At 39.6% G+C, this 115,343-nt stretch carries 119 protein-coding genes, 3 tRNA genes, 1 other RNA gene and 1 riboswitch (1 of these 124 running past the window's edge); of the genes, 73 read left to right on the forward strand and 50 right to left on the reverse strand.

The genetic code is table 11. The features are described 5' to 3' along the window. Positions 1-628: 628 nt before the first annotated feature. Positions 629-1,645: a UDP-glucose 4-epimerase GalE gene (gene galE, locus I6F66_RS03650; RefSeq protein WP_165724766.1), complete on the reverse strand. Its 1,017-nt coding sequence runs from the start codon at positions 1,643-1,645 to the stop codon at positions 629-631. A gap of 279 nt (positions 1,646-1,924) precedes the next feature. Between galE and I6F66_RS03655 the strand changes: the two genes are divergently transcribed. After that, positions 1,925-2,416, forward strand: coding sequence for a DUF3016 domain-containing protein (locus I6F66_RS03655; RefSeq protein WP_197118535.1), 492 nt, complete (start codon positions 1,925-1,927; stop codon positions 2,414-2,416). Positions 2,417-2,460: 44 nt separating this feature from the next. Here I6F66_RS03655 and I6F66_RS03660 read toward each other — a convergent pair whose 3' ends face one another. Further along, positions 2,461-2,751 (reverse strand): hypothetical protein, encoded by a 291-nt coding sequence (locus tag I6F66_RS03660; RefSeq protein ID WP_002960798.1) that lies wholly within the window; start codon positions 2,749-2,751, stop codon positions 2,461-2,463. 82 nt (positions 2,752-2,833) lie between these two features. Between I6F66_RS03660 and I6F66_RS03665 the strand changes: the two genes are divergently transcribed. Next, complete coding sequence (locus I6F66_RS03665) at positions 2,834-3,043, forward strand: hypothetical protein (RefSeq protein WP_197118536.1); 210 nt, start codon at positions 2,834-2,836, stop codon at positions 3,041-3,043. On the opposite strand, the gene epmB is transcribed toward I6F66_RS03665, so the two are convergent. Then, positions 3,040-4,053: an EF-P beta-lysylation protein EpmB gene (gene epmB / locus I6F66_RS03670; protein ID WP_197159694.1), complete on the reverse strand. Its 1,014-nt coding sequence runs from the start codon at positions 4,051-4,053 to the stop codon at positions 3,040-3,042. The two genes, I6F66_RS03665 and epmB, sit on opposite strands and share 4 nt — an antisense overlap. A 41-nt stretch (positions 4,054-4,094) precedes the next feature. On the opposite strand from epmB, the gene efp reads away from it, so the two are divergent. Further along, positions 4,095-4,661: an elongation factor P gene (efp, locus tag I6F66_RS03675; protein WP_010555265.1), complete on the forward strand. Its 567-nt coding sequence runs from the start codon at positions 4,095-4,097 to the stop codon at positions 4,659-4,661. 57 nt (positions 4,662-4,718) lie between these two features. Continuing rightward, positions 4,719-5,693 (forward strand): elongation factor P--(R)-beta-lysine ligase, encoded by a 975-nt coding sequence (epmA, locus tag I6F66_RS03680; protein ID WP_197140353.1) that lies wholly within the window; start codon positions 4,719-4,721, stop codon positions 5,691-5,693. 500 nt (positions 5,694-6,193) lie between these two features. Here the strand turns inward: epmA and I6F66_RS03685 are convergent, their stop codons facing one another. Further along, positions 6,194-8,311 carry a TonB-dependent receptor gene (locus I6F66_RS03685; RefSeq protein ID WP_197208785.1) on the reverse strand — a complete coding sequence of 706 codons (2,118 nt, stop codon included), beginning with the start codon at positions 8,309-8,311 and terminating at the stop codon, positions 6,194-6,196. Between the two features lie 84 nt (positions 8,312-8,395). Between I6F66_RS03685 and I6F66_RS03690 the strand changes: the two genes are divergently transcribed. The 8 genes from I6F66_RS03690 to I6F66_RS03725 all read left to right on the forward strand — a co-directional run bounded on the left by I6F66_RS03690 (position 8,396) and on the right by I6F66_RS03725 (position 16,083). Then, the gene (locus tag I6F66_RS03690; RefSeq protein WP_197208786.1) at positions 8,396-8,794 is read left to right on the forward strand and encodes a thioesterase family protein; all 399 of its coding nucleotides are present in this window, start codon (positions 8,396-8,398) and stop codon (positions 8,792-8,794) included. Positions 8,795-8,920: 126 nt separating this feature from the next. Further along, positions 8,921-9,319, forward strand: coding sequence for an META domain-containing protein (locus I6F66_RS03695; protein ID WP_306344991.1), 399 nt, complete (start codon positions 8,921-8,923; stop codon positions 9,317-9,319). A gap of 107 nt (positions 9,320-9,426) precedes the next feature. Further along, positions 9,427-9,541: riboswitch (TPP riboswitch) on the forward strand. A 143-nt stretch (positions 9,542-9,684) separates the two neighbouring features. Continuing rightward, positions 9,685-11,637: a phosphomethylpyrimidine synthase ThiC gene (gene thiC, locus I6F66_RS03700; protein WP_231611823.1), complete on the forward strand. Its 1,953-nt coding sequence runs from the start codon at positions 9,685-9,687 to the stop codon at positions 11,635-11,637. A gap of 118 nt (positions 11,638-11,755) precedes the next feature. Continuing rightward, entirely contained in the window at positions 11,756-12,766 is a 1,011-nt protein-coding gene (locus I6F66_RS03705) for an FAD-dependent oxidoreductase (protein WP_197118539.1), read from the forward strand. A gap of 7 nt (positions 12,767-12,773) precedes the next feature. Then, the gene (thiS, locus tag I6F66_RS03710) at positions 12,774-12,968 is read left to right on the forward strand and encodes a sulfur carrier protein ThiS (RefSeq protein WP_002960781.1); all 195 of its coding nucleotides are present in this window, start codon (positions 12,774-12,776) and stop codon (positions 12,966-12,968) included. Between the two features lie 5 nt (positions 12,969-12,973). Beyond that, positions 12,974-13,765, forward strand: a complete 792-nt coding sequence (locus I6F66_RS03715; RefSeq protein ID WP_024592345.1) for a thiazole synthase — start codon at positions 12,974-12,976, stop codon at positions 13,763-13,765. 9 nt (positions 13,766-13,774) lie between these two features. Beyond that, a complete protein-coding gene (gene thiE, locus I6F66_RS03720) occupies positions 13,775-15,310 on the forward strand; it encodes a thiamine phosphate synthase (protein WP_197208787.1) in 1,536 nt (511 codons plus the stop codon). Between the two features lie 20 nt (positions 15,311-15,330). Beyond that, a complete protein-coding gene (locus I6F66_RS03725) occupies positions 15,331-16,083 on the forward strand; it encodes a HesA/MoeB/ThiF family protein (protein WP_197208788.1) in 753 nt (250 codons plus the stop codon). A gap of 345 nt (positions 16,084-16,428) precedes the next feature. On the opposite strand, the gene asd is transcribed toward I6F66_RS03725, so the two are convergent. Both asd and rsgA read right to left on the reverse strand, forming a co-directional pair. Further along, complete coding sequence (gene asd / locus I6F66_RS03730; RefSeq protein ID WP_197118542.1) at positions 16,429-17,295, reverse strand: archaetidylserine decarboxylase; 867 nt, start codon at positions 17,293-17,295, stop codon at positions 16,429-16,431. Positions 17,296-17,309: 14 nt separating this feature from the next. Continuing rightward, the gene (gene rsgA, locus I6F66_RS03735) at positions 17,310-18,368 is read right to left on the reverse strand and encodes a small ribosomal subunit biogenesis GTPase RsgA (RefSeq protein WP_197208789.1); all 1,059 of its coding nucleotides are present in this window, start codon (positions 18,366-18,368) and stop codon (positions 17,310-17,312) included. A gap of 121 nt (positions 18,369-18,489) precedes the next feature. Between rsgA and orn the strand changes: the two genes are divergently transcribed. From orn to I6F66_RS03755, 4 genes are all read left to right on the forward strand, one after another. Continuing rightward, the gene (gene orn / locus I6F66_RS03740; protein WP_007585019.1) at positions 18,490-19,035 is read left to right on the forward strand and encodes an oligoribonuclease; all 546 of its coding nucleotides are present in this window, start codon (positions 18,490-18,492) and stop codon (positions 19,033-19,035) included. Positions 19,036-19,218: 183 nt separating this feature from the next. Then, positions 19,219-19,294, forward strand: a tRNA-Gly gene (locus I6F66_RS03745). A gap of 354 nt (positions 19,295-19,648) precedes the next feature. After that, a tRNA-Gly gene (locus I6F66_RS03750) sits at positions 19,649-19,724 on the forward strand. Positions 19,725-19,919: 195 nt separating this feature from the next. Beyond that, positions 19,920-19,995: transfer RNA gene (locus I6F66_RS03755), tRNA-Gly, on the forward strand. A 231-nt stretch (positions 19,996-20,226) separates the two neighbouring features. On the opposite strand, the gene I6F66_RS03760 is transcribed toward I6F66_RS03755, so the two are convergent. The 3 genes from I6F66_RS03760 to I6F66_RS03770 form a co-directional block, all read right to left on the reverse strand. Beyond that, entirely contained in the window at positions 20,227-20,655 is a 429-nt protein-coding gene (locus I6F66_RS03760) for a secondary thiamine-phosphate synthase enzyme YjbQ (protein WP_165721147.1), read from the reverse strand. After that, positions 20,652-21,119, reverse strand: a complete 468-nt coding sequence (locus I6F66_RS03765) for a chemotaxis protein CheX (protein ID WP_197208790.1) — start codon at positions 21,117-21,119, stop codon at positions 20,652-20,654. The genes I6F66_RS03760 and I6F66_RS03765 overlap by 4 nt, the downstream gene beginning before the upstream one ends. Positions 21,120-21,194: 75 nt before the next feature. Continuing rightward, the gene (locus tag I6F66_RS03770; protein WP_007580267.1) at positions 21,195-21,632 is read right to left on the reverse strand and encodes a transcriptional repressor; all 438 of its coding nucleotides are present in this window, start codon (positions 21,630-21,632) and stop codon (positions 21,195-21,197) included. A 95-nt stretch (positions 21,633-21,727) separates the two neighbouring features. Between I6F66_RS03770 and I6F66_RS03775 the strand changes: the two genes are divergently transcribed. From I6F66_RS03775 to I6F66_RS03820, 10 genes are all read left to right on the forward strand, one after another. Continuing rightward, positions 21,728-22,348, forward strand: coding sequence for a MarC family protein (locus I6F66_RS03775; RefSeq protein ID WP_165729212.1), 621 nt, complete (start codon positions 21,728-21,730; stop codon positions 22,346-22,348). A 462-nt stretch (positions 22,349-22,810) separates the two neighbouring features. Beyond that, positions 22,811-23,275 (forward strand): hypothetical protein, encoded by a 465-nt coding sequence (locus I6F66_RS03780; RefSeq protein WP_165729211.1) that lies wholly within the window; start codon positions 22,811-22,813, stop codon positions 23,273-23,275. A 56-nt stretch (positions 23,276-23,331) separates the two neighbouring features. Continuing rightward, entirely contained in the window at positions 23,332-25,008 is a 1,677-nt protein-coding gene (locus I6F66_RS03785) for a methyl-accepting chemotaxis protein (protein ID WP_231609594.1), read from the forward strand. 674 nt (positions 25,009-25,682) lie between these two features. Continuing rightward, positions 25,683-26,615 (forward strand): tRNA dihydrouridine(20/20a) synthase DusA, encoded by a 933-nt coding sequence (gene dusA, locus I6F66_RS03790; RefSeq protein WP_024607445.1) that lies wholly within the window; start codon positions 25,683-25,685, stop codon positions 26,613-26,615. A 242-nt stretch (positions 26,616-26,857) separates the two neighbouring features. Next, positions 26,858-27,538 carry a PspA/IM30 family protein gene (locus I6F66_RS03795; protein WP_197208791.1) on the forward strand — a complete coding sequence of 227 codons (681 nt, stop codon included), beginning with the start codon at positions 26,858-26,860 and terminating at the stop codon, positions 27,536-27,538. Between the two features lie 10 nt (positions 27,539-27,548). Further along, positions 27,549-27,755, forward strand: coding sequence for a PspC domain-containing protein (locus I6F66_RS03800; protein ID WP_008172691.1), 207 nt, complete (start codon positions 27,549-27,551; stop codon positions 27,753-27,755). 173 nt (positions 27,756-27,928) lie between these two features. Further along, positions 27,929-28,255, forward strand: a complete 327-nt coding sequence (locus I6F66_RS03805) for a hypothetical protein (protein WP_197208792.1) — start codon at positions 27,929-27,931, stop codon at positions 28,253-28,255. Between the two features lie 76 nt (positions 28,256-28,331). After that, entirely contained in the window at positions 28,332-28,844 is a 513-nt protein-coding gene (locus I6F66_RS03810) for a copper chaperone PCu(A)C (RefSeq protein ID WP_197208793.1), read from the forward strand. An 8-nt stretch (positions 28,845-28,852) separates the two neighbouring features. Beyond that, a complete protein-coding gene (locus tag I6F66_RS03815) occupies positions 28,853-29,839 on the forward strand; it encodes a DUF2333 family protein (RefSeq protein ID WP_166419381.1) in 987 nt (328 codons plus the stop codon). 3 nt (positions 29,840-29,842) lie between these two features. Beyond that, the gene (locus I6F66_RS03820) at positions 29,843-30,613 is read left to right on the forward strand and encodes a TIGR04219 family outer membrane beta-barrel protein (protein ID WP_197208794.1); all 771 of its coding nucleotides are present in this window, start codon (positions 29,843-29,845) and stop codon (positions 30,611-30,613) included. 33 nt (positions 30,614-30,646) lie between these two features. Here I6F66_RS03820 and I6F66_RS03825 read toward each other — a convergent pair whose 3' ends face one another. Further along, positions 30,647-31,534: a TIGR03899 family protein gene (locus I6F66_RS03825; protein WP_197208795.1), complete on the reverse strand. Its 888-nt coding sequence runs from the start codon at positions 31,532-31,534 to the stop codon at positions 30,647-30,649. Continuing rightward, the gene (locus I6F66_RS03830; protein ID WP_197208796.1) at positions 31,503-32,084 is read right to left on the reverse strand and encodes an SRPBCC family protein; all 582 of its coding nucleotides are present in this window, start codon (positions 32,082-32,084) and stop codon (positions 31,503-31,505) included. Before I6F66_RS03830 ends, I6F66_RS03825 begins: the two co-directional genes overlap by 32 nt. Before the next feature lie 439 nt (positions 32,085-32,523). On the opposite strand from I6F66_RS03830, the gene I6F66_RS03835 reads away from it, so the two are divergent. Next, a complete protein-coding gene (locus tag I6F66_RS03835; RefSeq protein ID WP_197208797.1) occupies positions 32,524-34,701 on the forward strand; it encodes a YgiQ family radical SAM protein in 2,178 nt (725 codons plus the stop codon). A 125-nt stretch (positions 34,702-34,826) separates the two neighbouring features. Here the strand turns inward: I6F66_RS03835 and I6F66_RS03840 are convergent, their stop codons facing one another. The 13 genes from I6F66_RS03840 to I6F66_RS03900 form a co-directional block, all read right to left on the reverse strand. Further along, positions 34,827-35,378: a protein disulfide oxidoreductase gene (locus tag I6F66_RS03840; RefSeq protein ID WP_197208798.1), complete on the reverse strand. Its 552-nt coding sequence runs from the start codon at positions 35,376-35,378 to the stop codon at positions 34,827-34,829. 55 nt (positions 35,379-35,433) lie between these two features. Next, entirely contained in the window at positions 35,434-36,792 is a 1,359-nt protein-coding gene (gene mgtE, locus I6F66_RS03845; protein ID WP_010554268.1) for a magnesium transporter, read from the reverse strand. Positions 36,793-36,922: 130 nt separating this feature from the next. Continuing rightward, entirely contained in the window at positions 36,923-37,195 is a 273-nt protein-coding gene (locus I6F66_RS03850; RefSeq protein ID WP_002957937.1) for an HPr family phosphocarrier protein, read from the reverse strand. A gap of 42 nt (positions 37,196-37,237) precedes the next feature. Continuing rightward, positions 37,238-38,083, reverse strand: coding sequence for an RNase adapter RapZ (rapZ, locus tag I6F66_RS03855; RefSeq protein ID WP_010554269.1), 846 nt, complete (start codon positions 38,081-38,083; stop codon positions 37,238-37,240). Positions 38,084-38,101: 18 nt separating this feature from the next. Further along, positions 38,102-38,554 carry a PTS IIA-like nitrogen regulatory protein PtsN gene (ptsN, locus tag I6F66_RS03860; RefSeq protein WP_024590190.1) on the reverse strand — a complete coding sequence of 151 codons (453 nt, stop codon included), beginning with the start codon at positions 38,552-38,554 and terminating at the stop codon, positions 38,102-38,104. A gap of 4 nt (positions 38,555-38,558) precedes the next feature. Next, on the reverse strand, positions 38,559-38,846 hold the full coding sequence (gene hpf, locus I6F66_RS03865) for a ribosome hibernation promoting factor (protein WP_007580301.1): 288 nt from the start codon (positions 38,844-38,846) through the stop codon (positions 38,559-38,561). 26 nt (positions 38,847-38,872) lie between these two features. After that, positions 38,873-40,372, reverse strand: coding sequence for an RNA polymerase factor sigma-54 (locus tag I6F66_RS03870; protein ID WP_165739998.1), 1,500 nt, complete (start codon positions 40,370-40,372; stop codon positions 38,873-38,875). Between the two features lie 69 nt (positions 40,373-40,441). Beyond that, the gene (lptB, locus tag I6F66_RS03875; RefSeq protein WP_007580304.1) at positions 40,442-41,167 is read right to left on the reverse strand and encodes an LPS export ABC transporter ATP-binding protein; all 726 of its coding nucleotides are present in this window, start codon (positions 41,165-41,167) and stop codon (positions 40,442-40,444) included. Next, positions 41,164-41,709, reverse strand: a complete 546-nt coding sequence (gene lptA, locus I6F66_RS03880) for a lipopolysaccharide transport periplasmic protein LptA (RefSeq protein WP_024590191.1) — start codon at positions 41,707-41,709, stop codon at positions 41,164-41,166. The genes lptB and lptA overlap by 4 nt, the downstream gene beginning before the upstream one ends. After that, positions 41,699-42,253 (reverse strand): LPS export ABC transporter periplasmic protein LptC, encoded by a 555-nt coding sequence (gene lptC / locus I6F66_RS03885; protein WP_007580308.1) that lies wholly within the window; start codon positions 42,251-42,253, stop codon positions 41,699-41,701. Before lptC ends, lptA begins: the two co-directional genes overlap by 11 nt. Then, positions 42,250-42,801 (reverse strand): 3-deoxy-manno-octulosonate-8-phosphatase KdsC, encoded by a 552-nt coding sequence (gene kdsC, locus I6F66_RS03890; protein ID WP_007580311.1) that lies wholly within the window; start codon positions 42,799-42,801, stop codon positions 42,250-42,252. Before kdsC ends, lptC begins: the two co-directional genes overlap by 4 nt. Beyond that, a complete protein-coding gene (locus tag I6F66_RS03895; RefSeq protein ID WP_165727702.1) occupies positions 42,802-43,773 on the reverse strand; it encodes a KpsF/GutQ family sugar-phosphate isomerase in 972 nt (323 codons plus the stop codon). Between the two features lie 3 nt (positions 43,774-43,776). Next, entirely contained in the window at positions 43,777-44,745 is a 969-nt protein-coding gene (locus I6F66_RS03900) for a calcium/sodium antiporter (RefSeq protein ID WP_024607453.1), read from the reverse strand. A 255-nt stretch (positions 44,746-45,000) separates the two neighbouring features. On the opposite strand from I6F66_RS03900, the gene I6F66_RS03905 reads away from it, so the two are divergent. From I6F66_RS03905 to murA, 7 genes are read left to right on the forward strand one after another with little or no spacing between them, the layout of a single operon-like run. Then, the gene (locus I6F66_RS03905) at positions 45,001-45,816 is read left to right on the forward strand and encodes an ATP-binding cassette domain-containing protein (RefSeq protein ID WP_165727701.1); all 816 of its coding nucleotides are present in this window, start codon (positions 45,001-45,003) and stop codon (positions 45,814-45,816) included. After that, entirely contained in the window at positions 45,816-46,595 is a 780-nt protein-coding gene (gene mlaE / locus I6F66_RS03910) for a lipid asymmetry maintenance ABC transporter permease subunit MlaE (protein WP_002957949.1), read from the forward strand. The genes I6F66_RS03905 and mlaE overlap by 1 nt, the downstream gene beginning before the upstream one ends. A gap of 13 nt (positions 46,596-46,608) precedes the next feature. Next, positions 46,609-47,157, forward strand: coding sequence for an outer membrane lipid asymmetry maintenance protein MlaD (mlaD, locus tag I6F66_RS03915; RefSeq protein WP_002957950.1), 549 nt, complete (start codon positions 46,609-46,611; stop codon positions 47,155-47,157). Between the two features lie 5 nt (positions 47,158-47,162). Further along, on the forward strand, positions 47,163-47,843 hold the full coding sequence (locus I6F66_RS03920; RefSeq protein WP_165739997.1) for a phospholipid-binding protein MlaC: 681 nt from the start codon (positions 47,163-47,165) through the stop codon (positions 47,841-47,843). Further along, on the forward strand, positions 47,836-48,129 hold the full coding sequence (locus I6F66_RS03925; RefSeq protein ID WP_010554274.1) for a lipid asymmetry maintenance protein MlaB: 294 nt from the start codon (positions 47,836-47,838) through the stop codon (positions 48,127-48,129). Before I6F66_RS03920 ends, I6F66_RS03925 begins: the two co-directional genes overlap by 8 nt. Before the next feature lie 5 nt (positions 48,130-48,134). Beyond that, positions 48,135-48,392: a BolA family protein gene (locus tag I6F66_RS03930; protein ID WP_002957953.1), complete on the forward strand. Its 258-nt coding sequence runs from the start codon at positions 48,135-48,137 to the stop codon at positions 48,390-48,392. Positions 48,393-48,405: 13 nt separating this feature from the next. Further along, positions 48,406-49,665 carry a UDP-N-acetylglucosamine 1-carboxyvinyltransferase gene (gene murA / locus I6F66_RS03935; protein ID WP_165727693.1) on the forward strand — a complete coding sequence of 420 codons (1,260 nt, stop codon included), beginning with the start codon at positions 48,406-48,408 and terminating at the stop codon, positions 49,663-49,665. A gap of 100 nt (positions 49,666-49,765) precedes the next feature. Here the strand turns inward: murA and I6F66_RS03940 are convergent, their stop codons facing one another. The 3 genes from I6F66_RS03940 to I6F66_RS03950 all read right to left on the reverse strand — a co-directional run bounded on the left by I6F66_RS03940 (position 49,766) and on the right by I6F66_RS03950 (position 52,879). Then, positions 49,766-50,848, reverse strand: coding sequence for a trypsin-like peptidase domain-containing protein (locus I6F66_RS03940; protein ID WP_165739993.1), 1,083 nt, complete (start codon positions 50,846-50,848; stop codon positions 49,766-49,768). Between the two features lie 103 nt (positions 50,849-50,951). After that, positions 50,952-52,304, reverse strand: a complete 1,353-nt coding sequence (locus I6F66_RS03945; protein ID WP_165739991.1) for a Do family serine endopeptidase — start codon at positions 52,302-52,304, stop codon at positions 50,952-50,954. Between the two features lie 131 nt (positions 52,305-52,435). Then, positions 52,436-52,879: a YhcB family protein gene (locus I6F66_RS03950; protein WP_165739989.1), complete on the reverse strand. Its 444-nt coding sequence runs from the start codon at positions 52,877-52,879 to the stop codon at positions 52,436-52,438. Between the two features lie 135 nt (positions 52,880-53,014). Here I6F66_RS03950 and zapE point away from each other — a divergent pair, with 135 nt between their 5' ends. The 8 genes from zapE to I6F66_RS03990 all read left to right on the forward strand — a co-directional run bounded on the left by zapE (position 53,015) and on the right by I6F66_RS03990 (position 59,540). Next, positions 53,015-54,103 (forward strand): cell division protein ZapE, encoded by a 1,089-nt coding sequence (gene zapE, locus I6F66_RS03955; protein ID WP_165739987.1) that lies wholly within the window; start codon positions 53,015-53,017, stop codon positions 54,101-54,103. 283 nt (positions 54,104-54,386) lie between these two features. After that, on the forward strand, positions 54,387-54,815 hold the full coding sequence (rplM, locus tag I6F66_RS03960; protein WP_007378318.1) for a 50S ribosomal protein L13: 429 nt from the start codon (positions 54,387-54,389) through the stop codon (positions 54,813-54,815). Between the two features lie 8 nt (positions 54,816-54,823). Beyond that, on the forward strand, positions 54,824-55,216 hold the full coding sequence (gene rpsI, locus I6F66_RS03965) for a 30S ribosomal protein S9 (protein ID WP_024595789.1): 393 nt from the start codon (positions 54,824-54,826) through the stop codon (positions 55,214-55,216). A gap of 578 nt (positions 55,217-55,794) precedes the next feature. Beyond that, positions 55,795-56,385 (forward strand): ubiquinol-cytochrome c reductase iron-sulfur subunit, encoded by a 591-nt coding sequence (gene petA, locus I6F66_RS03970; protein WP_007580333.1) that lies wholly within the window; start codon positions 55,795-55,797, stop codon positions 56,383-56,385. Further along, on the forward strand, positions 56,385-57,650 hold the full coding sequence (locus I6F66_RS03975; protein ID WP_121953722.1) for a cytochrome b N-terminal domain-containing protein: 1,266 nt from the start codon (positions 56,385-56,387) through the stop codon (positions 57,648-57,650). Before petA ends, I6F66_RS03975 begins: the two co-directional genes overlap by 1 nt. Beyond that, positions 57,647-58,396 (forward strand): cytochrome c1, encoded by a 750-nt coding sequence (locus I6F66_RS03980; RefSeq protein WP_166419367.1) that lies wholly within the window; start codon positions 57,647-57,649, stop codon positions 58,394-58,396. The genes I6F66_RS03975 and I6F66_RS03980 overlap by 4 nt, the downstream gene beginning before the upstream one ends. Before the next feature lie 80 nt (positions 58,397-58,476). Next, a complete protein-coding gene (sspA, locus tag I6F66_RS03985) occupies positions 58,477-59,103 on the forward strand; it encodes a stringent starvation protein SspA (RefSeq protein ID WP_165741632.1) in 627 nt (208 codons plus the stop codon). Further along, positions 59,103-59,540 carry a ClpXP protease specificity-enhancing factor gene (locus I6F66_RS03990; RefSeq protein WP_024593995.1) on the forward strand — a complete coding sequence of 146 codons (438 nt, stop codon included), beginning with the start codon at positions 59,103-59,105 and terminating at the stop codon, positions 59,538-59,540. Before sspA ends, I6F66_RS03990 begins: the two co-directional genes overlap by 1 nt. A gap of 59 nt (positions 59,541-59,599) precedes the next feature. On the opposite strand, the gene dolP is transcribed toward I6F66_RS03990, so the two are convergent. From dolP to I6F66_RS04010, 4 genes are read right to left on the reverse strand one after another with little or no spacing between them, the layout of a single operon-like run. After that, positions 59,600-60,166 carry a division/outer membrane stress-associated lipid-binding lipoprotein gene (gene dolP, locus I6F66_RS03995; protein WP_007582867.1) on the reverse strand — a complete coding sequence of 189 codons (567 nt, stop codon included), beginning with the start codon at positions 60,164-60,166 and terminating at the stop codon, positions 59,600-59,602. Next, on the reverse strand, positions 60,159-60,752 hold the full coding sequence (locus I6F66_RS04000; protein ID WP_002957968.1) for an SIS domain-containing protein: 594 nt from the start codon (positions 60,750-60,752) through the stop codon (positions 60,159-60,161). The genes dolP and I6F66_RS04000 overlap by 8 nt, the downstream gene beginning before the upstream one ends. A gap of 32 nt (positions 60,753-60,784) precedes the next feature. Beyond that, on the reverse strand, positions 60,785-61,156 hold the full coding sequence (locus I6F66_RS04005; RefSeq protein ID WP_010554278.1) for a YraN family protein: 372 nt from the start codon (positions 61,154-61,156) through the stop codon (positions 60,785-60,787). Between the two features lie 19 nt (positions 61,157-61,175). Beyond that, positions 61,176-63,053, reverse strand: a complete 1,878-nt coding sequence (locus I6F66_RS04010) for a penicillin-binding protein activator (protein ID WP_197208799.1) — start codon at positions 63,051-63,053, stop codon at positions 61,176-61,178. 61 nt (positions 63,054-63,114) lie between these two features. On the opposite strand from I6F66_RS04010, the gene rsmI reads away from it, so the two are divergent. After that, complete coding sequence (gene rsmI, locus I6F66_RS04015; protein ID WP_197208800.1) at positions 63,115-63,972, forward strand: 16S rRNA (cytidine(1402)-2'-O)-methyltransferase; 858 nt, start codon at positions 63,115-63,117, stop codon at positions 63,970-63,972. A gap of 42 nt (positions 63,973-64,014) precedes the next feature. Beyond that, positions 64,015-64,377, forward strand: an RNA gene (gene rnpB / locus I6F66_RS04020) — RNase P RNA component class A. Positions 64,378-64,452: 75 nt separating this feature from the next. Here rnpB and I6F66_RS04025 read toward each other — a convergent pair. Continuing rightward, complete coding sequence (locus I6F66_RS04025) at positions 64,453-65,532, reverse strand: mechanosensitive ion channel family protein (RefSeq protein ID WP_165740978.1); 1,080 nt, start codon at positions 65,530-65,532, stop codon at positions 64,453-64,455. 117 nt (positions 65,533-65,649) lie between these two features. On the opposite strand from I6F66_RS04025, the gene I6F66_RS04030 reads away from it, so the two are divergent. Further along, entirely contained in the window at positions 65,650-66,603 is a 954-nt protein-coding gene (locus tag I6F66_RS04030) for a YihY/virulence factor BrkB family protein (RefSeq protein ID WP_007582878.1), read from the forward strand. Positions 66,604-66,606: 3 nt separating this feature from the next. On the opposite strand, the gene I6F66_RS04035 is transcribed toward I6F66_RS04030, so the two are convergent. Together I6F66_RS04035 and I6F66_RS04040 are read right to left on the reverse strand one after the other, a co-directional pair. Beyond that, a complete protein-coding gene (locus tag I6F66_RS04035; RefSeq protein WP_165724746.1) occupies positions 66,607-67,494 on the reverse strand; it encodes a LysR family transcriptional regulator in 888 nt (295 codons plus the stop codon). A gap of 89 nt (positions 67,495-67,583) precedes the next feature. After that, positions 67,584-70,688, reverse strand: a complete 3,105-nt coding sequence (locus I6F66_RS04040) for an EAL domain-containing protein (RefSeq protein ID WP_197208801.1) — start codon at positions 70,686-70,688, stop codon at positions 67,584-67,586. A 201-nt stretch (positions 70,689-70,889) separates the two neighbouring features. Here I6F66_RS04040 and I6F66_RS04045 point away from each other — a divergent pair, with 201 nt between their 5' ends. Both I6F66_RS04045 and I6F66_RS04050 read left to right on the forward strand, forming a co-directional pair. After that, entirely contained in the window at positions 70,890-71,732 is an 843-nt protein-coding gene (locus I6F66_RS04045; RefSeq protein WP_197208802.1) for a pirin family protein, read from the forward strand. A gap of 21 nt (positions 71,733-71,753) precedes the next feature. Beyond that, positions 71,754-72,728, forward strand: a complete 975-nt coding sequence (locus I6F66_RS04050; RefSeq protein WP_197208803.1) for a glutathione S-transferase family protein — start codon at positions 71,754-71,756, stop codon at positions 72,726-72,728. Between the two features lie 3 nt (positions 72,729-72,731). On the opposite strand, the gene I6F66_RS04055 is transcribed toward I6F66_RS04050, so the two are convergent. The 3 genes from I6F66_RS04055 to I6F66_RS04065 are packed head-to-tail and all read right to left on the reverse strand — an operon-like array spanning position 72,732 to position 73,776. Further along, entirely contained in the window at positions 72,732-72,974 is a 243-nt protein-coding gene (locus tag I6F66_RS04055; RefSeq protein WP_007582895.1) for a hypothetical protein, read from the reverse strand. Between the two features lie 10 nt (positions 72,975-72,984). After that, the gene (locus tag I6F66_RS04060) at positions 72,985-73,431 is read right to left on the reverse strand and encodes a hypothetical protein (protein ID WP_024590208.1); all 447 of its coding nucleotides are present in this window, start codon (positions 73,429-73,431) and stop codon (positions 72,985-72,987) included. Between the two features lie 6 nt (positions 73,432-73,437). Then, on the reverse strand, positions 73,438-73,776 hold the full coding sequence (locus tag I6F66_RS04065; RefSeq protein ID WP_010554292.1) for a hypothetical protein: 339 nt from the start codon (positions 73,774-73,776) through the stop codon (positions 73,438-73,440). A gap of 496 nt (positions 73,777-74,272) precedes the next feature. Between I6F66_RS04065 and mraZ the strand changes: the two genes are divergently transcribed. The 16 genes from mraZ (at position 74,273) to lpxC (ending at position 92,013) form a co-directional block, all read left to right on the forward strand. Then, positions 74,273-74,731 carry a division/cell wall cluster transcriptional repressor MraZ gene (gene mraZ, locus I6F66_RS04070; RefSeq protein ID WP_007582904.1) on the forward strand — a complete coding sequence of 153 codons (459 nt, stop codon included), beginning with the start codon at positions 74,273-74,275 and terminating at the stop codon, positions 74,729-74,731. Between the two features lie 28 nt (positions 74,732-74,759). Continuing rightward, the gene (gene rsmH, locus I6F66_RS04075; RefSeq protein WP_008167099.1) at positions 74,760-75,698 is read left to right on the forward strand and encodes a 16S rRNA (cytosine(1402)-N(4))-methyltransferase RsmH; all 939 of its coding nucleotides are present in this window, start codon (positions 74,760-74,762) and stop codon (positions 75,696-75,698) included. Then, entirely contained in the window at positions 75,695-76,021 is a 327-nt protein-coding gene (gene ftsL / locus I6F66_RS04080; protein WP_007582915.1) for a cell division protein FtsL, read from the forward strand. Before rsmH ends, ftsL begins: the two co-directional genes overlap by 4 nt. After that, positions 76,018-77,835: a penicillin-binding transpeptidase domain-containing protein gene (locus I6F66_RS04085; RefSeq protein WP_197208804.1), complete on the forward strand. Its 1,818-nt coding sequence runs from the start codon at positions 76,018-76,020 to the stop codon at positions 77,833-77,835. The genes ftsL and I6F66_RS04085 overlap by 4 nt, the downstream gene beginning before the upstream one ends. After that, entirely contained in the window at positions 77,828-79,306 is a 1,479-nt protein-coding gene (gene murE, locus I6F66_RS04090; protein ID WP_197208805.1) for a UDP-N-acetylmuramoyl-L-alanyl-D-glutamate--2,6-diaminopimelate ligase, read from the forward strand. The genes I6F66_RS04085 and murE overlap by 8 nt, the downstream gene beginning before the upstream one ends. After that, entirely contained in the window at positions 79,303-80,691 is a 1,389-nt protein-coding gene (gene murF, locus I6F66_RS04095) for a UDP-N-acetylmuramoyl-tripeptide--D-alanyl-D-alanine ligase (RefSeq protein ID WP_197208806.1), read from the forward strand. The genes murE and murF overlap by 4 nt, the downstream gene beginning before the upstream one ends. Next, complete coding sequence (mraY, locus tag I6F66_RS04100; protein WP_007582922.1) at positions 80,685-81,767, forward strand: phospho-N-acetylmuramoyl-pentapeptide-transferase; 1,083 nt, start codon at positions 80,685-80,687, stop codon at positions 81,765-81,767. Before murF ends, mraY begins: the two co-directional genes overlap by 7 nt. Continuing rightward, on the forward strand, positions 81,768-83,102 hold the full coding sequence (gene murD, locus I6F66_RS04105) for a UDP-N-acetylmuramoyl-L-alanine--D-glutamate ligase (RefSeq protein ID WP_197159600.1): 1,335 nt from the start codon (positions 81,768-81,770) through the stop codon (positions 83,100-83,102). After that, positions 83,099-84,274, forward strand: a complete 1,176-nt coding sequence (gene ftsW, locus I6F66_RS04110) for a cell division protein FtsW (RefSeq protein WP_007582927.1) — start codon at positions 83,099-83,101, stop codon at positions 84,272-84,274. The genes murD and ftsW overlap by 4 nt, the downstream gene beginning before the upstream one ends. After that, positions 84,271-85,347: an undecaprenyldiphospho-muramoylpentapeptide beta-N-acetylglucosaminyltransferase gene (gene murG, locus I6F66_RS04115; RefSeq protein ID WP_197118614.1), complete on the forward strand. Its 1,077-nt coding sequence runs from the start codon at positions 84,271-84,273 to the stop codon at positions 85,345-85,347. Before ftsW ends, murG begins: the two co-directional genes overlap by 4 nt. Next, entirely contained in the window at positions 85,348-86,799 is a 1,452-nt protein-coding gene (gene murC, locus I6F66_RS04120; RefSeq protein ID WP_002957994.1) for a UDP-N-acetylmuramate--L-alanine ligase, read from the forward strand. Then, the gene (locus I6F66_RS04125; RefSeq protein ID WP_024592944.1) at positions 86,796-87,716 is read left to right on the forward strand and encodes a D-alanine--D-alanine ligase; all 921 of its coding nucleotides are present in this window, start codon (positions 86,796-86,798) and stop codon (positions 87,714-87,716) included. Before murC ends, I6F66_RS04125 begins: the two co-directional genes overlap by 4 nt. A gap of 1 nt (position 87,717) precedes the next feature. Continuing rightward, a complete protein-coding gene (locus I6F66_RS04130) occupies positions 87,718-88,497 on the forward strand; it encodes a cell division protein FtsQ/DivIB (protein WP_007582934.1) in 780 nt (259 codons plus the stop codon). Next, a complete protein-coding gene (gene ftsA / locus I6F66_RS04135; protein ID WP_197118615.1) occupies positions 88,494-89,726 on the forward strand; it encodes a cell division protein FtsA in 1,233 nt (410 codons plus the stop codon). The genes I6F66_RS04130 and ftsA overlap by 4 nt, the downstream gene beginning before the upstream one ends. Before the next feature lie 21 nt (positions 89,727-89,747). Further along, positions 89,748-90,995, forward strand: coding sequence for a cell division protein FtsZ (ftsZ, locus tag I6F66_RS04140; RefSeq protein WP_007582938.1), 1,248 nt, complete (start codon positions 89,748-89,750; stop codon positions 90,993-90,995). A 106-nt stretch (positions 90,996-91,101) separates the two neighbouring features. Continuing rightward, a complete protein-coding gene (lpxC, locus tag I6F66_RS04145; RefSeq protein ID WP_007582940.1) occupies positions 91,102-92,013 on the forward strand; it encodes a UDP-3-O-acyl-N-acetylglucosamine deacetylase in 912 nt (303 codons plus the stop codon). Positions 92,014-92,105: 92 nt separating this feature from the next. Here lpxC and yjjG read toward each other — a convergent pair whose 3' ends face one another. The 3 genes from yjjG to I6F66_RS04160 all read right to left on the reverse strand — a co-directional run bounded on the left by yjjG (position 92,106) and on the right by I6F66_RS04160 (position 94,317). After that, positions 92,106-92,780, reverse strand: coding sequence for a pyrimidine 5'-nucleotidase (gene yjjG / locus I6F66_RS04150; protein ID WP_010554302.1), 675 nt, complete (start codon positions 92,778-92,780; stop codon positions 92,106-92,108). A 13-nt stretch (positions 92,781-92,793) separates the two neighbouring features. Next, positions 92,794-93,339: an inosine/xanthosine triphosphatase gene (yjjX, locus tag I6F66_RS04155; RefSeq protein ID WP_165739827.1), complete on the reverse strand. Its 546-nt coding sequence runs from the start codon at positions 93,337-93,339 to the stop codon at positions 92,794-92,796. 78 nt (positions 93,340-93,417) lie between these two features. Beyond that, on the reverse strand, positions 93,418-94,317 hold the full coding sequence (locus I6F66_RS04160) for a phosphoribulokinase (protein WP_165739829.1): 900 nt from the start codon (positions 94,315-94,317) through the stop codon (positions 93,418-93,420). A 157-nt stretch (positions 94,318-94,474) separates the two neighbouring features. On the opposite strand from I6F66_RS04160, the gene I6F66_RS04165 reads away from it, so the two are divergent. Both I6F66_RS04165 and I6F66_RS04170 read left to right on the forward strand, forming a co-directional pair. Continuing rightward, on the forward strand, positions 94,475-95,350 hold the full coding sequence (locus tag I6F66_RS04165; RefSeq protein ID WP_197118616.1) for a hypothetical protein: 876 nt from the start codon (positions 94,475-94,477) through the stop codon (positions 95,348-95,350). 75 nt (positions 95,351-95,425) lie between these two features. After that, positions 95,426-95,791: a hypothetical protein gene (locus tag I6F66_RS04170; protein ID WP_007579906.1), complete on the forward strand. Its 366-nt coding sequence runs from the start codon at positions 95,426-95,428 to the stop codon at positions 95,789-95,791. Between the two features lie 82 nt (positions 95,792-95,873). Here the strand turns inward: I6F66_RS04170 and I6F66_RS04175 are convergent, their stop codons facing one another. From I6F66_RS04175 to I6F66_RS04200, 6 genes are all read right to left on the reverse strand, one after another. Then, positions 95,874-98,447, reverse strand: a complete 2,574-nt coding sequence (locus I6F66_RS04175) for a M1 family metallopeptidase (RefSeq protein ID WP_197208807.1) — start codon at positions 98,445-98,447, stop codon at positions 95,874-95,876. Positions 98,448-98,595: 148 nt separating this feature from the next. Next, positions 98,596-99,276: a hypothetical protein gene (locus tag I6F66_RS04180; RefSeq protein WP_024590219.1), complete on the reverse strand. Its 681-nt coding sequence runs from the start codon at positions 99,274-99,276 to the stop codon at positions 98,596-98,598. 99 nt (positions 99,277-99,375) lie between these two features. Next, on the reverse strand, positions 99,376-99,726 hold the full coding sequence (locus I6F66_RS04185) for a DUF2750 domain-containing protein (protein WP_007579911.1): 351 nt from the start codon (positions 99,724-99,726) through the stop codon (positions 99,376-99,378). A gap of 17 nt (positions 99,727-99,743) precedes the next feature. Further along, the gene (locus I6F66_RS04190; RefSeq protein WP_007579913.1) at positions 99,744-100,322 is read right to left on the reverse strand and encodes a glutathione S-transferase family protein; all 579 of its coding nucleotides are present in this window, start codon (positions 100,320-100,322) and stop codon (positions 99,744-99,746) included. Between the two features lie 64 nt (positions 100,323-100,386). Next, positions 100,387-100,668, reverse strand: coding sequence for a peptidylprolyl isomerase (locus tag I6F66_RS04195; protein WP_002958009.1), 282 nt, complete (start codon positions 100,666-100,668; stop codon positions 100,387-100,389). Positions 100,669-100,754: 86 nt separating this feature from the next. Next, complete coding sequence (locus I6F66_RS04200) at positions 100,755-101,330, reverse strand: glutathione peroxidase (RefSeq protein WP_197208808.1); 576 nt, start codon at positions 101,328-101,330, stop codon at positions 100,755-100,757. 81 nt (positions 101,331-101,411) lie between these two features. On the opposite strand from I6F66_RS04200, the gene I6F66_RS04205 reads away from it, so the two are divergent. From I6F66_RS04205 to I6F66_RS04215, 3 genes are all read left to right on the forward strand, one after another. Then, positions 101,412-101,900 (forward strand): GNAT family N-acetyltransferase, encoded by a 489-nt coding sequence (locus tag I6F66_RS04205; protein WP_007579917.1) that lies wholly within the window; start codon positions 101,412-101,414, stop codon positions 101,898-101,900. 119 nt (positions 101,901-102,019) lie between these two features. Continuing rightward, positions 102,020-104,014 (forward strand): ATP-binding protein, encoded by a 1,995-nt coding sequence (locus tag I6F66_RS04210; protein ID WP_197208809.1) that lies wholly within the window; start codon positions 102,020-102,022, stop codon positions 104,012-104,014. Between the two features lie 55 nt (positions 104,015-104,069). Continuing rightward, positions 104,070-105,197 carry a PleD family two-component system response regulator gene (locus tag I6F66_RS04215; protein ID WP_165727670.1) on the forward strand — a complete coding sequence of 376 codons (1,128 nt, stop codon included), beginning with the start codon at positions 104,070-104,072 and terminating at the stop codon, positions 105,195-105,197. Positions 105,198-105,243: 46 nt separating this feature from the next. On the opposite strand, the gene queG is transcribed toward I6F66_RS04215, so the two are convergent. The 4 genes from queG to I6F66_RS04235 form a co-directional block, all read right to left on the reverse strand. After that, positions 105,244-106,377, reverse strand: coding sequence for a tRNA epoxyqueuosine(34) reductase QueG (queG, locus tag I6F66_RS04220; RefSeq protein WP_197139821.1), 1,134 nt, complete (start codon positions 106,375-106,377; stop codon positions 105,244-105,246). Between the two features lie 66 nt (positions 106,378-106,443). Continuing rightward, a complete protein-coding gene (locus I6F66_RS04225) occupies positions 106,444-107,664 on the reverse strand; it encodes a methyl-accepting chemotaxis protein (protein ID WP_197208810.1) in 1,221 nt (406 codons plus the stop codon). Between the two features lie 45 nt (positions 107,665-107,709). After that, a complete protein-coding gene (locus I6F66_RS04230) occupies positions 107,710-108,414 on the reverse strand; it encodes a glycerophosphodiester phosphodiesterase family protein (protein ID WP_165740593.1) in 705 nt (234 codons plus the stop codon). Continuing rightward, positions 108,411-109,277 carry a DMT family transporter gene (locus I6F66_RS04235; protein WP_197208811.1) on the reverse strand — a complete coding sequence of 289 codons (867 nt, stop codon included), beginning with the start codon at positions 109,275-109,277 and terminating at the stop codon, positions 108,411-108,413. Before I6F66_RS04235 ends, I6F66_RS04230 begins: the two co-directional genes overlap by 4 nt. A 327-nt stretch (positions 109,278-109,604) precedes the next feature. Between I6F66_RS04235 and I6F66_RS04240 the strand changes: the two genes are divergently transcribed. The 5 genes from I6F66_RS04240 to rlmB form a co-directional block, all read left to right on the forward strand. After that, complete coding sequence (locus tag I6F66_RS04240; protein ID WP_197208812.1) at positions 109,605-110,708, forward strand: sensor histidine kinase; 1,104 nt, start codon at positions 109,605-109,607, stop codon at positions 110,706-110,708. Next, complete coding sequence (locus I6F66_RS04245; RefSeq protein WP_058154167.1) at positions 110,705-111,319, forward strand: DNA-binding response regulator; 615 nt, start codon at positions 110,705-110,707, stop codon at positions 111,317-111,319. Before I6F66_RS04240 ends, I6F66_RS04245 begins: the two co-directional genes overlap by 4 nt. A gap of 284 nt (positions 111,320-111,603) precedes the next feature. Then, a complete protein-coding gene (locus I6F66_RS04250) occupies positions 111,604-112,341 on the forward strand; it encodes an enoyl-CoA hydratase/isomerase family protein (protein WP_197208813.1) in 738 nt (245 codons plus the stop codon). A gap of 405 nt (positions 112,342-112,746) precedes the next feature. After that, positions 112,747-115,242: a ribonuclease R gene (gene rnr / locus I6F66_RS04255; protein ID WP_007579938.1), complete on the forward strand. Its 2,496-nt coding sequence runs from the start codon at positions 112,747-112,749 to the stop codon at positions 115,240-115,242. Beyond that, on the forward strand, positions 115,239-115,343 hold the 5' portion of the coding sequence (rlmB, locus tag I6F66_RS04260; RefSeq protein ID WP_007378377.1) for a 23S rRNA (guanosine(2251)-2'-O)-methyltransferase RlmB. It continues 639 nt past the right edge of the window; the window shows 105 of its 744 coding nt (coding positions 1-105); its start codon is at positions 115,239-115,241; its stop codon lies beyond the right edge, outside the window. Before rnr ends, rlmB begins: the two co-directional genes overlap by 4 nt.

A 115,343-nucleotide genomic window follows, 5' to 3' on the forward strand; every position in this document is an offset into this window, starting at 1 on the left:
CTAGACGCACAGGCAAGCTCACTGACTTCGATGTGATAAACGATAGCTAATCATTTATCAATGAGAGATACAAGACGCGCTGCTTGCTGGCGTGACGAGTGAAGCTCGTAATTTCTGGGTTTTGGTCTCTTCTCATTTGTTCCTCTTTTACTTCTCTTTGTGCAATAAGATTTTAAGTGGTTTATTCACAAAGAGGTTAAGAGGGCGCTGCGCTTTAGAGAAGCCAAGAGTAAGTAACAATCAGTTATAAATATTAAAAGCTGCGCTTTTCGCGTGAGCAAGCTAAACGCCTACAGCCAAAATTTACGCTGTGGTTAAATTACTTGTAGACGCGCTGCTTGCTTGCTGGCGTGACGAGCGAAGCTCGTAATTTATATGCTTTGGTGTCTTATCATTTACTCCTCTTTTACTTCTCTTTGTGCAAAAAGATTTTAAGTAATTTATTCACAAAGAGGCTAAGAGGGCGCTGCGCTTTAGAGAAGCCAAAAGTAAGTAACAATCAGTTTTAAATATTAAAAGCTGCGCTCTACGCCTACAACACAGCTATAAAATTGAACTCGGTATTTAAAGTACTCTGTAGGCGCGGTTTTATACCGCGCACTTACTTTAAGTTTGAAGCTTGCTTTACTTAACCCTTATAACCGTTAGGGTTATTTGACTGCCAACGCCATGTATCTTGCATCATTTCATCAATACCGCGCACTGCTTCCCAGCCAAGTTCATTAAGTGCTTTTTCTGGCGCTGCATAACATGCAGCAATATCACCAGGGCGGCGAGGTGAAACCTGGTAGGGTACAGCCTGATCGCTTGCTTTAATAAATGCATTAACCATTTGCAGTACAGAATACCCGTTACCAGTACCTAGGTTATAAACTAATGCACCCGTGCTGCTGGCAATTTTATCAAGCGCTTTTAAGTGGCCAATAGCTAAATCTACAACGTGTATATAGTCGCGTACGCCTGTGCCATCAATGGTATCGTAATCATCACCAAACACAGCAAGTTGCTTTAATTTACCGACCGCTACTTGTGCAATAAACGGCAGTAAGTTATTTGGAATACCGTTAGGATCTTCACCAATTAAGCCTGACTCATGTGCACCTACTGGGTTAAAGTAACGCAAAATAGCAAACGCAAAGCGCTCATCTGATTTAGCGATATCTTGCAGCATCATCTCAACCATCAGCTTAGATGTGCCGTAAGGGTTGGTAGTACCGCCTACAGGGAAATCTTCTTTAATTGGTAAGCTAGCAGGGTCGCCGTATACCGTAGCTGACGAGCTAAATACTAATTTAAATACACCTGCGTCGCGCATTGCATCAACAAGCGTAAGCGTACCTTGTACATTGTTTTGATAGTACTCAATGGGCTTTGCAACCGACTCGCCCACTGATTTTAAGCCCGCAAAATGTATAACACTATCAACCGTGTGTTTTGCAAATACTGAATCTAAAAAGAATTTATCGAGAATATCGCCTTGGTAAAAAGTGGCCTCTTTGCCTGTAATATTCTTTACGCGCGCAAGTGATTCTTGTGATGAGTTACTTAAATTATCAATAACAACAACATCGTTACCTTGCTGTAAAAGTTCTAAAACAGTGTGCGAGCCAATATAGCCAGCGCCACCGGTTACTAAAATAGTCATGAAAGCTCCGTGGGTACCTTTTATCAATTGAGTTAATTTCACCATAAATAGAGGTGATTTACATGCTTTATCTGTAATTTCTATAGTTTAAATAACATCTTTTTTTAATAACGGTAAATTAAGTACTTTTGATTACATTTTACTCAGTACAAGTAACACTTTATACGTAAGATTAAGTTATAGTTAATAAACAAGTGCTAAAATGAGCCTAGTAATAGCTAATGCTAGGTTTACTCCAATCTACACTTTTGTGATTGGTCTACCTCTTTGGAGAAAGATATGAATTTAGTTAAAAAAATAGCAACAACAATGTGTATCGCATTACCTGCGCTTGCCCATGCTGGTGAGTCTGTTGTTAAATGGCATGACTTTAATGATTATCGTGATGTGCGAGCGTCAAACCAAACAAAGAGCTCATATCATAAAAGTGTGGCAGCAAGTTTCGAAAAGCATATGGCTAAACTAGCCGAGCAATTGCCAAAAAATTATAAATTAAACGTAGAGTTTACTGATTTAGATTTAGCAGGTGATGTGCGTTATGGTGGTATTGACCAAATACGTGTTGTTAAGCCAATCTACTTTCCACGTATTAAAATGGATTATTCGCTAAGCGATAGCGACGGTACAGTATTAAGTAAAGGTAGTGATGTAGAGCTTAAAGACATGGGCTTTATGGATAAAATAAAAATGGGCCGCGATGAATCATTTTATTACGAAAAACGCTTACTAACAGAATGGTTTGGTGAGCAAATATTACCAAGTTTAGATTAACTTATAATAATGCCGCTAAATAGCGGCATTTTCGTTTTTAAGCTTTACTTAAAAGTAGCTAACAACGTGAGTATTTGCTGTAACTTAATAACGGTCGTTTTAAGTTTTTCTTCATCAAAACCATCGTTAGATAAGCTTTCAACATCAGCGGCTACATCAAGAACATAAGGCTTAAAACGTTTAGCTTCAAAGCTAAAACCAGCATCTTGTGCAAATAAGGCTTTAAATTTGCCATGGCCTTGTTGTTGTAATTCGTCTAATTTTTTATCGGCATCAAGTGCCTGACGATAAACAATTTTTAAGTTAGTGTTGAGTTGTTCAATTATAGAATCCATGGTTTTCCTAAAGCTTTGTGCTGCATGGCCGACATAATACGTGGATTACATTTAAAAGTCAGGTTGATTAAGGCTTATAATTATGAATATATCAGGTGGAAATTTACCAGCTATGTCTGGTTCAGGCCAAGGCAGCGAGCTTTACACTGCTGCTTTGTCTAAAAAACAGCAATTAGCTGATGGCGCTGCAGCGCTTGCACTTATTGAAGGTGCTGCACAATCGTCAAGTGCGCAAACACCGGCTAAATCGGTAACTGCATCATTGGGTAACAACGTAAATATATACGTTTAAATTAGCTTAAGATCGATAGGTGTTTTGCTTTTTTGACCACCGATTTCTCTTACTAATTTAGGCACTAAAAATCCAGGCAGAGCTTTTAATAGCTCTGCCATTATTTCAATTGCTTGCGCTTCATTAATATCAAAGTGGCTCGCCCCTTCAACTTTATCTAGCAAATACAAATAATACGGCAATACGTCTGCGTCAAATAACGTTTCGCTTAAATTTATTTGCGCATCAACCGTATCGTTCACATCTTTTAAAATTACAGCTTGGTTTAGAAGCGTTACGTTTGCTTGTTTAAGCTTTTGCATGGCAGCTTTAAAATCAGCGTCTATTTCGTTTGCGTGGTTTATGTGATTAATAAAAATAATTTTTAATGGCGATTTTGCTAATCGTTCACATAACTCATCGGTAACTCGCGCCGGTATAACTACTGGCAAACGGCTATGAATTCGCATTCGTTTTATTTGTGGTAATTGCTCAAGCTCATCCAAAAACCAGCTTATTGCATCGTCTTTGGCCATCAGTGGATCGCCACCACTTAAAATCACTTCGTTTATATTGCTATCTGATTTTATATAGCTCAGTGTTTCTAGCAGACTTTTTTTATTGAGTTGGTTTTCTTGATACGGAAAATGCCTTCTAAAGCAGTAACGACAATTTACAGCACAGCCGGTTTTAAACATCACTAAAACACGCGATTTGTATTTATGTAAAACGCCTGGTTGGTCGTTATCTTGCTCAAGTAGGGGATCTTTATTAAAACCCAATTTAGTCAAAAATTCTTGATGGCGTGGCATAACTTGTAGCAAAAGAGGATCGTTTGGATCGCCTTTGCGTATTTTTTTTATAAAAGGGATAGGCACGCGTACCGGAAATAAACTACGGGCTTTTAGGTCGTTTTCATGGACTTGGCTCGATAAACCGACCATTTCAAGCAAGGTTTTTGGGCAGGTAACTACATTTGCTAATTCTTTTTGCCAGTTTTTATGCAAATTTGCTTCATTTCTTTGTATCATTGGCATGTAGATTACTCGAAAAAATATAAATAGAGGAAACGATGGCGAATTATAGCACCAACGAGTTCAAGGGCGGCCTAAAAATTATGATGGACGGCGAGCCTTGCAGTATCTTAGAAAATGAAATGGTAAAACCTGGTAAAGGCCAGGCGTTTAACCGTGTTCGTATCCGTAAACTTATCTCTGGTAAGGTGCTTGAAAAAACCTTTAAATCGGGTGAATCAGTTGAAGGTGCTGATGTAATGGATACTGATTTAGCGTATCTATACACAGACGGCGAATTTTGGCATTTCATGAACAATGAAACATTTGAGCAAATTGCTGCTGACGAAAAAGCACTAGGCGATTCAGTAAAATGGTTAGTTGAAAATGATTTATGCACAATTACATTATGGAACGGCAGCCCTATTGCTGTTACACCACCTAACTTTGTTGAGCTTGAGATCACTGAAACAGATCCAGGCCTTAAAGGCGATACAGCGGGTACTGGTGGTAAACCAGCAACGCTTAGCACAGGCGCTGTGGTACGAGTTCCATTATTCGTACAAATTGGCGAAGTAATTAAAGTAGACACTCGTAACGGTGAATACGTAAGCCGTGTTAAGTAAGCTTTAACATTGTTTATAAAATCCCAGCTTACGCTGGGATTTTTTTTTGGAGAAAATATGTCAGCAGATCTTTGGGCCCCAAGCGCAAGCATTGAAACACTAAAACAACGCGCATCGATATTACGTCGCATCCGTGAATTTTTTTATGTACGTGATGTTTTAGAAGTAGAAACGCCAAGCTTAAGTGCTGCCAGTGTAACCGATGTGCACTTAGCTAGTTTTAATACCAAATTTGTAGGTCCAGGGCATGCTGGTGGGCTTCCTCTGTTTTTACAAACATCTCCAGAGTTTGCCATGAAACGCTTGTTAGCAGCAGGCTCAGGCGCTATTTTTCAGCTTTGTAAAGCATTTAGAAATGAAGAAGCGGGTAGCCATCATAATCCTGAATTTACTATGCTGGAATGGTATCGCCCAGGCTTTGATGAATTTACACTTATGGATGAAATGGATGAGTTAATGCAACTTGTTTTAGGTGTCGAGCCTGCAACTAGACTTACTTATCAGCAAGCGTTTGAACAAGTACTCGGCCTCGATCCTTTAACAGCAAGCATAGAGCAATTAAAGCAACTAGCGTGTAAGCAGGGGTTTGCTGATATAGCCAAAAATGAAACGCATAAAGATACTTTACTGCAATTATTATTTTGTATGAAAGTGGAGCCAACAATAGGACAAGAAAAACCGTGTTTTGTTTATCATTTTCCAGCTTCTCAAGCGGCCCTTGCACAAATTTGTGAACATGATGCACGCGTAGCAGGGCGCTTTGAGCTTTATTACAAAAATATGGAATTGGCTAACGGCTTTAACGAATTAACAAATGCTAGTGAGCAAGCTAAACGATTTAATGATGATAACACATACCGCGCTAACAACGGTTTAAAGCAAGTACCAATGGATACGCGTTTAATTAAAGCGCTGGAGCATGGATTACCACAATGCGCAGGGGTTGCTTTGGGGATTGATAGGTTGGTAATGCTCGCAACAAATAAAGAGAAAATTAAAGACGTAATAGCGTTTGATGTTCAAAGAGCGTAATGCTTAGCCTGTAGGCGTAGGTGGAATATTTGTAGGTGCGAATTTATTTCGCGCTCATGTAATTTAACTTTATAAAAAAGCGAGGTATAAAACCTCACCTACAAATAAACATCAACCCCAACAACATACGGCAAACCTGTAGGTGCGAATTTATTTCGCGCTCATGTAATTTAACTTTATAAAAAAGCGAGGTATAAAACCTCACCTACAATAAACATCAAACCCAACAACATACGCTAAACCTGTAGGTGCGAATTTATTTCGCGCTCATGTAATTTAACTTTATAAAAAGCGAGGTATAAAACCTCACCTACAATAAACATCAACCCCAACAACATACGCTAAACCTGTAGGTGCGAATTTATTTCGTGCTTGTGTAATTTAACTTTATAAAAAGCGAGGTATAAAACCTCACCTACAAATAAAAACACCGCGTTTAATTTAAACGCGGTGTTTTTATTGCTTGCTGTAGCTTTCATTTGAAAGCCAACGGCTGTATTTTACAGATTAAGCGTAAACGTGACACCCGCTACGCGAGGCTCGCCTAGTTGTGTATATGTCTGTGTTGTATAACCATCTTGTGGGTCGTTACCAAACTCAAAGCCACGTGTAGGGACTGTTTCGTCAAACACGTTACGAGCCCATGCGCGTACAGCCCACATGTCTGCTTCATAGCCAAAGCTCAAATTAACTAAGTTGCTGCTTGGTGCTTGTGAATTATGGCTATCAGAGAAATAGTAATCGTCTTTCCCTTCAACACCCACCATACCGTAAAGCTCACTTGTAAAGTTATAGCGAGCAGTAAATGCATATTGATATTTAGGCGATTGTGCTTGTTCGCGGCCGTCTTGGTTTAAGCCAGACTGCGTTACAAAGTTATCTATTTCTGTTTCTAAGTAACCAGCGCTACCCGTTAAAAATAGGTTGTCAGTTAACTGGTAACTACCTTCAATTTCAAGTCCGTAATTACTGCCAGAGCTGGCATTATCAACATAACCAGTAAATTGCTGACCTTCTACTTGCCATGCTTTTAACTGAATATCGTCGCGGTGCATGTAAAATGCAGCTAAGCGAAGCGTAAATTTGTCATCAAGCGATGAGCCTTTAACACCAAATTCGCCACTCCATAAATATTCAGGGTCGAAACTGGTGTGTTGCTGGAAAAAATCAGCGCTTAGGTTTAAGCCTTCATCTTTGGCTTTAGCAAGCGCTTCTGAGTTAATACCGCCAGCTTTGTAGCCACGCGTAATGCTGGTGTAGATCATAGTGCGATCAATCACTTGATATTCAAGTGCTATTTTACCGCCAACCATTACGTCGTCAGTGTCTTGTATAAAGCCATTACTATCGGTGTAGTCGCCTTGGTATTGCTCTACACGTAAACCTGTAATTAATGTTGTTTTAGGGCCAATTGGAGTCGCTACTTGACCATATACTGCAACGTTACTCGTTTCGTAAGTTGAAGAAAACGGGCTTGCTAACCATGTGTATTGGCGCTCTAAATCAACATCACGGTTTTGGTAATAAATACCCGCAACCCAGTTACCCGTTTTAGAATTAAACTGTAAATCTACAGACTGATTGTCGCGATCGCGGCTGTATAAATCAGTTGAGCTGTATCCATCTGGATGTAAGCCAGCAGCACATAACTTTGGCTCACTTGTATCGTTACATACCCAGTCTTCGTCAAAGCTGTAAAGTAATTCGGTATCAATAGCCGACAGGTTTAGATTTACATCAAAAGCGTCAAAACCCGTATAAGTATTATTAACACCTATAGCGTAGCTTTCTTGATTATCTTGCCCTGGCTCGTCGGCAACACTATTGCGGCTGTTATCAAGCGTAAACGCATCGTATCCGTTATTAATATCGATATAATGCAGGTTTAGCTCAGTATTTAAATGCTTTGTAAGCTGGCTGTTTATTTTAAAGCGGGCTACTTGTTCGTCTTGATTTTGTGTTTCGTCATTTAAGTACAAGTTATCTACGTAACCGTCTGACTTTCTGCGAAAGTAGCTAACGCGTGCGCTAGTGTCATCTGTTAAACCAGTGCTTGCTGCAATACCTGCTTCGCGGGTGTTGTACGTGCCAGCACCTACTTGTAATTTTAAACTTGGATCGCTCGTGGCTTTAGCTGAACCCATTTGGATCATACCGGCCATACCATCTGCGCCAAAGCGTGTACCTTGTGGGCCACGATAAATTTCTACTTGGTCTATATCAAATAATAATGAGCTGCCACCAAGACCAGAATAGTTAATACCATCAATAACTAAGCCTACAGATGGATTAATAGGGTCTACAAATTGTGAGCGAAGTCCCACGCCACGAATTTGGATGTAACGACCACGCGACGCACCAGATGCAAAATTTACATTGGCGGTACTGCCTAACATTTCGTCTAAGTAACTTGCACCACGTTGATTAATTTCATCTTCGCTGAATAAGCTCGCACTCGCGCTTAAAGTTTGAATGCTTTCGCGCTGAAAATCGCCTGTTACAACAATTCTTTCTAGGTCGCTATCATCAGCGTTAGCTGCAATTGGTGCACCAAGCAGCGGTAAAAGTGCGGCAGTAATTAAAGACAAACGTAAGTTCATTGGGTTACTTAACTCCATTTTAGGGACTCGTATGGTAGCAATTATTTAAACACATGTGCTATAAACGCGGCAATTATACGTTAAATAATCAGGATTACTAATATGACCTTTAAAGTTGACTTCAAAGTACGTGATTACGAATGTGACTTACAAGGTATCGTAAATAACAGTGTTTATTTTAATTATTTAGAGCATGCTCGCCATGAATTTTTGTACGCACACGGTATTGATTTTGCTCAATTAGCGAAAGATAAAATTAACTTAGTCGTGATGCGCAGCGAAATGGACTATAAACATTCACTATTACCAGGTGATGAATTTTATGTGGCTGTGGAGCCGCAGCGTATTAGTCGTTTAAAATTTGCGTTTAAGCAAACGGTCATACGTAAAAGGGATGAAAAAGTAATGCTCAATGCACTGGTTATAGGAACGTCTGTTAATGAAAAAGGTAGACCGTTTTTACCAGAGCAAATAGGTAACGTATTTAAAACTACAACTTAGTGCTTAATCGCATAACTTTTGAACTATCATAGAACAAAAATTTACATTTAAAACATGCATTTTTAACGGATAAAGGGCATAAATATTGTTACAATTACATTAATTAGACAATTAGTTAGTAGTAGCATGAAATTAGCAGCAATACCGATGCTTATAGTCGGTTTATGTGTTGGTTGCGCATCAACAGGGACGGTTACCAGTGAGCAGCTTAAATACACCCAATGGCAATTATCACGTGTTGATGGTTTAGCAATTCCACCTTCGTTTAATGCATCAATGAGCTTTATTGAAGCACTGCAAGTAAACGGTTTTGCTGGCTGTAACAAATTTTTTGGTGAAGGTTCGCTTGAAGAAAGTAACCTTACCGTAAGTAAATTAGGAATGACGCGCAAGTCGTGCGGCGAAGACCTTGATGAGTTTGAGCAGCAGTTATTACAAGCCTTAAAGCAAGGTGCCGAGCTTAAAATGCAAGGCCAGCAATTAGTCATGCAAGGCGAGCAAACATTTGTGTTTATCCCTAAATAATTTTAAGTTTTTGAAAAACAGCCCCTTGCGGGCAGTTTTTAACTGACGTACACTCAGCGCAGATTTGATGGATAACACCTTCAAATTAACGAACAGAATTTATATATCAATACTTGTCGGAGTGCCAAAGCTAAGTAATTAGTTTTTGGCTGAGATCGCGAAAGCGGGATCCGTGAACCTGATCAGGTTAATACCTGCGTAGGGAACAAGCTGCCTAAAATGGGACGCTTGTGCGTCTTTTTTTATGCGCACAATAAAGTGATTTTGTTTATTTTAGGCTGCAAAGTAGCATGTACGCTACTTTACGATCTTTCTCTATTCCTCGGAATATCTGACAAGACAACCCTTAAGCAATGAGGCAAGTCATGTCAAATACTACAAATAAAGCGTCACGCCGAGAAACTCGTGCTGCCGCGTCTGAATATATTTATAACTTAACGGGTCAACCGTTTCCAAATTCTCATAAAGTATACGTTGAAAGCACTCAACCTGGTGTGCGTGTTGGTATGCGTGAAATTACGTTAAGTGATACGTTTATTGGCGGTACAGATGAAAACCCTGTTTATGAGTCAAACGATCCGCTACGTGTTTACGATACGTCGGGTCCGTATACCGATCCTAATTTTGAACTAGATGTACGCAAAGGCTTACCAAAATTTCGTGAACAATGGATTGAAAGCCGTGGCGACACCGAAGTTTTAGAGTCAGTGACGTCGCAGTTTTCGCAGCAACGTATGGCAGATGAAGGGCTGGATCATATTCGCTTTGATCACCTTCCAAAAATTCGCCGTGGTGTCGCTGGTAAAAACGTAACGCAAATGCACTACGCACGCCAAGGGATTATTACCCCTGAAATGGAATACGTAGCTGTTCGTGAAAATATGGGACGTGCAGAAATTCGTAAAGAATTACTTGCCGCGCAGCATAAAGGCGAGTCGTTTGGTGCGAGTATTCCTGAATTTATTACCCCAGAATTTGTACGCGACGAAATAGCCCGTGGTCGCGCTATTTTACCAAATAATATAAACCATCCAGAAACAGAGCCTATGATTGTAGGTCGTAACTTTTTAGTAAAAGTTAATGCCAACATTGGTAATTCATCGGTTAGCTCATCTATTGAAGAAGAAGTAGAAAAAATGGTGTGGTCTACCCGCTGGGGCGCAGACACCGTGATGGACTTATCAACGGGACGTTACATTCACGAAACGCGTGAATGGGTTGTACGTAACTCGCCTGTACCTATTGGCACAGTACCGATTTATCAAGCGCTTGAAAAAGTAAATGGTGTGGCTGAGGATTTAACGTGGGAAATTTTCCGCGATACGCTTATTGAACAAGCCGAGCAGGGTGTTGATTACTTTACTATTCATGCCGGTGTACTGCTTCGTTACGTACCAATGACGGCTAAACGTGTAACCGGTATTGTGTCGCGCGGTGGCTCAATTATGGCTAAGTGGTGTTTAGCGCATCATAAAGAAAACTTTTTATACACGCACTTTGAAGACATTTGCGAAATTTTAAAACAATACGATGTGTGTTTTTCACTCGGTGATGGACTTCGCCCTGGTTCGATTGCTGACGCCAACGATGAAGCACAGTTTAGTGAGCTGCGCACATTAGGTGAACTGACTAAAATTGCGTGGAAGCACGACGTACAAGTATTTATTGAAGGCCCAGGGCATGTGCCAATGCACATGATTAAAGCCAATATGGATGAGCAATTAAAGCATTGCGATGAAGCGCCATTTTACACTTTAGGCCCGTTAACGACCGATATTGCACCAGGGTATGACCATATTACTTCTGGTATTGGGGCGGCTCAAATAGCATGGTACGGCTGTGCAATGCTTTGCTATGTAACACCTAAAGAGCATTTAGGTCTGCCAAATAAAGAAGATGTTAAAGAAGGCTTAATTACCTACAAAATTGCAGCGCATGCCGCCGATTTAGCAAAAGGTCACCCGGGCGCGCAAGAGCGCGATAACGCCTTATCAAAAGCACGCTTTGAGTTTAGATGGCATGACCAATTTAATATTGGTTTAGATCCAGACCGTGCTCGCGAATATCACGACGAAACCCTGCCGCAAGAATCAGGCAAAGTGGCTCACTTTTGTTCTATGTGTGGTCCTAAATTTTGTTCGATGAAAATTAGCCAAGAAGTACGCGATTACGCTAAAGATTTAGAAACACGTGGTATTGATCCTAATAACGCTGGCGACGCTATTGAAATAAAAATGGTTGATGTAGAAGCCGAAATGAAAGCTAAATCTGACCAGTTTAAGCAAACAGGCTCAGAGATTTACCATAAAGCGGTATAAAGTAATTATCGCTAGAAGTTAGATGCAGACGTAGGTGAGGTTTTATACCTCGCTTCTTTAAAAATTGAAGAAGTGCGAAGTAAATTCGCACCTACTAATAACTGCTTTGGAGGTTTGTATGGTTTATAGCATTGCGGTGGTTGGGTTTGGTTTAGCGGGCAGATTAGCTGCGCTTACGCTGAGCAAACAGCACCATGTCACTGTTTTTGAAGCAGACGATGAGCGTACACAAAATAGCGCAGGTAAAGTGGCAGCAGCAATGCTTGCTCCACTTGCAGAGTCGGTATTGTGCGAGACTGATTTAGCTTTAATGGGTCTTGATTCAATGAAGCGCTGGCCGGGTATTATTGCTGAACTTGAAAGTGACGTTTTTTTTCAGCAGCAAGGCACTTTGGTCATTGCGCACCAGCAGGACAAAGGCGATTTACAAAGCTTTGCACAGCGTATAAAACCGCTAGCTGATCACACTGCCGAGCATGTAAATACTCAACAAATTACAATGCTTGAACCTGAACTTGCAGGGCGTTTTAACCAAGGTCTATTTTTACCCTGCGAGGGGCAAATAGATAACCAAGCATTTTATAAAGCCAGCTTTGCACAGCTCAACAAACGCAAAGTAAAGTTTGTATTTAATCAGCGCGTAACCATTGGCGACAACAAAATAAACAATCGACCCTTCGATTACATTATTGATTGCCGTGGGCTTGGTGCTAAAAATACTCAAGATGATAAACCGCTTAGAGGTGTGCGCGGCGAAGTAGCAAGGTTATACGCACCAGAGGTAAGTTTAATCAGGCCTGTGCGTTTAATGCACCCGCGTTATCCAATTTATATAGCGCCTAAACCTAACAGTGAATATGTAATTGGTGCGACTGAAATAGAGTCACAAGACAATGGTGCCGCAACCGTACGCTCAACTCTTGAATTACTTTCAGCGGCTTATACCGTACACAGCGGGTTTGCCGAAGCACGACTACTTAGTATTCAAACCGGATTACGCCCTGCATTTAGCGATAACCGCCCAGAAGTATCACAAGTTGGTAATGTAATTAGCATTAACGGTTTGTATCGACATGGTTATATGTTGGCGCCGGCATTAGTGGCGCAAGCAGTTTCACGAATAGAGTGAGAGTAGAATGAATATTACAATTAATGGCGAGCTACTTAATGTTAATAGTAAAGCACTCGTTGAGGTACTTCAAAGTTTTGGTGCAGTCGCGCCTTTTGCTGTGGCTGTTAATGGCGAATTTATTCCACAAAGTCGGCACAGTAACTATGTACTTAATGAAGGCGACAGTGTTGAGTTGCTGTCACCCATTCAAGGCGGATAAAGCTCATGCAAACTAAAGACTGTTTAACTATTTATGGAGAGCAAATAAAGAGTCGTTTATTAATAGGCTCTGCACTTTATCCGTCGCCCGACATTATGACCCAATCGATAGTCGCCTCTGGCGCTGAAATTGTAACCGTGTCGCTTAGGCGCCAACAAAGTGCAGCGGCAGGTGATGATTTTTGGCAGTTAATAAAAAATACCGGTTTAAAAATACTCCCTAATACTGCAGGGTGCCACAGTGTTAAAGAAGCGATAACGCTTGCAAAAATGTGCCGAGAGGTATTTGCCACCGACTGGATTAAGCTAGAGCTGATTGGCGATGATTACAATTTACAGCCTGACCCTTTTGCGCTACTTGAAGCCACAAAAATATTAATTAATGATGGCTTTAAAGTATTGCCTTATTGCACCGATGACTTAGTACTTTGCCAGCGCTTAAATGAGCTAGGGTGTGAGGTGCTTATGCCGTGGGGGGCGCCAATAGGCACCGGTAAAGGCTTGTTAAATAGCTATAATTTAAAAACTATTCGAGAGCGCTTACCCGATACCACATTAATAGTAGATGCCGGTTTAGGTTTGCCATCGCATGCCTGCCAAGCACTCGAAATGGGGTATGATGCGGTATTATTAAATTCAGCCATTGCAGGGGCGGGTTGCCCAATTACTATGAGCCGCGCATTTAAAGCCGCAGTTGAAGCAGGGCGCTTTGCATATCAAGCAAAAGCAATGCCTGAAAAAGACGTTGCAGCCCCATCAACCCCAACAATGGGTATGCCATTTTGGCATCAGCAGTAAGGAAAGAATATGAATAACGTAGTATGGACAATTGCCGGTTCTGATTCTGGCGGCGGTGCAGGTATTCAAGCAGATATAAAAGCAATGCAAAGTTTTGGTGTACATGGCTGCACGGCAATTACGGCGCTTACTGCACAAAATAGTTTAGGCGTAGAGGCTATTAATGCAGTGTCTACCGATATTATTGAATCGCAGTTACTAGCGCTTGAAAAAGATATGAAAGCCAAAGTGATAAAAATTGGCATGTTAGCCAATGTGCAGCAAATTCAGTTGATCAGCGAACATATAAGTCATTATAAAACTAAGTGGCCTGTGCCTCCCGTTATTGTATATGACCCTGTCGCTATTGCCTCAAGCGGTGACTTACTAACAGAAGAAGATACCGTCAGCGCAATAAAAGAGTGCTTACTGCCGCTGGTGGATGTAATAACTCCAAATACACACGAAACACAGTTATTAACCGGTGTGTATTTAATTGGTCCAGCTGCAATAAAAGAAGCGGCTAATAAGCTATTAAGTTGGGGCGCTAAAGCCGTTGTTATTAAAGGCGGACATTGGGATTACCCAAGTGGCTACTGCATTGATTATTGTATTGATAGTAATACGCAAAGTGGTGAAGAATATTGGTTAGGCAATCAAAAAATACAAACACCGCATAACCACGGCACCGGGTGTAGCATGGCTTCGGTAATTGCTGCGTGTTTAGCTAAAGACTACCCATTAAAAGATGCCTTTATTTTAGCTAAGGCATATATAAACCAAGGGCTAAAACAGTCTGTTCGATACGGCGAGGGGATTGGACCGGTTGCTCATACATCGTTCCCTACTAATTTAGCTGACTACCCACAAGTTATTGAGCCAGGTAGCTGGCTGGGTGATGAACTAGATTTTGATGTGCCGCTTGATTTTAATATGGCGGCAGATTTTGCGCCTTGTGAAAGTAAATCGCTGGGCTTATATGCGGTTGTTGATAGCACCGATTGGCTAGAAAAATGCTTACAACAAGGCATTAAAACAGCGCAGTTACGCGTTAAAAATAAAACGCAAGACGAGCTTGATGCGCTCATTAAGCAAGCTGTTGAGCTGGGCAAGCAATACAACGCACAGGTATTTATAAACGATTACTGGCAGCTAGCTATTAAGCATGGTGCGTATGGTGTGCATTTAGGGCAAGAGGATTTAGAGATTGCTAATTTAGCGGCAATTAAAGACGCTGGGTTAAGGCTTGGGCTTTCTACTCATGGCTTTTATGAAATGCTGCGTGCGCATAATTATCGCCCTAGTTACATGGCATTTGGTGCTATTTACCCAACCACAACAAAAGACATGACAGGGCAAATACAAGGTCTTGAAAAGCTGATTAAATTTGTACCGCTTATGCAAAGCTATCCAACAGTGGCAATAGGCGGTATTGACTTAAGCCGTGCTGAGCAGGTAGCGAAAACCGGCGTAGGCAGTGTTGCCGTAGTGCGTGCGATTACCGAGGCTGATAATTACGTAGAGGCTATAAGTGCTCTGCAAGTAGCCATAAGCAGTGCAAATTAATACTAACAAGGCTGGTAAACGTGAATGAGCTAAGCGAAAAAGAAACCCTTCGTTATAGCCGCCATTTGTTGCTTGAAGAAGTTGGGCTTGAAGGGCAGTTAGCACTTAAATCCTCAACGGTTGCAGTAGTGGGGGCTGGTGGTTTAGGTAGCCCAGCACTTTTGTATTTAGCTGCGGCGGGCATTGGAACGCTTATTTTAATTGACGATGACGAAGTTGAACTTTCAAATTTACAGCGCCAAGTGCTTTATAAAATAAACCACTTAGGGCAAAACAAGGTCGCTGCGGCGGGTAAAGTATTAGCGAGTCTTAATAATCAAATAAACATAGTAACGTATTGCCAAAAGTTAGATGAGAATAATGCAGCTAACATGCTAAAAGGTGCCGACATCGTACTTGATTGCTCTGATAACTTTAGTACTCGCTATAGCGTTAATCGTTATTGTATTGCTAATAAAACACCGTTAATTTCTGGTGCAGCTTTAGTAACTAAAGGGCAGTTAATAGGCTTTGATTTTAGGCAAAGTGATAGCCCGTGTTATGGCTGTGTTTTTCCACAGGGCGACAATACACCCGTTATAAATTGCAGTAACGCAGGAGTGATTAGCCCGCTACTTGGTGTAATAGGCTCTATGCAGGCGCAGCTTACGCTTAACTTAGTATTAGGTCACTTAAGTGGCAGTGTATTTATAACGTTTGATGCGCTTACTTTGAAACAACAGCACTTTAAAGTGATTAAAGATTTAGAGTGTAAAGAGTGTGGTGTGAAGTAAAAACTTTTACTTGTTAGCTTTTAATCTTTTTAAGTTAAGTAATTAGAAGCTTCGCTTCTCGCGGGAGCAAGCTCTCCGCCTACCGGTAAAATTTGACGCCGTGGTTAATTTACTTGAAGACACACAGCTTGCTGGCGTGACGAGCAAAGCTCGTAATTATTATGTTTTGGTGTTTTCTCATTTACTCCTCTTTTACTTCTTTTTGTGCAATAAGGTTTTAAGTGATTTATTCATAAAGAGGTTAGAGAAAGCTGCGCTTTACGCGTGTGAAGGCTTTACCCCTTCAAAAATAAAAAACCGCGTTAATTAAACGCGGTTTTTTTAATTTCGAATTAACGATTGATTCTAGTCGTTAATTTTTGCAAACGCAGTACCTAAGCGAGTTACCACTTCTGGTAGTTGGTCATCTAGTATTTCAGCTTTATCAGCACCCCATGCAAGTACCACAGTAGAGCCTAATTTAAAGCGACCCATTTCTTCACCCTTTTTTAGTGTGATGGCGTTATCGCCTGTGGTTGGGTATTTCCAACTAAATACATCGCTACCTGCTGGTGGTGTTACTGTTCCGGCCCAAATAGTTTCGATACTTGCCACTATTGTTGCGCCAACAAGTACCATAGCAAGCGGACCAATTTCAGTTTCAAAAATTGCGACTACGCGTTCGTTACGTGCAAATAAGTTAGGCACATTTTGCGCTGTAAGCGGATTTACTGAAAATAAATCACCTGGTACGTATATCATTTTACTTAAGGTGCCATCAATTGGCATATGGATACGGTGATAGTCTTTTGGCGCTAAATAAATAGTCGCAAACTTACCGCCTAAAAATGGTGTAGTATCATCTTGTGAGCCGCCTAGTAGCGCTTGTAAGCTGTAATCGTGACCTTTAGCTTGTATTAGCTGTCCGTCAACAATATCCCCTAGCTGGCTGATTGCGCCATCCACTGGATGAATAATAATGTCACTATCTTCTACCATTGGACGCACGCCGTCTTTTAAAGGACGGGTAAAAAATTCATTAAAGCTTTTGTAATGAGCAGGGTCTGAATATTGTGCTTCGCTCATGTCTATTTTGTATTGTTTAATAAATAGTTTAATTAACGTGGTTGTTAAAGCGCCCGCTTTAGCAGCAGCTAATTTACCGACTACGCGCGAAATAAAATGTTTTGGCATTGCATACTGCATTGCGATTTTAAATTTGTCTAAACTCACAGTTTTTTCCTAAATTATACGCGAGGTGCGCGAGAACCGGCACGACCATCAGCCATTGTTTCTAAAATTCGGTGGTAGCTGTCAAAGCGCAATTGCGAAATTTTGCCATCAGCTACAGCTTCTTTAACGATACAACCCGGATCGTTCAAGTGTTTACAGTCTCTAAAGCGACATCCGCCTATAAATTCTCTAAACTCTTTAAAACACCACGTTACACGATCAACATCTAAATGCCATAAACCAAATTCACGAATTCCTGGTGAGTCGATTAAGTTACCGCCGCTTGGTAAATGGTGAAGGCGTGAAACAGTTGTTGTGTGTTGGCCAAGGCCACTGTTTTCAGATACTTCTTTAGTTAATATTTCAGCATTTGGCAAAACAGTATTAACGAGGGTTGATTTACCCACACCACTTTGGCCAACAAAAATATTATTTTTATCAACAAGTACTTCTTTTAATTTATCAATACCATCGCCTGATATATTACTAACAAGGAGTACTTGGTAATCAAGTTTACGATAGATATCGAGAACTTTTTGTATTTCGTTAAGGCCTGCTTCGTCAATTAAATCGGTTTTATTGAGCACTAAAATTGGCTCAATGCCCATATCTTCACAGGCTATTAAATAACGGTCGATAATACTGGGTGTAAACTCGGGTAATACAGCCGATACCATGAGTATTTGGTCAATGTTGGCTGCAATAACTTTAACACCGTCGTAAAAGTCAGGGCGGGTAAGTTGCGAGCGACGCTCTTGCGTGGCTTCAATTACACCGGCTAAATCACCCTCACTTACTTTGGCACGGCGAAATAATACTTCATCACCACATACTAAATTAGACACAGTACGGCGTATATTACAGCGAAGTACATCGCCATTTTGTGTTTCGACATCGGCGTGTTGGCCAAAACGACTGATCACAATTGCGCTCTCGACCTGACCTAAGTTATCGGTTTGCCATTCTTGCGCCCCTTTTTTAGCCGGTCTTGAGTCTGCGCTATTAATGCGCTTTTGGTGATTGGCCTTGATCTGACGCGATTGGCCTTTACTTAATTTTTTTTGTTTTGCCACTGGAGGCCTATAACCTTAGTTAAATGTCGCTTTTCCTAAAAAAAGCTTTAGCTCGACGGTTGATGCTAATATGATATATCGAAATGCGTTGGATCTAAAGGAAAGCACCGCTTAGGTAATTATGACTATTAATAAATCAAATTTAATTTGGCTCGATCTTGAAATGACAGGGCTCGAACCAGAGACCGATAAAATACTCGAAATTGCGACGGTTGTCACTGACGCAGACCTGAATATATTAGCCGAAGGGCCAACTATAGCTATTCATCAAAGTGATGAATTACTAAATGGCATGGACGAGTGGTGTACTACTCAACATGGTAAGTCGGGTTTAACAGCTCGCTGCAAAGCAAGTACCTTTGATGAAGCCTATGCTGTAGAGCAAACTTTAGCGTTTTTAAAGCAGTGGGTACCAGCAGGCACTTCGCCAATGTGTGGTAATTCAATTGGTCAAGACCGCCGCTTTATGAATAAATATATGCGCGAGCTTGAAGACTTCTTTCATTACAGAAATCTTGATGTGAGTACTATTAAAGAATTAGCACGTCGCTGGAAACCAGAAGTGCTTGCAAAAGTGAACAAAAAAGGCTCACACCTTGCTTTGGATGACATTAAAGATTCGATTATGGAATTAAAAGTCTATAGAGAAAATTTCTTTAATTTGTAAAAAACACTTGCAAACAGACTGTATTATTGTAGAATCCTGCCCCGCTCAAGACGATAACCCACGCGGGGTTAGTGTATTTGAGTGATTGAATTACCATCAATAAATGCGGTACTAGCTCAGTTGCTAGAATGTTGAACGCGACCTGTCGCGCTTAAGCGTAAAATAACTGAAGAAATAAAAAATGCGGTACTAGCTCAGTTGGTAGAGCGCGACCTTGCCAAGGTCGAGGTCACGAGTTCGAGCCTCGTGTACCGCTCCAATTTCTAACCAAAAGAAATTGTAGTGTTGGATGAAAATATAGTGCGGTACTAGCTCAGTTGCTAGAATGTTGAACGCGACCTGTCGCGCACCAACGTAAAATGACTGAAGAAGTAAAAATGCGGTACTAGCTCAGTTGCTAGAATGTTGAACGCGACCCGTCGCGCACCAACGTAAAATAACTGAAGAAATAAAAAATGCGGTACTAGCTCAGTTGCTAGAATGTTGAACGCGACCCGTCGCGCACCAACGTAAAATAACTGAAGAAATAAAAAATGCGGTACTAGCTCAGTTGCTAGAATGTTGAACGCGACCCGTCGCGCACCAACGTAAAATAACTGAAGAAATAAAAAATGCGGTACTAGCTCAGTTGGTAGAGCGCGACCTTGCCAAGGTCGAGGTCACGAGTTCGAGCCTCGTGTACCGCTCCAATTTCTAACCAAAAGAAATTGTAGTGTTGAATGAAAATATAATGCGGTACTAGCTCAGTTGCTAGAATGTTGAACGCGACCTGTCGCGCACCAACGTAAATAACTAAAGAAGTAAAAATGCGGTACTAGCTCAGTTGCTAGAATGTTGAACGCGACCTGTCGCGCACCAACGTAAATAACTAAAGAAGTAAAAATGCGGTACTAGCTCAGTTGGTAGAGCGCGACCTTGCCAAGGTCGAGGTCACGAGTTCGAGCCTCGTGTACCGCTCCAATCTTTTTATATCCTTTCAAAATTTTCTATATTAAAAATCATAAATAAAATTATAATTTAAAATCTCTCTTATCTACTTTATTCTATGTGCAATATTCAGCATTGAAGTTTTGGTTGTTAGAAGCTATCGCTTCGCGCGAGCTCAGCGCCACAAGAAAGGTGTCGTACTTTGAAGTTATGAGGTATGAGTGAGGTACAGAAGAGCTAATACTTTGAAACCTGAAGCTTTTGTTAAAATAGCTCCCCCTGAATAGTTGCTATAATACGTCTAGCTCCGCCTGAGTTACGATGTTCACCTAAATAAATGCCTTGCCATGTACCTAACGCTAAATAACCATTTGAAATAGGAATACTTAGCTCGCAGCCTAACGTACTGGTTTTAATATGCGCGGGCATGTCGTCATCACCTTCATAATCGTGGCGGTAGTAAGGTTGACGCTCAGGAACGAATTTATTGAAATGGCTTTCCATGTCCATACGAACAGTGGGATCTGCATTTTCGTTTATTGTAAGGCTCGCTGAGGTATGCTGAATAAATAAATGTAACAAGCCTATTTTGTAACTCGCCAGTTCAGGAAGTTGAGATAATATTTCGCCATCAATTATATGAAAACCTCGCAGGCGAGGTTTTAATGTAATTTGCTTTTGCTGCCAACTCATAGTTTATCGAAGCTAACTTCAATGTTTGCATTACCTGCGTCACAGCTAAATGGCATGATGATCTTTTTACCTTGGCTTTTATGAGTAATTGTATGACCTTTACCCGATACCACAATAGGCGTTGCCATATCAAAGTCGAAGCCTTTCTCGCCAAGTAAATTTTTAGCACCACCAGTTACCATGTTGGTTATTTCGCCAACCATATCGGTAACTTCTTCATCTATGATATCAGGGCGTTCGCCAAGCATACGCTCCATGATGGTTAATGCTAATCCTTCATCAAATGTAATTGAAAATGATCCTCGCGTTTGCGGGCCAACCATACCAATCAAACCTGATACATCACCACAGGCTATCTCATCAGTTTTAATGCGAGGTTTACCCGGCTTCAATTGAGTTTGAGCCATAGTGCTTAAAACATTAATTAAAGAAGATAAAAAAGGATTGATGAATTCTACATTCATAGTGGCTACTCTTAAATTTGTTCTGTGAAATGACTATATAGTTTGAGTATAGTCACTAAGGATAACTTTGAAGGATTATGATGCTCTGCAAGATTCACATTTACCATGTGCTTCTATTGTTTGCCCTGATACGACAAAGCCACCTTCGGCAGCTAGATTATTAAGCTCATGCGAAATTACACTCGAGTGTAATTCTTTAACAAAGCCACATGTATCGCAAATTAATAATTGTACCGGGTGAATATGATCAAAATGATGGCACAGCATAAATGCATTTGTGCTTTCAATTTTATGAATAAAACCTAGTTCAGCTAAAAAGTCTAATGCACGATAAATAGTTGCAGGTTTAGCACCTGTTTCAGTTACTTTTAATTGCTCAAGCAAATCGTATGCACCAACACCACCTTGTGCACTGGCTAATAGACGAAATACTTTCTCGCGGATAGGCGTAAAACGCGCACCACGGTTGTCACAAACTTGTTTTGCTTTACTTACGAGTGATTCTATATTCATCATTACTCTTATCCTTATGCTACCGTGATATACTAACATACTGTGTTGTAGTTGCAGCGTTTTTATTAAGCGCTTTTTACCTAGGAAACCCAGTAATGCACGAACTATTGGCTATATTTATTTTCTTTTTTGCGGTTATTGACCCCATTGGCACTGTACCTGTATTTATTGCAGTCACACGTGGTGATGATGAGAAATTTAAACGTAAAGTTATATTTAAAGCGGTAGGCGTATCTGCATTAGTGCTCTTATTTTTTGTACTCGCAGGTGAGCAATTACTTAACGCAATTGAAATTCCACTTTCGGCTTTTCAAATAGCCGGCGGTATCATATTACTTATTTTTGCGCTTTCAATGATATTTGGTGAAAGTAAACCTGAAGCCGAAATTAAAAGTGTACGCGACAGCACTGAAACCGCTATTTTTCCGCTTGCGATTCCGTCTATCGCGAGCCCTGGCGCTATGTTAGGCGCCGTATTAATGACTCGTAATGAAGAATATACCTGGGTTGAGCAATTACTAACGTCTTCAATGATGCTTGCTGTATTAGCGGTTGTACTGGTTTTGTTACTGCTTGCAACGCATGTACATAAATTAATTGGTGATAGTGGTGCAAGTATAATAAGTAGAATTATGGGGCTTATTTTAAGCTCGGTTGCGATTACCAATATTTTAAATGGCATAGCCCATTATTTTGGCTTGCAGGTATTTAATTAAAAGTAGTCCCTACTTAGAGGTGCAAGGCGTTACGCTATATTGCTGTTCTGGGTTTTTGGCGATCATTATGATCTAATGACGACTTAATATCTTCGTAGCTTCCTCTCAACGTTTTTTAAGTGTTCCCTTACTTCTTTCTATAGAGTGCTGTACAGAGAATAGGTATTAATATAGCCCTCAATCTATGTTGCTATCGTGATTAGTGATAAGAGTTACCCCACCCAGCAAAAATAAGCATGTTTCATATAAATAAAACTGCGTCATTTATAGTCTTGAATGATTTCATAAAAAATTTTACTAAGTAAGCAACCCTTCCTATATTTACTAGTGATATTGCCCCACATATGAAATAAATTTTTTTTAACAGTTTATTTAGTTATTACATTTTAGCTTTGTTATAAGGAATACTGACGGTGATGTAGTGTGGGAGTTTTTTTGTTTCCTTATTTAAAAGAGAAAATTATGAAAAATAAAACTGTAAAGCTCACGGTATGTTTATTAACTTTTTTAGCTCCAATTGCTCAAGCCAGTGATGAGGTAAAGCATATTCCTGGTTTTTTTATTGGTACTACACATTTTGATAGTGAGACTGAGTTTACGTTTGGTGTTGAATATGAATATAAGTTTACTCAAGGTTGGGGCGCTGGGGTGATATTTGAGCGTACAAACGATGCTCATCATGGCGATGGTACTGCTGTAGCTTTGGCTTCGCTTTATTATCATCCAACCAAAAGTATACGTTTAGGTGTGGGCTATGGTGAGGAGAGAATTGGCGGAGCTCACCCTCATAATGAAAATTTATACCGCATAAGTTCTGCTTATGATTTTCATATAGGAGATTTTGGAATTGCACCCACTATAGCTGTTGATTTTATTGATAATGAAGAAGCAATTGTTGTGGGTTTAGCTATTACCAGACCTTTTTAATGTGTTGACTTGTAACTGTAGAGTTAGGTTAAACCTAAATTATTAAGAGGTCTGAAATGTTAAATAAATTGTCTATTACAAGTAAAATATACCTTCTAGGGGTATCACAAATACTACTAATGTTTGTGATCGGAGTTATATCTTTAATACAAATGAATAAAATTGGTATAGAGCTAGTTGATATAGCTGAGCGAGATATACCGCTTAGCAATATGCTTTCTAAAATGTCTGAGCATAAATTAGAACAGACAATATTATTTCAGCGAGCTTTATTACAGGTAAGTTTAAATCCAGAGGGTGACAATGCAGAAATTGAGCAAAAACTCACTTCATTAACACAGAAAATTAAGAGTGAATTTGATAAGTCAGAAAAATTTGTCACTGACTCAATTGATAAATTGCATAGTGAAAAAGCGAAATTGAGTTTTAAGTCTCTCGCGAGCGATTTAAAGCTTTTAAATAAAGAGTATCAAAGTATTGCTGTGAGTATTAGTGATGTTATTGAGATGACTAAAACGCAGACCGTTTCTAGTGTGAGTAATAAAGTAAAATCAATAGAGGTTGCGGAAGATAAATTCGATAAAAAGCTTATAGCTTTACTGTCCCAGATCCAAAAATTTACCTTAAATTCAGCGCTCCAAGCTGAAAATGATGAAAAACAAGGTATTCATTTTATTCTTTATATATTTATATTCTCCGTCATTGTTGGCGTTGCTTTATCATATTTGATCAGTCGAGCAATTGCTTTACCAGTGAATAAGCTAAAAAATAGATTGATTGAAATAGCTGATGGCGATGGTGATTTAACTTTAAAACTTGACGAGAGCGCTGGTGATGAAACTGGAGATACAGCGAGAGCATTTAATAAATTTTTACTAATGCTAAGAGAAACAATAAACGAGGCTAATATACACCTCTCCCAATTAGATGAATCATCAAAGTTTGCTGTAACTGTAATGCAAGAAACAGTCGTTAATGTTGAAATGCAAAGAGCTGAGACAGAAATGGTTTCAACCGCTGTAGAGGAAATGAATTGTACTACCCAAGAGGTTGCTAGTAATACCCAAAATGCATCGGACGTAACTGAAGCAGTTAAAGAGCGTGTATCAAAGGGGAAATTAGAAGCTTCACAAGCAAAAGTTGTTATTCAGCGTTTAGCTCAAGAAATAGATGAAGCAAGCACTGTAATAGAGTGCCTTGTTACTGAAACGAACAGCATTGGTAGTGTTTTAGACACAATACAAAGCATTGCCGAACAGACTAACTTACTTGCTTTAAATGCGGCTATAGAAGCTGCACGCGCTGGTGATACTGGTAGAGGCTTTGCAGTAGTTGCGGATGAAGTGAGAGCGCTTGCTCAACGAACGCAGGTTTCAACCATTGATATACAAGGACTGGTTACTCGCTTACAAAGCGAAGCTAAAAATGCGGTTATTAGTATGAATAAAGGCATTAATAGTGCTGACGAGTGCCTGCAAAAAAGTACTCAAACGTCAGAAATATTTGCCAACTCAGCCATCGCTGTTAATGAAATTACAGACTTAAACTTACAGATTGCTACCGCAGCAGAAGAGCAATCTGCTGTTGTAAGTGAAATAAATCAAAACCTGATTAATATTACTAACATTGCAATAGAAACGTCTACAGGTGCAAAAAATACATCAGAAGCGAATGAAAGTATTGCCCGATACATCGCAAATTTAAGAGTGAATTTAAATAAATTTAAAGTTTAAATTATATTTTTGGCTTAGCGGCGTTAATGGAATCGAATTATTGCTCGTCAAAAAATATATCCCTAAGGTAGATAATCGCTTTATGAAATATGGTTATGTGCTTGTCTTGCTGCAGTTGTATTAGTTTCATTATTGCCGCACAGACAAATTAATCAATAATAGTCGCGTTAATATATTGAGCCTGTTAAATATTCAGTTTTAAGATTTGTTTTATCTAGGGGAATTAATCGCGGCGTGAGGTTTGTAACCTTGTGGGCTCGCTAAAAAACGGGGCAAAGTTTTTGTGTTCTGTTAATGTCCCTAATCTAAACCTATGTAGGCTACAAAGGTAAATCGCCCCAAGGGCGAATCCAAAGGGCAACATCTGTTTGGTATTTATACTGCGTTATCGCCTATTTATAGGGGTAGCCACATCACGTAGACTTTGCCTTACCTAAAAATAAACATAGCTGTTGAAAGTTTAACCTCACAGGTAAATGGGCTTTAGCAGAGTCATATGGTTTATTTTAATTGGTGTAGATTATTATTTTGGTTTTTAGGTGTTTTCTTTACATTGATGCTCGCTAGGCTTTTGTGTAAAATGCAGCGCCTTTTAAGCTGTGCTTAATAACTTTAATACCCTGAGGTTTGCTTTGAATAAATGTACTTTGGATAGACGCTTTTCTGTGGCACCAATGCTTGATTGGACTGATCGCCATTGTCGTACTTTTCATCGCAAAATGACTAAACATACTGTGCTTTATACAGAAATGATAACCACAGGGGCTATTTTATTTGGTCGAGGCGACTACTTACATTTTAATAAACACGAAGGCCCAGTTGCACTGCAACTTGGTGGCTCTGATCCTAAAGCGCTTGCGCAATGTGCAAAACTGGCAGGTGAGCGTGGCTATGACGAAATAAATTTAAATGTAGGTTGCCCGTCAGACAGAGTTCAAAATGGTCGATTTGGCGCATGCTTAATGGCTGAGCCTCAATTAGTTGCTGAGTGTGTTGCAGCAATGAAAAACGAAGTAAGTATTCCTGTAACTGTTAAAACGCGTATTGGTATTGATGAGCAAGATTCGTATGAGTTTTTATGTGCGCTTATTGAAGCGTCTCATAAAGTAGGATGTGATGATTTTATTATTCATGCTCGTAAAGCATGGCTTAATGGTTTAAGCCCAAAAGAAAATCGTGAAGTCCCACCGCTTGATTACCCACGTGTTTATCAACTTAAAAAAGATTATCCGCAGCTAGACTTAAGCCTAAATGGCGGCGTTAAAACAATTGAGCAGAGCCTAGAACATCTACAACATATTGATGGTGTAATGATTGGGCGTGAAGCTTACAGTAACCCATTTATGCTCAATGACGTTGATGAGAAAATTTATGGTGATGCTGCAAACACACAATCACGCCACGACGTAGTGCGCTCAATGTACAGCTACATTGAAGAAGAAATGCGTTTGGGTGCTAATTTTTGGCATATTGCACGTCACATGCTCGGTATTTTTCAGGGGCAGCCTGGTGCACGAGGTTTTAGACGCCATCTTTCTGAAAGTGGTCATGGTAAGCAAGCTGATTTATCGGTAATGGATAAAGCATTAAGCTTTGTACCAGAATAAAGCTAAGCTTTAAAAGTTCTAAATTTAAGCCACTTTCGAGTGGCTTTTTTGATCCTAAATATTAGTCAAAAGCATGATTTATTGGCCAATTACACTCTATGCTGTTCAGCTGGAAGTCACTAAAAACTAGAGTGCTTGTTATTTATCACTATGATTTTAAATGCTTTATTTTTTTTGATGAACTTGGCACAACTCTTGGACTCTCCTTGTTGAAATTAATTAAAAATCAACAGGAGAATACCATGGGAATATTTAACCGCGTAAATGATGTAATTCAATCAAACATTGTCGCCATGCTGGATAAAGCAGAAGACCCTGAAAAGCTTTTAAACCTAATGCTTACCGACATGCAAGATGCATTAAATGAGTGTCGTACTACAGCTGCCGCTTTATTGTGTGAAGAAAAAATAATTAATCGTCAAATTGATACTAAAAAAACAGAATTAGCAGCTTGGCAAACTAAAGCAGAGCATGCGATTAAAAAAGGCAATGATGACCTTGCTAAGTCAGCTTTACTTGAGAAGCAGCGTGTTAGCGAAAGCATTGTAAATAAGCAAACGCAATTAGAAACTTTGCAAGAGTCTATCGCAAAAATTAAAGCTGATTGCGAGCGCTTACAGCAAAAAATGACTATGGCTAAAACTAAGCAAGCTCAATTGATGCAGCGTCATAATGTTGTTATTGCTAGAGGGCGAATCAGTACACAATTACAAAGCGATAAAGTAGCTCATGCACTATCTCGATTTGATCAAGTAGAGCAGCGTGTAGAAAGTATTGAAGCGCAAATAGAAGCATATGAGTTAACTGACCCTGCAAATACGACTGCTTCACAAATTGAAGCTTTAGTTAAAAATGAAAAAATAGATGCTGAGTTAGCCCAGTTAAAAACAAGTTTAAAAACCGATTTAAAACAAACTGCTTAAGGGGAATATTATGAATAGCTTTAATCGTCAACGAGGTTGGTATAAAGATACTCTGAATAAAAAAATATCGGGTGTTTGTAGTGGTTTAGCTCATCGATTGGACTTTCCGGTATGGGCAACACGTGTAGTTACTATTTTATTATTTTTGAGTTTTCCGTTTGCAATAGCACTTGGTTATTTTATAGCGCATTGCTGCCTTGAAAATAAAGAGTATTAATACCAACAGGCATAAATATTTGAACAATTTAACGAATTAAATCACTCTATAACGTTGTTAAAAATTTTTTATTTAGAACCACTAGATATAAAAATTTCTGCCTAGTTATAGCGCAATTTTCTTATCGTTAAATAGGCCTCATATATAAGCTGGTTGGTATAAGGAGAATTACTATGAAAGCTTTGGCAGTATGTGTAATTATCTATTTATTACTGTTTACTGATTTAATAGCGTTTGTGCAGATTGATTCTTGGCAGTTGCCGTTATGGATTGCTGATATTAGCTGGGCAGGGCTCGAGCTTGTAGGTGCTTTGGCCGCAATTGTTGCTGTAGTGGCGGTAGTGGCTTTAATTACTATGGGATTAGTGGGTGCGGGTGTGGTGGCATTAGTAGGGACTGTTTTAGCGCTTTTATTCGGATCTATAATGATTGCATGGCCGTTACTATTTGTTGCAGTGTTGTGTTGGCTTGTTGCCGATAACAAAAAAGTAGCCTCTTAATCCTTAATTTGACTGACTATTATAGGTTAACTATGTTAAATTTAGCCTGTAATTTACAGTTCTCATAAGGATAAGAATGATGACGAAACTATGTTTTTCGATGGCTTCTGCATTACTATTTAGTTTTTTTTCGTCATCGTTGGCGGCGCACTCAGGGCACGATCATGGTTCTGATGTGGCTGTACTCGAAGTAACTAACGCGCAAATTAGAGAGTTTTTACCTGGCAGTACTTCAACTGTAGGTTATTTAACGCTAATAAATCACAGTGGAGCCGCAGCAACTTTAACTAAGGCAACTATTGATGGCTTAGGCCGTGTTGAAATACACGAGCATTCACATGTAGACGGCATGATGAAAATGCAACAAGTTGAATCAGTTGAAATTAAAGCGCACGAAAGTGTCAGTTTTCAACCTGGCGGTTATCATTTAATGGTATTTGAACCACAAGAGCCATTAAAAGTAGGGCAAGAACGTAAACTCACGCTATATTTTAGTGACGGTAATCGCTTGTTTACTAACGCTCAAGTGGTGTCTCTTGAAGCGCAAGCTACGCAGTCAAAACCATCTACTCAACACGCTCATCACTAGGAGTACACATGTCGCAACACAAAGGAAAAATAGCAGGAATAGTTGTTTTACTGCTTATTATATTTTACGCAATTGCTGTTTATTGGAGCACAGAGCCTGCACGTTTCGATGTTGTTGCAAACGCGAAAGAGCAAGCGCAGCTTCATAATGAAAAAATAGTAACGGGTTATGTAACTACATCAACGCTTATTACAGTTGCTAGCACTTTGCTTGATAAACCAGGTGGCTACTTATCAAATGATGTGATACCGCCAAGTATTATTATGGATGATATGCCAGCGTGGGAATATGGCGCACTTGAAATGGTGCGTGATTTATCGCTTTCTATGCGTAAAGATTTTAGTCGTTCGCAATCACAATCAACTGAGCATGAAGCACTTAAAAAGGCACAGCCACAGTTTAATATAAGCTCTGAAGCATGGGCGTGGCCAAGCGCTGAAGGTGAGTACCAAAAAGGTATTGATTATTTAATGGTATATCGTGGACAAATTGCTAATGAACATGAACGCGATAGCCAGTTTTACGCACGAGCAGATAACTTACGTAGTTGGCTTAAAGAAGCTGAAAAACGTTTGGGTAGCTTAAGCCAGCGTTTAAGTGCGAGTGTTGGCCAAGAGAAAGTGAATACTGACTTAGCGGGTAATTCATCTAATAAACAAGCAACTCTTGCTCCACTGCAGCAGCAAGTTAGAACACCGTGGTTAGAAATTGACGATGTGTTTTACGAATCGCGCGGTGCTACTTGGGCGTTACTGCATTTTTTACAAGCGATAGAGTATGACTTTAATGATGTGCTTGAAAAGAAAAATGCACGTGTAAGTGTTCAGCAAATTATACGTGAGCTTGAGGCAACCCAAGAAACAGTGTGGAGCCCACTTATTTTAAACGGGAATGGTTTTGGCTATGTGGCTAACCATTCTTTAGTTATGGCAAATTATATTTCTAGAGCCAATGCGGCTTTAATCGAACTTAGCGAGCTATTAGCTCAAGGATAAAAAATGAAAAAGTATTGTTTAGCAGCAGCCCTTTCAATGGCATGTTTAGCACCCGCAGCGCAAGCTGACACTCTACTAGGTTTATACGTAGGTGTTGATGGGTGGAAGTCAGATAACGATGGTCAATTTTCTTATAAAGATAAATCATCTCAAGATTTTGATTTTGAGGATGAGACTTTTGTAAGTTACTACGCGGCACTTGAGCACCCAGTGCCACTAGTTCCAAACATTAAACTAAAGTATACAGAGCTTGAGCTAAATGGTTCTGCACAGCTTGCAGATACATTTAGCTTTAATGGCTCTGATTATGTTGTGGGTTCTACTGTAAACACAGTAAGCGATTTAACGCATATTGATTACATCTTTTACTACGAGATTTTCGATAACGATTTAATCTCGATTGACTTAGGTTTAAACGTTAAACAATTTGATGGTGATATTGTTGTAAGTGGCACTACCCAAAATGGTGGCACTGACTTTACCGAAACCAAAGACTTCTCTGGTTTTGTTCCACTTGCATATGGCCGTGCTGAAGCAGGCTTACCGTTTACTGGTTTAAGTGTATTTTTTGAAGGTAGCTTTTTGGCTATTGACGATAGCAAAGTACAAGATTATCAAGTAGGTGTAGCGTATGAACTTATTGATAATTTAGCGGTAGATGTTGCTATTAAAGCAGGTTACCGCTCTATGATATTAGAACTTGATGATGTAGATGATATTACTACTGATATTGATGCATCTGGCCCATTTGCGGGTATTCAGGTTCATTTTTAATTAGTTTCCTCTAATTGAACAAAGCGTGGCATATTATTTTATAGCGTGCCACGCTAAATCAAACTCTCCTTCCAACGCATTATTAATCAGTTGCTTATAGACCTTATTTACTGGGAAGTTAATAAGTTTAGATAGCTCATCACCTGTTTGAGTAAATTTATAATAGCTCAATACTAAATCACTGCTTTTTGCTTTTAACGTTACTTTTTGCGATAAAAATGAAAGCGTAAGTTCTTGCCCTGCTTTAAGCACTGCAGATTCAATCTCTTTTCTATACAGTAAATTAAGATCCATGAGCGTTAAAATATCAGGAAAGCTAATGCCTGTTTTTCCTAAATTTAGAGATACTTTATTGCCTTTTCGTAGTAAATCGAACAAAGATGGTTTTTTATAAAAACCGAGTAAAATAAAGTGACTGTCGTCTTTTTCGTTGTAACCTGAAAGCGAAACACATTTTTGTAAAGAGTCAGCTTCTCGCTGTGTCATATGCTTTAATGTTTGTAGGCTTTTAATTGAAAACGTCCCCGGGTTAAGCGTTTCTCCCGTTAAAATTTTAGCCCATAAAGTTTGCATTGACTCATTTGAAGTATCTTCACACAGCGCTATAAAATGCTCTACCCAATCTACATCAGGTTGTTTACTACTTGCTACATCAGGGCAAAACCCCATAGCCATTGCTAAAATTGACTCTATATTTTGTTGTTGTTTTATTAGTAGCAAATCTTGGCGCTTTTGGGCGCGAGCTAAAACAGAGTTTTCACTGTTGATATGATAAAGCGGTTTAATTTGGCCTTTAATATCGTAATTTTGCTCGTTAGTAGGTAGCACGCCGTTACTTCCTACTTTAGTTATAGGATAGCCAAGTAAGGATTCAATGATGTTGGCAAGGTTAATTCTCGCTTGTGCTGTTTTGACTGTCATGACTTTGCATTATCCTTTGTGGATCACTAAGTTGTGCAACGGTTTGAAGGTTATTTAATCCCAGCGAAACTGTATTACGCAGCACATACTCGCTCAATATTGCGGTGTAGCCAGATATCAAAGGAGCGGTTGTTTGCCCTTCAATATTACATATTAAAGTAACAATACCGTTTTGCTCACTAAAATTAAATGTTCCTCTGATAATATGTTCAGCATTTAAAAGTATGTTAAAGCTGACCTTATTTTGACTTATCGATGTTATGGTCATTTCACCATAACCCCATTTCCCTTTCCAAGACTGATGAGCCCCTAAGCCAGAACTAGGTTCGCCTAAAGTAAAGCGTATGCTGGAGTCTACCTTTTCCCACGGAGACCATTTTTGCCATTGACTAAAGTCGGTGACAAGCGGCTTTACTACGTCAATATTTGCATTGATTTCAATTGTTTTATTTACACTATAACTTTGAGGAAGTATCAGTCCTATCAGTACGAGTACTAATAGTAATAACAGTACGCCTTTAATTAATATTTTTAATAGCTTAATAAGCACACCTTTATTCGTTTTTTGAGCTGAAATACAACAACTTTTATTAATGGACTATAGTATGAATTAGATTATAAACCAAAAATAATTTATTAATTGTTACTTAGTTGCATGAATACCGTTAGAGCTATATTTTTAATGAAGCTATGAAATAAATACACTTGTTGAAAGTTTTGATTCTACATTTCTTGGTTTTGTAAAATGAACCAATAAGATGTTGAAGCATAGAATCAGTAAAATTGCTTAAAGACTTGGGGAAGTGGAGAGTGTTTTATGTATGCATACTTATTTTAAAAATCGAACTTATAAATAAACGCTAAAAAAGATTAACTTATTATTATTTAAGATAATGAACGATTTAGAATTTAAGGCGCAATATGCTTTGTATATATAAACAATTTAGTAGGGTATAATTCGCGCCTTTTGTTATTCTACGGCCACAATTATGAGCACTCTCAAAGCTAAGCGCGCCTTATTTTCATACCCTAAGTACTGGGCTGAATGTTATGGCACCGCGCCATTTTTACCAACTACACGTGAAGAAATGGATGCACTTGGCTGGGATAGCTGCGACATAATAATAATTAGTGGCGATGCGTACGTCGATCATCCTAGTTTTGGTATGGCGGTAATTGGCCGTGTGCTTGAAGCGCAGGGTTTTAGAGTGGGTATTATTGCCCAGCCTGCATGGGATTCTAAAGACGCATTTATGGAACTCGGCAGACCAAATTTATTTTTTGGTGTAACAGCCGGTAACATGGATTCGATGATTAACCGCTATACAGCTGAAAAGCGTATGCGCCACGATGATGCGTACACCCCAGATAACGTAGGCGGTAAACGCCCAGATCGCGCCGTAATGATCTACTCACAAAAATGCCGTGAAGCCTACAAAGGAATACCGATTGTTATTGGTGGTATTGAAGCTAGCCTTCGTCGTATTGCTCATTATGATTACTGGCAAGAAAAAGTACGTCGTAGTATTTTGTTTGATGCAAAAGCTGACATTTTAATTTACGGTAACGCAGAGCGCCCGTTAGTTGAAGTTGCACACCGCATTGCTGCGGGTGAAACCATGGACACTATTCAAGATATTCGCGGCACAGCTGTTATTCGAAAAGAACCTTTACCGGGTTGGCGTGGTAGCGACTCTACCGCTATCGATAAAATTGGTAAAATTGATCCTATTCCAAATCCATACGGCGCTGATGATGTTGGTTGTAGTAAATCTGAATTTAAACAAGCGGGTATTGATTTAAAAGCGGAAGCTGCAAAACCAATTATGGTTCAGCCTGCGCGTCCTAAGCCGTGGGAAAAAACCTATGTTAAGTTACCTGCTTATGAACAAGTAAGTGTTAACAAACCTTTATACGCCCATGCTTCACGTATTCTACATCAAGAAACAAACCCTGGTTGTGCAAGAGCGCTGTTTCAGCGACACGGCGATCGCTCTATTTGGGTAAACCCGCCAGCATACCCACTAGAAACACATGAGATGGATGCTGTGTTTGGTTTACCGTATCAGCGTATTCCTCACCCAAGTTACGGCGACTCTAAAATACCTGCTTATGACATGATAAAAACGTCAGTTAATATTATGCGCGGTTGTTTTGGTGGTTGTTCGTTTTGCTCAATTACGGAGCATGAAGGGCGTATTATTCAAAGCCGTTCGCAAGAATCAATTATTGAAGAAATTGAACAGATTAGAGATAAAGTGCCGGGTTTTACTGGTGTTATTTCTGATCTAGGTGGTCCAACGGCTAACATGTATAAGCTGCGTTGTACGAGCAAAAAGGCAGAGAGTACCTGTAGGCGTTTATCATGTGTGTATCCTGAAATTTGTAAGCACATGGATACAGACCATACTCCAACAATAGACTTGTATAAAAAAGCACGTGAAGTTAAAGGTATTAAAAAGGTATTGATTGCTTCTGGTGTTCGTTACGACTTAGCTGTACGCGACCCTCGTTACGTTAAAGAATTAGTAACCCATCATGTAGGTGGCTACTTAAAAATAGCGCCAGAGCATACAGAGGATGGTCCATTATCAAAAATGATGAAACCAGGTATGGGCGCGTATGATCAATTTAAAGAATTATTTGATAAGTACTCTAAAGAAGCCGGCAAAAAGCAGTATTTAATTCCTTACTTTATATCTGCTCACCCAGGGACAAAAGATGAAGACATGGTAAACATGGCTTTATGGCTTAAATCAAACGACTTTAAGCTTGATCAGGTACAAAATTTTTACCCGTCACCTATGGCTAATGCGACGACTATTTATCACACAGAGATGAACTCTTTGCGTAATATTAAAAATAATACCGAAGTTGTTCCAGTACCTAAAGGTGCACGCCAACGTAGATTGCATAAAGCAATTTTACGCTACCATGATGCAGCAGGTTGGCCGATGATACGTGAAGCACTGCGTAAAATGGGTAAAGCTAATTTAATTGGTAAAGGGCCTAACTGTTTAGTGCCTGAAGAAGGGCGCGATGAAAAAGCAGGTAAAGGTGGCAGCAAACGCGGACGTCCTGCACTAACGCGACATACCGGTTTTAGCCAATTTAAAAAGGCAAATACTAAACCAAAAGTAGGCGGTAATCGTCAAAGCACACGTTAGTAGTTTGCTCTACAGTTGTAAGACCGAAAACCAAGTGAACTTCTGTATTTATTGGCTATAGTTAATATAGCCAATAAATGTCTACTTTAATAAGTCGTTTTTTAATATCTAATACTTAGTTTTTCTTAAAACGTTGATGATAACCACAAACGCAACTTAAGTGACCATAGAGGCTGAATGCCTGTTAGCCCTTGCGTCATTTTATTATTTTTTAAGATTATATAGGATGGCGTGACTTGTCCTTGCCAATCGGCAAATATCTCACCGTGTTGATCGTTTACAGTTGTAAAGCTGTAGCCATGCTCATTTAAATAATTATGTAATTCTTGATCAGAACCTGATTTTATTGCGATGGTGACTACGGGATAATTGTTTTCTGCGGAGAGTTCATCTATTGCAGGAGATGTCACGCTACATATAGGACACCAAGTTCCCCAAAAATATACAAGCGTTGGTTTATCTTGGCTCATTGCGGCTAAGTCAATGTTTTGCCCTTTATAATCTGTTAATTGCAATTGCGGATTAGCTGGCATCACAGGTTGTCGCCACCAATTAACTGCAGTGTAAATAACGAAAAATATAGAGCCATATACCAATATACTTTTTAATATTGATAACCCTTTTTGTTTTAGCGTTTTTTTAGGTGTCTCATTTTTATTCTTGATATCCGCTTCCATAATTGCAGCTTTACCCTAAGTGTTTTTACTTTAGTTATTTGCAAAAGTTTCTAATTTACACCAGCAACCAGGTAGCAGTACCTAAAAAGGCGAATATACCTACAATGTCTGTCACTGTAGTCAGTACTACACTACCTGCAAGCGCAGGATCTATATTCATTCTTTTAAGAATTATTGGAATACTTGCACCAGCAACTCCCGCTACAACTAAATTCATAAACATAGCGAAGGCGAGTACACCACCAAGCATAAAGTCCCATTGCCATAGGGCAATAACACCTGCAATTAACAGCGACCATAAAACGCCGTTTAGTGCGCCAATGGCAAGCTCTTTCATCATCAAGAAGCGTTGGTTTGTTTGATTTATATGACCTACTGCAATACCACGTATAACAAGCGTTAGCGATTGGCTACCTGCAACACCACCCATAGAAGGGACAATACCGTTAAGTACAGCCAAAATAGGGAGCACATCTAAAGTACCTTCAAAAAAGCTAGCTACAAAAGCAGCTGCAAGTGCAGTCAGCAAGTTAACACCTAACCAAACTGAGCGTTTTTTAGAGCTTTTTAGTACGGGGGCAAAGGTATCTTCTTCATCATCAAGACCGGCTAAGCCTAACAAGCTATGCTCGGCATCTTCTCGGATTACGTCAACGATGTCATCGATAGTGACACGACCAAGGAGCTGATCGTTATCATCAACGACGGGGGCCGATATCCAATTATGACGCTCAAATAATTGAGCTACTTCACTTTCATCCATTGAGATTGGGATAGATTCACAATCTTCATCCATTAAATCGCGAACAATTTTTTCTGGCGGATTAGTTAATAATGTACTGAGTGATAAAGCGCCTATAAAGCAGTTATGCTTATCAACAACATATAAGTCATCGGTACCTTCTGGTAACTCGCCACGTAGCCTAATATATCTAAGTACTACATCAAGCGTAACATCGGGGCGAATGGTCACCGTATCGGTGTTCATTAGCGCACCGGCTGAACGCTCTTGATATGAGAGTGCTTGTGTTGCACGTTCACGGTCTTGAATGTCCATCGCGCTAACAACGTCTTTGTAAACGGTGTCAGGTAGGCTACGTAATACTTCACCTAAGTCATCGTGGCCCATATCTTCGGTTGCGGCTGCAATGTGCTTAGGTTCCATTTGGGCAATAATGCCTAAACGTACATCTTCTGATAGTTCTTCAAGAACATCACCTTGTACATCGGGATCAACCAACTGCCAAAGTAGTCGGCGAATTTTATGCGGTGATGATTCTAACAGTAATGCGGTATCACAAGGAGCTGTTTTTGCGAGCATGCGCCTAACTTGAACAAATTGACCACTATTAAGTGACTTAGTCACCTGCTTTAGTTGTTGTAGTGGGTAATCTTGTTCAAAAGCTTCAGGCATTGGCGTCCTTTATAAATTTTTATATTACTTTATGAGGGGAGGTGAGTTAACTGGCGTCACTAACCGTATTTATTTTATATATCTGTTTTAGTTGGGGCATTAGTAATGCGAGCATTATTTTTATAACTGTTTATTCTTGTTCATTAAAACGTTGTGCTATTAATTCTCCAACAGCATGTAAAGCTTGCTCAGAATCGGGGCCTTTGCATACAACTTTTACTTCTTTGCCTTGGCTACTTTCAAGTAACATTAGTGCAAGTACGCTATCGCCTGCGGCTTCTTTGTCATCTTGAAATAATGTAATAGTCGCATCAAACTGCACTGCCAATTGGGCAAGCACGGTGGCTGCTCTGGCGTGCAATCCTAATTTGTTTTTTATTAAAAAAGTGTCTTCACAATGCATAACTTACTCTACCTAAGCTGAACAGGTGATTATTCAGCTATATTATTTTTCTTGTTCGCGATGGCGAATTTTTACATTGGGATGTGTCATTGCAAAACTTTCACCGATAGTTTGCGCTAAATATACAGAGCGATGTTGTCCGCCTGTACACCCAATGGCAATGGTTAAATAACTACGGTTATTTCGCTCTAAGTGCGGTAACCACGTTTGTACAAATGTTTGAATTTGCCATGTGAATTTTTGTACTATGCTGTGATTGGCCAAATAATCTTTAACAGGTTGATCTAACCCATTTAAAGGTTTTAATTCAGGTTCCCAATGTGGATTTGGTAAAAAGCGTGCATCAAATACGTAATCTGCTTCTTTTGGTATACCGTATTTAAAACCAAACGATTCAAACGTGACAATCAGTTGCTTATCTTTTTTACCTAAAATCTTTTCACGAATAGATTCAGCAAGTTGATGAACGCTTAAATCAGTTGTATCTATCATAAAGTCGGCGCGGGTGATTAATACATCAAGTAATTCTTTTTCTTTTTTGATGGCTAAATCAAGAGGCAACGAGTCAATTGATAGTGGGTGTAATCTACGAGTTTCAGAAAAACGTTTGATCAATGTTTGATCGTCGCTATCTAAATAAAATAACGTAGGTTTTGCAAAGCCAGGCAAGTATTCAAGAATATCGTTAAATTCATCTTGTTGTTTAGGGATGTTACGCACATCAATGCTAACAGCAATTTTATCATAGCTATCAGACACACTGCGAACTAATGAAGGAAGCAAGTTAACTGGAATATTATCTACGCAATAATAACCTAAATCTTCTACAACGCGTAAAGCAACCGACTTTCCAGAACCAGAACGGCCGCTTATGATAATTAACTCCATTTAACACCCTTTATAAAACTATGATTGATTGACAATAACTTGGTAAAGCTCAGTATCTGATTTTGCACTGCGTAACTGTTTACAAAAATCTTTGTTGTTTAGTTTATCAGCAATGGTTGCTAGAGTCTTTAAGTGCTGCTGGTTATCGCCATCTGGTACGATGAGTGCGACAAAAATATCAACAGGGCGATTATCTATAGCATCAAAATTTATTGGTGTTTCACTAACGAGCACTAAAGCTAATGGCTCTTCTGCGCCGCTCATTCTTCCGTGAGGAATCGCAATGCCACGCCCTATACCTGTACTACCCAATTTTTCTCTGCTCATTAAAGCATTAAGAATATCTTGTTGCGGTAAATACGGAAGTTTGTCGTGAGCAAGTTCGCTAATGAACTCTAAAATTCTTTTTTTGCTATTAAAAAGGACCGCAGCTTTGCTGCAGTCCTGGCATATAAGTGAGCTTAATTTCATCATATTAGTGTCGAGCAAGCTTCTCTTTGTGTTTAATTACTTGTCGATCGAGCTTGTCGATCAACGAGTCAATGGCGGCATACATATCTTGATGTTCTGTAGAGGCAAATAGCTCAGCACCGCTTACGTGTATGGTGGCTTCTGCTTTTTGATTTAATTTTTCTACATCGAGAATGACATGAACATTATTAATATGATCAGAGTGTCTTTCTAGCTTCGCAAATTTGGTATTAATATAGTCTCTTAGTGAATCGGTTAATTCTACGTGACGACCAGTTAAGTTTAGTTGCATAAGCATTACCCTCTTTTTTTTGCGTCTTAAATCAAACTTTTACGCTGATTTGACGGTGGAATAGCCAGAGATTCGCGGTATTTTGCGATTGTACGTCTCGCTACTTTAATTCCTTGCTCAGCCAATATATCCGCTATTTTGCTATCACTCAATGGTTTTGCTGAGTTTTCTGCTGCGATTAATTTTCGGATAAGCGCACGGATTGCTGTAGATGAACATTCACCACCGTTTTCGGTGCTTACATGGCTTGAGAAAAAATATTTAAGCTCAAATATACCACGGGGTGTGTGCATATACTTTTGGGTTGTTACGCGCGAAATTGTTGATTCGTGCATTTCTACCATTTCAGCAACATCATTTAAAACCATTGGTTTCATGGCTTCAGGACCGTGTTCAAAAAAGCCTTGTTGTTGCTTAACAATACAATTTGTTACTTTTAATAGCGTGTCGTTTCTACTTTCTAAGCTTTTAATAAACCATTTAGCTTCTTGTAAATGCGAGCGAATAAACTGGCTGTCACCACTGGATTTTACAGTGCGAGACATTGCAGCGTATTGGCTATTAACACGAATTTTAGGCATGCTATCTGGGTTTAACTCAACAACCCAGCGGCCTTTAATTTTTTTAACTGACACATCAGGAATAACATACTCAGACTCTTCTCTTACAATAGTATCTGCAGGCTTAGGGCTAAGAGTATGTATTAATGTCATTACTTCTTTAAGCTCTTCTTCTTTGAGCTTAGTCTTCTTCATTAATGTACGATAGTCACGAGCTGCTAATAAATCAATATGCTCGGTTAAAATCATTTTCGTTTCATTAATGTAAGGTGTTTCTTTATCAAACTGGTTAAGTTGAATACATAAACACTCTTGTAAACTACGTGCAGCAATACCGACAGGATCAAACAGTTGGATGCGCTTTAATACTGCTTCAATTTCATCAAGTTCAACTTCGTTATCTTCTTCGTTTTCTTGATTAAAGCTTTCTAAAATTTCTTCGCAGCTTAGTGTTAAAATGCCTGAATCATCGACGGCTTCTACAATAGCAATAGCAATGGCTTCATCGGTAGGGCTAAATGGCGTTAGTTGTAATTGCCACATTAAATACTCATGAAGCGTTTCAGTAGAGGCGCCTTGGTATATTGATTCGTCTTCAGGCATCGGACCCGATGATGCTGCTGGGGCGGCACTCATGTACTCATCCCAACTAACATCCATAGCCATGTCGTCACTTAGCGTGTCTTTTGCAAGTGCTTCACCACTATCTTGTTCGTATTCGCTTGGAGCATCATCGGCAGATGCGCTAACAGTTATGTCATCTGTATCTGCTTTTTGCTCGTTTTTACCTGCAGCGTCTTCGGAATAGTCTGGTTCTTCAACCTCTAATAGCGGGTTGCTGTCGAGAGCTTCTTGTATTTCTTGCTGGAGATCCAATGTACTGAGTTGCAACAAACGAATAGCCTGTTGCAGCTGTGGAGTCATTGTAAGTTGCTGGCCCATGCGCAGCTGTAGTGATTGCCTCATGTATCTCTAACAATCCTTTTATGTTGTTATAATTAATACTAGCAGATGCTTAAAGACATGGCGTAAATGTTACAGCCTAAATTGCTCGCCTAAGTAAACATCGCGTACTGTTTTATCATTTAATACGTGTTCTGGAGTACCTGATGCAATCAGCTCCCCATGAGAAACAATGTAGGCTTTTTCACAAACATCAAGGGTTTCTCTTACGTTATGATCGGTAATTAATACACCAATCCCACGATTTTTAAGATGTTCTATTATTTTCTTTATGTCTAATACCGAAATCGGGTCAACACCTGCAAATGGTTCATCCAGTAATATAAATTTAGGATCTGCTGCCAGCGCACGTGCTATTTCAACACGACGACGTTCGCCACCCGACAATGCCATACCTTGGCTATCACGAATGTGTTGTATGCTAAATTCATCTAATAATTTATCGAGAGTGTCTTCTCTAGCTTGTTTATTTAACTCTTTGCGCGTTTCTAAAATGGCCATTAAGTTTTGATAAACAGTCAGCTTTCTGAATATTGAAGACTCTTGCGGTAAGTAGCCAATGCCTAATCTAGCACGACTATGCATAGGTAAAAGAGTAATATCGTTATCGTCTATCGATATTTTACCTTTGTCGCTAGGTACAAGTCCTACTATCATATAAAACGTGGTAGTTTTACCTGCGCCGTTAGGGCCAAGTAAGCCAACAATACTGCCAGCTTTGACTTCAAGGCCGACGTTTTTTACAACTTCACGGCCTTTATAGCTCTTTGCTAATAGCTCTGCTTTTAATGTGCTCATGGTTGACCTTTGTCGCTTTTTTTACTTTTTTTAGTCTCGATTGGTACTAAAATTGTGTGAACGCGGTCAGTTGAGTTTTCATCTTTTTCGGCACTGATTAGCTGCTGCTCTATATCGTAGGTAATGCTTTTAGCATTTATTTTTTGTCCCGCTTGCGATACTTGTGCATTACCAACAAGCGTTAAAAAACGCTTAGATACATCATAACGTACTTCGTCAGCACTGGCGCTCATAGTCGTGCCATCTGATTGCTTTTCTTCAAAGTGCGCAGGGCTACCTGTAGCAATTAATAATTGTTTATTATCGCCAAGTTCATCGCGTTTATGTACTTCTAAGCGGTCGGCTGTGATACGGCGGTTACCGTGAATAATTTCAACGTTTTTCTCAAAAATCCCGACATTAGCTTTTAATTGACCTTCTTGCTTATCGGCGCTTATTGAAATTTGATTTGCAGCCGGTTGCGTGTTTTGCTCTGCAGCACTACTATTAAACGCTAGTATAAGTGTAGGAATAATAAGTGATTTTAATATTTTATTGGTCATAATATATGGTTCGCGTATGGTTAATTAGTTTTATCACTTCGGTTTTTAAGTCGGCTTCTAGGCCTTTACCAGTGATTTTTAAATTGGGTCCAGTGATGATAACGGGTTGCTCCGAACGCATTGTTAATAGCTTTATATCTACCTGAATATTATCAGCATTGATTTTGTCTATCATGGCGTTATCGGTTAAGTTTTTGGCAACCACATTGCCTTCTAAAATTAATTGTTTGTCTTCGTATAATGTTGCTTCGTCTGCATTTATTTGCCACGTTTGCTTTTCGTTATATAAAGTAAAAATAGGTTTTTCAAAAAACGTAAAACCTAATTGTTGATATAGCTCCATTTTAGCCGCAGTGACTTTGTGGCTAATTTTACCTTGTTCGTCATAGGCTGTTTGTTTGAGTTCTATGGCTATGTAATCAGGCTTGGCAATAACTTCAGGCTCAGTCTGAGGCACAATATTTGTTTGTGTAAAATAAGGGTACCAAAGCCAAACCATACAGCTAATGAATAAAACGCTTAATATTATGCGCGCTGCATTCATGAACTAGTGCCTTGTGTAGTCAATGCTTTACCATTTTCAAGCATAAGTAAGTCGGTGAGCTCTCTTACTGCACCAAAGCCGCCAGGCATTTGCGTTACATAGTGTGATAAACGTTTAATAAGTGGATGGGCATCATTTACTGCAACAGCAAAGCCGACTAATTCCATAACGGGCATGTCAGGACCATCATCACCTATATAAGCAATTTGTTCATCGCTAAGGTTGAGTTTGTCTTTTAGCTCTTGATAGGCAATGAGCTTATTTTCTTGGCCTTGATAAATATGCTGTACGGTTAAGCTGCTCATACGTTGTTGCACTATTTGTGAATGACGACCAGTAATTACAGCCACTTCAAAGCCACTGTTTATAAGCGCTTTAATGCCAAAACCATCTTTTGTATTAAATGCTTTTAGCTCTTCACCTTGATTACCAAGATAAATACGGCCATCAGAAAATACACCATCAATATCGCATATAAGTAGCTTTACTTTTTTAGCGCGTGCTTTTGCATCATCGCTCAGCGGTTGATAGAGTTCTTCAAATTGCATTTATAACACTCCTGCTTTTAATAGGTCTTGCATGTTTAATGCGCCAATAGGTTGGTTTTTATCATTGACGACGATTAAGCCATTTATACGTTTGTGTTCCATAATATTAAGCGCTTCAGCAGCCAAAATATCTTGTGTAGCCGTAGTACATGACTTAGTCATAACAACATCTATTTGTGTTGTATGAATATCAATTCTTTGCTCTAAAATACGACGCAAATCGCCATCGGTAAATAATCCCACGAGCTGCTGATCTTCATCAACAATGGCTGTCATACCTAGCCCTTTAGCAGACATTTCAATAAGGGCGTCTTTAACTGTTTGTGAAACGCTAATAATAGGTGTATTTGCGCCGCTGTGCATAACATCTTTTAAAGTAAGTAATAAGCGCTTGCCTAAACTACCACCTGGGTGAGATAACGCGAAGTCATCAGCTGTAAACCCGCGAGCTTCTAATAATGCAACTGCCATGGCATCGCCCATCGCAAGCGTTGCAGTGGTACTTGATGTAGGAGCTAGACCCAATGAACAGGCTTCTTTTTCTACTTTAATACACACATGTACATTAGCAAGGGTCGCCATGGTTGATTGCGTATTGCCAGTCATCGATATCATTTTGGCACCAAGTCGTTTTAAAACCGGAATGATATTTAAAACTTCGCTGGTCTCCCCTGAATTAGAAATAAGCATAACCACGTCATTTTTAGTGATCATACCTAAATCACCATGACTTGCTTCACCAGGGTGAACAAAAAATGCTGGACTGCCAGTGCTTGCAAGGGTTGCCGCTATTTTATTGCCAATATGACCTGATTTACCCATACCAATAACAATAATACGGCCTTCGCAGTCGTACATTAATTGGCACGCGTTATGAAAATTTTCATCTACATATTGTGCAATATCACTAAGTGCTTGGCGTTCAACATCTAAAACGCGAAGGCCTTGTTCAATAAAATTTAGCGTTGCCATCATTTACCCTACTTGACTAAAAATATACCCTTGGTAACCCAAAAACGCTATTAGCAATAAGCCGCCTTCTACTCTATTGATACGTTGGGTGCCTCTAAAGTTCAATGACATAATAATTAGGGCAAGTGTTGCGCCAATCATAATTAATACGTCTCGGCTTACTAATGATGGGTCAATGGCAGAAGGGTTAATAATACCGGCAAGTGGTAATACCGCTAGAATATTAAATATGTTTGAGCCAACAATATTACCTAGTGCTAAATCATCTTCATTTTTAAGTACACCTGCAACCGAAGCGGCAAGTTCTGGCAAGCTAGTACCAATGGCAATAATCGTTAAACCAATTACTAGGTCGCTTAAGCCGAAGTATTTAGCAATATCGACAGCCGAACCTATTAAAAAATGAGAGCTAACAGGTAGGAGTATCATGCCGACAACTAACCAAAATACCGCTTTTTTCGTAGGTACATCGTTTGGTACATCGTCGCAGGCTTCTGAGACAAATGGGTCATCTTGGTTTTTTGCACGCATAGATACAATAATTAACCCACCGATGAATACGATAAAGCCAACCAAAAGTGCAACACCTTCATTAAATGAAAAGTAGTTATCTGAGAACACATACCAAGTAGCTAAAGATACGAGCATCACTAATGGCATTTCACGTTTTAATGTACTTGATGAAACTGAAAGAGGGCGAAATAAAGCTGTGATACCTAACACAAGTAAAATGTTTGTAATATTAGAACCAACAGCATTACCAACTGCTGTGTCGGTTTTATTAGCCAAAGCGGCAGAGGCTGAAACCATCATTTCGGGTGCTGAAGAGCCCATAGCTACCACGGTTAAACCAACAATAAGTGTAGGTACACCAAAGTTTTTAGCAAGAGCCGCAGCGCCATAAACAAACCTGTCTGCACTCCAAACAAGAGCTGCAAAACCAAGAATTAAAATAACAAACGAGGTAACCATTGTGTTAAGCCAGTTATACAAAATACGGATGGCGCGAATAGTAACAAAAGCCAAGATGAAAGTATAAATAAAAGAGTAAGGTCAACTACGTAACAATGCTGCTTTTAAACAGCTAATTTAAAAATTTAAGCCGGGGTTAAGCTGTTTTGAGCGAGTCTTATAATCCTTTTCATGGGTGTATTACAAAATCTTACGAATTGTTTTTTCCATCTTTGACAAAAAAGCTTTAAAATAGGTGCACTAGTGAACATTTTTATGGAGAGCGACTTGTCGCAATCAATAGTAGAAGTCAAGGATGTTAGCTTTTCGAGAGGCAATAGAATCATATATAAAAATATGAGTTTTAGCGTTCCTAAAGGTAAAATTACTGCGATCATGGGGCCAAGCGGAATTGGCAAAACCACTATGTTGCGTTTAATTGGTGGTCAGCTTAAACCAGATTCAGGTGATATTTTATTTGAAGGTGGCAGCATTCCTAAAATGTCTCGTAAAGAGTTATACGAAGCACGTACTAAAATGAGCATGCTTTTTCAAAGTGGTGCGCTGTTTACTGATATGTCGGTATTTGACAATATTGCGTTTCCTATAAGAGAGCACACAAAGCTAAGTGAAGACCTTATTCGATTAGTTGTATTAATGAAATTGCAAGCGGTTGGGCTACGTGGCGCTAAAGATTTAATGCCCTCTGAGTTATCGGGCGGTATGGCAAGACGTGCTGCACTTGCGCGCGCTATAGCACTTGATCCAGAGCTAATCATGTACGATGAACCATTTGCAGGACAAGACCCTATTTCGATGGGCGTATTGGTTAAGCTAATTAAGTCGCTTAACGAAGTATTGGGTTTATCGTCTTTAATTGTGACACACGATGTGACAGAGGTAATGAGTATTGCCGATCACGTTATAATTATCGCCGATCAAGGTGTAATTGGTTGTGGTACTCCTGATGAAATGCGCAATCATGAATCTCCTTTAGTTCAACAGTTTTTAAAAGGCTTGTCGGATGGTCCGGTACCATTTCATTTTCCGGCTCAAGCTTATGCAGATGAACTGCTTGGAGAAAAAGCATAATGTTGGATTTATTTCAAAAGCTAGGGCATAAAACGCTAGGACGTTTTGCGGCTCTTGGCCGTTCGGCTTATATGCTGTTTAGTGCGCTTGCGCATGTTCCTAATTTTAAAAAAGGCACACCGTTACTTGTTCGCCAACTTTATATGGTCGGTTCGCAATCGTTGCTGATTATTATGGTGTCGGGTTTGTTTATCGGCATGGTGTTGGCTCTACAAGGTTACACCGTATTAGTTGGTTATGGCGCTGAGGATAGTTTAGGGCCGTTAGTGGCACTGAGTTTATTGCGAGAACTGGGCCCGGTTGTTACTGCATTACTATTTGCAGGACGCGCAGGTAGCGCATTGACTGCTGAAATTGGCTTAATGAAAGCAACAGAGCAACTTTCATCACTTGAGATGATGGCAATCGATCCGCTAAAACGTATTATTGCACCGCGCTTTTGGGCGGGTTTTATAAGCATGCCATTGCTTGCATTGATATTTTCAGCCGTAGCAATCATAGGCGCTCATTTAGTGGGTGTAGATTGGCTGGGGGTTGATACAGGTAGTTTTTGGTCAATCATGCAATCACAAGTGTCGTTTCAGCAAGACATACTAAACGGTATTATTAAGAGTTTTGTATTCGCCATAGTGGTGACCTGGATTGCGCTTTATAAAGGATATGACTGTGTGCCGACCTCAGAAGGGATCAGCAAAGCAACCACCGAAACGGTTGTTCATTCGTCATTAGCAGTTTTAGGTTTTGACTTTATTTTGACAGCGGTAATGTTTACCAGCTAATAGGGTATAGATAATGAATTCACGGAAATTAGAAATTTTAGTTGGTTTTTTTGTAGCACTTGGCATTTTAGCTTTTGCGATGCTCGCACTTAAAGTTGCCAATTCAGGTATTAGTGGCTCTGGCGAAACATATACGCTTAATGCCAAGTTTGAAAACATTGGCTCATTAAAAGCGCGTGCGCCGGTAAAAGTAGGTGGTGTTGTAATTGGTCGTGTTGAATCAATTTATGTACACCCACAAGAGTTTTTACCAGTGGTAAACATGACCATTGATGCACAGTATTTATGTCGTTTTTCAGACACAAGCTCAATCTCTATTTTAACGTCGGGTATTTTAGGTGAGCAGTACTTAGGTATTCACCCTGTCATTTCTCCAGATTCGGCTAAACAACGTTGTTTAGGCGAAACAGTGACTGAAAACAAGCAAGATGAAGCAATTGACGATTTGTTTGGTGTGGAAAGTAAAGCACTAGGTGATGGCGATTCAATTACTGATACTAAGTCTGCCATTGTACTTGAAGAATTAATCGGGCAGTTTTTATTCAACCAAGGTAGTGAGTAATTATTATGTTGAAAAAGTTTTTAGCTATTGTAGCAATTGGCACAATGACGCTAACTCAAAGCGTAAGTGCAGCAGATGTTAAATTGGTTGATCCAAATAAAATGGTACGCCAAGTTGCCGATAATACATTTGCACGTATTAAAAAAGATCAGCCATTAATTGTTAAAAATCAAGAGCATCTTCGCGTAATCGTTGAAGATGAATTAATGCCTTATATCGACTACAAATATGCAGCACTTCGCGTACTAGGTAGTGAAGTATCTAAAGTACGTGCAATTACCGACGAAGCTGAAAAAGCCAAAGCAATTAAAGAAATTCAACGCTTTATTGGTGTTTTTAGAGAGTACTTAGTTGCTACTTATGCAGGTGTATTCACTCAATATACAAACCAAAAAGTTGAGTTTGGTGCAGAACAAGCATTTAAAGGCAAAGATGTCGTTGTCGTTAAAACTAAAATTATTGAAGATGGTAAACCTGATATCAGAATCGATTTTAAAGTACGCGAAGACCGTGACGGTGAATGGCGCGCGTACGATATGATTGCTGAAGGTATTAGTTTACTAGATGCAAAACAAAGTGAGCTACAAGGTATTTTGCGTCAGCAAGGTATTGATAATGTAAGTAACCTTTTAGAGCAAAAGAGTCAGCTACCAGTTCAGTTTAGAGGCAGTAACTCGAATGACTAAATTGGCAATAAGCCAAGTTGATGGACAACATTTTCGAGTAAACGGTGAGCTTACTCGAAATTCAATTGGCGATGAACAGCTTCTGAACAACAAGCTATTAACCAAGCATAAAATCATCTATTTCGACCTAAGTGGTGTATCTAGGGTTGACACAGCGGGCTTAGCTTGGTTAATTCACTCTTTTGCAGAATTAAAGCAGCAAGGCATTCGCCTTGAATTGCAAAACCTACCTGAGCAATTGCAAAATTTAATGCAACTGGGTCAGGTTACAACCCTATTTGAGTGAGAGTTATGGAAACTAGCCAAGTCGAAACATTATTACGCGAAGAACTTCAATTAGCTGAAGTACATGTAAAAGCCAATGGTAGTCATTATGAAGTTGTTGCAGTAGGTGAATGCTTTGACGGTTTAAGCCGAGTTAAAAAGCAGCAGCTAGTTTATGGCCCATTAATGAATACAATTTCAGATGGCACAATTCACGCAGTATCTATTCGTGCATTTACTCCTGTAGAGTGGAAGCGTGAACAAAAATTTATTTTACCGCAATAAATAGGGCCTCTTAATGGATCAATTTGTAATTCAAGGTGGTACTTCACTTGCTGGTGAAGTGACTATTTCTGGCGCTAAAAATGCCGCACTTCCTATTTTGTTTGCTTCATTATTAGCTGATGGAAAAAGTACATTTACTAATGTACCGCGCCTTCGCGATATAGTGACCACTGAAGCCTTATTAAAAACTCTAGGCGCTGATGTTAATTGGCACGGCGATACGCTAGTGATTGACGGCGCAACGGTTAATAAGACATTAGCCCCATACGACTTAGTTAAGCAAATGCGTGCCTCTGTACTTGCATTAGGCCCTTTAGTTGCTCGTTTTGGTGAAGCTCAAGTGTCTTTACCTGGTGGGTGTGCTATTGGTGCTCGCCCTGTTGATATTCATATTCAGGGTTTGGAGCGCATGGGCGCGGTAATTAACGTTGAAAATGGTTATATTAATGCCAAGGTAAACGGTCGCTTAAAAGGCGCTGAAATCTTTATGGAAATGGTAAGCGTAGGCGCTACCGAAAATCTATTGATGGCAGCTGCCCTCGCTGATGGTAAAACCATACTTGATAACGCTGCACGCGAGCCCGAAATAATTGATTTAGCTAACTGCTTAATTGCTATGGGCGCTAAAATTACGGGTGCAGGCACTAGCCGCATTGAAGTTGAAGGCGTTGAGCGTTTAGCAGGATGCGAGCACAGCATTTTACCAGATAGAATAGAAACAGGTACGTTTTTAGTCGCTGCAGCAATGGCAGGCGGTGAAGTACTTTGCAAAAACACTGACTTTCATTCTCTTGAGCCTGTGATTGAAAAGCTACGTGCAACAAATGCACACTTAGAAGTACATAACGACAGTATTTATCTTGATATGCGCGGCCGAGAACTGAGAGCCGTGAATATTAAAACAGCTCCACACCCAGGTTTTCCTACGGATATGCAAGCTCAGTTTACAGCATTAAATGTAGTAGCAAATGGTAGTGCAACGATTACGGAAACGATTTTTGAAAACCGTTTTATGCATGTACCTGAGTTGCAGCGTATGGGCGCTAATATTCGTTTAGAAGGGCATACCGCAATTTGTGGTGAGACTGAGAGCCTAACGGGCGCGCAAGTGATGGCAACCGACCTACGCGCTTCAGCTAGCTTAATCTTAACGGGTATAGTGGCACAGGGTGAAACTGTTGTTGACCGTATTTATCACGTTGATAGAGGTTATCAGCGCATTGAAGATAAGCTAAGTGCGTTGGGTGCAAATATTAAACGTCGAAGTAGTTAAGTAGATATTTAACTAGCTAAGCTATTTTAAAAAGGTCGGATACGCAAATTGCTATCCGACCTTTTTATTGACGATTTATGAAAGTTGGTATTATTTTTTATTAAAGCTTTGTTTCAAGCTCTGCGACAGTCACCATAATCTTTTCTATTTTACCATTCCGGTAAAGCTCAAATTCTATTTCTTTACCTGGTTCTGTATTACCTATTTCTTCCAGCACTTTTTGTGGATTTGCTACCGAAAGCCCTGCAATTTTAATAACAATATCTTGCTCTTCAATACCCGCTTGCCATGCTGGTCCCAAAGGGTCTAAATTAGTAATACGCATGCCAGTAACTGGGGTCAGACTGTCGTTTACTTCCTTGCCGGTACTATCTACTGCTGTGCCTTCAAAGCCTAAATAGCCGCGCACAACGCGACCATGACGAATGAGCTTACTCATTACTTTTTTAGCAAGTGAGTAAGGAACCGCAAAGAATATTCCTTGAATATTCAAGTTCTCACGCGTTTTAAACTGCGCAGAAGTAATACCGACTAAATCACCATTGGAGTTAACTAATGCGCCGCCAGAGTTGCCCACGTTAATAGCCGCATCCATTTGTAATAAGTTATTGTACGGACTGTCTGTAATTTTTTGCTTACCCGTTGCGCTAATGATGCCTTGGGTGATTGTTTGACCTAAGTTAAGCGGGTTACCTATAGCAAGTACCACATCGCCTACGCTCGATACATAGCTATCGTTTACAGGAATTACCGGAAGGTGATCTGCATTTATTTTAAGTAAGGCTAAATCAGTAATAGTATCAAAACCAATTAGCTGCACATCAAAAAAGCGTCGACCATCGGTTAGAATAACCATAATTTGATCTGCATTATTAACAACATGGTAGTTGGTAAGAATGTAACCGTCTTGCGACATGATGACGCCAGAGCCTAGCTCTTGTACCGTGTTTTTTCTTTTATAACGAGGTTCTTTGGAAATACTTTCTGAAAAAATAGTAACCACAGAAGGAGCCGCTCGTTTAACTGCATCAGAAAAACTCAGGTGACTCGCACTCATAGCGCTTGGCAGGGGAACATTTGGTAGTAAAGCCGCTCGCATATTAGGGCTGAAAAAAACCACTAAAAAAGCAATACTTAGGCCTGCAAATAAAGGGGGAAGAATAAATTTTATTAGTTTAAGCACGATTTTCTTATTATGTAAGTGAGCAATCTCTTTATGATGACATAAAAAAAATAACAGCGGCAAGTGCCACTGTTATTTTTATTACACTAAATAGTGCTATTTATTACTGAATTAAAATAAATATAGACTCACGACCACGTTGCACGCCAAGTACGATATTACCTTTTGTACTGTCGATGATTTTATTCATGTCGCGAATCGTTTCTACTCGCTGGCGATTCACTTGCATAATAATATCACCTTCTTCAAGGCCAACACGAGCAGAAGGTGAGCGAGGATCTACTGAAGTAATCTCAACACCTTTGTTACTGTTTTTTTGCACGTTTTCGAGCTCTGCACCTTGGAATGCGGGGTGTAGTTCTTCGCCTGTCGCTGTAACACCAGATGCGCCATCAAGCGTTACTTTTACTGTTTTAATTTTACCATCGCGGTAAATGCCTAGTTTTATCTCACGGCCTTCACCTAGCGTAGCAATTTTGCTGCGTAGTTCGTGGAAACCACTAATATCGCCACCGTTTATGCTAACAATAACGTCACCAGCTTCAATTCCAGCCTTACTTGCGGCAGTGTCGTCCATTACTTGCATTACATAAGCACCTTGTTTCACGTCAAGCTGCTGTGCTTTTGCAAGTCCAGCATCAAGTGGACGACCTGAAATACCTAGCGAGCCACGACGTACTTCACCATGCTCAATAATTTGATCAACTAGATTTTTCATCATATTAGATGGAATGGCAAAACCAATGCCCACGTTACCACCAGAAGCACCTAAAATAGCGGTATTAATACCAATCAACTCACCATTTAAGTTAACGAGTGCACCGCCAGAGTTACCTTGGTTAATAGCAGCATCGGTTTGAATGAAATCTTCGTAACCTTCAATGTTTAAACCACTACGACCAAGCGCACTAACAATACCAGAGGTTACTGTGTGACTAAGTCCAAATGGGTTACCAATCGCAACCGCGAAGTCGCCTACGCGTAAGCTATCGGAGTTTGCGAGTTTTATTTCAGTTAAGTCATCAGCGTCTATTTGTAAAAGAGCGATATCAGACTCTGTATCGGTACCAATTTTAGTTGCTTCAAATTCACGTCCATCTTCAAGGGTAACCACCATTTTTTCGGCGTCTTGAATAACGTGATTATTAGTCACTACATAACCTTCATCGGCATCAATAATAACTCCTGAACCCAGGCCACTAAATTGGCGTTTTTGGCTACGAGGCTGCTGTTGTCCAAAAAAGTATTCGAGTGGATCTGCACGGCGGCGTACTTCTTTAGAGCCTGAAACTTGGATACTTACAACACCAGGAGATATTTTCTCTAGCATAGGGGCTAGAGTGGGTAGTTGTTGACCATTTACTGCAATTGGCATTTTTGCATAAGATGCTACAGGGCTCATTAATAAGCTTGTAGATAAAATAGCTGCGCTGATAAGTGATAATTTCATTTTCATAGTCAGGGATAACTCCACTTAAGATAAAGCAAAAACCAAAAAGGGCTACTTTGCAGCAGCCCTTTTTGGTTTGTTAAGATAAAACAACAAAGCTGTTATATCTAAAGACTATGGGGTCTAAAAAAAGTTCATCAAGATGCTTTAGAATGTTCTGAAACTTTATTTTGACCAGCAAATAAACCAGATTCACCCGATACGTAATCAGCTGGTTGTGCTTCTGCAGAAGAACGGTCTGAACGACGCTCTTTTAAAGATGCTTGTAATTGTTCTGTTGTTTCTTTAGAGAAATAAGGTTCTGCTGGTGCTTTATTTCTATCTTCTAAAAGAAGCTGGTTTGTGTCCTCAACATGACTAAGCAGTTGGTCATAGTTCTCTTTCATCTTATTTACGAGCTTACCTGTATTCGCTAAATGATCAGCGACATCTTGGCGATACTGCTCAAGCGCGCTTTGTGCTTGTTCAGCTTGCTCTTTTAGTTCATCTTGCTTGAATTGTTTTTTAGTAACAAATGCACCAATAAAAAATGCTACAACAGCAACAATAACAATTAAACCTACCCACATAACTGTGCCCATAAAAACTACCCCTTTGGGAAAATAACTAACGAATGCTTGATTCAATTATAAATCATATTAAGTGTAATATACCCCGAGTTAAGATGCGTGTTAATATGCTTTACAAATTAAACTGCGTTTTTACTGTAAATAGATATGACTCCTTGGCAAACATACCAACAAGATTTGAAGCGAGATGACTTTGTACATGACGCAGCGCAAGAAAATGCTGTGCGCCATTTACAACGCCTATACGATGACTTAACTCAGGCAAAGCCAGCACCAAAAGGTTTTTTTGCTAAGTTATTTAACAATGATGAGCCAACGCCTATTAAAGGTTTGTACTTTTGGGGCGGAGTAGGGCGTGGTAAAACCTATTTAGTTGATACTTTTTACGAATCACTGCCGGGCACACGTAAAATGCGAGTGCATTTTCATCGATTTATGCATCGAGTCCATAACGAGCTTAAAAAATTAAACAACACGGCTAATCCATTAGAAAAAATAGCCGACACTTTTAAAGCTGAAACAGACATAATTTGTTTTGATGAATTTTTTGTTCAAGACATTACCGATGCCATGTTACTTGGTGGTTTAATGGAAGCGCTATTTGCTCGCGGTATTGTACTTGTTGCTACCTCTAATATAGTGCCTGATGATCTTTACAGAAATGGCTTGCAGCGCGCACGATTTGTACCTGCTATAGAGCTGGTTAAGCTCAATACAGAGATAGTTAATGTAGATTCAGGTATTGATTACCGGTTACGTACTTTAGAGCAAGCCGAAATTTTTCATAGTCCGCTGGATGAAGATGCAGATAAGAACCTATTTGAATACTTCGATAAGCTATCGCCAGAGCCTGGGCAATTAGATGAGCCTATAGAAGTAGAAGGACGCCTAATCAAAACACGCAAAGTAGCTAAATGCGTTGTAATGTTTGAATTTAGTGAGTTATGTGAAACGGCACGTAGCCAAGTAGATTACATGGAGATTAGCCGTTTATATAATACGGTTATTATTTCTAACGTAAAACAGCTTGGGCAAACTAATGATGACGCAGCTAGGCGTTTTATTGCTTTAGTAGATGAATTTTACGAGCGTCATGTAACTTTAATTATATCGGCCGAAAAGCCTATTACCGAACTTTATACTCAAGGTAATTTAAATTTTGAATTTAAGCGCTGTATAAGCCGCTTGCAAGAAATGCAGTCTTTAGAGTATTTAGCTAGAGAGCACTTAGTTTAAATAAGTAGGCAAAAGTGTAATAGGTCAGCCATTAAAAATAAGAAGTTTGTATATAGTACTTCTTATTTTAAAATTTCTTGTGGAAAAAACAACCGGGAGTAGCAATGTGTTTTAAGTGCTGGTATACTCCCGCGTCTGCCACGTTGCGTTCTATGCCCTCATATAGTCTAGCCACTTGTGAGCGGCGCAAAAGTCTAAAACTCGAAGGGGTTATAGCAAACTTAGAGCAGTAGTTAATATTAACTACTTGTGGTTTTAATTGAAAAACATTGGATTTTTATAAATGAAAACGTTTGTTGCTAAACCAGAAACAGTAAAACGTGACTGGTACGTAGTTGACGCTGAAGGTAAAACTTTAGGTCGCATCGCTACTGAAATCGCTCATCGCCTACGCGGTAAGCATAAAGTTGAATATACACCGCACGTAGATACTGGTGATTATATCATCGTTATCAACGCTGAAAAAGTTACTGTAACTGGTAACAAATTCAAAAACAAAGTGTACTATTCACACTCTGGTTTTCCAGGTGGTCTTAAGTCTACTACTTTTGATAAACTTCAAGCTGCAAAGCCTGAAATGATCATCGAGAAGGCTGTTAAGGGCATGTTGCCACGTGGTCCTTTAGGCCGCGCTATGTACCGTAAACTTAAAGTTTACACAGGTACTGAGCACAACCATGCTGCACAACAGCCTCAGGTTCTAGACATTTAAGGAGCACCATCATGGCAAATCAATACTACGGTACAGGTCGTCGTAAAAGTTCAAGTGCTCGCGTATTCTTACGCCCAGGCACTGGTAACATCGTAATCAACAAACGCTCTCTAGAAGAGTATTTTGGTCGCGAAACAGCACGCATGGTTGTTCATCAAGCTCTAGAGCTAGTTGATATGACTGAAAAATTTGACCTTTACATCACCGTTTCTGGTGGTGGTACAACTGGTCAAGCTGGTGCTATCCGTCATGGTATCACTCGTGCACTTATGGAGTTTGACGAGTCATTACGTCCACAACTTCGTAAAGCAGGTTTTGTTACACGTGATGCACGTAAAGTTGAACGTAAGAAAGTGGGTCTTAAGAAAGCGCGTAAGCGTCCACAGTTCTCAAAACGTTAATCTATACGTTATCAAGAATTCAAAAACCCAGCTTATGCTGGGTTTTTTGTTTTTAAATCAAAATGTTTACATTTGCAACTTAATGCGATTTTTCAATATCGCTGCCATACTTGGTGATTGCAGCAATTAATGATGATCAAATCAATTAATAACTGCGTATTAATTAAACGAAAGTTAAAAAACACTCAGATAGCTGCAAAAAAGTTAAATAATTATCGTAATTAGTTTAAATCCATCAGTTAATTGGTGGAATTTTTTGCTACAATTGTCCGGTAAGTAAAATGAGCGGTTTAACAACACTATGTACAGTTTTTTACTGTTTCTTCTTAGTGGTGTTGATCTTGGTCAGTATATTGTTTTTACAGAAGCGTTATTATAGTCGTTCGGCTTTATTCTCGAGCTAGCTTAATCAAATTTTTGATCAAGTCAGATTTATGAGCATGGGGCTTTGAATAACCTTGTTTTAATCAAGGGTTTTAATTATGATCGCTTCTATTTTAAAAATTTCGAATAATTAACCTGCTGTAACTGATGTTCTCAATATAGCAAGTGTTGAGAATCATAGTGGAGATAAGTGGATGAGCAATGCGCCTGTAGACAATGGCCGACGTCGCTTTTTAACCATAGCTACCTCTGTTGTAGGTGGTGTTGGTGCGGCTGGGGCTGCTGTTCCTTTTATTGCGTCTTGGAATCCAAGTGAGCGAGCTAAATCTGCGGGTGCGCCTGTAGAAGTAGATATCAGCAAACTTGAACCGGGACAATTAATACGTGTCGAGTGGCGTGGTAAACCTGTATGGGTTGTATCACGGACCCCAAAAATGCTTGAGCAAATGAAAGAACATGAAGGTCAACTTCGTGATCCGCATTCGCAAGAGCCACAACAATTAGAATCATCAACAAATGATTACCGTTCATTACGTCCAGAAATCTTTCTGGCTGTAGGTATTTGTACGCATTTAGGGTGTTCACCTGGCTTTTTCCAAGGTAACTTTAGTGAGAAAGTTGAAGGAACCGATGATGGCTTCTATTGCCCATGTCATGGTTCTAAATTTGATATGGCTGGCCGTGTATTTCAATCGGTACCTGCTCCATTAAACTTAGAGATACCACCTTATACTTTTCTTGATGAGACCACTATTTTAGTGGGCGAAGAAAAAGGGGCAGCCTAATGTTTGGTAAGATTATTGGTTGGATAGACGACCGTATCCCAATGACACGTGTTTGGAACATGCATATTGCACAGTATCCAGCACCTAAAAACTTCAACTTCTGGTACTTTTTTGGCTCATTAGCCATGTTGGTACTAGTAAACCAAATCCTAACAGGTATTTGGTTAACGATGAACTTTGTTCCGTCTTCTGAAGGTGCATTCGCTTCAGTAGAATACATCATGCGTGATGTAGAATATGGCTGGTTACTACGTTATTTGCACTCAACAGGTGCATCAGCGTTTTTCATCGTTGTATATATGCATATGTTCCGTGGCATGATCTACGGTTCTTATCAAAAACCACGTGAGTTATTGTGGTTATTTGGTATGTTTATTTTCTTAGCGCTAATGGCTGAAGCATTCATGGGGTATTTATTACCATGGGGGCAAATGTCGTTCTGGGGTGCGCAGGTAATCATTTCATTATTCGGGGCGATTCCGGTAATTGGTGATGACTTAACACTTTGGATCCGTGGTGACTACGTAATATCAGGTGCAACGCTTAACCGCTTCTTTGCATTACATGTAATTGCACTGCCACTGGTTATTGTAATCTTAGTTTTCTTACATATTGTTGCTCTACACGAAGTGGGTTCGAACAACCCTGAAGGTATTGAGATTAAACGTAAGAAAGGCTCAGTAGCTGAAGAAGATAAGCCTAAATTTAAATTTCACGAGTATTACACTGACAAGAAAGATATTGTTGATGCGATACCGTTCCACCCTTACTACACAGTAAAAGATATTGTGGGTGTGGTTGGTTTCTTAATATTGTTTTGTTGGGTTGTGTTCTTTATGCCTGCGATGAATGGCTTCTTTTTAGAAGGTCCAAACTTCGAGGCAGCTAACCCACTTAAAACACCTGAGCATATTTTCCCGGTTTGGTACTTTACACCATTCTATGCAATCTTACGTGCAATCCCAGATAAGTTAATTGGTGTTGCAGCGATGGGTGCATCGATTGTGGTACTTGCGTTACTACCTTGGGTAGACCGTGGTAGAGTTAAATCGGTTCGTTACCGTTGTGGTTTCCATAAATGGAACATTGCAGGTTTTGTTGTAACTTTCGTTCTTTTAGGTTGGGTGGGTGCAACTCCACAGACTGATCTGAAAACGATTATTTCTCAAATCTGTACTGTGACTTACTTTATGTTCTTCGTACTGTTATTTGTATACAGTAAGAACGAAAAAACTAAGCCATTGCCAGAGAGGTTAACGAAATGATGAAAAAGCTTATTATTGGTTTATTTGCTTTATCAGTAAACTTGTTACCTAACATGGTTATGGCAGCAGGTCCGTCGGTTCCTTTAATGGAAGCGAATAACGACCTTACTGATCAGGCATCTTTACAACGCGGTGCAAAGTTGTTCATGAACTACTGCCTTGGTTGTCACCAAATGCAGTATCAACGTTATGAACGTACTTTTCGTGATATTGGTATCCCAACAGAAGTTGGTTTAGAGCAGTTGATTTTTGACGGTTCTAAAGTAGGTAGCCATATTACAAATGCGATTAAAAAAGACGATGCAGCAAAATGGTTTGGTGCGGCTCCGCCGGACTTAACACTAATTGCTCGTGTAAAATCACCAGATTATATTTACACGTACTTAAAATCGTTTTATAAAGATGAATCTCGCCCGTTTGGTGTTAACAATATTGTTTTCCCATCGGTAGGTATGCCTCACGTTCTTCAAGAACTACAAGGTTTACCAACGCCTATCACTAAAGAAGTAGAAGAACATGGTCACACTGTGACCAAAGTTATTGCTACTGAAACAGATGGTTCGGGTGAATTAAGCGTAGATGAATATGACCATGCGGCTCGTGATTTAACGAACTTCCTTGAATACGTGGGTGAACCTTCACGTCTTGAATCGGAAGCGCTAGGTATTAAGGTAATTGGATTTTTAATCATCCTATTTATCTTGGCATTTATGCTTAAGAAAGAATACTGGAGAGATGTTCATTAAGTTGAACATTTTTAAAGGTAATTTTGCAATAGGGGCTTAAGCCCCTTTTGCTGTTTTAGTTATTTAATGGAGGTATAGGCATGGCCGTAGCTGCCAATAAGCGCCCTGTAATGACCCTTTTTTCTGGTGCTAACTGTATGTATAGCCACCAAGTACGTATTGTACTTGCGGAAAAAGGTGTAAGTGTAGATATTCATTTGGCTGAAAAAGATAATTTGCCAGAAGCACTTCACGAAATTAACCCTTACGGTACAGTGCCAACACTGATTGACCGTGAGCTTGGTTTATACCAGGCAAACATCATCATGGAATACCTTGATGAGCGTTTTCCTCATCCTCCACTAATGCCTGTTTACCCGGTAATGCGTGGTCGTAGCCGCTTAATGATGCATCGTATTGATAAAGATTGGTACAGCCTAGCTGACAAAATCAGTAACAACACATCAGATGCAGCTCAAGCTCGTAAAGAGCTAACAGAAGCATTGCTTGCTGTAGCACCTATTTTTAGCGAAGCACCTTACTTTATGAGTGAAGAGTTTAGCTTAGTAGACTGTTATTTAGCTCCACTATTATGGCGTTTACCAGAGTTTGGTATTGAGCTTAATGGTGCAGGTTCTAAAGAGCTTAAAGAGTACATGATCCGTTTATTTGAACGTGAGTCATTCCAAGCCTCTTTAACTGAAGCTGAGCGTGAGATCCGTTTATAATGACGCCTAATCGTCCTTATTTATTACGTGCTTTTTTTGATTGGATAGTCGATAACGAGTGTACACCGCATTTAGTGGTAGACGCTGGATTTGCAAATGTACAAGTGCCAACACAATTTGTTCAAGACGGACAAATTGTTTTAAACATAAGTCCATCAGCGGTCACACAGTTTTCGTTAGACTTAACCCAACTTAGCTTCAGTGCGCGCTTTGGTGGTCAGCCAATGCAAGTGTATGTACCTCTAGGTGCTGTGCTTGCAATATACGCGCGTGAAAATGGCGAAGGGACAGTCTTTACCGCAGATGAGTTTTTAGAGGACGAAGACGATTTTGTGCCAGAGCTTGAAAGTGTTGATTCATCAGCTGAGTATATTGATGAAACACCACCAGAAAAGCCTGAGAAGAAAAAAGGCTCTCATTTACGTGTTATTAAATAATAAGTAAATGCCAAAAAAAACCGCTGAATAAGCGGTTTTTTTATGTCTGTATTTTGTGTTTACAAGTATTCAAATACTTTAATTACACGCTCTACGCCAGAAACATTGCGGGCAATATTTACAGCTTGAGTTGACTCAGAGTCAGATACTAAGCCCATTAAAAAAACTTCAGCATTTTCTGTCACTACTTTAATGTTATTACTGCTAATGTCTTTTGCTGTTAGTAGCTGGGCTTTTACTTTAGAAGTTAGCCAAGAGTCGTGAGTTTGTGTAGTAATGCCAGTATTTGAGCCAATACGAATTTGGTTATGTATTTTACGAATACCTGAAACGCCCTCAATGGTGCGCTGCGCTTCGTTTCTCATTTCTTCGTTAGATACTTGGCCAACAAGTAAAACAATACCGTTAACGCTTACAGCGCTTATATTGGCAAACTTTTCAAGACGTTCTACTTCGCTAAGTGCAATACTGGCTTTTATTTCAATATTGTTATCGTCAATTTGAGAGCCAATAGTACGGCGGTCGTTCGCTGCAGTTACTGCACTGGCTGTACCTGCAACAACAGCGGCTGCGCAGCCTTGCAGTAATACAACAGTACCTAAAACAATAAGAGAGCGTTTAAACATAATTTTCATCCTGAGGGAAAAGCGTTAAATCAACAAGTTCGCTTAAACAATGTAAGTTAACTAAATGAGATTCGATAATGCGGCTAGGGCGTTTAGATGGCGATCTAATTTCAACATCGTTAGGTCCAAGTAGGCCTACCAACTCGCCACCATCATCACCAACCATAACTATGACCTTCATATCTTTAGTTAGTGCAGCTTCAACGGCAGAAATAACATGTTTTTCGTTGCCGTTTATAGCCAATACAAGCAATAAATCACCTTGTTGGGCAAAAGCGCGGACTTGGCGAGCAAATGTATCGTGATCGTCTACTTGAGTACTTTGCCCAAGATTAACGTTTTCTTGCGATAGAGCAATTGCAGGTAAGCAGGGACGTTCGGTTTCATAATGATTAACCAACACACCCGCCATATGCTGAGCGAGCATGTGGCAATTTGCAGTACCGCAGCAAATGAGTTTATTTCCGTTGATCAGACTTTGTGCAATAGTAAATGCAGCTGACTCAAGCGCACTAGGTAGCACTTCACCAGCAGCGATTTGAACTTGAATGCTTTCTGTAAAAATTTCTTTAATTGTGTCTTGCATAGCCTACCAATAATTTATCTTTGTATTTGCGTTTAAAATACATTTTTAAGCCAATTAATATTAGGAGATGCTTCTCCTGTAATGGCTACATAATCAATTCTTAGAGCTTGGTTAGTTAAATTTTTAGCTGCTAAGTAATGATAAATACTACGTTTTAATCGAGCTTGTTTTTGTGGACTAAGCGCATAGTTGGCACCGCCACGAGCATTATTTTTGCGAAACTTAACCTCAACGAATACAAGGGTATCGCCTTCTTTCATAATGACATCAAGCTCACCAAAGGGGCAGTAATAATTACGTTCTATGGGTGTTAGCCCTTGAGTAACTAAGTATTTTTGCGCTTCAAGCTCATAATACTGGCCTTTTTCGCGACTATTGTGCCACAGCTCTTTAAACCACGACATGCCGCCCCCTTAATTAAATTTAATTGATAGTTTGTATGTCACCCGCTGATTGCATAAACAATGGTACCGGGCGTTGTGTTTCTAATTGCACAGGCTTAATGCGACGGTTTGTATATTGAGCCCAGTCGAGCGTGCGTTCTATATGGCCGCTGGTATTAACAGATAACTTACCGCTTAAACCACTATATTGATTGCCTGGCATTACGCTTAACTGCCTGATGTCATGTAATATTGATACAGCATCGAACGCCATTGCAAATAAGCGTTGGCTAATATCTACTTGCTCTGGCCATAACGAATCATACTGCTGGCGTAAGTTATGTTGTTTAATTTGCGAATCGAGCATCCACGGCAATTCAGTGAAGTATAGGCCGTCTAAGTCGCCTTTGTCAGTACTGTCAATTTGTTTACTATGACTTTTAGAGCTGGCATAAAGTGGAATACGATCTGCAAATGTACTTACGTTTACATCAAGGTAAGGTTTAATTAAGCGTGTTTCTATTGCATCACCCAAAATATAAATAACGTCTATATCACTACGTGAACGGGTTTCGTTTTCTACTTCCTGTTTAAATAGTGCTTTAATCGTTTTTATGCGCTCTTTTGATTTATCAACTTCTAACAAGCTGGTAATTGTATTAGGCATATCTTTTTTATCGTTATAAAAACCTATTTGCGGCTTGGTTTCGCTATAGCGTTGCCACTGTAAGTTAAAGTAATCAACCAAGCGTTGGCCATTTGCGTTATTTGGTGCAAGCAACATAGGTTTTTGATAGCCCTTAGTTAAAAAGTGTTCTAAGGCTTGTTGTACTTCGTGCTCAGGGTTTAGTGCAAAATAATAATGCTGAAGCGAAATTCGCTCACCATCAAAGGTGTTTAAATGTAGTACCGGAGTATCAATAAGAGTTTGTGCATTGGCAAGTTTATCAATATTTGCTTTAAGTAGAGGACCAATTACAAAGTCAGGCTTTATTTCTTCAAGTTGTGCTGCAATTTCTTCTGTACTTAAGTTTTCATCAATAAAAATAGTGTCGTTGATATTTTGCGTATCAAGTGCAGCTAATACGCCAGCTTTAAGGGCATCACCTAAACGTTCGTTAGGGCCCGATTGTGGAAATAACACAACTAAGCGCTCTATATTGATAGGAGCAAGTTCAGTAAGCATTTCATCTTGTTCAGGTAATACAGTAAAAGCCGGATGCCCAATATAGCGTCTGCGCCAATTGTTGATCGCTTGATCTAACTCTACGCCACTACTTGCATATACTTGATGATATAACGCTAGGTTAGCCCACCCTTGCTGAATAACCGAACCACGGTTAAAGCGTTCAAGCGCGTAAGAAGAAAGTTGCTTTAAGTTATCCCACAAATTTTGATTAAGTTGAGGGATTTCTATATTATTTTTTGTTGCTGTTTCAGAGGCCCTAAAAAAGTAGGGTGCAGCTTTTTTCGGAAAATTTTGCGATGCGTAAATGCTGGCCGTTAAAAACTGATGCCAAGCAAAATGCTCAGGTTGAGTCAGTTGTCCGTCTAGCGACTGTAAAATAACCAAAGCTTGATCATTTTTATTCTGTTGTTTTTGTGCAAATGCAATATAAAGGCGGTTCTGGATTTGATCAACACTTGCGGTTAATTCAAGCTCATTCCCAATTATCTCTAATAAAGGCCAGTTTTGCTCACTAATTGCTGCATCACGGGCGCTATACAATAACTGTATTTTATCGGCACCTTGGCGGTTTTGCGCCAATTGATAGATAGATTGCGCACTGGTTGCCTGATTTTGCAGTGCATTAGTGCGGTTACTTACGTTATCGCTGTTTTTAGTTGGTTTTTCGGTTGTGCTACACGCCGATAACCCTGACAATATAATTAATAGACTAACTAGTTTAAGTCGCACAATGATTTCCCAATACGTTAACGCGATTTGCTTATATTACTGACTGACGCAGGAGACCTCAATGTTAAATGAGGAGAATTCACAGAAAATTGGCACTCTTTACATTGTTGCCACCCCAATTGGCAATTATGACGACTTAAGTCACCGTGCCATTGCGACATTATCGCAAGTTGACTTAATAGCTGCTGAAGACACTCGCCATACCGGCAAGCTACTTAGCCACTTTGGAATTAAGGCAAAAACGTTTGCATTACACGACCACAACGAAAAGCAAAAAGCACAACAAATTATTGATCAACTTAATCAAGGTTTAAATATTGCTTTAGTATCTGACGCTGGTACACCGCTAATTAGTGATCCAGGCTACGCTGTTGTAAATCTGTGTCGCGAACAAGGCGCTCATGTTACACCTGTTCCAGGTGCATGTGCTGCAATTACAGCCGTATGTTGTTCAGGCTTACCAACCGACCGCTTTCAGTTTATTGGTTTTACGCCAGCTAAAAGCAAAGCTCGCCAAGACTTTTTTATCGAAGCTGTTAACTCAGGCATTACCAGCATAATGTACGAAAGTACGCACCGTATTATGGCAAGCCTTGATGATTTAGCACTAGCCCTAGGTGATGAGCAGCAAGTTGTGTTTGCTAAAGAGCTAACCAAAACCTTTGAAACATTTTTTAATGGTAGTGTAAGTGAGCTTAAACAGTTTTTAACTGATGATCCTACCAAGCAGCGCGGCGAAATAGTGCTTATGCTTCCGGGCAAACCAAAGCAAATAGACGATGTTCCGCCTGAAGCGCGAAAAATGTTAACGCTGCTTGAAAGCGAAATGCCAATGAAAAAAGCCTGTGGCGTTGTTGCAGAATACTTTGGAATGAAGAAAAACGCTTTATACAAAACAATTATTGAAGAAAAAGAGTGAATTTTACTGCGCTTGGTATTAGCCTCATGTATACTGCGCGCCGAGTCAGCCAAGATGATCGCTGCCTGTGACGAAAATGATCAGGGGGAGGAAAGTCCGGGCTCCATAGGGCAGAGTGCCAGCTAACGGCTGGGGGGCGTGAGCCCACGACAAGTGCAGCAGAGAGGAGACCGCCAATCTCGATTGGTAAGGGTGAAAGGGTGCGGTAAGAGCGCACCGGGCCGCTAGTAATAGTCGGTTGCAAGGTAAACTCCACTCGGAGCAAGACCAAATAGGGTTCCTTATGGCGTGGCCCACGTTGGAACCGGGTAGGTTGCTTGAGCCATAGAGCGATTTATGGCCTAGACGAATGATTATCACTTTCTTCGGAAAGGACAAAACCCGGCTTATACGGCTGACTCACTCATTCAATAAAAAGCCCGCAGTTAACGCTGCGGGCTTTTTTGCGTTTAAATTTTAGTTAATACAATTTAAGCATTATTAAATAATATTTTTCCCTTGTTCTGGATCGCGAGATTGCTCTGCTTGTTCACGTATTTCGTCGGTATCACTACTTACATCATCAAGCGTTTTAGTTTGCTCAACAGTTTCACTTTTTTCGCTTTGTATTTGCGATGGTTGTTTTTCCTCTAAGCTAGAAGCATTTTCATTAGTGTCGGTGAGTATAATTCTCTCTCGTGCGTCATCAGGCATGCTGATTTTTTGTTTAGTGAACTCATTTACTAATTCGCGCATAAGTTGTGAGCCTACTTTTAATGGGCTGTGCTGCTCGCTATTAACCCAAAAATACAAAACGAAGTTAATAGTAGATGAGCCTAAGTTTTTTATTAAAACCTGCGCGGGTGGGTCGCTAAGTACTGCATTTTGTTGATTGGCAATATCTAGGGCGAGGGTTTGTGCGCTGCGTATATCGTTATCGTAGCCAATACCAATTTCTACTTTGCCGCGCATTTTTGGATTGGCAGTCAGGTTTTTAATGGTATTTTTATATACAGTCGCATTAGGTATTTGAATATGATTGCCATCGTAATCAACAAGTGTGGTTGCTCTTGCTGTTACTTTTTTAACAATACCTAATCGGCCATCCACTTCAATTACATCGTCAATTTTAAAAGGTCTTTGTACGCTCAGTAATAAACTGGCAATAAAGTTCTCTGCTATGTCTCTAAAAGCAAAGCCGAGTATTAAACCTATCAACCCAGTCCCACTCATAATAGCAACGGCAAACTGAGTAAGCCCTGCTAAACGTAAAAATAAATATACCCCAAATAAAATTATTAGGGTGCTTATGCTGCGCCTTATAACTAGGTGAACAAGCTTGCTGTCAGTCATATAGTCAATGGGTTTGATTAGTAATCTAGAAAGTGGTCCTGAAATTAAGTAACTGAGTACTAAAAGCATTATGCCGAGTAAAATAGTGGGTAATATTTGCGCTGTTACGTGAAGTAATTGCACGCCTTGCTCATAAAAGAAATTCCACGAAAGTGTATCAACTTTGATCACGTCAGTTATTGGTGTTGTATTATTTAGCGCTACACTGCTTTTTAGGGTACCGAGCATGGCTTATCTTCCGTGTTAGAGTCATTTATAGATAAATATTAGCAAGTTTGGTACCAAACGCTTATAACTTGGCAAATATTTTGCTGTAGTAACGTAATACAAATATTGAGGTTTAGAATGAAAGAAGCTAAACGAGGACAGCAAGCAGAGCAGCCTGCACATATCCCTTTTATAGGTTGGTGGGATATTGTTAAACGTATTTTTAAGCAAATGAGTGAAGATAACTTATCTATAGTGGCAGCCGGTGTGGCATTTTATGCGTTACTTGCTATTTTTCCAGCCATTGCGGCGATGGTATCAGTGTATGCGTACTTTTCATCCCCAACAGATATAAGTGAGCACTTAAGTAAAATAGTTACTTTGCTTCCACCAAGCACCAGTGAACTGATTTTATCTCAGGTTTCTAGCCTTGCTAAAACATCAAGTGCAAGCTTGAGCTTAAGTGCAATTGGTACGCTCATACTTACTATTTGGAGTAGTTCAAAGGGCAGCCAAGCACTTATTACTGCATGTAATATTAGTTATCGTGAATATGAAAAACGCTCATTTTTTCAGGCTCAACTAGTGCGCTTTTTATTTTCGGTAGGGGCGATTGTTGTCGCAATTTTTGCGCTATTAATTATTGGTATTTTACCTATTGTACTTAATTTAGTGGGACTAAAAGAAAGTATAGATTTATTAATTAAACTCATTTCTTGGCCATTATTGGCTTTTACCTTTAATTTTGCATTGGTACTTTTATATCGTTATGCCCCACATCGTAAACCTGCTAAATGGCGTTGGATCACAATGGGGTCGTCTATTGCTACCGTGCTGTGGATTTTAGCATCTATAGGTTTTTCATTTTATGTGTCGCGTTTTTCTAGTTACAACGAAACGTATGGCTCACTAGGTGGTGTAGTGATTATGCTGATGTGGTTGTATATCAGCGCTTATATAATCACATTAGGTGCTGTAATTAATGCAGCTACTGAGCAGCAAACAGGTAAAGATAGCACTGTAGGGCCGGCTAAAGAGCGTGGGCAGCGAGGCGCCTATGTAGCAGATCACCTCGATGTAAAAAATGAATAGCTATTAATTAGCTAAATTAGTAAGTGCAGTAATTTGCTCTTTAAATTCTTGTGCTGCAGGACCAAGCCTATCGTTGTCGTTGCACATTAAATATAAATTAAGAGTGCGGGTTGTACCTTGGTCTAAATTAAGTGCAATGAGGGTTTGATCTTCAATTAAGTGTGCAATTTGTGTTTTTGGCAGCCAAGCGTAACCTAAATTTTGACTAACCATATCAATAGAGTTACGTAAGTGGCTTACTGTCCAGCGCATATCTGCACCTAGCCAGCCTTCATTGTGACTGGTGTGGGTTGCTGAATCGCGCACTACTATCTGCCGGTGTAGCTTTAAATCACGAAAGTTGAGTTGTTCAGTATGCTGGTGTAATACATGGTCTTTATGCGCAACCGCTATAAACTCTATATCGCATAACGTACTGCAACTAATTCCATAGATAGGAATTGACGAAATAGCTAAATCAACCACTGAGTTATGCAGTAATTCGTTTGCACCTGTTAGCACGCTTTCTACTAAATCAATTTTTAAAAGAGGGTAAAGCTCACTCGTTTTAGCAAGTGCTTGATATAAAATAGCGTGTGGTAAAACCTCATCAACAGCTATTTTTAATGTGCTTTCCACGCCTTCGCTTAGTGTACTTGCTACCGATTCTATTTTAGTCGCTTCCTCAATTAAAAACTCGGCTCTGCGTAAAATCAGCTTACCGCTATCGGTTAAAAATGCTTTACGGCCTTTTACTTCAAGCAACTTAATTTGCAAGGCGGCTTCAAGTTTTTGCACAGCATGGTGTACGGTTGACTGACTTTTATGTACAGCTGCGCTTGCGCCTGCAAACCCGCCATGATCCACAACCGCTTTAAACATTCGCCATTGCTCTAATGTTGCTTTTGCCATTTTTAAATCCTGTTACTACTTTATATCTGATTGCTTAACTTGACCGCGCAGACGCATTATTTATTGCGTAACAGTGATTTTTTGTCTATTTATTTTAACAAAGCTACTTTTTTATCAGCTAGAAGTGCCATAAAACTGCTTTTATTTAAAGGTCTTGAAAATAAATAACCTTGACCGTAATCGCATCCTGCTTCAAGTAGTAGCTGCATTTGTAATTTAGTTTCAATTCCTTCGGCGATTACTTTTAAGCCCAACTGATGCGCCATAACAATGATGGCTTCACACAATGCAAGTTCTTGGCTGCCTACTTGAATATTATCAACAAAACGTTTATCTATTTTTAAATAGTCGGTGTCCATTTCTTGTAAGTAAGCGAGCGACGAATAACCGGTACCAAAGTCATCAAGAGCAAGCTGCATACCTGATTTTACTATTTCTTTTAGGCGTCTTTGCGTAAGTGCTTCAGGGTTAACCATTAAGCCTTCAGTTATTTCTGCGACAATTGACGAAGCAGGCAGCTTTGCTGCTTTTAGCATATCGTACCATTCATCTATGCCACTCTCTGGCGTGGATAATTGCACTGGCGATACGTTTACACTTATTTGAAAAGTATCATCGGTTAGTGTTTTTATATCGTTAAGTGTTTGCAAAGCTTGGGCAAATACAAATTGACCAATTGCATTTATTTGCCTGGTTTCTTCAGCAAGTGGGATAAATGCGATAGGGCTAATTAGGCCTTTTTCGGGATGTTGCCAACGAATAAGCGCTTCAGCTTTATGAATATGTAAATCATTTAAAGCAACTATGGGCTGATAAAATAACTCAAACTGTTCAAGTTCTATGGTACTTCGTAAGTCTTTTAATAGCACCATGCGCGCGTGTGCATATTCGCGCATGTCAGCAGAGAAAAACTCAAAACAGTTACGACCATTACTTTTTGCTTTATACATAGCCTGATCGGCTGCCTTTAAAAGCTGTTCAGTATTTTCACCATCATTAGGAGCGCAAGAAATGCCTATGCTTGCACTAATAAATAACTCTTCGTTTTCAAGATGCAAAGCTGACGATAGACTAAGTAAAATATTACTCGCAATTTGATTAATATGGCGCGTACTTTTAATGTGACTAAATACAATAACAAACTCATCTCCCCCAATTCGTGCCACAAACTCAGCGTTTTTTGCCGACTGGACTATACGCTGAGATACGAGTTTTAATAAGTTATCGCCATAGTGATGGCCTAATGTGTCATTAATATCTTTAAAGTGATCAATATCTAAAAGCATGACAACCAATTGATTATCTGGAGTAACAACATTTGAAAATCGTTGATTTAATCGCTCCTTTAACTCTAAACGATTTGGTAAGTCAGTTAGGTGATCAAAATGAGCTTGTCGCCAAATGGTTTCATCAGCTTGTTTTTTCTCTGTGAGGTCTGTGAATATCGCGATACGACGAATAGGTGCGTTGTTTGTGTCATAAATAGTATCGATTGTGAGCCACTCAGAGTAAAGCTGCCCATTTTTTTTTCGGTTAATAACCTCGCCTTGCCAGCGGCCTGTTTGCTGTAATTCAGACCACATTTTATTGTAAAAATTCTTATCATGTTTTCCTGATGAAAGAATTGAAGAGGACCGGCCAATAACTTCTTCTTTACTATATAAAGTCGTTTTACAAAACGCAGGATTTACATCAAATATAATGCCCGTTGGATCGGTGATTGCCATGCCTTCACTACTGTTGTTATACACTAGTGAGGCAAGGTGGAGTGCTTCTTCATTTACTTTTCGTTGTGTTATATCTCGTAGCACAACAACGTATTCATTTTTACTTTGCATTGCGCTAATACGTGCTTCAAAGCTGCGTTTAAGATCTGATTTTTCGAGTGTGAATTCTAAATTGCTCGAAACATCAAGTTTAGATAACTGCGATAACAAAAGCTGAACATTGCTGTGTGAAAGTATTGATGATAAATGAGGTACTACAGTGCTGTTAGGATTTACTTGAGGCTTAAACTGTCCTGTTATGTTGAGAATATCGCCATGGATGTTAATTCTAACGTAACTATCGGGCAGAGTATTGAGCAAGCTAGTAAGCTCATCATGCTTGTTTTTTAAATTAGCCTCAGCTGTTAACCGAGTTTGCGCCATTGATTTAAAACGCTGATAGAGAGTATTTAGTTCTGGATTATTGGGTTGTATTTTTTGTGCGGGCATCTCGCCCTTAGCCAATACGTTTGTTGCATTTGTTAGATTATTAATTGGGTCAATAATGCTGGTTTTAAGTAGTTTACGTGCAATTAAAGACAGTATCAGCAGCGATAAAATAAACACACCAATCGCTATAAAAAAATTATTATTTATTTGCTTTAAAGCATGTGTGACAGGAAGTGCGATATGTATATTTAAGCTGTTATTACTTGGATCGCTGTAAATAACAGAGTGATGAAGCATTCGGGCTTCACCTTCAATAGATTTTATTTTTGTTGATGCCTCATTATTAATCGAAGAATCAGTTGCTAATAAAGTCTGTGCAATATTATCGCCAAGCGTGGCCGTTGTAGGTGGATAACGCGCTAAAATTTTTCCGTTAGAATCAGCAATTGCAGCAATAGAGCCTGGCGGAAGTTCAATGTCATTAAAAGCATTGTTCCACCAGTCAAGCGCAACAACGATAACTACAACGCCCTGAATTACATTTTTTTTATTAATAATAGGTAACGCAAAATTAAGGGTGTTTTTTTGCAGACTTCGGTCGTGCTGAAAATAACCTACCGACAATTGGTTACTTTTTAAGGCGTTTTGGAAATACGCCCGATCGGCAATATTAATTGTTTTGGCTAACCCGCTTGTTGTACATATAACAATGCCATTTGGATCTATAATCCCGATATTGGCAACATGTGCGTAAATAGATCTAAATTGATTAAAATAATTAGGGCAGGTCGTTGCTAAATTTTCTTTCTTACTTTCCTCTTTAGCCAAATAACGCGCTAAACGGTCAATATCATCGACTAAGTGCTTTTGCTGTAAAATTAATTGCTTAGCAATATTTTCTACTTTTTTTTCACTTTGCTCAATAGAGTGATCGCGTTCAAGCAGCAGTGTAAAAATAATTACAGCGGTGCCCGGAATACTTAGCAATATAAGTAAACGATAAAGCTGATGTTTGAGAGAATAAGTAAAAATAACCATTCCTTAGTTTTGTATTTTGCAATAACAATTGTAGCCAAATTCACTCCAAATAACCATAGTAATTATAAGGTTGAAAATGTAACCAATGAATCATTATAGTTCTATTTTTTGGAGTGTTAAGGTCGATTTAAAGACATAGTTGTTTTGTTTAATGGATGATTTAATAACCCCATAAACTTATTCTTTAGAGTGAATTAATAAATGAAAATATCAAAAATACTTACAGCTTATGCAACTCAAGATGGCGATGGTGTGAGTATTAGCCGTATACCTGGGTTTGATGGTAAATATTTAGATCCCTTTTTAATGATTGATGAACTTAAGTCAGACGACAAAAAAGATTATATGGGAGGCTTTCCTGAGCATCCGCACCGAGGTATTGAAACGTTTACTTATATTCTAAAAGGTGGCTTTGAACATCGTGACCAAATGGGTAACAGAGAAGCAATTAAAGCAGGTGATGTGCAATGGATGAGTACAGGGCGCGGCGTCATGCACAGTGAAATGCCACTCGCTGATGCTGTTGACGGTTTGCATGGCTTTCAAATTTGGATAAACATGCCAAGCGCAGAAAAAATGCGTGATTCACGTTATCAAGATACTACTAAAAACCCAGCTCCGAGTTTTACAAATACACAAGGTGTGACGTTAAAAGCACTGTCGGGATCGTGGCAGTTTGAAAGTGAAACGCTTACAAGCGCTCTGCAGAGTTTAGCTGCCAATGCGGCGCTTGCTGATATTACATTACTTGCTGGTAAAAGCATGAATTTAGAACCTATTAGCCAACAAAAAGTAATGCTTTATATTCATAGCGGCTCACTAATAATGAGCGACAATCAAACAATACCAGCGGGTAAGTTACTTATTTTGGAACCAGGGAGTGACATTAATATTAGCTCTGAGCACGGCGCTGGTGTTTTGGTTTTAGCTGGCGATCCACTTAATCAGCCGATTGCTCATATGGGGCCGTTTGTAATGACGACTCAAGCTGAAGTACAGCAAGCAGTGCGTGATTATCAAAACGGCGAGTTTGGCAAAATTTAACGGTATTTTTAGGAGAGTTTTATGGGATTATTAGTTAACGGTCAATGGCAAGATAAATGGTACGACACTGATTCAAGTAATGGTAAGTTTGAGCGCGAGGCGGCGCAGTTACGTCACTGGATAACTGTTGATGGTAGCGCTGGAATAACGGGCGAGGCCGGTTTTAAAGCTCAAGCGAACAGGTATCATTTATATGTGTCACTTGCGTGTCCTTGGGCGCATCGAACGCTTATATTTAGAGCATTAAAAGGGTTACAAGATTTAATTACGGTGTCGGTTGTTAGTCCTGATATGCTTAATAGTGGTTGGGCTTTTGATACGCAAAACCACAGTACTGGTGATGCTTTATTTAATAGTAACTACTTACATCAAGTTTATACAAAAAATAATCCAAAGTACTCCGGGCGAGTAACCGTTCCCGTATTGTGGGATAAAAAGCTCAATAAAATTGTCAGTAATGAGTCTGCCGATATTATACGTATGTTCAATAGTGCGTTTAATGAGTTAACAGGTAATAACGATGACTACTACCCTGAGGCGCTGCAACCAAAAATTGATGAATTAAACGCGTTGATTTATCCAAGTATAAATAATGGTGTTTATCGTACGGGCTTTGCTACAACTCAGGATGCGTATGAAGAGGCATTTAATGATGTATTTAAAGCACTCGATACAGTAGAGGGGATACTGAGCAAGCAGCGGTATTTAACAGGGGATAACCTCACAGAGGCAGATTGGCGATTATTCACCACTCTCATTCGGTTTGATAGTGTGTACGTTGGTCACTTTAAATGTAATTTACGCACAATTGAAAGCTATCCTGCACTGAGCGGATACCTCAGAGAGCTATATCAGGTTAAGGGAGTAGCAGAGACAGTTGATTTTTACCACATTAAACGTCATTACTATTTTAGCCATACAATGATCAATCCAACACAAGTTGTGCCAAATGGCCCAAGTGTTGATTACTTATCTGATCACGGTAGAAATGTTTAGCGTTTAAGCAAACAGCCTAACAAGCCAGCCGTATTTTCTTACCAAGCTGGTTTCGCCTTTCCCTGCTTGTACAGCTGCGCCGGCTAAAAAGGCACTTGTTAGTCCCACTTTAGTTGCGGCAAAACGCTTTAGTCTATATTGAAACGCTGCATGATGTTGGCGTTTTAACTCACTGCGCGTATCCATTTGCTTACTCAGAGCATCAACGTTTTCATTAGGTGCTTTAATTAAGTAGTTAACCAACATATTAATTTCCTTATAAGTTAAACAGTTGTTTTAAGCTTTTAAGTGTTTTACTAAAGCCAATTTTATTGCTTAGGTAAACCGTATTTTTCCAAAGCCATGCTAAACAAGCAACTTGCAGCAAAGTAGCTGTTGCAATACTTAGCCATACTGACCCAAAAAGATCGTATACACCGTATCCAACAGCACCTAGAAATCCTGCCCACAACAAAACCAAACCACTTGCAAAACAGCCTAAAAATATAGTGATCAATGCAAGCGATCTAAGCGATAACCGCCATTCAGCTTTAGCAAGCTGATGGGTGATCTTTCCTTGAGTTTGGTAATCATCCTTGAGCTGCTTAGAGTACTCTAAAAGCTTTGCAATATGATCTTGCCAATCGTCCTTTTGGCTCTGCTGCTCAGTTGTTTGGTTTTGCGCTTCACCATCCTTGGCTGCGCTTGTTTGTGGGTTATTCATCACTGATTACTTACGACGAAATAGTGATGTAATCAGCATACCCGCAGCAAAAGCAATACCCGCGGTTGCTAATGGATTTTCAGAAGCAAATGCACGGGTTTTAGCTGTACATTCACTTAACTTTTCGCGTGCAATAAGTTGTTTTTCGCTTAGTGCTTCTGCTGAACTCGAAGCGCCTTTACGAACACTGCTTTCAGCTGTTGCTGCTTTGCTAGAAAGTGCATCTACCGCATCGTGCGCTGCTGATGTTGCTTTCTCTGTAAGAGGTGATTCAGTATTTGTTAGTTTAACGTCAGGCTTAACATCTGAAGTTGTGTTTGGTTTCGTATTTGTTGCAGTAGCCATAATCAATCCTTAATAAGTTAAAAATTTAAATAGTGATTTAGATGATGCAATGATTAAACCAAAACTGTTATTTATTTTAAGTTGTTGAGTTTATTGGTTTTTATTGTTTGTATGTAACTTTTCATATTTGGTAATTTAAAGTAAACAGTAACTATTACTACACGGTTAGGTAAATTTTACAAAGGGAGTAAAAATGCTTAAAAAGTTGTAAATATTCATTGGTTATTCAGTAAGCAAAGCGTGTAAACAGAAAGTTATAAAAAACAGAATAGATATTTTTTTCATCACAATCCCACTTTTTCCCACGTAATTCAAACGCTTCGCTTGAGCCCTTATTTTTTCTAGCTTTGGGACTTACTAAAGCTGGTCAGCTTACTTGACAAAATGGCTTGTCAAGCCCTAAACTGGAGCACTGTGGTAAAAAGTGGTTTTTAGTGGATCACACTGGATAAAAATAAACAAAAGTTGAATAAAACAATTTTAAAGTAGGTTTTTTATGTTTCGTGGCGCGAGTTCACTGAGTTTGGATGATAAGGGGCGTTTTGCGGTACCGACTAAGTACCGAGAATCTCTATTGTCTGAAGATCAGGGAACGGTTATTTGTACCGTCGCATTAAATGAGCCGTGTTTATGGTTGTATCCGCTGGCTGAGTGGCTAGAAATAGAAAGCCGTTTAGCTAAAATCTCCAATATGAACCCACGAGCCCGTCGAATGCAGCGTATGTTGCTCGGGAATGCTACTGAATATCAACTTGATAAAAATGGTCGAATTTTGCTTGCGCCGTCACTGAGGGCTCATGCATCACTTGGCAAAAAAATCATGCTAGTTGGTTTGATGAATAAATTTGAAATTTGGGATGAGGCGCGTTGGCACGAGCAAATGCAGCAAGATACTGAGCTTGAAAGGCTTGGCGATTTTGAACCTAACCAAGATTTAGATAATTTTACACTCTAACAGCACAAAAAAAGGCAAATAATAGCTAATGACAGCGCAATTTGAACACGTATCCGTATTAATGGACGAAACCATCGATGCCCTCGCAATTAAGCCAGACGGTATATACATGGATGGTACGTTTGGACGTGGCGGCCACTCTGGACAAATTTTAGCACGCCTAGGTGATGAAGGTCGCCTGCAAGCAATTGACCAAGATCCACAAGCGATACAATCAGCCGAAAAATTTGCTGATGATCCACGTTTTGCGATTGCACATACTCGTTTTTCAAATTTATACGAAGTAGCAGAGCAGAACGATCTCATTGGTAAAGTGGATGGCATTTTATTAGACATTGGTGTCTCGTCGCCACAACTGGATGACGCTGCGCGTGGTTTTAGTTTTATGAAAGATGGGCCACTTGATATGCGTATGGACCCAACAACAGGTCGCAGTGCTGCACAGTGGTTAGCAGAAGCCGAGTTAGATGATATTACCCACGTAATTAAAAAACTGGGCGAAGAAAAGTTTGGTAAACGCATTGCACACAAAGTACTCGAAGTTCGTGAGCACACGCCAATCACAACAACCAAGCAACTTGCTGACCTTGTTGATGAAGCAGTACCTGTAAAAGATAAGTTTAAGCACCCTGCAACACGTACTTTTCAGGCGATTCGTATTTATATCAATAGCGAGCTTGAAGAGATTCAAACAGCGCTACAGTCTGCAGTTAAAGTGCTAAAGCCAGGCGGACGTTTAGTGGTGATTTCGTTTCACTCACTAGAAGATCGTATTGTAAAACAGTTTATTAGAAAACAGAGTAGGGGAGAAGTGTTACCCAGGGGTCTGCCTTTAACTGATGCACAAATAAATAAAAACCTTACGTTAAAAGCAGTGGGTAAGGCTATTAAGCCAAGTACTGTTGAAGTAGAACGTAATCCACGTTCTCGTAGTTCTGTACTTAGGATTGCACAGAGGTTGGGATGAGTAAAAAAGCGAGCTATCGTCAACCTAATTTATTCTTTGAAATATTAAAAGGCCTAGGTGCTAACAAGCTAACCTCGGCCTTGTTGGTTGTGATATTCGCTTCTAGTTTAGCTGTTGTGCAAACAACACATTTAGCTCGTGGGCAACTTATAAAGCAAGATCAATTATTACAAGAACGTGATGAACTCGATTTAGAGTGGCGCTACTTACTTGTTGAAGAAGAATTTTATTCGCAACATGCACGCATTGAAGAAGTTGCTATATCACAATTAAAAATGAAACGACCTACGAGTCAAGATGAGCAGGTAATAATAGTACAATGAGAAATAGAGGCAAAAAACCAGTCACTAATTTAATCACATGGCGCTTTATGCTGGTGTGTACAGTTGTGTTTATGGTGTTTGTAACACTCGTATCTCGCGCTGCTTATTTACAAGTGATAGAACCTGATAAAGCACGTTCAGAAAGTGATAAACGCACGGTGCGTGTTGAAAAACTGCATGTGCAACGCGGAATGATTTTTGACCGTAATGGTAAAGAACTAGCGGTAAGTGTGCCGGTTGTGAGCGTATATGCAGACCCTAAAGCATTGCATAAGTCGCTTGTCACTAAAGTAATCAAACAAGCACGTAAAAGCGGCGAAGATCACTTATCTTTAACTGAAAACACTGCTGAACTTGATAAGCGTACTGCTCTTTATTATAAAAACGATTTACGCTGGCGCGAGCTTGCCGATGTGCTGCGTATTGATCCTAAAAAGATTAACTCTCGACTTTTAAACGATCCTTCGCGTCGCTTTGTGTATTTAAAACGCCAAGTTACTCCTGCTGTAGCAAATTATATTGGTGATTTACGCCTCCCTGGTATCCATTTACTAGATGAATCTAAACGCTACTACCCTGCAGGTGAAGTTACCGCGCATGTTATTGGTTTTACCAATATCGATGGCAAAGGCATTGAAGGCATTGAAAAGCTATACGAAAACGCTTTAACGGGCGAGGAAGGCCGCCGTACCATTCGTAAAGACGCACAAGGGCGTGAGGTAGAAGTACTTGACGAACGTGAACGTGTAGAGCCAGAAAGTATAGAGCTAAGCATTGATCAACGAATTCAAGCCATTGCGTACAAGGCCGTAAAATCAGCTGTACTGACTTATAAAGCCACATCGGGCTCAGCTATGGTAGTTGATGTTAAAACCGGTGAAGTACTGGCAATGGTAAATAGCCCTTCATTTAATCCAAATAACTTAAGCGATGCTGCACCTCATAAGCGTCGTAACCGCGCAATTACAGATTTGTTTGAACCAGGCTCAACTGTTAAGCCTCTAGCCATTTTGGCTGGGCTAGACTACGGCGCCATTCAGGCAGATGACACGATTGATACCTACCCAGGTTGGATGCGTTTAGGTGGTAGTTTAGTTAGAGATACTCGTAATCACGGCGAACTAACACTGCGCGAAATACTAAAGTACTCCTCAAACATGGGAGTTGCGAAGGTTACTCAGTTAGTGCCTAAAGATTACCTTGTTGGCTTATACCAAAAAGTAGGATTTGGCAGTGATACTGGTACTGGAATGGTAGGTGAAAGCAGCGGTTTGTTTTATCCAAATCGTCGTTGGTCTGACTTTGAAATTGCCACTTTATCATTTGGTTATGCAATTTCGGTAAGTACTGCGCAAATGGCGCGCTTTTATACCATGTTAGGCGCTGGTGGAGTTAACCGACCACTGACTATTTTAAAGCAAGACAATATACCTGAAGGCGAACGTATTTTTAAACAAAAAGACGTAGAAGCCGTAGTCCACATGATGGAAAGTGTATTTGAAAAAGACGGTACTGCTCGCAACATAAAAGTTGATGGGTATCGTGCAGCTGGTAAAACAGGTACATCTAAAAAAGCCGTAGCAGGTGGTTATGGTGATGAATATGTAGGTTATTTTGCAGGTGTAGCGCCGGCAAGTAATCCTCGTTTAGCCGTGGTAGTTATGATTAATGAACCAGGTGGTGATGTGTACTATGGAGGTGCCACCGCTGGCCCTGCATTTGCAGAAATCATCTCTAACGCATTAAGAATATTAAACGTAGCGCCTGACAAGGAAGAGGTTGCGTACGTACAAGGTAAAGATAACGATGCGTGATTTAAAGGATATTTTAAAATACATCGAAATAGATGCGCCCTCGCAACTGGTAAAACATTTACGCCTTGATAGCCGTGAAGTAACGCCAGGTGATGTATTTGTTGCTATTAAAGGCCATGCACTTGATGGCGGTCAATTTATTAATAAAGCAATTGAAAATGGCGCAACAGCTATTATTGCTGACAGATTATGTGAATTTGAAACAAGTTTTGAGCCACTATATTTAGTTTCGGAGCTTGATAAAAAGCTTCCAGAATTAGCAAGTCGCTTTTATAGCCAGCCAAGTCAGGCTCTTGATTTAATTGGTGTGACAGGTACAAACGGTAAATCGACAACCACAGCAATGATTGCCCACTTAGCGCAATTTTGCAGTACAGAGTCGGCCATTATAGGCACTTTAGGTTATGGTCATCCTGATAACTTAATTCCACTGATTAATACCACGCCTTCTGCGGTTGATTTACAGCATATTTTGAGCGATTTAAATTCGCAGCATAAAAAGCTGGTAGCCATGGAAGTGTCATCTCATGGATTAGTGCAGCAGCGTGTTGCTAAATGCGCGTTTAAAGCGGCTGTGTTTACTAATCTTTCGCGCGATCACTTAGATTACCATGGTGATATGGCAAGTTACGGTGATGCGAAACTAATGCTTTTCCGTGATTTTGAGCCGCAAGTTGTAGTGCTTAATCAAGATGATTCTCAAGCTGAGCAATGGCTTGAAAAGTATGATTTTAATAACCTAATCTGTTATGGCCGCAAAAACTTAGCCCCTAAGAATGCTCAGTACGTTTATTTTTCTGATGTTGAATATTCAAGTGAAGGTATTTCGGCGCAGTTATCGACTAGTTGGGGTGTTATGTCGATTAAATCGCCTCTGTTTGGCGAATTTAATTTATATAACTTAACGGCCGCGATCGCTACATTACTAGGGCTTGGTTATCCGCTTGAGCAATTAGTTTCAGGTTGTGCGCAGTTACAGCCAGTAGCTGGGCGAATGCAAGCATTTAGCCAAGCAGGCATGCCGACGTGTGTTGTTGATTACGCACATACACCCGATGCACTTGCACTTGCATTACAAGCATTACAGCTGCATGTGCCAGGTGGTGTAAGTTGTGTATTTGGTTGCGGTGGTGACAGAGACAAAGGAAAGCGCGTATTAATGGCGCAAGCTGCAGAGCAAAATGCGAATAAAGTGATTATTACCAGTGATAACCCTCGCTCAGAAAACCCTGATGACATTATTGCAGATGTAGCTGGCGGTTTAACCCATCCTCAAAATGCACATTTAGAGGCTGATAGAGCAACTGCAATTCGTTTTGCTATAGAAAACGCTACAGCTGATGAGGTTATTTTGATTGCAGGTAAAGGCCATGAAGATTATCAAATTATAGGCGATAAGCGAATCGACTTTTGCGATCGCCGATATGTACAAGAACAACTAAAAAAAGCAGTAAGAGGGATAACACAATGATCCCAATGGATTTTGATTGGTTAGCTAATGTGCTAACAACCGATTATCAAGGTGATAATCAACACGTGCTTAATATAAATACTGATACTCGTACAGTGTGCGATGGCGAAGTGTTTTTAGCACTGAAAGGGCCAAATTTTGATGGGCATAAATTTATAACTGAGGCTAAACAAAAAGGTGCTATTGGCGTTATTGTTCAGCACAAAGTTGATGTAGATATTCCACAATTTATAGTAAGCGATACACGTATTGCACTAGGTGTAATTGGTACTGCTGTTATTGCGCAAGTGGCGCCTAAAACAATTGCTATTACAGGCAGTGTGGGTAAAACCACGGTAAAAGAAATGTGCGCCGCTATTTTGTCGGTCCACGGTGATGTATTAGCTACTAAAGGTAATTTTAATAATGATATTGGCGTCCCACTTACGTTATTGCGCTTAGAGCCTCAACATCGTTTTGCGGTTATTGAACTGGGTGCAAATCACTTAGGTGAAATTGCCTACACCACTGCAATGACAAAACCAGATGTAGCCGTTGTATGTAATGTTGCAGCAGCCCACTTAGAAGGTTTTGGTAGTTTAATGGGCGTCGCAAAAGCTAAAGGTGAGATTTTTGATGGCCTTAAAGATAACGGCGTTGCGATTGTTAACTGTGATAGTGAATTTAGCCAATATTGGTTAGATAAGCTTGAAGGGCGAAGTGTTAAACGTTTTTCTACAACTGAAAAACTAGATATTTGGGCAGAGAACATCACGCTTGATGCCAATGCGCGTGCAAGCTTTACGCTTTGCACTAAAAACAAGCAAGTACCTGTTACTTTGGCACTTCCGGGTAAGCACAATATTAGTAATGCACTTATCGCTGCTGCACTGACCAGTGAATTTGATGTAACTCTTGAAGAAATAGCCAACGCACTTGCCACAATGGGTGATGTAAAAGGGCGCGTTAATTTAATTGAAGTGTCTGATTTACTGACCGTGGTTGATGATACCTATAATGCCAATGTTAAGTCGGTAAAGGCTGCAATCGACTTGTTAAGTGATATGCAAGGTCACCGCATTTTAGCACTGGGAGACATGGGCGAACTAGGTGAAGACGCACGTAAGTACCATCAAGAAGTGGGCGAGTATGCACTTGAGCAAGGGATTGATGAGTTATTTACATTAGGTGTATTAAGTAAATACGCAAGTGATGTGTTTGAGCTACCTAATCGCCATTTTTCGAGCCGTGAACAGATGCAGCAAAAAATTCAAGACAGTATTAATAAAGTGAATACAAAAACAACAATAGTAGTGAAAGGATCGCGCAGTTCTCGCATGGAATTATTAGTAACCGATTTAGTAAATGGCCAGCAACAAGCCATCAATGGAGTATCAAAATGTTAGTTTGGCTGGCAGAGTATTTAACACAGTATTTTAGTGGTTTTCATGTTTTTTCGTATTTAACGCTACGTGCCATTTTAGGTATTTTAACTGCGCTAATTATGTCTCTTTATTTAGGACCTAAGTTAATTCGTGGTTTGCAACGTATGCAAATAGGCCAAACAGTTCGAGACGATGGTCCGCAATCGCATTTGTCTAAGTCGGGTACGCCGACTATGGGCGGCTTACTTATTTTAGCGGCCATTTTTACCAGCACGCTACTTTGGGCCGATTTATCAAATAAATACGTATGGGCAACACTGTTTGTAATTGGCTCTTTAGGTATTGTTGGCTTTGTTGATGATTACCGTAAAGTTATCCGTAAAGATCCAAAAGGCTTAATTGCTAAGTGGAAGTACTTTTGGCAGTCAGTCATTGCATTAGTTGTAGCTACTGCTTTGTATTTTACCAGTGCACAAGCATCTGAAACATCACTTGTTGTTCCATTTTTTAAAGACGTGTTACCGCAATTAGGTTTGTTTTATATCGTGCTTACGTATTTTGCCATAGTAGGTACATCAAACGCGGTAAACCTGACCGATGGTTTAGATGGCTTGGCGATTGTGCCAATTATTTTAGTGGCTTCAGCACTGGCAATTATTGCTTACTTAACAGGTAATATTAACTTTTCGGCTTACTTACATATTCCACATTTACCGCTGGCGAGTGAGCTTGTGGTTGTATGTACTGCCATTGTGGGCGCAGGGCTTGGCTTTTTATGGTTTAACACTTACCCAGCACAAGTATTTATGGGCGATGTTGGCTCATTAGCACTTGGTGGCGCATTAGGTATTATTGCTGTTTTAGTACGCCAAGAGTTACTGCTTATTATTATGGGCGGTGTATTTGTAATGGAAGCACTATCGGTAATATTACAAGTGGGGTCGTATAAATTACGCGGACAACGCATTTTTAGAATGGCGCCGATTCATCATCATTATGAATTAAAAGGTTGGCCAGAGCCTCGCGTTATTGTGCGCTTTTGGATTATTTCTGTTGTGCTAGTGCTTGCTGGCTTAGCTACTTTAAAGATTCGATAAATGCAGTATTTAAACGAGATAAAAAACAAACAAATAACAGTGCTCGGACTCGGTGTAACCGGTCTGGGCATTGTGCGTTTTCTATTATCTCATGGCCTCACACCAAAGGTCATTGATAGCCGAGTAACCCCGCCGGGGATTGATTGGTTAAAAGAGCACGCGCCAACTCTAGATACCCACTTTGGTAATTTGGATGACGCAGAGCTTTGTTCAAGCGATATGATTATTATAAGCCCTGGGCTTAGCTTAAAAATACCAGCTGTTGCAAATGCAATTAACGCAGGTGTTGAAGTGATTGGCGACGTTGAGTTATTTGCACGTATTAATTCAAAACCGGTTGTTGCAGTAACGGGCTCTAATGGTAAATCAACCGTGGTTACGCTCGCTTATGAAGTATTAAAACAAGCCGGCTATAAAGTTGCTTTGGGTGGAAATATTGGCACAGCGGTGCTTGATTTGCTCAGTGATGATTTTGACGTGTATGTACTTGAGTTATCTAGTTTTCAGCTAGATACCACAACGAGTTTAAAACCTGTGAGTGCAACGGTATTAAATGTGTCTGAAGATCACCTTGATCGCTACGACAGTTACCAAGCTTATATAGACTCAAAGCTAAGTATTTATGACGGTGCAGAGCTTATTATTGTCAACGCAGACGATATGCAAACACATCCAGTTGAGCGCGGTTCTACCCCCCTAATCAGCTTTGGTGCTCAACAAGGTGATTACCATTTAGCGCAACATAATGGCGAAACTCACTTTACGGTTAAAGGCGATGCCTTTTTACCTGTTGATACGCTTGCGGTAGTGGGTAAGCACAATTATTTAAATACGCTTGCAGTAATGGCGCTCTTAAGTCCGTTTGAAGTAAGCAAAGAGCAATATAAAAATGCATTAGGTCAATTTAATGGGTTGGCTCATCGCTGCCAATTTGTAGCTGAGCTTAACGGTGTAAAGTATTTTAACGATTCAAAGGCAACTAATGTTGGAGCGACCATTGCTGCAATAGATAGTTTAGCTAGTGGCGGTGAAAATCTGATTGTTATTGCTGGTGGCGATGCCAAAGGCGCTGATTTAAATGCGCTTAAACCTTACATAGAACAGCATGTAAAAGCATTAATTTGTTTTGGTAAAGATGCAAGTGACTTAGCTGCGATTACCAATAAGAGTTATTTAACTAACAATATGGAAGAAGCCGTTACTTTGGCCAAAGTACTTAGTAGTACAGGCAATATTGTTTTATTAGCACCCGCATGTGCCAGTATTGATATGTATAACAACTATATGCAACGCGGTGATGACTTTGTTCAGTGTGTAATGGCAGGGGCGTTATGATTGCTTTTGCCGATATAAGAGACGCATTAACACCTAAGCCTTCGGCGCAGTTATACGATGTACCGCTATTGTACTGCGTAATAATGCTCATTGGTGTTGGTTTTATCATGGTGACCAGCGCATCAATGCCTACCGCAGAGCGGTTATTTGATGACCCGTACCATATTACCATTCGCCACAGCATGTTTTTGGCAATGGCTTTTGTGCTTTTTTGGATAAGTGTTTGTGTGCCAATGGAGTGGTGGAAACGATCAAACCCTTATCTATTAATACTAGGTATGGTGCTATTAATAGCGGTATTGATTATTGGGCGTGAAGTAAACGGCGCTAAACGATGGATACCTATTGGACCTGTTGGTTTTCAGGTGGCTGAGGCCGCTAAGTTGTACTTTTTTAGTTATATTGCGGGTTATTTGGTAAGAAAACGCGAAGAAGTACAAGAAAATATTAAAGGCTTTGCAAAGCCAATTGCTGTATTTGCAGTGTATGCACTGCTTATTCTGCTGCAGCCAGATTTAGGCACAGTGGTTGTTATGTTTGTAACAACGGTTGGTTTATTGTTTTTAGCTGGTGCTAAGTTATGGCAGTTTTTTGTACTTATTTTAACGGGCGTTGGTCTGGTTGTATTACTTATTATTGTTGAACCATATCGTATGGCGCGTGTTGTAGGCTTTTTAGACCCTTGGGATGATCCTTTTGGAAAGGGTTATCAGTTGGTGCAATCGCTAATGGCATATAGCCAGGGGGGTTGGTTTGGCCAAGGCTTAGGTAACAGTGTACAAAAGCTACAATATTTACCTGAAGCACATAACGATTTTATTTTTGCCGTTATAGGTGAAGAACTTGGCTTAATAGGCGTTGTAAGTATTTTAACTGTATTAGCTACTTTAGTATTTAGAGCCTTATTAATAGGCCAACAAGCCCTTAAGTGCGGCAAGGAATACGAAGGCTACTTTTCATTTGCCATTGGTATTTGGTTTGCATTTCAAACCATGGTGAATGTAGGTGCGAGCGCGGGTATTTTACCGACGAAGGGTTTAACCCTGCCGTTTATTTCTTATGGCGGCTCAAGCTTATTAATTATGACGATTGCCACGGGTATTTTATTACGCGTAGATTTTGAAACCAAAATGGCAACCAAACAAGCCACCTCACGCGGAGGTAAGCGATGAGTAAAAAATTAGTAGTAGTGGCTGGTGGAACTGGCGGACACATTTTTCCCGGTATTGCAGTAGCCGATTATTTAAAACAGCAGGGCTGGCAAGTTAGCTGGATCGGCACACCAGATCGAATGGAAGCGAGCGTTGTACCTAAGCACAATATAGATATTGATTTTATTAACGTTAAAGGTGTTCGTGGTAACGGATTAAAGCGTCTTATTAAAGCCCCATTCATGGTAATTAATGCAGTATTGCAGGCGCGTAAGGTATTGAAAGAACAGCGTCCTGATGTAGTACTTGCAATGGGCGGTTATGTTACGGGGCCAACGGGAATTGCCGCAAAAAGTTTAGGTATCCCGCTGGTTATTCACGAGCAAAACGCTGTAGCGGGTATGAGCAATAAACTGCTAGCTAAGGTGGCTACACGAGTATTAGCTGCATTTCCAAGTGCTTTTGCACAGGGTCAAGCCGAGCTAGTAGGTAACCCAGTTCGCCAAAGCGTTATGAATATAGTCAAACGCGATGTATCAAGCCCTATTAATATTTTAGTAGTGGGCGGCTCGCTTGGTGCACAAGTGCTTAATCAAACATTACCAGAAGCATTTAAAGCACTAAATAATACAGCTCCAATAAGTGTATGGCATCAAACAGGTAAGGGTCATTTAACTACCGTAGAAGCCGCTTATAAAATGCATGCTTTTACAGGCAGTAATGCAAAAATAGCTGAATTTATTGATGATATGGACGCAGCGTATAGCTGGGCCGACATTGTTGTTTGCCGTGCTGGTGCGTTAACTGTTAGCGAAATTGCAGCGGCAGGTAAAATGGCCGTTTTTGTTCCGTTTCCCCATGCTGTGGACGACCATCAAACAGCGAACGCACAATATTTAGTGATGGCTAATGGCGCATTATTAATGCCACAAGGGCAGTTTAATAAACAATCAATTGTTGAACTATTAAGCCCGTATTTAGCCCAACCTTCATTAATTACTGAAATGGCTACAAATGCAAAAAAACAAGCCATTTTAGATGCCACAGCAAGCGTAGCAACGCACTGTGAGCAAGTAACAAATAAGAGAAAATAAGTGAAAGAAACGTCAGTACAAGAAAAACACACACGTCCTGCAATGCGCCGAATAGAAACCATTCACTTTATTGGTATTGGTGGAGCAGGTATGGGCGGTATTGCTGAAGTACTCGCTTTTGAAGGCTACCGTATTACAGGTTCTGACATTGCCCATAGCGCTATGACAGATCGTTTAATTAAAGCCGGTGCAGAAGTATTTATTGGCCATCATGAAAATAACGTGAAAGATGCCAATGTAGTCGTTGTTTCAAGTGCGATTGATGAAACAAATCCTGAAATTATTGCAGCTAAAGCCGCAAGAGTCCCCGTTGTGCGCCGCGCAGAAATGTTGGCTGAATTAATGCGTTTTCGCCACGGTATAGCAATTGCGGGGACGCATGGTAAAACAACGACAACAAGCTTAATTGCGAGTATTTATGGACAAGCAGGGCTTGATCCAACCTTTATTATTGGTGGCTTGTTAAATAGCGCAGGTAGTAACGCAAAAGTAGGCAAAAGTGATTTTTTAATTGCAGAAGCTGATGAAAGCGATGCGTCGTTTTTACACTTACAGCCAATGGTATCGGTGATCACAAATATTGAAGAAGATCACATGGATACTTATGGCGGCAGTCTTGAAAAAATGAAAGACACGTATGTAGATTTCATTCATAACTTGCCGTTTTATGGTTTAGCTGTTGTATGTATTGATTCTGAAGTTGCTGCTGAACTTATCCCGCGCTTTGGTCGCCCAGTTATCACGTATGGTGAATCGAAGGATGCTGATTACCGCATGAGCGACTTTAGCCAATCAGCTAATACATGCACATTTACAGTAACTAACAAACAAGGTGAGTGTTTAACTGCCACGTTGAATATGCCAGGTAGACACAACGCACTTAATGCAACCGCTGCGATTGCTGTGGCAAAAGATCAAAACATTGCGAATCATGCAATTTTAGAAGCGCTGCAGAAGTTTGAAGGTATTGGTCGTCGTTTTCAACACTATGGTGAATTTGAAAACGAGCGTGGCAATGTGATGTTAGTTGATGATTACGGGCATCATCCCTCAGAAGTTGCAGCAACAATTGCAGCAGTACGTGAAGGTTGGCCTGATAAGCGTTTAGTAATGGTATATCAACCTCATAGATTTTCTCGTACACGCGACTTATACGAAGATTTTGTAAAAGTACTTGCTGATGTAGATCAGTTGCTATTGCTTGATGTGTATAGCGCTGGTGAAGATCCAATTGTTGGTGCAGATAGCAAAAGCTTATGCCGTAGCCTTCGTCAACGTGGCAAAGAGCCGCTACATGTAGCAACAAATGCAGAGCTTGCAGGCGTTTTGGCCGCAAATTTACAAAATAATGATTTAGTATTAACCCAAGGCGCTGGTAATATAGGTCAGTTAGTTAAAACATTAGCTGCGACGGGTATGTCGATAGAAAAACTTAAGCAAGGTGAAGTATGACTCAGGTAAACACACAATTTGGTAAAGTAGCGGTACTGCTAGGTGGTAACTCAGCAGAACGTGAAGTGTCTTTACGATCGGGTCAGGCTGTTTTAAATGCGCTGCAAAATAGTGGCATTGATGCAATTGCATTTGACCCGCAAAGTCGTTCTTTGTGGGAGTTAAAAGAATTAAATGTAGAGCGCGTTTTTATTGCTTTGCATGGTCGTGGTGGCGAAGACGGAACTGTACAAGGTGCGCTTGAGTTTATGAACCTGCCTTACACGGGCAGTAATGTACTGGGTTCAGCACTTGCTATGGATAAAGTACGTTGTAAGCACTTATTTAAATCAGCGGGTTTAAGCACTGCACCTTATACCGTAGTTGACGCTAAAAAAGGCTTTGATGCTGCAGCTATTATGGGTGAGTTTAAAAAGGTAATGGTTAAGCCATCGCACGAAGGCTCAAGCATAGGTATGGCGCAAGCAAGTACAGCACAAGAACTTGAAGACGCACTAGCTAATGCATTTAAGTTTGATAATCAAGTGCTTGTAGAGCAGTGGATCACGGGACGTGAATTCACAGTTACAGTGCTTGGCGATGAAGTACAACCAGTCATCGAGATGACGACACCAAATGGTTTTTACGATTACCAAGCTAAGTATCAATCAAATACAACGCAGTATCATTGCCCTGCAGATTTATCAGAGCAAGATACTAAGTACTTACAAGCTATATCGCTAGATGCATTTGATTTAGTGGGCGCAAGTGGTTGGGGCCGTGTTGATGCGATGCAAGACGAGCAAGGTAACTTTTACCTGCTTGAAGTAAATACAGTACCTGGCATGACTGAAAAGTCGTTAGTGCCAATGGCAGCAAAAGCGAATGGGGCAACTTTTGAACAATTAGTTGTTCGCATTTTAGAGCAAACGCTTTAATATGCATCCCCTTTTAGAAAAAGCTCAGGAAATCAAACTGAAACTTAATTGGTCTCTGATTTTTGGTGTGAGCTTTTTTCTGATAGTTGTAATTGGCTTAGTGCAAATTACGACAGGTGTATCGGATTGGTTAGTTGAAAACAAAGATGCTCAAATTAAGCACCTTACAGTGCAAGGGCAGCCTAAATACACAGATGAAACGGCAATTATAAAAGCGATTAAAAAAGCCGATTTAAGTAGTTTTTTTGAACTTGATGTTAAGCATGTGCAGCAGCTAGTTCAAGACTTACCCTGGGTTGCTACCGCTTCGGTGCGTAAACAATGGCCTGATACTATACAAGTATATGTTGTTGAACATGAAGTAGTAGCACATTGGAATAGCGACTTATTGCTCAACCAAAGTGGTCAAGCATTTCAAGCCAGCAGCGATAAGTTAGATGATGACTTACCGCAGTTATACGGCCCAGAAGGCAGCGAAGAAGAAGCGTGGATTGCTTTTAAGCAATTTGATGAAATGCTAAAAGTTAACGGCTTAACGTTAACAAGTTTGGCATTGTCGGAGCGCTTTTCGTGGCAACTATGGTTAGATAACGGAATACGTTTAAATTTAGGACGTAAAGATAAAGCCAAGCGTGTACAACGTTTTATAGACGTTTATCCACGAATGGAACAACGTGCAGATGCACAAGTAGATACAATAGATTTACGGTATGATACCGGCCTTGCAGTCAGCTTTAAGCCAGTGCAAGAAGAACAATTACAAAATAAGAGTAAGGCATGACTAAGTCAGCAGAAAGAAACCTAGTAATAGGGTTAGACGTTGGCACCTCGAAAGTGGTTGCCACGGTAGGTGAAATCACCGCAGATAACAAGCTCAGCATTGTTGGTGTGGGCAGCCAAGTATCTCATGGTATGGATAAAGGCGGCGTTAACGATTTAAACTTAGTGTCTGAGTCTATTCGCCGAGCAATAGACGAAGCCGAGTTAATGGCTGATTGTCGTATTAGCTCTGTGTATTTGGGTATTTCTGGCAAGCATATACAATGTCAAAACGAAAGTGGCGTGGTGGCAATTAATAACACTGAAGTCACTGAAGAAGACATTGAAAATGTAATTCATATTGCGCGTTCTGTGCCTATTTCGGCAGAGCGTAAAATGCTGCATGCATTGCCGCAAGAATACAGTATCGACATGCAAGAGGGCATTAAAAACCCATTGGGCATGAGTGGTGTTCGTATGGAAGCGCGTGCACACATTATTACGTGCTCAAACGATATGGCAAAAAATATCGAGAAATGCGTAGAGCGCTGTGGTCTTGAAGTTGATCAGCTTATCTTTACTGCGTTGGCATCATGTTATTCAGTGCTTACGCCAGATGAAAAAGAGCTTGGTGTTGCAGTACTTGATATTGGCGGCGGTACTATGGATATCACCATTTATATTAATGGTGCGCTTCGTCACTCTGCCGTTATACCTGTGGCTGGTAACCAAGTTACTGGTGATATTGCAAAAATATTTCGTACACCTATATCACATGCAGAGTCACTCAAAGTACAATACGCATGTGCTAGTAGTCAAATGGCTAGTAGTGAAGACACGATTGAAGTACCTAGTGTAGGCGGACGACCAGCAAGACTGATGTCGCGCCATACATTATCTGAGGTGGTAGAGCCTCGTTTTAGAGAATTATTTGAGCTTGCGATGGAAGAAATTCGTCGTTCAGGCTTAGAAGACCAAATTGCGGCAGGTCTCGTTATAACAGGCGGAACTGCTAAAATGACTGGCGCGATGGAAGTGGCAGAAGACATCTTCCAAATGCCAGTAAGGATAGGCAAACCAATCGGGATGGTTGGTTTGACAGACTACGTAGATGATCCTTCGTACGCAACCGCTGTTGGTTTGTTACAATACGGGCGTACCATGCAATCGATGAATGCACAAAAGTCGAAAGCAGAGGATAACAATAATTGGTGGAACCGCATTACTAAATGGTTCCAAGGCGAGTTTTAAGACTCAAGTCGGAGAGTAAACATGTTTGATATAATGGAACAACACAGCGAAGAAGCTGTAATAAAAGTAATCGGCGTGGGCGGTGGTGGCGGTAACGCTGTTGAGCACATGGTTAAACAACAAATAGAAGGCGTGCGTTTTATAGCCGCTAATACGGATGCGCAAGCATTACGTAACTCTGCTGCCGATATTACAGTTCAGCTAGGCACGCAAATAACCTCTGGGTTGGGTGCGGGCGCAAACCCTGAAGTAGGCCGTAAGTCGGCTGAAGAAGATGCAGATACAATTCGTGCCAGCCTTGAAGGCGCCGATATGGTATTTATTGCAGCCGGTATGGGCGGCGGTACAGGTACTGGTGCAGCACCGGTAGTTGCTAAAATTGCTAAAGAACTCGGTATTTTAACCGTTGCAGTTGTAACACGTCCTTTTGATTTTGAAGGTAAAAAACGTGCAGCAGCCGCTGAACAAGGCATTAACGAATTGTCAGAAATTGTAGATTCACTTATTACAATTCCGAACAATAAATTGCTTAAAGTTTTAGGAAAAGGGACTACACTTCTAGATGCCTTCGCTAAAGCTAATGACGTATTATTTGGTGCGGTACAAGGTATAGCAGAGCTAATTACACGTTCTGGTTTAATTAACGTGGATTTCGCCGATGTTAGAACTGTAATGTCTGCAATGGGTACTGCAATGATGGGAACAGCGTCTGCGTCAGGCCCTGATCGTGCACAAGAAGCAGCAGAAGCGGCTATCTCAAGCCCACTACTAGAAGACGTTGATTTAACAGGTGCTAAAGGTATCTTAGTTAATATCACCGCAGGTATGGACATTGCGATTGAAGAATTTGAAATTGTTGGTAATCACGTTAAAGCACTTGCGTCAGAAAACGCAACGGTTGTTGTTGGTGCGGTAATCGACCCAGAAATGACTGATGAGCTACGTGTAACGGTTGTTGCAACTGGCTTAGGCGGCGATCGTCGTCCACAGTTTGGTATCGTTGATAACGGCTTTAAAAAAGCATCAGGTTCTGATGTTGCAAGCACATCAAACCAAACGAGCAGTATGTACGTACCAAGCTTTGCAAGCCAAGATACAAACACTGAAGAAAACACTGCTAAAGCGCAAACGCAAAGCAAAGAAAAAGCGCCTACAACTAGTTCAAGCAGTGCATCAAGCTCTTCAGCACAAAACAGTAAAAAAGCGGATAAATCAGAAGGTGGTGATTATTTTGATATCCCCGCTTTTTTACGTAAGCAGGCTGATTAACATTTAATAATACTTTTGTTTGAAATATGTACAAATATTGAAAGGCAAAAGGATTTATGTTAAAATACGCCATATAACTGTAACTGATTTAAAAGTGAGCATACCTATGATTAAACAGCGTACGATTGCAGAAGTAGTCAAAGCCATAGGAATTGGACTTCATAAAGGTGAGAAGGTCACAATAACTCTCCGACCTGCGAGCGCAAATACTGGGATTGTATTTCGTCGTGTCGACCTTGATCCGGTTGTTGATTTTGAAACAACACCTGAAGCCGTTGGTGATACGCAGTTGTGTACCTGTTTAATTAACAAAGATGGTGTTCGCTTATCGACTACTGAGCATCTTATTGCAGCTGTTGCTGCAATGGGAATTGATAATCTAATTGTAGAATTAGATAGCTCAGAAGTGCCGATTATGGATGGTAGTGCATTACCATTCATATATCTGTTACAAAAAGGCGGAATTGAAGAGCAAAACGTTGCTAAACGCTTTATCCGTATTAAAGAAAAAGTACGCATTGAAGAAGGTGATAAGTGGGCTGAAGTTGAACCATATGATGGTTTTCATATCGACTTTGAGATTGCATTTAACCACCCAGCTATCAATGAAAGTCGCCAACGTATTGGGTTGGATATAACAACGCAAAGCTTTATTGAAGAAATTAGCCGTGCGCGTACTTTTGGATTTATGAAAGATATTGAATACATGCATGCAAACAACCTAGCGCTAGGTGGTAGCATGGATAGTGCTGTGGTACTTGATGAGTTCAAAGTTTTAAATCCTAACGGTTTGCGTTATAGCGACGAGTTTGTTAAGCACAAGATATTAGACTGTGTTGGTGACATGTTTATGACAGGCCATAACCTTTTAGGTAAAGTAACTGCATTTAAATCGGGTCATGATTTAAATAATAAATTACTTCGTAAAATTATGGCTACAGAGTCAGCATGGGAGTGGGCAACATTTGAAACGCCTGTGACGATGCCTGCACCCGGTCTTGAGTTAGCTCCAGCCTAAAAGCAGTAAAAGAGCAGCTCGAAAAACAGTTATAAAAAATGACGCTAATTAGCGTCATTTTTTTGCGTGAAATTTAATAGCTCTATACTTTATTATAACTCCAAAAGAGCTTGTAACTGATTTAAACTAGCTACGGTATAGGTTGGCTTTATTCCGTCGGCTAATTGCTCACCAGGGTGTTGTAACCAGCAAGTATCAATACCTGCATTGTTGCCGCCAAGTATGTCACTTGCAGCAGTATCACCCACCATAAGTATCTCGCTTTTATCTGGGTTACCCATTAGCTCAAATGTGTGCTCGAAAATCGCTTTATTCGGTTTTGCTATACCTACAAGTTCAGATATAACTAACCATTCAAACATATCTTTTAAGCCAGTATGCTCAAGGCGTACGGTTTGTAAGCGGGCAAATCCGTTAGTAATAATACCTAATCTAGCATTTGGCTTAAGTTTATTTAAAAGCTCAATAGCACCAGGTAATGGCTCGCAAATTTGCGCCATAGAATCTAAAAAAGCATCGTTTAGCTCTTTTGCTGGCACATTAAGTTTTGAAGCCCACTCATTAAAGCGTGTTACTTGTAAGTAATCTGCGCTAATAGTGCCATTTTGATAATCAACCCACAGCTGCTTATTGGTTTTTTGATAATGAATATAATCGTCTTGGCTAAAATCTACGTTGTAAGCTTTAAACATGCGAGTCATGCCCGCTAAAATATCAAACCTAAATAAGGTTTCGTCTGCATCAAACAATACATAGTTGTACTTCATTAAACTTCCTAAATTAATTTGTTTGGCCGTATAGCTCAGGGTGTAAAAAAGGCGCCATAGCTAAAGTGAGTGCTTGTGTATAGGTACTTTCGCGCGTGGCATGATTGTTGGTAAGTAGACCAATAGCGCCACCTTTTTGTTTAACGTTGGTGGTATTAAATGCTTTGTCCATTACATCGCCAAGTTCTTCACCTTTAAGTAATGCATTATAAAGTACTTGGGGTAGAGGAAGGTTGCTGCTACGCCCTACAACTTGATTTAAGGCATTATCAATAACAACATAAGCAAATGTTGCAGGCCCATAGCTAAATTGCTCTGCACCGCCCTCCATGGCTACATAATAGTCAGCCTGATGGTGAGTTTTACAGTAATTTACTCGATTTTGAGCGCCAATTCGGGTTTCGTCTTCACCAATAGGTTGATCAGGCACGCCTGAGAGAGCATTCACACCTTCACAGTCAATGATACATTCTGGAAAATACATAGTAAAAATATGTTTAGCGGCATTTATTTTTACAGGATTTTTAGAACCGACAATAATTTTTAATTGTTGTGGCATGCTGATCTCACCTTGAGCAAAATCAGCAGTGTACGTGAGTTAGCTTTAACAAAAAAGAGCTATACGACTAACTTAATATTAAATAGGTAAATCGAGTGGTGCTAGGTTTTCCAGTGCACGCTTTTTCAAAATAATATCTTTAATTAATGGGGTAAGCACAAGCTCCATAGCCAAGCCCATTTTGCCGCCTGGTACTACAAGCGTATTAATACGAGACATAAAACTGCCTTCAATCATGCGCAAATAATAAGGAAAATCAACATCTTCAATTCCCCTAAAGCGGATAACAACAAAGCTTTCATCAAGCGATGGAATGTCTTTTGCGCTAAATGGGTTTGATGTATCAACAGTAGGCACGCGTTGAAAATTAATATGGGTACGAGAAAACTGCGGGGTAATATGATTTATATAGTCATCCATACTGCGCACAATAGAGCCCATAACCGCTTCGCGAGAATGGCCTCGTTCGGATGTATCGCGTATTAATTTTTGAATCCACTCAAGGTTAATAATTGGAACCATGCCTATTAATAAATCGACATGCTTTGCTACGTCTACATCTTGATCAACTACACCACCGTGTAACCCTTCATAAAACAAAATATCAGTATTACTATCAAGGTCTTGCCAAGGAGTAAATGTACCCGGTAATTGATTGTATGGAACGGCTTCATCAAAGGTGTGTAAGTATCGGCGTAACTTACCTTGGCCTGTTTCACTATAGTTTTCAAACAACGCTTCTAAAGCACCAAAGTCATTTGCTTCTCGGCCAAAGTAACTAATGTGTTTATTTTCTTGTTGTGCTTCACGTACTTTTTTATCCATTTCAGGGCGAGTGTAACGATGAAAGCTATCTCCTTCGATAAAAGCCGCTTCAATATTAAGGCTACGGAAAATATGTTTAATTGCATTGGTTGTGGTGGTTGTACCCGCACCAGACGAACCCGTAATCGCAATAATAGGATTTTTAGCTGACATGTTAATTCTCTTTTTTAGGACCAGGTTTTATAACCAGACTAAACTTAACATTATTTTAAGCCGTTTGGGTATCTTAAGAGTTGACTGACTTAGCTCAAGTGACGCCATCAGCAAATAACGTTATCATGAGGTGCTTAAAATTAAAACGAGAGAAAGCATGAAACTTATTAAACCATTACTTGGGGTCTTTTCTATAGCAGCGCTTAGCCCAATTATGGCGCAGGCTAGCATGCCAAAAAGCCAAGTATTACTTGCTGATTTAAATACACCTTTCGGGGTACAAGTTAGTATAGTGAGTGATAAAAACAGTTATAACAACCAACCGTACTTAACAAGTACAGGTTTATACTTTACTCATGAGGTGATTGCAGGTGAGCAAAGCCAAACCGATATTGCTTATTATGATTTAACATCAAAAAAAGTTATTAATATCAGTAACTCTCCCGTAAGCGAATATTCACCAACGGTTATGCCAAGTGGTGATGCAGTATCAGCGATTGTTGTAGAGGCAGATGGTAAGCAAAAACTGTGGCAATACCCACTCAAAAGCGAAGATGCGCCAAGTCGTATTTTTGATTGGATTGAACCTGTTGGGTACCATGCATGGGGTGTTCAAAATGATTTAGTAATGTTTATTTTAGGAAAGCCTCATACTCTTCAATATACTTCTGTTGCACAAGCGAAGGGGAAAATAGCTGCCAGTAATATTGGCCGAACGCTTATTTATAACAACTCTACAGCTGCATTTTTATTTAGTTACACTAAAAACGAGCAACATATTTTAGCGAGTTTTAATCCACAGGATAAACAAGTTGAAGACCTACTAAGGTTACCTGCTCAAGTTCAAGATTTTATTTTGAAAGATGATGCAACTATCGCTTATGCTATTAAAAACCGCGTTTATCAGCGTAAACTTGATGGAAGTGATGAAGTATCGCAATGGCTTAATTTAAGCACCTACTGCGAAACAAATATAACAAGAATGAGTTACAACAATGAAAAACTCGCTTTTGTATGTGATATAACGCAGTAAAGCAGACAAATAAATTCAGATTTTATTGTGTGTATGCGTTAATCTAATACGCAAATTAACTAATAGGGATTACACGTGGCTTATAGTGCAGACGAGCTGACAGAACAGCTCATTAAATTACAGTGTAGAAGTAATTTTAAGATTAAAAATATTGCAGAGTACATGTTAGTAAACTCTAAAGAAGCATTTTATACCCACAGCGAAAGCGGTAAGGGTAAAATAGTAATTCGCCCAGCATTTGAGGTGTTTAGCGATGACTTTAGTGATATTGATGGCGTAACGCGTGCGCAAGGCTACTTTCATAGCAGCGAGATGACACGCTTTCCTACACGTATTTTTAAAAGTGCTCAGCCTATTCACTACGGTGTGGCATTTAAAATAAACTCTGAGCAAGCAGCAAAAGACTTTATTGCTAAGCTAACGATGATTATTGGTAATTAATAAAGCAAAAATATAAACGTAAAAAGCCGCTGAATTTATATTCAGCGGCTTTTGTGTTTTTATAGCTTAATAAACCTAAGGGTTACTTACTTTTTAAGAAGCTATTAACCGATTCTAGTTCACGTGTTTTAAGCGCGATACAATCGTTTGTACTTTCTTCAAGCTTACTTAATGTACGAGCGTAACCGGCTACATCAGCTACTTTTTCGTTAAAAAAGGTCTTTGTTTTAGCTAAGCTTTCTGCATTACAACTCGCCGTTGTAAAGTACGGTAAGTTAGGAATAAAGAAAGGCGGTAAGCTTGCTGTTACTTTATCGTAGTTACTGTAAACCCAGTCAATAAATAACGCTTGGCGCTCATCTGTATAACTTTGACCTGACAAAATAGTACGCATGTCAGAGGCAGTTACTTCATCCGTTAAGCTATAAGCTAATACCGCTTTTTGTAATTCAGGTTTACCAAAAAAGCCCATTGCAGCAAGCATGTTAGTGCGTACTTGTGGATCTTTCGTTGTTTTAAACGTTGTCATGAATTGATCAAGCAGCGCTTTGTCACCATGAAAAGCAGCAAGAGTTAAGTACGTACCCGCTAAGTAAGGGTCTACTTTTTGTGGATCATTTAAATAAACTTGTGTTTGTTCTTTCGCTTTATTAATGACGTTTTGATCTTCACCATCAAAACCTAAGCGTGATACCACGGCCGCACGAAGTTGTGCAATAGCTCCGTCTTCTCCCGCTTTAGCTTCTAAACCATATTTTTTAGCTGCAGGCGTTACTGCATTACGAATAAATTCAGGCCATAGGTCTTTATTGCTATCGTCTTTAAAAGTACGTTGTTGCGATACTAAGTAACCTAGCGCTGTATTTGCTACGCGAGGGTGGCTATCGCTTACGAACACTTCAAGTGTTTGCATTAACTTAGCAGCAGATATAACACCAGCGTCAAGTAGTGCATCAGTAGCCGATAACAACGCTAAGCGTTCACGGTCACTCAGTACGCTTGGCGCCTTTTTAACAAGTGCGCTAAATTGTGCGTCATCCATTACCCAGCGGTAGTAGCCTAGTGCACCTTGGTCAGGATAAATCCATTCTGGCTCAAAGTCTAAGTCTAGCGTTTGGCTTTGTTTATTAAGTAATACATTTGCTGTTTTTACTTTATCGCCAGCACCATATTTAATTGCAACCGGTACATTCCATAACTGCTCTGGCGCATCAACGCCTGCATTTACAAAGCGGCTTTGTGAAATAGTTACTTTGCTACCTTGTTGAGTTACTTTAACTAGTGGGAAAGAAGACTGTTCAATAAACGATTTTAAAACACTCGCTACGTCTTGATTTGATGCTTTACCAAGTGCTTCCCATAGGTCGGCCGCTTCTGCGTTTTTATATGAAAACTCTTTTAAGTAGCTTTGAATACCTTTTTGAAATGCATCTTCGCCAATCCAGTTTTCAACCATAGCAAGTACTGAGCTGCCTTTACTGTAAGCAAGACCTAAACCGTCCATAATGTCAGCTTCGGTTTTAATTGGCTTACGAATAGGCTTGGTGCTTAGGCGTGCATCAAGTGCCATTACGTTGTTTTGTGGCAGGTCTAAGTGCGATTCAAACTCAGGGTTAAGCTGCTTAGTAATTTTTGCAGCCATCCAGCTAGCAAACGCTTCGTTTAACCATAAGTCGTTCCACCATTTCATGGTTACTAAGTTACCGTACCATTGGTGAGCAAGTTCGTGAGCAATAATTGATACATTACGTTGTTTTTTACTGCGTGTTGCGGCAGCTAAATCAACCAATAAAATATCTTCTCTGTAGGTCACTAGGCCTGAGTTTTCCATTGCGCCAAATGGAAACTCTGGTACCGCTACTGAGTCTAATTTTTTGTAAACGTAAGGGATACCAAAATACGCTTCAAGTGCGCCCAGTACTTTTGGCATATTTTCTTTTGCGTATTGGGCTAAGTGAATTTTACCTTGTGGGGTAATTACACGACCAGGAATTGGCATGCCTTTAATTTCTAATTCTTCAAACGGGCCAACAGCCATCGCTACTAGGTATGAAGGGATTGGCGGTGTTTTATCAAAAAAGTGTGTGGTCATATCGCCATTAACTGTTGTTTTTAACTCTGGCGTATTTGAATATACTTTTTGTGATGTAGGCGCAGTAATCGTTAACTGAAATGGAATTTTGTAACTTGGCTCGTCAAAAACAGGAAATGCACGGCGTGCATCACTCATTTCAAATTGAGTAAATAAGTAAGGAGTGCCTTGGTCTAATGTTTTGTATAAACCAACACTTTGACGGTTATATGGCGCTGAAAAATCAACTTTAAGTGTGTATTTACCTGGTTGAATTTGCTCATCACAGCTAAATTTCACTTTACCTGTTTTAAGCATTTCATTGTTTAAATCACAGTTTTCATCACCAAGCAGTTGCGCCATTTTAACAGCGTAAGCTACGCCATTTAACTCAATGTATTTTGTTGATTTTAGTACTTCTAGGGAAATCTCAGTCATCCCTGTGAATGTATCTTGGCTCGGGTCGAGTGTTAACGACACCTGTTGTGAACTTGGTTTTGCGAGTTTTTCAATAACGAATTCGTTAGCGTTTGCAGCACCCATTGCCAAAGCAACGCTCACTGTTAAGAGGCTTTTAAGAAACATAGTGATCCCTAGATTGTTGTTGTTAGAAACTACCCTAAATAGGCTTTTTTATGCTCATATAATTAGGGGGTTAGATATCCTAACAGTTTTTTTAAATAGAGTAATTGATTATAACGGTGACTTTAAGGGGAAATAGTAACAAAGTTTGTCAGTGGCTTTCGCGCGTTATAAAACGCTGCCAATGCAGGTGTGAGTTAATAATACGTATTTGTTGGACAACGGTATTTAATAAGTGGGTATCGCTAAACACATCGTGTGGATACTCGTTAAAACCCATCAAGTAATTAAAGGCGTCTTTAGAGTTAGCTTGTAGGGCGTATATACGCACTTGTTGCTCAAAGTTAAGACGAAGACTGCTTATTGCTGTTTTCATACCGAGTTGATCTACGTTTGGTATATCACATTTTTGCAGATAACCGGCTCGCTCACCTTCGCCTGAAAACCAAATGCGGACTTTTTCACTGTACCTGCCAGTTTTAGCGGGTAAGTCGAACATTAATCGGTGTTGGTTTTGCGATTTGATGAACGTTATATATTCATTAAATCCAGCATTTATAAGTGCTTGATGTACAGGAACTAAGCGAGGCTTTATTTTACCGTGGGTATGAAAATTAAAGCATAAGACGTTTTTTTCAAGGGACAGATCATCAAGCGTTAAATAACCAATCTCATCGCTATAAGCACCACTATAATATGCAATTAAAGGGAGCCAAAAATGCCAGTGTTTTGGTTGCTCTCGTGCAACTTTAAAATCACCGTATATATATCCATTATAAAGAGTGTGCAGTTCCATGGCTGAAAAGGGCCGGCGACCAAGATGGGTTTTCAACGTAATACCTTGAAAATAATGATGTGTTTTATTTTATACCCAACTAGCAGTAGATGCTAGTCGGGTTTTATCCGCTTTTAGAGTAAAGCGTATAAAGTATTATTCACTCAATGCGCGAGCTAAACCTGTAGGTTCAATTTCTGCACATACTTGGTCGTCATTCCAATTGATACCAACAAGTGCGTTATCTTCATTTAAGTCTTCAACCCATGCATCTAAAAATTCATCAAGGTTGATTTCTACTGGGCTGTAATCTTTCCACTCTTCTTTACACTGTGCTTTAGCTGCTGCTTCACTTTCCCAAAGCAGTAGTACGTCAGTTTCGTCAAATTGGTTAGAATCGCACACTACAAAGCCATTATCTTCTGCACCAAGTGCCCAAATTACTTCGCTAACACGTACTTTTTCTACGAAGTTAACTAGTTGTGATTCAATTTCGATATCGCTCATGTGTTTACCCTTTTAAATTAGTGACGAGGATTGGTGTCTATTGCTGCTTGGCGCTCGTCATATTGCTTATGAAAAGCAACAAGCGCTGAATGCTGACTAAAGTCAGCTAATTCGCGAAAGCAAATCCAATCAAGCAGGCAGTATAAACTGATGTTGAGGTATTCACAGCTTTTAAATTCTTCATCGCTTAAATGGGTATTTAAAAAGCTTAATGTTTGTTCAATACGTTCGTTTTGCAGATTAAAAAATAATTTATCGCTTTTGGTGTCAAATCCAGAACGTTTACATAACACCATTTCTACTAACGAATCGTTACAGGCATTTATAGTCGTAAGTAAGTGCTCTTGAGGCCACGTTAGTTTTGGCTGACCTGTTTTTTCAAGTAAATAACGTAATATAGAATTAGAGTCACTAAGTGTTAAGTCGCCATCTACCAGGATTGGGATTTTTCGAGCTGGATTTTTACTAGCCATAGTAGGGCGATCTTGCTCAGAAAATATATCGAGACTTACAAGCTCTAGTTTGCAGCTGTTTTGTTGTGCCCAAATTCTAATGCGGCGCACGTAAGGTGAAGGTACAGAACCAATTAATTGCATAATTACTCCATAAAAAAGCCGCATAAGCGGCTTTTATCAAATGTTACTTACAGTACAGTTAAATTTATTCTGAACGGCTAGTAACTTCAAGTAAATGATAACCAAATTGAGTTTGCACAGGGCCTTGTACTTGATTAATTGGCGCAGAAAACACAACTTTATCAAACTCTGGAACCATCATACCAGGGCCAAACTCACCAAGAGCACCGCCATCCTGACCTGAAGGACAATTAGAATGTGCTTTTGCTAGTTCAGCAAAGTCTTCGCCTTGCTCAATTTTTGTTTTTAAGTCTAAGCATTGTGCTTCACTGTCTACAAGTATATGTCGTGCGCTTGCTACTGTCATAAAATCTCCCGAGTATAGTGTGGTGTTTTTTTAACCGAATTGAAATGTCATTCTAGTTAGTTTCAACTAATTGTACCAGTATAAACTTATTTATCAGAAAACGCAGTTTCAATTGCAGTAATCATTTGCTCTGAATTAGGTGCCACTTTGCTGTTAAACCGTAAAACTTTTTTACGATCAGCAGACACTAAGTATTTATAAAAGTTCCAATTTGGAGAGCTAGTTTGCTCATTCAAATATTTAAAAATTGGATTTGCTTCGCTACCACGAACTTTGCTGGTGGCAAACATGGGAAAAGTTACACCATAATTTACAAAGCATACTTTTGCTGTTTCTTTTTCATTGTCTTCTTCTTGAAAAAAGTCATCAGAGGGGAACCCTAATACGACTAAACCTTGCTCTTTGTATTGTTGATATAGCGCTTCAAGGCCTTTAAATTGATATGTAAAACCACAATTACTTGCCGTGTTTACTATTAACAAAGGTTTATTTTTAAATTGGCACAAGTTAATAGATTCTTTTGAGCGAAGCTTTCGTATATCTACATTGGTAAAATCTTGGCAGTCCTGTGTAGAGGTTTTATTTATGATTGATGGTGTTTGAGCTTGAAGGGGAGCATTAATAAGTAAAGCCGTTAAACCTATTATAATTATTTTAAGCATTACATTACCTAAACTTTACGATTGTTTGATTGGATAATCATACGCTAATATGGAACAAATTGATCAACCCTCTAATGACCTATGACAATCCGTTTAGCAACTATTAATGATCTTAATGAAATTGTAGCCATTTACAACGAAACTATTGCAGGGCGAATGGTAACTGCAGATACGCAAGAAGTGAGCGTTGACGAAAAGCGTGACTGGTTTAATAGCCACAACGATAAAAGGCCTATTTACGTTTACTGCGAAAATAACCAAGTACTTGCTTGGGTAAGTTATAAATCGTTTTATGGGCGCCCAGCTTACGACGGCACAGTAGAAATGAGCATTTACATTACCAGTAAAGCGCAAGGTAAAGGGCTTGGTAAAAAGCTAATGATATTTGCTCAAACACAAGCTAAGCAATTAAATATTAAAGTATTACTCGGCTTTATTTTTAGTCATAACTTACCGAGTGTTAAATTGTTTAAGCATTTTGATTTTGCAATATGGGGTGAGTTGCCAAGCGTTGCCATAATGGATGATAAGGCGTATAGCCTTACTATTTTTGGAAAACATCTGGAATAAATTATTTTTCATAATGTTGTAATATTTTTTTACAAAATAAGACGAAGGGTTTATGCCAATTAAATAAAAATAGTCTACGCTATTATCATATTAAGTTTATTAATTTGAAGTGTAGCTTGATGATTCGAAAAATATTAATTGTTGATAGTAGCAGTGTCATCGCAATGCGTGTGAAAGTGCTTTTAGAATTAATAGGATGTGAAGTCGAATTAATTCATTTCAGCATGCTAGACATGTATACCAATATAGGCGACTACGACTTAGTTGTTGTTGCCCATGGTGTGCCTGTTGATTCTATAAAACCGCTTGTTAGCCAAGTAGCGCAAGAGCGTTTTATGCTGCTTGCTCCAAAAGCACAAAGTGGTGAGCAACTAACTGCGTTTAGTGAGCTAAATCATGTTGCGCCTGACGCAACCGTGATCTACCCATTTTTTTCTAATAAAGAAATTACTTCTCTTTTAGAGAGCCTACTAGAATTAGGCTCTAATCATATTTTGCAATTACCCGCTATTTTACTCGTCGATCATGTTCCTGAGCGCCTCGAAAAAATGAAAAGCAGCTTGATTGGTGCTCATATCGAGACCCATACAGCAACCACCTCTGCAGAAGCTTTAGAAATTACGAAAGAAAAGAAAATCGATATACTGATAAGTGATTTTGTTTTAGATGACGGAACCGGTTTAGAAATTTTTTCAAACTTAAAAATAATGCAACCACATTGCCGTTGCTTATTATTTACCTCACGTCCCGATCAAGTTTCAATGATTGAAGCTATTCGTCAAGGTGTAGAAGACGTACTTATTAAGCCATTGAACGACAGCTCATTATTACAATCAATACATAAACTGTGGCAAACAGAGTTATTAAAACGCCATAACGCAGAACTTGTCGAAAGGCTACAAGATACGGTTGATGCCCTGATTGAAAAAGACAGCCTACTTCAGGTTATTTATAAGCATACGCCTGATGCAATTATGTTGTTTGAGAAATGCGGTAGAGTGATAGAAGCTAATGATGCTTGTTTAAAACTATTTAACTTACCGTTTAACGAACTAGAAGGTAAATCAGTATTTAGCTTTTTAGATGATGATTCAACGTTAGGCATTAAAGATAAAATTTCGACACTAAACAGCAATCGCCAATTTAGCTGCGACTTACGTTTATCTAAAACTGCAGGGGGCTATATACCGTTAGTGGGATCTTTTAATGAGATAGATCACCATGGTGAAATAGCACTTGCCGTAATATTTAAAAATGTAACCCACCTTAAGCAAAAAGAAGATTTACTACTTGAAGCAAAAGATATCCTTGAAGAGCAAGTAAGAGCGCGTACTTCACAGCTTGAACATGCAAAAAATATTGCTGAAGCTGCAAACTTAAGTAAATCAGAGTTTTTAGCAAACATGTCGCATGAACTTCGCACACCAATGCACTCTATTTTAAGCTTTTCGCGTTTTGGTTTAAGCAAATTAGAAACTGGAGATTTTGCAAAAGAGAAACTAATTAAATACCTATCGCGAATAGAGAGTAGTGGTGAGCGTTTACTGTCGTTACTAAATAATTTACTCGACCTATCTAAGCTTGATGTGGGTAAGTTTCCATTTAATCCTCGTCCATATAATTTAGCGAACATTATAAAAACAAGTATTGATGATGTATCTGGTACGGCAATGGAAAAAGAAATTGAGGTTGTATTCACCGCGCAGCCGCTACCTGTAATTTCGCAGTGTGATGAAGAGCAAATAAACCAGTTACTTCGAAACGTATTAGGTAATGCACTCAAATTTAGTGAACCAAAAAGTAAAATACAGATAAATTTAGAGTCAGATAGTCGATTTGCTACCATAGAGGTTACCGATAATGGGGTCGGTATACCAGAAGATGAGCTGGAACATATTTTTACTAAGTTTGTACAAAGCAGCAAAACAAATAGCGGTGCCGGTGGTACCGGATTGGGCCTTGCATTGTGTAGAGAGTTTGTGTCTTTACATCAAGGTGAGATCACTGCACGTAACAACGAAAATGGTGGTGCAACTATATCTATACAGGTGCCATTAGAAATAAATCTAGATGATCATTTGGCTGAAGATCAATTAATACAACACAGTAATTAATTGCTAGTTAGCATACCAAGTAACTTTTTTTGAGAATTTGAATGGATGATAAATTATGGCCTTAACTAAAATACTTGCCGTTGATGACGAACCCTTTAACCTTGAAATTATTGAGGAGATTTTAGAGGATCTTGATTTTGAATTACAAGTAGCAACAAGTGGTCCTGAGTGTTTAAACATGGTTGAAGGCTATATGCCTCAGGTTATATTGCTCGACGTAAGTATGCCGCAAATGAACGGCTATGAAGTATGTAAGGCACTTAAAGCAAACCCAAATACAGCACACATTATTGTTATGTTTGTGTCTGCTCGTGGCACAGTTGAAGAGCGTATGGAAGGCTACTCGGTTGGTGCAGAAGACTATATTGTAAAACCCTTTGGCCATGATGAACTTAAGTCAAAGCTTAAAAATTTAAACCAAGTACTTGTTGAAAAACAAAGCCTTGAAAAGCAAGTTGAAGATGCTACATCAACTGCATTTAATGCCATGGCTAACAGCAGTGAAATGGGGCAGATAGTTAACTACGTTGAAAACATAGGCTTTATTAACGACCCTCAAGAGCTAGGTAAAGCGCTTATAGATTGCCTACAATCTTTTGATTTGCAAAGTAATGTTGAGTTTAGAGAGAACGATGAAATTAGTCACTTTGCATTAAGCGGCGTGTGTTCACCTATTGTGGTGGAGCTATTTGAAATGCTTAAAAACAAAGGGCGTTTACATGAATTTTCGCATCGAATTTTAGTTAACTATGAATTGATTAGCTTACTTATTTTAAATATGCCTGATCACGATCCAGATAAACACGGGCGTATACGCGACCACGTATGTTTTATTGTCAGTGTTACCGAGCAGCAACTACGCGCCATCATGACTAAGAAAATGCTTGAATCACAACAGGCAAAACTTAATGCCGTAGCAAGTACAGTTCACAGTAAGTTTCATGGCTTAATTAGCTTATTGAATGACAACCGTCAAAACAACGAAAAAGTGTTTAAACAGTTACAAGAAGAGCTCGAAGAACGTATCCCATCAATGGGATTAGATGAAGATCAGGAGGTGTTTATTTATAAAAAAGTAGATGAAACTATCCAAAACTCAGTGGCCAGAGAGGAGTCTGTTAAACAGGTAAAAGCAGCTTTTGCTGAAATTGAGCAAGACCTGTCATTGCTTTTAAAGAGCTAAATATATTTAATTAAATAATGTTACTTTAAGGCTTACTCCAACTGCATTATGCATCTCTGGGTAAGCCTTTTTCTACGATTCTGATTAACCTAGCCGTTTTACGAATTTGTAATCGTTGTTTATCGTTTTGTTGAGCAAGCGCCCATTCAATATGTTCTAAAACAAGCTCGCTGGATATTTGGCTTTTATCTTGTAAAGCATGAATAATAGCCGGGCTAAACTCTGCATTACCTAAACCGACCGCTATATTACGTAACCAACGTTCGTGACCTATGCGGCGAATAGGGCTGCCTTCGGTATTTTTTAAAAATGTAGGCTCATCCCAAGCAAATAGCTCAAGTAAATCTTTATTTTTTAATTGAGTACGAGGATGAAAATCATTTTCATCCGTTATTTGTCCATAACGATTCCAAGGGCATACCAACTGGCAATCATCACAACCATAGATACGGTTGCCTAATAAAGTTCGGTATTGTTCGGGTATGGGGCCTTGGTGTTCTATCGTTAAGTACGATATGCATTTACGTGCATCAACAACGTAAGGCTCTACAATTGCACCTGTTGGGCAAAGAGTAATACAAGCAACACATTTTCCGCAGCCTTCAAACGTGTTCTCTGCATCTATTGGTAGAGGTAAATCAATAAATAGTTCGCCTAAAAAAAACCACGATCCTGCTTCTTGATTAATTAATAACGAATGCTTACCACGCCACCCTAAACCGGCTTTTTCGGCAAGTTGACGCTCAAGTACCGGGGCTGAATCTACAAATGGCCTAAAGCCATATTCGCCAATTTCTTGCTCTATTTTTTGGCCAAGTTTTTTTAAACGATTACGCATTAATTTATGGTAATCACGACCCAGTGCATAACGACTTATGTATGCTTTTTCTTTATTTTTTAAGGTTTTTGCAAAGCCAGCATCGGGAGGAAGATAATTCATTTTTACGGATATAACACGCTGTGTACCAGGTACTAATTCAGCAGGGCGAGCGCGTTTCATGCCGTGAGCAGCCATATAATCCATCGAGCCGTGGTAGCCAGCATCAAGCCAGCGTTGCAATTGGGCTTCGTGCTTAGATAGGTCAATATCAGTAATACCTACTTCGCTAAAACCAAGCTCTTGCCCCCAGGTTTTTATTTGCAGGGCTAATTTTTCATAGTTTGGGGTAGGGTTGCTCACACACTTCACACACTTAAATTAATAGCTGCGTAATTTACCATATTTCTCCGAGCCCGAAAACGCTTCTTAGCGCACGAAGCGCTTTAACTGTTGTTGGGTTTGTAAGCTTAACTGTTGAGATTGCTCGCTATCGGCTAATGCCGTATCTATTTGCTGTTTAGCTTGCTCACCTAAAGCTACTATTTGCTCTACCGATTGGTGAGTATTAGTTTGAGTGCCCTCAAGCATATGCACAGCACTGGCTATTTGTTGTAGTTGCTGTTGGTTGTGCTCAAACTCACTAAGCATTTTTGTAAAACCCTCGGAGGTTGCACTAATTGAGCTTTGTGCGTTATTGGAGTGAGTCATTAATTGCTCTGACTCTTTATTTGTTTCATTTACTAGCTCATTCATTTGAGTAATAAAGTCGCTTATTTGCCTAGTTGCGCCACTGACCTTTATTGAAAGTGTGCGTACTTCGTCTGCAACTACGGCAAACCCTCTGCCAGCTTCACCCGCTCTAGCTGCTTCTATTGCGGCGTTAAGGGCTAACAAATTAGTTTGATCAGAAAACTCTTCAACCATTTTTAAAATACTACGAATGTTTTCACTGTTCTCTTTCAGTCCCGCAATTGTATTTGAAAAGCTACCTAGCATATTAGTAATAAGTTTAACCTGCTTAACTAAAGCAGTGAGCTCTGATGCAGATAGTTTTACAAAGTTAAGGTGTTCATTATTAACGTTATGCACGCTATCTGTATTATTTACTATGTTTTGTAAGCTTTGGGTTATTTGCATACTGGCATTAATAATACTGTGGCTTAACTGTATTTGTTGCTCACTTGATTGCTCAGTATTTTTCATCGATTCAGTGACTTGTATATTACTGTGTGCACTAGCTTGAGCACTGTTATATGTTGTGCTGAGTAACTCACTTAAATGGGCAGTAAATATATTATATTGTGAACTTAAATCTTTAAATTCGTCATACGAAAAGTGGGGAAGTTTTGCTGCTAAATTTGCATCTTGTTGGTTTATTTTTATCAAAGTATCGCGCATAGCAGTAACAGGGCGAACAATTAAAAAACGCATATAAAAAAGAGTAAAAATAAAACCAGATATAATAACAAGCGTAAGCAGCCAAAATAGCCCTGTACTTTGCTGTTGTTCGCTTAAACTCTGATGCAGCCAAAATAACGTAATTGCTTGGAACAATAATACAAAACTTAAATTACCGATTATTTTACGCGTTAACGTAAAAAAGAATGTTTGCTCTATATAGTTATAAATTTTCATAAAACTACTCATTATGCTTAAGCCCTACGATTCTTATTTTAGTTAGGGAGGTGTAAGTTAGCTTTTTTGTAACGATAACAAGTAAGCTTTGGTTCGCGCTGGGTAATTTGTAAAAATTCCGTCTATGCCATACTCAAGCATTAGCGCTATATCTTGTTCTCTATCGACCGTATAAGCATAAATCTTTAAGCCTCTTTTTTTTGCATCATCGGCAAAAGCCTTATTTATAAAGGTTTTATCTGCATGTACGCTATAAGCGTTTAAATCACTTGCAAACTTTGCATAGTTAATTGGAATAGAAGAAGTAAGGGCGCCTATTTTAAGCCATGGTAGCTTGCTTTTAAGCCACTGTAGTTGATGATGATCAAACGATGATACTAAAATATTCGCTTTCGATATTTTGTTAGCTTCAATATTTTCTTCAAGTTGAGCCACAAACCTTTCTAGTTCAAATGTATGTTTAAGCTCAATATTTAATAAAGATTTATTGTTATTCCAATCAAACAACTGTTGAAGAGTGGGAATTTTTTCACCATTTCCAGCATCAAGTTTAGATAGTTCATGTGCCGTAAAGTTACTCACCCTACCTTTACCGCTGGTGGTTCTATCGAGCCATGAGTCGTGTATTAACATGTAATCATCGATGGAACTTTGAATATCTACTTCAATACCATCAACACCTACTTTTAACGCTTCTAAAATAGCGCTTTTGGTGTTTTCAGGAAAATCCCCACTGGCACCACGGTGTGCAAATACTTTCATTGTCGAGCCTTTTTAGTGATTGACCACGTTTCAAAACAAGCGGCACTAACAATAAGTGCTCCACCAACTAACGTCATAACAGTAGGACGTTCATGAATAATTACTATAGCCAGTATGGTGCCATAAAGTGGTTGTAAGCAAGAAATTAACCCCGCAGTTGCCGCTGATAAATGCTTTAAACTTGCTGCAAATAACGAGTGCGGTGTAGCTGTAAAAATAACACCCGCTATGGCAATTAAAATTAGGTCGTGATGACTAACCTCATATACCGGCACTTCTATAAATGCGCACAGCATAATGCTTGCCACTAAGGTTTGATAAAACATAGTTTGCGGGCCACCATATTGGCTAAAGTAGCGCTTATGGGTAATGTTTCTGATTGAAAAAAACAATGCCGATATAACACCAGTTATTACACCTAAGGTTACATCGTCGCCTAAATTTGCACTTGGGACTAACAGGTAAATCCCTAAAACAACCACCGCTGCACTTATTATATCTTTTGCTTTTGGCCTGCTTTTATTAAATAAGGGCTCTAAAAGTACCGTCATTACGGGGTAGCTAAAAAATGCCAACATCCCAATTGTTATACCGGCCATTTGCATACCAGCAAAATAGGTTACCCAGTGAATACCCACCGCAACACCTAAAAATAATGCAATAAAGTAGTCTTTAGGCTTGTTTAATTTAATCTGTTTTTTTTGAAAATACAGCATGGCTAAAATAGCCATTCCTGCAATAGCAGTTCTGTAAACGGTAATATCTAAAGCATTTAGACCAATAAGCTTGGCAAATAAAGCGGTTCCGCCAAAAAGTAATACCGCTATGTGCAAATAAATTAAACTTTGCTGCTGAGACTGCATTTAGTTTCCTTGTTGTACTTTTTGAACATATTAACATTGCTTAAAAATTCTTAAGATGAATTTTTTTATCGCATGACAAATGTCATAAAAGTTGATGACACTTCACACTCTTATTATTTTTGTACGCTGGCATAGTTACCTTACTCAACAGGGGATAATTATGAATTCTTTAATTTTAATCAGCTTAACTATTAATGAAGTGCTAGAGGCGTTAAGTTTTACGATTACGTACGCAGATTGCTTTATGCTGGCATGCATTTTTATGTTATTTATATTTATTAATAAAAATAGTCCTATAAGTAAAAATAATATGCCTGAGGTATTAGTATGAGCTCGCTTAACTCCTTTTCTCAACAAAGTGATAAAGGTTTTTGGAAATATGGGCATTTAATTTTTACAGGCTTTTATTTACTCCCACTAATAATTAATTTTGCGAGCTTTACTGCTAACCAAATAACGATGTCTTTAGCCTTTTATGTTGCTTTTATTCTTCTATATGTAAAAGCAATAAACTGTAAAAGTGCAGGGGTGACCAAGTTGTTTGTAGCCATGCTATTAATTTGTTTTTGCGCCACGTTTTACACCACAGGTACTCCTACTTTATTTGGCTTTGCAGCGTACGTAGCAGGCTATGCATACAGCTACCATCAAAGAGTTTATGCTGCACTCGCGATTATATCTATGGTTTTATTAAGCGCATATATTGGTGATATAGGGAAGGTGCAATACTTTTTAGCCGTTGCTTTGATTTTATGTGCAGCCTTATTTAGTTACGGTATTGCAGCTAAAAGAGAGAGCCTGTACAAAAAACGTGAGCAAGAAAACGCTAACCAATTAGAGCAATTAGCAGCAATTGCTGAGCGTGAACGGATAGCCCGCGACTTGCACGATATTTTAGGTCACTCATTGTCATCTATTGCTTTAAAAGCTGAGCTTGCCAATAAATTAAACCAAGGCGAGCGTTACGCTCAAGCAAATAGCGAAATTGCACAAGTGGCCGATCTGGCAAGGCAGTTACTCAGTGATGTAAGAAGCGCCGTTAGTGATTTAAAACAGCTTAACCTTGTTAGCCAAGTAGCACAGTTAAAACAAAGATTAATAGAGCAAGACTTTAACGTTTCATTTAATGTAGTTTTAAATACTCTACCCGCTAAAGTAGAGGGCATCGCAGGCCTTATAATTAAAGAAGCCGTTACCAATTTGCTACGTCATAGCAGCACAAAAAATTGCGAAATAAATATAGAACAAACAGCGCAGCAGCTACTCATTACCGTTATTGATCGTGCACCGTGCTCCACATTAAATTCGGGCAATGGCCTAAATGGTATTAAAGAGCGAGCAGAGCAACTCAATGGCAGTGCAACATTTACCTGTGGCGATATTTTTACTTTAAATGTAATGCTACCAATTTCAGCTAAGGATTTACAATGATCAGAGTGTATTTAGTGGAAGATCAAGCGCTTGTGCGCGACGCAGTAGCAGCATTGTTAGGACTCGATTTTAATATTGAGATTATTGGGCAAGCAAGTAACGGGCAAGATGCACTTAATGCAATTGAAGCACTTGATAGTGATTTACATCCCGATATAATTTTAACCGATATAGAAATGCCAACCATGAATGGTATAGAGCTGAGTGAAAAAATAGCCGCTAAGTTCCCCGCTATAAAAATGGTTATTATGACCACATTTTCTCGTGCGGGTTATATTAGGCGAGCGCTTACGGCAGGCGTTAAAGGTTTTATTTTAAAAGAAGCACCCAGTGAAGAGCTAATAAATGCGCTTAAAAAAGTAATGCAGGGACAAAAAGTGATAGACCCAGAGCTTGCTATCAATGCATTAGACGACGCAGATCCGCTTACAGATAAAGAACGCAAAGCACTTAAACTTGCAAGCGACGGCCTTAAAACAAGCGACATAGCCAAGCAGTTATTTATAAGTGAAGGTACCACACGTAATTATTTATCAGACGCTATTGCTAAGCTAAACGCCACTAACCGTATAGATGCTGCGCGTATAGCTAAACAAAAAGGATGGCTTTAAATAGTGGGTTTATAAATTATAAGCAAAGTATTACTATGTTATACCAATCTGCTTATATATGGGGTCTATTTAACGTTAAGAAAATTACGCTAGAACTAGGCAAAAATTTTTGTATCTAGTTGTTCTAAATAAAAATTTTTTAACGACGTTATAGTGAAATTTAATTCGTTAAATTGATCAAAGATTTATGCAGGTTGGTATTTCTTATAAAAGTAACGAACAGTGCTTAAAGTTAGCTTAAAGTTAGCTTAAAGTTAGCTTAAAAAGCGTTAAAAGAGGGTTTAATGGCAAATCTAATAGAACTAATAACTAAAAATAGTACTGCAATACTCACTATGAATACCGCTGAAAACCGCCACAATCCAGCGTTTGTGGCTGAGTTTAATTTACATCTTGACCACATTGAGGCAGATCAAAATATTAAGTCAGTTATTTTAACGTCCTCGAGTGACAAAAACTGGTCATTAGGCATCGACCTTCAATGGATGTCCAATCCAAGTATTTTACCTGCAGCTATTTCTGACTTTATGATTCAAATAAGTGACTTGTTTAAGCGCATAGTTACTTTTCCTATGCCTATTATTGCTGCGTTAAACGGGCATACCTATGGCAATGGTGCTGTGCTTGCGTGTGCGTGCGATTTTAGATTTATGAAGTCAGATAAAGGCTTCTTTTGTTTTCCTGAAGTGGATGTAATGGTGCCGTTTGTACCGTCGATGTTTCCTATAATTAATAAAGCTATTTCGCAAACATTCTTTAATCGTTTAGCTATGTCAGGAGAGCGTGTTGGTGCACAGCAGTTGCTAGAGAACAAAGTAGTTGAAGCTGTGTTTGCAAATAACGATGAACTACAAGCAGGTGTACTTGAGTTTGCCCAGCAGTTTAATAAAAACCGCTGGATTTACGCTCAAAATAAATCACAAATGAATAAGCAAATTTTGCTTACAATGAAAGAAGAAGACCCAAGCTTTATTGATAATATAAGCAAACTGCTCTGGAAAAACCTACAAAAAAATAAATAACATGAACTCTGGTTAAGAGATTTACTAACGTATTGAATCATGGTGATATTTAAATTTATTTTCTCTAGCCAGAGATTTTTAGTGAAAACAAGGCGAATTTACGCGTCAATAGCTGGCCTATTGCAAGTATATTCAACGCTGTTAGCGCTGAATATAGCTGCTCGAGATAGATTTATTATCCAGAGCTCAGGTTATAACAGCGCGATAGGGTTTTAGCATTGCTACCAGATGACTAAATACTTTGCAGTTAAGGGGTCGTTAAGCCCCATTGCGCTAGATTTTTAAACTATACAGCAAGATAAACAGCAAGGTAAAAGTGCTTTCTTAAAAGTTTAATCGCTTTTACCTGTCTCATTATAACTATATGGGTTAAAATACCTACATAACCAACTAACAAGATAGTGAATGTCAAACCAAGATCCAAATCTCAGTCGAGAACAAGAAAAGTACGAAAACCCAGTCCCTAGTCGTGAGTTTATACTTACTCACCTTCAAGAGCGTTCAAAACCTGCTAACTACGCGCAATTATGTGAAGAACTAGCAGTAAATGATGACGAACGCCAAATAGCATTTAAACGCCGCCTTCGCGCTATGGAGCGTGACGGACAGCTGTATTTTAATAAATTTAAATGCTATGCCCTAATTGACGAAGCCGGTTTAACCAAAGGCAAAGTAATAGGCCACAGAGACGGTTTTGGCTTTTTAGAAGTTGAAGGCGAGAGTAAAGATTGGTTTATTGCTAAGCACCAAATGAATATGGTGTTACATGGCGACATTGTACTAGCTAAAGGCACTAAACGTGGCTCTGGCTCAAAATGCGATGCACGTATTATAAAAGTGCTTACTAACGAGCGCGCGCCAATTGTTGGCCGTTACTTTGTAGAGCATGGTGTTGCCGTTGTGGTAGCTGAAGACCCGCGCATAACGCAAGATATAATGATTTTACCAGGCAACGAAAACGGTGCCCGCCATAACCAAATGGTGCAGGTTAAAATCACTCAAAATCCAAGCCGCAACATGAACGCGGTAGGTAAAATTATTGATGTACTTGGTGAGCATTTAGCCCCAGGTATGGAAATTGAAGTCGCACTGCGCAATCACGATATTCCACATGTATGGCCTGAAGAAGTTGAAGCACAGGTTGCTCACCTAGGTGAGTTTGTTGAAGACGCTGACAAAAAAGGCCGCGTAGATTTACGTGACTTACCACTTGTAACTATTGATGGCGAAGACGCTCGCGACTTTGATGACGCCGTGTACTGTGAACCTAAAAAATCGGGTGGCTGGCGCTTATGGGTTGCTATTGCCGATGTATCGCATTACGTAGGAATGAACACGCCGCTTAACAAAGAAGCAATTTTGCGTGGTAACTCAGTGTATTTCCCTGAGCAAGTAATTCCGATGCTACCAAAAGTGCTTTCTAACGGATTATGTTCGCTTAATCCAAAAGTAGATCGCTTATGTATGGTTGCCGAAATGACCGTATCGAGCGCGGGTAAACTTTCGGGCTATAAGTTTTACGAAGCGATAATGAACTCGCATGCACGTTTAACTTACACCAAAGTAAATGCCATTTTACAAAACGACGAAAAACTACGCGAAGAATACTCAGCCGTAGTGCCACATTTAACTGACTTACAGCAAATGTATATGGCACTTAAAGCAGCACGCCAAGACCGTGGTGCCATTGAGTTTGAAACCCTAGAAACACGTTTTGTATTTAACGCTCAGCGTAAAATAGAATCAATAGTGCCTGTTATTCGTAACGATGCGCACAAACTGATTGAAGAATGTATGATTTTAGCCAACGTATCGGCGGCTAAAATTCTTGAAAAGCACGAAGCAAGCGCGCTTTATCGCGTGCATGACGAACCAGACAGCGAAAAACTAGGTAACTTTACTAAGTTTTTAGGCGAGTTAGGTATCGAAAGCACATTAAGCGACGAGCCAACACCAAAAGAAATAACCCAAGTATTAGCGCGACTAGGTGACCGCCCAGAAGCCGAGCTTATTCAAACTATGCTACTGCGTTCAATGAAACAAGCTGTATATCAGCCAGATAACATTGGTCACTTTGGTTTAGCGTTATCGGCTTATGCGCACTTTACATCGCCAATACGTCGTTACCCAGATTTAGTAGTACATCGTGCTATTAAAGCAGTAATAAAAGCACAAGGTCAGCAAACGTCTGGCGAATACGCTTATACCGACGACGAAGTTGATCAACTTGGTGAGCAGTGTTCTACCACAGAGCGCCGCGCCGATGATGCAACTCGCGAAGTTGCCGATTGGCTTAAATGTGAGTTTATGCAAGATCACGTAGGTGACGAGTTTGACGGTGTTATTTCATCGGTCACTAACTTTGGTTTGTTTATTCGTTTAGACGATTTACAAATTGATGGGCTTATTCATGTTACTAATTTAGGCGACGAGTTTTTTGCGCATGATGCTGCAAAACACACCCTAATAGGTGAGCACTCTCACAAAGTTTATCGCCTTGGCGATAAAGTAACAGTAAAAGTTGCGTCGGTTAGTTTAGACGACCGTCGTATCAACTTAACGCTTAAAGGCGATGTTGCACAAGACAGATACTCACGTCGTCGTGCGCCAAAAAAAGGTTCAGGTAAATCTGAGCATGCGCCAGCAAGTGTGCGTTCGCAATTAAAAGCAGGCAAAGTACCGGGTAAAAAGTCGCACAGCGATGACAAACCAAAAGGTAAAAAAAAGCCAGCAAATAAAGATAAAGGCAAGCCTGCAAATAAGTCTGCAACTAAACCCGCAGATAAAAAAGCAGCAGACACTGCCGTAAAGAAAAAGCCTAAGAAGAAGGCAGTTAAAAAGCCTAAAAGAGCTGGCAAAAATGCCCGTAAAAGTACTAGCCCAGGAGCAGATAATACGTGAGTAATGAATTAATTTTTGGCTTTCACTCTGTTGAAGCAATTTTAGAAAGCGAGCCAGAGCGCTTTGTAGAAATTTACGCCCTTAAAGGTCGTGACGACAAA

Origin of the sequence: Pseudoalteromonas sp. NZS100_1, from assembly GCF_015864285.1 — a bacterium.
GTDB classification, from domain to species: Bacteria; Pseudomonadota; Gammaproteobacteria; order Enterobacterales; family Alteromonadaceae; genus Pseudoalteromonas; species Pseudoalteromonas arctica.

Excerpts from the sequence above, each read along its gene's own strand:
- galE (WP_165724766.1), bottom strand. The coding sequence starts at position 1,645 with ATGACTATTTTAGTAACCGGTGGCGCTGGCTATATTGGCTCGCACACT.
- I6F66_RS03655 (WP_197118535.1), top strand. The coding sequence starts at position 1,925 with ATGAATTTAGTTAAAAAAATAGCAACAACAATGTGTATCGCATTACCT.
- I6F66_RS03660 (WP_002960798.1), bottom strand. The coding sequence starts at position 2,751 with ATGGATTCTATAATTGAACAACTCAACACTAACTTAAAAATTGTTTAT.
- I6F66_RS03665 (WP_197118536.1), top strand. The coding sequence starts at position 2,834 with ATGAATATATCAGGTGGAAATTTACCAGCTATGTCTGGTTCAGGCCAA.
- epmB (WP_197159694.1), bottom strand. The coding sequence starts at position 4,053 with ATGATACAAAGAAATGAAGCAAATTTGCATAAAAACTGGCAAAAAGAA.
- efp (WP_010555265.1), top strand. The coding sequence starts at position 4,095 with ATGGCGAATTATAGCACCAACGAGTTCAAGGGCGGCCTAAAAATTATG.
- epmA (WP_197140353.1), top strand. The coding sequence starts at position 4,719 with ATGTCAGCAGATCTTTGGGCCCCAAGCGCAAGCATTGAAACACTAAAA.
- I6F66_RS03685 (WP_197208785.1), bottom strand. The coding sequence starts at position 8,311 with ATGGAGTTAAGTAACCCAATGAACTTACGTTTGTCTTTAATTACTGCC.
- I6F66_RS03690 (WP_197208786.1), top strand. The coding sequence starts at position 8,396 with ATGACCTTTAAAGTTGACTTCAAAGTACGTGATTACGAATGTGACTTA.
- I6F66_RS03695 (WP_306344991.1), top strand. The coding sequence starts at position 8,921 with ATGAAATTAGCAGCAATACCGATGCTTATAGTCGGTTTATGTGTTGGT.
- thiC (WP_231611823.1), top strand. The coding sequence starts at position 9,685 with ATGTCAAATACTACAAATAAAGCGTCACGCCGAGAAACTCGTGCTGCC.
- I6F66_RS03705 (WP_197118539.1), top strand. The coding sequence starts at position 11,756 with ATGGTTTATAGCATTGCGGTGGTTGGGTTTGGTTTAGCGGGCAGATTA.
- thiS (WP_002960781.1), top strand. The coding sequence starts at position 12,774 with ATGAATATTACAATTAATGGCGAGCTACTTAATGTTAATAGTAAAGCA.
- I6F66_RS03715 (WP_024592345.1), top strand. The coding sequence starts at position 12,974 with ATGCAAACTAAAGACTGTTTAACTATTTATGGAGAGCAAATAAAGAGT.
- thiE (WP_197208787.1), top strand. The coding sequence starts at position 13,775 with ATGAATAACGTAGTATGGACAATTGCCGGTTCTGATTCTGGCGGCGGT.
- orn (WP_007585019.1), top strand. The coding sequence starts at position 18,490 with ATGACTATTAATAAATCAAATTTAATTTGGCTCGATCTTGAAATGACA.
- I6F66_RS03760 (WP_165721147.1), bottom strand. The coding sequence starts at position 20,655 with ATGAGTTGGCAGCAAAAGCAAATTACATTAAAACCTCGCCTGCGAGGT.
- I6F66_RS03765 (WP_197208790.1), bottom strand. The coding sequence starts at position 21,119 with ATGAATGTAGAATTCATCAATCCTTTTTTATCTTCTTTAATTAATGTT.
- I6F66_RS03770 (WP_007580267.1), bottom strand. The coding sequence starts at position 21,632 with ATGAATATAGAATCACTCGTAAGTAAAGCAAAACAAGTTTGTGACAAC.
- I6F66_RS03775 (WP_165729212.1), top strand. The coding sequence starts at position 21,728 with ATGCACGAACTATTGGCTATATTTATTTTCTTTTTTGCGGTTATTGAC.
- I6F66_RS03780 (WP_165729211.1), top strand. The coding sequence starts at position 22,811 with ATGAAAAATAAAACTGTAAAGCTCACGGTATGTTTATTAACTTTTTTA.
- I6F66_RS03785 (WP_231609594.1), top strand. The coding sequence starts at position 23,332 with ATGTTAAATAAATTGTCTATTACAAGTAAAATATACCTTCTAGGGGTA.
- dusA (WP_024607445.1), top strand. The coding sequence starts at position 25,683 with ATGCTTGATTGGACTGATCGCCATTGTCGTACTTTTCATCGCAAAATG.
- I6F66_RS03795 (WP_197208791.1), top strand. The coding sequence starts at position 26,858 with ATGGGAATATTTAACCGCGTAAATGATGTAATTCAATCAAACATTGTC.
- I6F66_RS03800 (WP_008172691.1), top strand. The coding sequence starts at position 27,549 with ATGAATAGCTTTAATCGTCAACGAGGTTGGTATAAAGATACTCTGAAT.
- I6F66_RS03805 (WP_197208792.1), top strand. The coding sequence starts at position 27,929 with ATGAAAGCTTTGGCAGTATGTGTAATTATCTATTTATTACTGTTTACT.
- I6F66_RS03810 (WP_197208793.1), top strand. The coding sequence starts at position 28,332 with ATGATGACGAAACTATGTTTTTCGATGGCTTCTGCATTACTATTTAGT.
- I6F66_RS03815 (WP_166419381.1), top strand. The coding sequence starts at position 28,853 with ATGTCGCAACACAAAGGAAAAATAGCAGGAATAGTTGTTTTACTGCTT.
- I6F66_RS03820 (WP_197208794.1), top strand. The coding sequence starts at position 29,843 with ATGAAAAAGTATTGTTTAGCAGCAGCCCTTTCAATGGCATGTTTAGCA.
- I6F66_RS03825 (WP_197208795.1), bottom strand. The coding sequence starts at position 31,534 with ATGACAGTCAAAACAGCACAAGCGAGAATTAACCTTGCCAACATCATT.
- I6F66_RS03835 (WP_197208797.1), top strand. The coding sequence starts at position 32,524 with ATGAGCACTCTCAAAGCTAAGCGCGCCTTATTTTCATACCCTAAGTAC.
- I6F66_RS03840 (WP_197208798.1), bottom strand. The coding sequence starts at position 35,378 with ATGGAAGCGGATATCAAGAATAAAAATGAGACACCTAAAAAAACGCTA.
- mgtE (WP_010554268.1), bottom strand. The coding sequence starts at position 36,792 with ATGCCTGAAGCTTTTGAACAAGATTACCCACTACAACAACTAAAGCAG.
- I6F66_RS03850 (WP_002957937.1), bottom strand. The coding sequence starts at position 37,195 with ATGCATTGTGAAGACACTTTTTTAATAAAAAACAAATTAGGATTGCAC.
- rapZ (WP_010554269.1), bottom strand. The coding sequence starts at position 38,083 with ATGGAGTTAATTATCATAAGCGGCCGTTCTGGTTCTGGAAAGTCGGTT.
- ptsN (WP_024590190.1), bottom strand. The coding sequence starts at position 38,554 with ATGAAATTAAGCTCACTTATATGCCAGGACTGCAGCAAAGCTGCGGTC.
- hpf (WP_007580301.1), bottom strand. The coding sequence starts at position 38,846 with ATGCAACTAAACTTAACTGGTCGTCACGTAGAATTAACCGATTCACTA.
- I6F66_RS03870 (WP_165739998.1), bottom strand. The coding sequence starts at position 40,372 with ATGAGGCAATCACTACAGCTGCGCATGGGCCAGCAACTTACAATGACT.
- lptB (WP_007580304.1), bottom strand. The coding sequence starts at position 41,167 with ATGAGCACATTAAAAGCAGAGCTATTAGCAAAGAGCTATAAAGGCCGT.
- lptA (WP_024590191.1), bottom strand. The coding sequence starts at position 41,709 with ATGACCAATAAAATATTAAAATCACTTATTATTCCTACACTTATACTA.
- lptC (WP_007580308.1), bottom strand. The coding sequence starts at position 42,253 with ATGAATGCAGCGCGCATAATATTAAGCGTTTTATTCATTAGCTGTATG.
- kdsC (WP_007580311.1), bottom strand. The coding sequence starts at position 42,801 with ATGCAATTTGAAGAACTCTATCAACCGCTGAGCGATGATGCAAAAGCA.
- I6F66_RS03895 (WP_165727702.1), bottom strand. The coding sequence starts at position 43,773 with ATGGCAACGCTAAATTTTATTGAACAAGGCCTTCGCGTTTTAGATGTT.
- I6F66_RS03900 (WP_024607453.1), bottom strand. The coding sequence starts at position 44,745 with ATGGTTACCTCGTTTGTTATTTTAATTCTTGGTTTTGCAGCTCTTGTT.
- I6F66_RS03905 (WP_165727701.1), top strand. The coding sequence starts at position 45,001 with ATGGAGAGCGACTTGTCGCAATCAATAGTAGAAGTCAAGGATGTTAGC.
- mlaE (WP_002957949.1), top strand. The coding sequence starts at position 45,816 with ATGTTGGATTTATTTCAAAAGCTAGGGCATAAAACGCTAGGACGTTTT.
- mlaD (WP_002957950.1), top strand. The coding sequence starts at position 46,609 with ATGAATTCACGGAAATTAGAAATTTTAGTTGGTTTTTTTGTAGCACTT.
- I6F66_RS03920 (WP_165739997.1), top strand. The coding sequence starts at position 47,163 with ATGTTGAAAAAGTTTTTAGCTATTGTAGCAATTGGCACAATGACGCTA.
- I6F66_RS03925 (WP_010554274.1), top strand. The coding sequence starts at position 47,836 with ATGACTAAATTGGCAATAAGCCAAGTTGATGGACAACATTTTCGAGTA.
- I6F66_RS03930 (WP_002957953.1), top strand. The coding sequence starts at position 48,135 with ATGGAAACTAGCCAAGTCGAAACATTATTACGCGAAGAACTTCAATTA.
- murA (WP_165727693.1), top strand. The coding sequence starts at position 48,406 with ATGGATCAATTTGTAATTCAAGGTGGTACTTCACTTGCTGGTGAAGTG.
- I6F66_RS03945 (WP_165739991.1), bottom strand. The coding sequence starts at position 52,304 with ATGAAAATGAAATTATCACTTATCAGCGCAGCTATTTTATCTACAAGC.
- I6F66_RS03950 (WP_165739989.1), bottom strand. The coding sequence starts at position 52,879 with ATGGGCACAGTTATGTGGGTAGGTTTAATTGTTATTGTTGCTGTTGTA.
- zapE (WP_165739987.1), top strand. The coding sequence starts at position 53,015 with ATGACTCCTTGGCAAACATACCAACAAGATTTGAAGCGAGATGACTTT.
- rplM (WP_007378318.1), top strand. The coding sequence starts at position 54,387 with ATGAAAACGTTTGTTGCTAAACCAGAAACAGTAAAACGTGACTGGTAC.
- petA (WP_007580333.1), top strand. The coding sequence starts at position 55,795 with ATGAGCAATGCGCCTGTAGACAATGGCCGACGTCGCTTTTTAACCATA.
- I6F66_RS03975 (WP_121953722.1), top strand. The coding sequence starts at position 56,385 with ATGTTTGGTAAGATTATTGGTTGGATAGACGACCGTATCCCAATGACA.
- I6F66_RS03980 (WP_166419367.1), top strand. The coding sequence starts at position 57,647 with ATGATGAAAAAGCTTATTATTGGTTTATTTGCTTTATCAGTAAACTTG.
- sspA (WP_165741632.1), top strand. The coding sequence starts at position 58,477 with ATGGCCGTAGCTGCCAATAAGCGCCCTGTAATGACCCTTTTTTCTGGT.
- I6F66_RS03990 (WP_024593995.1), top strand. The coding sequence starts at position 59,103 with ATGACGCCTAATCGTCCTTATTTATTACGTGCTTTTTTTGATTGGATA.
- dolP (WP_007582867.1), bottom strand. The coding sequence starts at position 60,166 with ATGTTTAAACGCTCTCTTATTGTTTTAGGTACTGTTGTATTACTGCAA.
- I6F66_RS04000 (WP_002957968.1), bottom strand. The coding sequence starts at position 60,752 with ATGCAAGACACAATTAAAGAAATTTTTACAGAAAGCATTCAAGTTCAA.
- I6F66_RS04005 (WP_010554278.1), bottom strand. The coding sequence starts at position 61,156 with ATGTCGTGGTTTAAAGAGCTGTGGCACAATAGTCGCGAAAAAGGCCAG.
- rsmI (WP_197208800.1), top strand. The coding sequence starts at position 63,115 with ATGTTAAATGAGGAGAATTCACAGAAAATTGGCACTCTTTACATTGTT.
- I6F66_RS04025 (WP_165740978.1), bottom strand. The coding sequence starts at position 65,532 with ATGCTCGGTACCCTAAAAAGCAGTGTAGCGCTAAATAATACAACACCA.
- I6F66_RS04030 (WP_007582878.1), top strand. The coding sequence starts at position 65,650 with ATGAAAGAAGCTAAACGAGGACAGCAAGCAGAGCAGCCTGCACATATC.
- I6F66_RS04035 (WP_165724746.1), bottom strand. The coding sequence starts at position 67,494 with ATGGCAAAAGCAACATTAGAGCAATGGCGAATGTTTAAAGCGGTTGTG.
- I6F66_RS04040 (WP_197208801.1), bottom strand. The coding sequence starts at position 70,688 with ATGGTTATTTTTACTTATTCTCTCAAACATCAGCTTTATCGTTTACTT.
- I6F66_RS04045 (WP_197208802.1), top strand. The coding sequence starts at position 70,890 with ATGAAAATATCAAAAATACTTACAGCTTATGCAACTCAAGATGGCGAT.
- I6F66_RS04050 (WP_197208803.1), top strand. The coding sequence starts at position 71,754 with ATGGGATTATTAGTTAACGGTCAATGGCAAGATAAATGGTACGACACT.
- I6F66_RS04055 (WP_007582895.1), bottom strand. The coding sequence starts at position 72,974 with ATGTTGGTTAACTACTTAATTAAAGCACCTAATGAAAACGTTGATGCT.
- I6F66_RS04060 (WP_024590208.1), bottom strand. The coding sequence starts at position 73,431 with ATGAATAACCCACAAACAAGCGCAGCCAAGGATGGTGAAGCGCAAAAC.
- I6F66_RS04065 (WP_010554292.1), bottom strand. The coding sequence starts at position 73,776 with ATGGCTACTGCAACAAATACGAAACCAAACACAACTTCAGATGTTAAG.
- mraZ (WP_007582904.1), top strand. The coding sequence starts at position 74,273 with ATGTTTCGTGGCGCGAGTTCACTGAGTTTGGATGATAAGGGGCGTTTT.
- rsmH (WP_008167099.1), top strand. The coding sequence starts at position 74,760 with ATGACAGCGCAATTTGAACACGTATCCGTATTAATGGACGAAACCATC.
- ftsL (WP_007582915.1), top strand. The coding sequence starts at position 75,695 with ATGAGTAAAAAAGCGAGCTATCGTCAACCTAATTTATTCTTTGAAATA.
- I6F66_RS04085 (WP_197208804.1), top strand. The coding sequence starts at position 76,018 with ATGAGAAATAGAGGCAAAAAACCAGTCACTAATTTAATCACATGGCGC.
- murE (WP_197208805.1), top strand. The coding sequence starts at position 77,828 with ATGCGTGATTTAAAGGATATTTTAAAATACATCGAAATAGATGCGCCC.
- murF (WP_197208806.1), top strand. The coding sequence starts at position 79,303 with ATGATCCCAATGGATTTTGATTGGTTAGCTAATGTGCTAACAACCGAT.
- mraY (WP_007582922.1), top strand. The coding sequence starts at position 80,685 with ATGTTAGTTTGGCTGGCAGAGTATTTAACACAGTATTTTAGTGGTTTT.
- murD (WP_197159600.1), top strand. The coding sequence starts at position 81,768 with ATGCAGTATTTAAACGAGATAAAAAACAAACAAATAACAGTGCTCGGA.
- ftsW (WP_007582927.1), top strand. The coding sequence starts at position 83,099 with ATGATTGCTTTTGCCGATATAAGAGACGCATTAACACCTAAGCCTTCG.
- murG (WP_197118614.1), top strand. The coding sequence starts at position 84,271 with ATGAGTAAAAAATTAGTAGTAGTGGCTGGTGGAACTGGCGGACACATT.
- I6F66_RS04125 (WP_024592944.1), top strand. The coding sequence starts at position 86,796 with ATGACTCAGGTAAACACACAATTTGGTAAAGTAGCGGTACTGCTAGGT.
- I6F66_RS04130 (WP_007582934.1), top strand. The coding sequence starts at position 87,718 with ATGCATCCCCTTTTAGAAAAAGCTCAGGAAATCAAACTGAAACTTAAT.
- ftsA (WP_197118615.1), top strand. The coding sequence starts at position 88,494 with ATGACTAAGTCAGCAGAAAGAAACCTAGTAATAGGGTTAGACGTTGGC.
- ftsZ (WP_007582938.1), top strand. The coding sequence starts at position 89,748 with ATGTTTGATATAATGGAACAACACAGCGAAGAAGCTGTAATAAAAGTA.
- lpxC (WP_007582940.1), top strand. The coding sequence starts at position 91,102 with ATGATTAAACAGCGTACGATTGCAGAAGTAGTCAAAGCCATAGGAATT.
- yjjG (WP_010554302.1), bottom strand. The coding sequence starts at position 92,780 with ATGAAGTACAACTATGTATTGTTTGATGCAGACGAAACCTTATTTAGG.
- yjjX (WP_165739827.1), bottom strand. The coding sequence starts at position 93,339 with ATGCCACAACAATTAAAAATTATTGTCGGTTCTAAAAATCCTGTAAAA.
- I6F66_RS04160 (WP_165739829.1), bottom strand. The coding sequence starts at position 94,317 with ATGTCAGCTAAAAATCCTATTATTGCGATTACGGGTTCGTCTGGTGCG.
- I6F66_RS04165 (WP_197118616.1), top strand. The coding sequence starts at position 94,475 with ATGAAACTTATTAAACCATTACTTGGGGTCTTTTCTATAGCAGCGCTT.
- I6F66_RS04175 (WP_197208807.1), bottom strand. The coding sequence starts at position 98,447 with ATGTTTCTTAAAAGCCTCTTAACAGTGAGCGTTGCTTTGGCAATGGGT.
- I6F66_RS04185 (WP_007579911.1), bottom strand. The coding sequence starts at position 99,726 with ATGAGCGATATCGAAATTGAATCACAACTAGTTAACTTCGTAGAAAAA.
- I6F66_RS04190 (WP_007579913.1), bottom strand. The coding sequence starts at position 100,322 with ATGCAATTAATTGGTTCTGTACCTTCACCTTACGTGCGCCGCATTAGA.
- I6F66_RS04195 (WP_002958009.1), bottom strand. The coding sequence starts at position 100,668 with ATGACAGTAGCAAGCGCACGACATATACTTGTAGACAGTGAAGCACAA.
- I6F66_RS04200 (WP_197208808.1), bottom strand. The coding sequence starts at position 101,330 with ATGCTTAAAATAATTATAATAGGTTTAACGGCTTTACTTATTAATGCT.
- I6F66_RS04205 (WP_007579917.1), top strand. The coding sequence starts at position 101,412 with ATGACAATCCGTTTAGCAACTATTAATGATCTTAATGAAATTGTAGCC.
- I6F66_RS04210 (WP_197208809.1), top strand. The coding sequence starts at position 102,020 with ATGATTCGAAAAATATTAATTGTTGATAGTAGCAGTGTCATCGCAATG.
- I6F66_RS04215 (WP_165727670.1), top strand. The coding sequence starts at position 104,070 with ATGGCCTTAACTAAAATACTTGCCGTTGATGACGAACCCTTTAACCTT.
- I6F66_RS04225 (WP_197208810.1), bottom strand. The coding sequence starts at position 107,664 with ATGAGTAGTTTTATGAAAATTTATAACTATATAGAGCAAACATTCTTT.
- I6F66_RS04230 (WP_165740593.1), bottom strand. The coding sequence starts at position 108,414 with ATGAAAGTATTTGCACACCGTGGTGCCAGTGGGGATTTTCCTGAAAAC.
- I6F66_RS04235 (WP_197208811.1), bottom strand. The coding sequence starts at position 109,277 with ATGCAGTCTCAGCAGCAAAGTTTAATTTATTTGCACATAGCGGTATTA.
- I6F66_RS04240 (WP_197208812.1), top strand. The coding sequence starts at position 109,605 with ATGAGCTCGCTTAACTCCTTTTCTCAACAAAGTGATAAAGGTTTTTGG.
- I6F66_RS04245 (WP_058154167.1), top strand. The coding sequence starts at position 110,705 with ATGATCAGAGTGTATTTAGTGGAAGATCAAGCGCTTGTGCGCGACGCA.
- I6F66_RS04250 (WP_197208813.1), top strand. The coding sequence starts at position 111,604 with ATGGCAAATCTAATAGAACTAATAACTAAAAATAGTACTGCAATACTC.
- rnr (WP_007579938.1), top strand. The coding sequence starts at position 112,747 with ATGTCAAACCAAGATCCAAATCTCAGTCGAGAACAAGAAAAGTACGAA.